This is a genomic window from gamma proteobacterium symbiont of Lampromicra miyakona (assembly GCF_059730895.1).
In genome coordinates this window covers 1-114224 of the sequence record NZ_AP035933.1, presented here as the reverse complement: position 1 = coordinate 114224, position 114224 = coordinate 1, and the positions used below count along the sequence as shown (strand labels likewise).

108 protein-coding genes, 2 pseudogenes and 1 riboswitch are annotated in these 114224 nt (G+C 54.7%); of the genes and pseudogenes, 43 read left to right on the top strand and 67 right to left on the bottom strand.

The annotated features are described in order from the left end of the window. Positions 1-169: 169 nt before the first annotated feature. The gene (locus AC6I8P_RS20035) at positions 170-856 is read right to left on the bottom strand and encodes an SDR family NAD(P)-dependent oxidoreductase (protein WP_058758874.1); all 687 of its coding nucleotides are present in this window, start codon (positions 854-856) and stop codon (positions 170-172) included. A gap of 358 nt (positions 857-1214) precedes the next feature. Here AC6I8P_RS20035 and AC6I8P_RS20030 point away from each other — a divergent pair, with 358 nt between their 5' ends. The 6 genes from AC6I8P_RS20030 to AC6I8P_RS20005 all read left to right on the top strand — a co-directional run bounded on the left by AC6I8P_RS20030 (position 1215) and on the right by AC6I8P_RS20005 (position 6290). Further along, positions 1215-2138 carry a LysR family transcriptional regulator gene (locus AC6I8P_RS20030; RefSeq protein ID WP_058758897.1) on the top strand — a complete coding sequence of 308 codons (924 nt, stop codon included), beginning with the start codon at positions 1215-1217 and terminating at the stop codon, positions 2136-2138. Positions 2139-2557: 419 nt separating this feature from the next. Then, positions 2558-3142, top strand: coding sequence for a DUF308 domain-containing protein (locus AC6I8P_RS20025; protein WP_222952287.1), 585 nt, complete (start codon positions 2558-2560; stop codon positions 3140-3142). A 93-nt stretch (positions 3143-3235) separates the two neighbouring features. Beyond that, positions 3236-3928 (top strand): aspartate/glutamate racemase family protein, encoded by a 693-nt coding sequence (locus AC6I8P_RS20020; protein WP_481658120.1) that lies wholly within the window; start codon positions 3236-3238, stop codon positions 3926-3928. 150 nt (positions 3929-4078) lie between these two features. After that, positions 4079-4624, top strand: a complete 546-nt coding sequence (locus AC6I8P_RS20015; RefSeq protein ID WP_481658293.1) for a YgjV family protein — start codon at positions 4079-4081, stop codon at positions 4622-4624. Between the two features lie 332 nt (positions 4625-4956). Then, a complete protein-coding gene (locus AC6I8P_RS20010; protein WP_245001431.1) occupies positions 4957-5265 on the top strand; it encodes an EthD family reductase in 309 nt (102 codons plus the stop codon). 14 nt (positions 5266-5279) lie between these two features. Continuing rightward, complete coding sequence (locus tag AC6I8P_RS20005; RefSeq protein WP_481658119.1) at positions 5280-6290, top strand: alpha/beta hydrolase; 1011 nt, start codon at positions 5280-5282, stop codon at positions 6288-6290. A 425-nt stretch (positions 6291-6715) separates the two neighbouring features. Here the strand turns inward: AC6I8P_RS20005 and AC6I8P_RS20000 are convergent, their stop codons facing one another. The 5 genes and pseudogenes from AC6I8P_RS20000 to AC6I8P_RS19980 all read right to left on the bottom strand — a co-directional run bounded on the left by AC6I8P_RS20000 (position 6716) and on the right by AC6I8P_RS19980 (position 10972). Next, positions 6716-7735: an alpha/beta fold hydrolase gene (locus AC6I8P_RS20000; RefSeq protein WP_245001430.1), complete on the bottom strand. Its 1020-nt coding sequence runs from the start codon at positions 7733-7735 to the stop codon at positions 6716-6718. Positions 7736-7950: 215 nt separating this feature from the next. Beyond that, positions 7951-9102, bottom strand: a complete 1152-nt coding sequence (locus AC6I8P_RS19995) for an MFS transporter (protein WP_498031282.1) — start codon at positions 9100-9102, stop codon at positions 7951-7953. Positions 9103-9148: 46 nt separating this feature from the next. Further along, a complete protein-coding gene (locus AC6I8P_RS19990) occupies positions 9149-9544 on the bottom strand; it encodes a TetR family transcriptional regulator C-terminal domain-containing protein (protein ID WP_420874735.1) in 396 nt (131 codons plus the stop codon). A 51-nt stretch (positions 9545-9595) separates the two neighbouring features. After that, the gene (locus AC6I8P_RS19985; protein ID WP_420874737.1) at positions 9596-9682 is read right to left on the bottom strand and encodes a TetR family transcriptional regulator; all 87 of its coding nucleotides are present in this window, start codon (positions 9680-9682) and stop codon (positions 9596-9598) included. Positions 9683-10150: 468 nt separating this feature from the next. Continuing rightward, positions 10151-10972, bottom strand: a pseudogene (locus AC6I8P_RS19980) (integrase core domain-containing protein). Positions 10973-11015: 43 nt separating this feature from the next. Here AC6I8P_RS19980 and AC6I8P_RS19975 point away from each other — a divergent pair. The 4 genes from AC6I8P_RS19975 to AC6I8P_RS19960 all read left to right on the top strand — a co-directional run bounded on the left by AC6I8P_RS19975 (position 11016) and on the right by AC6I8P_RS19960 (position 14299). Then, positions 11016-11459, top strand: a complete 444-nt coding sequence (locus AC6I8P_RS19975; RefSeq protein ID WP_222952282.1) for a phage integrase Arm DNA-binding domain-containing protein — start codon at positions 11016-11018, stop codon at positions 11457-11459. A 217-nt stretch (positions 11460-11676) separates the two neighbouring features. After that, positions 11677-11922, top strand: a complete 246-nt coding sequence (locus AC6I8P_RS19970; RefSeq protein ID WP_010615787.1) for a ParD-like family protein — start codon at positions 11677-11679, stop codon at positions 11920-11922. Beyond that, on the top strand, positions 11919-12704 hold the full coding sequence (gene map / locus AC6I8P_RS19965; RefSeq protein WP_498031281.1) for a type I methionyl aminopeptidase: 786 nt from the start codon (positions 11919-11921) through the stop codon (positions 12702-12704). The genes AC6I8P_RS19970 and map overlap by 4 nt, the downstream gene beginning before the upstream one ends. A gap of 269 nt (positions 12705-12973) precedes the next feature. Further along, positions 12974-14299: an MFS transporter gene (locus tag AC6I8P_RS19960; protein ID WP_276591575.1), complete on the top strand. Its 1326-nt coding sequence runs from the start codon at positions 12974-12976 to the stop codon at positions 14297-14299. 6 nt (positions 14300-14305) lie between these two features. Here the strand turns inward: AC6I8P_RS19960 and AC6I8P_RS19955 are convergent, their stop codons facing one another. Continuing rightward, positions 14306-15232, bottom strand: coding sequence for a LysR family transcriptional regulator (locus tag AC6I8P_RS19955; RefSeq protein ID WP_498031280.1), 927 nt, complete (start codon positions 15230-15232; stop codon positions 14306-14308). A 137-nt stretch (positions 15233-15369) separates the two neighbouring features. Here AC6I8P_RS19955 and hpxD point away from each other — a divergent pair, with 137 nt between their 5' ends. Further along, a complete protein-coding gene (gene hpxD / locus AC6I8P_RS19950; protein WP_058781371.1) occupies positions 15370-16401 on the top strand; it encodes a molybdenum cofactor-independent xanthine hydroxylase subunit HpxD in 1032 nt (343 codons plus the stop codon). Positions 16402-16411: 10 nt separating this feature from the next. Further along, complete coding sequence (locus tag AC6I8P_RS19945) at positions 16412-17374, top strand: PDR/VanB family oxidoreductase (protein WP_481658116.1); 963 nt, start codon at positions 16412-16414, stop codon at positions 17372-17374. Between the two features lie 18 nt (positions 17375-17392). On the opposite strand, the gene AC6I8P_RS19940 is transcribed toward AC6I8P_RS19945, so the two are convergent. Then, positions 17393-17899, bottom strand: a complete 507-nt coding sequence (locus tag AC6I8P_RS19940; RefSeq protein ID WP_498031279.1) for a DUF892 family protein — start codon at positions 17897-17899, stop codon at positions 17393-17395. Positions 17900-18389: 490 nt separating this feature from the next. Here AC6I8P_RS19940 and AC6I8P_RS19935 point away from each other — a divergent pair, with 490 nt between their 5' ends. After that, positions 18390-18554: a con-10 family general stress protein gene (locus AC6I8P_RS19935; protein ID WP_010615780.1), complete on the top strand. Its 165-nt coding sequence runs from the start codon at positions 18390-18392 to the stop codon at positions 18552-18554. 495 nt (positions 18555-19049) lie between these two features. Further along, entirely contained in the window at positions 19050-19382 is a 333-nt protein-coding gene (locus AC6I8P_RS19930) for a four-helix bundle copper-binding protein (protein WP_058758661.1), read from the top strand. Positions 19383-19441: 59 nt separating this feature from the next. On the opposite strand, the gene AC6I8P_RS19925 is transcribed toward AC6I8P_RS19930, so the two are convergent. The 11 genes from AC6I8P_RS19925 to AC6I8P_RS19875 form a co-directional block, all read right to left on the bottom strand. Further along, positions 19442-20215, bottom strand: coding sequence for an SDR family oxidoreductase (locus AC6I8P_RS19925; protein WP_498031278.1), 774 nt, complete (start codon positions 20213-20215; stop codon positions 19442-19444). Between the two features lie 19 nt (positions 20216-20234). Next, entirely contained in the window at positions 20235-21683 is a 1449-nt protein-coding gene (locus tag AC6I8P_RS19920; protein WP_498031277.1) for an acyl-CoA reductase, read from the bottom strand. Further along, a complete protein-coding gene (locus tag AC6I8P_RS19915) occupies positions 21680-22762 on the bottom strand; it encodes a LuxE/PaaK family acyltransferase (protein ID WP_040679838.1) in 1083 nt (360 codons plus the stop codon). The genes AC6I8P_RS19920 and AC6I8P_RS19915 overlap by 4 nt, the downstream gene beginning before the upstream one ends. Positions 22763-22857: 95 nt before the next feature. Then, positions 22858-22987: riboswitch (TPP riboswitch) on the bottom strand. A 74-nt stretch (positions 22988-23061) separates the two neighbouring features. Next, positions 23062-23652 carry a D-alanyl-D-alanine dipeptidase gene (gene ddpX, locus AC6I8P_RS19910; RefSeq protein WP_021508726.1) on the bottom strand — a complete coding sequence of 197 codons (591 nt, stop codon included), beginning with the start codon at positions 23650-23652 and terminating at the stop codon, positions 23062-23064. 14 nt (positions 23653-23666) lie between these two features. Further along, positions 23667-24782, bottom strand: a complete 1116-nt coding sequence (locus tag AC6I8P_RS19905; protein ID WP_058758664.1) for a M24 family metallopeptidase — start codon at positions 24780-24782, stop codon at positions 23667-23669. After that, a complete protein-coding gene (locus AC6I8P_RS19900) occupies positions 24779-26008 on the bottom strand; it encodes a M20 family metallopeptidase (RefSeq protein WP_241798085.1) in 1230 nt (409 codons plus the stop codon). Before AC6I8P_RS19900 ends, AC6I8P_RS19905 begins: the two co-directional genes overlap by 4 nt. A 10-nt stretch (positions 26009-26018) precedes the next feature. Further along, positions 26019-27656, bottom strand: coding sequence for a dipeptide ABC transporter ATP-binding protein (locus tag AC6I8P_RS19895; RefSeq protein ID WP_481658113.1), 1638 nt, complete (start codon positions 27654-27656; stop codon positions 26019-26021). After that, positions 27653-28483 (bottom strand): ABC transporter permease, encoded by an 831-nt coding sequence (locus AC6I8P_RS19890; RefSeq protein WP_058781361.1) that lies wholly within the window; start codon positions 28481-28483, stop codon positions 27653-27655. The genes AC6I8P_RS19895 and AC6I8P_RS19890 overlap by 4 nt, the downstream gene beginning before the upstream one ends. Further along, positions 28476-29423: an ABC transporter permease gene (locus AC6I8P_RS19885; RefSeq protein ID WP_021508731.1), complete on the bottom strand. Its 948-nt coding sequence runs from the start codon at positions 29421-29423 to the stop codon at positions 28476-28478. The genes AC6I8P_RS19890 and AC6I8P_RS19885 overlap by 8 nt, the downstream gene beginning before the upstream one ends. A 9-nt stretch (positions 29424-29432) precedes the next feature. Continuing rightward, entirely contained in the window at positions 29433-31031 is a 1599-nt protein-coding gene (locus tag AC6I8P_RS19880; RefSeq protein ID WP_241798087.1) for an ABC transporter substrate-binding protein, read from the bottom strand. Between the two features lie 21 nt (positions 31032-31052). Further along, the gene (locus tag AC6I8P_RS19875; RefSeq protein ID WP_394521950.1) at positions 31053-32333 is read right to left on the bottom strand and encodes a M20 family metallopeptidase; all 1281 of its coding nucleotides are present in this window, start codon (positions 32331-32333) and stop codon (positions 31053-31055) included. Positions 32334-32412: 79 nt separating this feature from the next. On the opposite strand from AC6I8P_RS19875, the gene AC6I8P_RS19870 reads away from it, so the two are divergent. After that, on the top strand, positions 32413-33183 hold the full coding sequence (locus AC6I8P_RS19870) for a GntR family transcriptional regulator (RefSeq protein ID WP_241798089.1): 771 nt from the start codon (positions 32413-32415) through the stop codon (positions 33181-33183). Between the two features lie 129 nt (positions 33184-33312). Further along, the gene (locus AC6I8P_RS19865; RefSeq protein ID WP_058770475.1) at positions 33313-33774 is read left to right on the top strand and encodes an OsmC family protein; all 462 of its coding nucleotides are present in this window, start codon (positions 33313-33315) and stop codon (positions 33772-33774) included. On the opposite strand, the gene AC6I8P_RS19860 is transcribed toward AC6I8P_RS19865, so the two are convergent. The 3 genes from AC6I8P_RS19860 to AC6I8P_RS19850 form a co-directional block, all read right to left on the bottom strand. Continuing rightward, complete coding sequence (locus AC6I8P_RS19860) at positions 33775-34851, bottom strand: diguanylate cyclase (RefSeq protein WP_021508737.1); 1077 nt, start codon at positions 34849-34851, stop codon at positions 33775-33777. It abuts the gene before it with no gap. Positions 34852-35024: 173 nt separating this feature from the next. Beyond that, positions 35025-36860 (bottom strand): methyl-accepting chemotaxis protein, encoded by a 1836-nt coding sequence (locus AC6I8P_RS19855; RefSeq protein ID WP_498031276.1) that lies wholly within the window; start codon positions 36858-36860, stop codon positions 35025-35027. Positions 36861-37041: 181 nt separating this feature from the next. After that, a complete protein-coding gene (locus AC6I8P_RS19850; RefSeq protein WP_058758677.1) occupies positions 37042-38091 on the bottom strand; it encodes an NAD(P)-dependent alcohol dehydrogenase in 1050 nt (349 codons plus the stop codon). 108 nt (positions 38092-38199) lie between these two features. Between AC6I8P_RS19850 and AC6I8P_RS19845 the strand changes: the two genes are divergently transcribed. Continuing rightward, a complete protein-coding gene (locus tag AC6I8P_RS19845; protein WP_104187718.1) occupies positions 38200-38628 on the top strand; it encodes a winged helix-turn-helix transcriptional regulator in 429 nt (142 codons plus the stop codon). 86 nt (positions 38629-38714) lie between these two features. On the opposite strand, the gene AC6I8P_RS19840 is transcribed toward AC6I8P_RS19845, so the two are convergent. Together AC6I8P_RS19840 and AC6I8P_RS19835 are read right to left on the bottom strand one after the other, a co-directional pair. Beyond that, the gene (locus AC6I8P_RS19840; protein WP_021508741.1) at positions 38715-39536 is read right to left on the bottom strand and encodes a Cof-type HAD-IIB family hydrolase; all 822 of its coding nucleotides are present in this window, start codon (positions 39534-39536) and stop codon (positions 38715-38717) included. 135 nt (positions 39537-39671) lie between these two features. After that, positions 39672-40310: a TetR/AcrR family transcriptional regulator gene (locus AC6I8P_RS19835; protein ID WP_481658291.1), complete on the bottom strand. Its 639-nt coding sequence runs from the start codon at positions 40308-40310 to the stop codon at positions 39672-39674. Between the two features lie 93 nt (positions 40311-40403). Between AC6I8P_RS19835 and AC6I8P_RS19830 the strand changes: the two genes are divergently transcribed. Together AC6I8P_RS19830 and AC6I8P_RS19825 are read left to right on the top strand one after the other, a co-directional pair. After that, a complete protein-coding gene (locus tag AC6I8P_RS19830; protein ID WP_282954579.1) occupies positions 40404-41084 on the top strand; it encodes an O-methyltransferase in 681 nt (226 codons plus the stop codon). Positions 41085-41141: 57 nt separating this feature from the next. After that, on the top strand, positions 41142-41375 hold the full coding sequence (locus AC6I8P_RS19825; protein WP_413676803.1) for a hypothetical protein: 234 nt from the start codon (positions 41142-41144) through the stop codon (positions 41373-41375). Positions 41376-41416: 41 nt separating this feature from the next. Here AC6I8P_RS19825 and zigA read toward each other — a convergent pair whose 3' ends face one another. The 3 genes from zigA to AC6I8P_RS19810 all read right to left on the bottom strand — a co-directional run bounded on the left by zigA (position 41417) and on the right by AC6I8P_RS19810 (position 44803). Next, positions 41417-42634 (bottom strand): zinc metallochaperone GTPase ZigA, encoded by a 1218-nt coding sequence (zigA, locus tag AC6I8P_RS19820; protein WP_498031275.1) that lies wholly within the window; start codon positions 42632-42634, stop codon positions 41417-41419. A 159-nt stretch (positions 42635-42793) separates the two neighbouring features. Next, a complete protein-coding gene (locus tag AC6I8P_RS19815) occupies positions 42794-43900 on the bottom strand; it encodes an ABC transporter substrate-binding protein (protein ID WP_498031274.1) in 1107 nt (368 codons plus the stop codon). 150 nt (positions 43901-44050) lie between these two features. Further along, positions 44051-44803 carry an IclR family transcriptional regulator gene (locus AC6I8P_RS19810; RefSeq protein WP_010615761.1) on the bottom strand — a complete coding sequence of 251 codons (753 nt, stop codon included), beginning with the start codon at positions 44801-44803 and terminating at the stop codon, positions 44051-44053. Positions 44804-45184: 381 nt separating this feature from the next. Here AC6I8P_RS19810 and AC6I8P_RS19805 point away from each other — a divergent pair, with 381 nt between their 5' ends. From AC6I8P_RS19805 to AC6I8P_RS19780, 6 genes are all read left to right on the top strand, one after another. Then, positions 45185-45577 carry a RidA family protein gene (locus tag AC6I8P_RS19805; protein ID WP_021508748.1) on the top strand — a complete coding sequence of 131 codons (393 nt, stop codon included), beginning with the start codon at positions 45185-45187 and terminating at the stop codon, positions 45575-45577. 193 nt (positions 45578-45770) lie between these two features. Next, positions 45771-46607, top strand: a complete 837-nt coding sequence (locus tag AC6I8P_RS19800) for an ABC transporter substrate-binding protein (protein ID WP_021508749.1) — start codon at positions 45771-45773, stop codon at positions 46605-46607. 53 nt (positions 46608-46660) lie between these two features. Beyond that, a complete protein-coding gene (locus tag AC6I8P_RS19795) occupies positions 46661-47398 on the top strand; it encodes an amino acid ABC transporter permease (protein ID WP_021508750.1) in 738 nt (245 codons plus the stop codon). After that, the gene (locus tag AC6I8P_RS19790) at positions 47395-48039 is read left to right on the top strand and encodes an amino acid ABC transporter permease (RefSeq protein WP_021508751.1); all 645 of its coding nucleotides are present in this window, start codon (positions 47395-47397) and stop codon (positions 48037-48039) included. Before AC6I8P_RS19795 ends, AC6I8P_RS19790 begins: the two co-directional genes overlap by 4 nt. Continuing rightward, complete coding sequence (locus AC6I8P_RS19785) at positions 48036-48773, top strand: amino acid ABC transporter ATP-binding protein (RefSeq protein ID WP_021508752.1); 738 nt, start codon at positions 48036-48038, stop codon at positions 48771-48773. Before AC6I8P_RS19790 ends, AC6I8P_RS19785 begins: the two co-directional genes overlap by 4 nt. Positions 48774-48784: 11 nt before the next feature. Beyond that, positions 48785-50056: an alanine racemase gene (locus AC6I8P_RS19780; RefSeq protein ID WP_481658108.1), complete on the top strand. Its 1272-nt coding sequence runs from the start codon at positions 48785-48787 to the stop codon at positions 50054-50056. A gap of 125 nt (positions 50057-50181) precedes the next feature. Here AC6I8P_RS19780 and AC6I8P_RS19775 read toward each other — a convergent pair whose 3' ends face one another. The 3 genes from AC6I8P_RS19775 to AC6I8P_RS19765 all read right to left on the bottom strand — a co-directional run bounded on the left by AC6I8P_RS19775 (position 50182) and on the right by AC6I8P_RS19765 (position 53416). After that, the gene (locus tag AC6I8P_RS19775) at positions 50182-50883 is read right to left on the bottom strand and encodes an aspartate/glutamate racemase family protein (protein WP_481658107.1); all 702 of its coding nucleotides are present in this window, start codon (positions 50881-50883) and stop codon (positions 50182-50184) included. A 150-nt stretch (positions 50884-51033) separates the two neighbouring features. Continuing rightward, on the bottom strand, positions 51034-51255 hold the full coding sequence (locus AC6I8P_RS19770) for a YdgH/BhsA/McbA-like domain containing protein (RefSeq protein ID WP_010615756.1): 222 nt from the start codon (positions 51253-51255) through the stop codon (positions 51034-51036). 106 nt (positions 51256-51361) lie between these two features. Further along, the gene (locus AC6I8P_RS19765; protein ID WP_481658106.1) at positions 51362-53416 is read right to left on the bottom strand and encodes an FUSC family protein; all 2055 of its coding nucleotides are present in this window, start codon (positions 53414-53416) and stop codon (positions 51362-51364) included. A gap of 242 nt (positions 53417-53658) precedes the next feature. Here AC6I8P_RS19765 and AC6I8P_RS19760 point away from each other — a divergent pair, with 242 nt between their 5' ends. After that, positions 53659-54606, top strand: coding sequence for a sulfonate ABC transporter substrate-binding protein (locus tag AC6I8P_RS19760; protein ID WP_481658105.1), 948 nt, complete (start codon positions 53659-53661; stop codon positions 54604-54606). Between the two features lie 236 nt (positions 54607-54842). Here AC6I8P_RS19760 and AC6I8P_RS19755 read toward each other — a convergent pair whose 3' ends face one another. From AC6I8P_RS19755 to AC6I8P_RS19730, 6 genes are all read right to left on the bottom strand, one after another. Beyond that, the gene (locus AC6I8P_RS19755) at positions 54843-55385 is read right to left on the bottom strand and encodes a hypothetical protein (RefSeq protein WP_481658104.1); all 543 of its coding nucleotides are present in this window, start codon (positions 55383-55385) and stop codon (positions 54843-54845) included. Positions 55386-55634: 249 nt separating this feature from the next. Further along, the gene (locus AC6I8P_RS19750; RefSeq protein WP_498031273.1) at positions 55635-56780 is read right to left on the bottom strand and encodes an ABC transporter ATP-binding protein; all 1146 of its coding nucleotides are present in this window, start codon (positions 56778-56780) and stop codon (positions 55635-55637) included. A gap of 24 nt (positions 56781-56804) precedes the next feature. Further along, positions 56805-57632, bottom strand: a complete 828-nt coding sequence (locus tag AC6I8P_RS19745) for a carbohydrate ABC transporter permease (protein ID WP_058781342.1) — start codon at positions 57630-57632, stop codon at positions 56805-56807. After that, on the bottom strand, positions 57625-58485 hold the full coding sequence (locus tag AC6I8P_RS19740) for a carbohydrate ABC transporter permease (RefSeq protein WP_058775541.1): 861 nt from the start codon (positions 58483-58485) through the stop codon (positions 57625-57627). The genes AC6I8P_RS19745 and AC6I8P_RS19740 overlap by 8 nt, the downstream gene beginning before the upstream one ends. A gap of 68 nt (positions 58486-58553) precedes the next feature. Next, the gene (locus AC6I8P_RS19735) at positions 58554-59822 is read right to left on the bottom strand and encodes an ABC transporter substrate-binding protein (protein ID WP_348879502.1); all 1269 of its coding nucleotides are present in this window, start codon (positions 59820-59822) and stop codon (positions 58554-58556) included. A 29-nt stretch (positions 59823-59851) separates the two neighbouring features. Further along, positions 59852-60865, bottom strand: coding sequence for a Gfo/Idh/MocA family protein (locus AC6I8P_RS19730; protein WP_058770457.1), 1014 nt, complete (start codon positions 60863-60865; stop codon positions 59852-59854). A gap of 330 nt (positions 60866-61195) precedes the next feature. Between AC6I8P_RS19730 and AC6I8P_RS19725 the strand changes: the two genes are divergently transcribed. Continuing rightward, positions 61196-61894, top strand: a complete 699-nt coding sequence (locus AC6I8P_RS19725; RefSeq protein ID WP_348879500.1) for an N-acetylmannosamine-6-phosphate 2-epimerase — start codon at positions 61196-61198, stop codon at positions 61892-61894. Beyond that, on the top strand, positions 61891-62760 hold the full coding sequence (locus tag AC6I8P_RS19720; RefSeq protein ID WP_348879498.1) for an N-acetylmannosamine kinase: 870 nt from the start codon (positions 61891-61893) through the stop codon (positions 62758-62760). The genes AC6I8P_RS19725 and AC6I8P_RS19720 overlap by 4 nt, the downstream gene beginning before the upstream one ends. Before the next feature lie 11 nt (positions 62761-62771). Here the strand turns inward: AC6I8P_RS19720 and AC6I8P_RS19715 are convergent, their stop codons facing one another. Then, complete coding sequence (locus AC6I8P_RS19715) at positions 62772-63539, bottom strand: GntR family transcriptional regulator (RefSeq protein WP_058775537.1); 768 nt, start codon at positions 63537-63539, stop codon at positions 62772-62774. Positions 63540-64802: 1263 nt separating this feature from the next. On the opposite strand from AC6I8P_RS19715, the gene AC6I8P_RS19710 reads away from it, so the two are divergent. From AC6I8P_RS19710 to AC6I8P_RS19695, 4 genes are read left to right on the top strand one after another with little or no spacing between them, the layout of a single operon-like run. Further along, on the top strand, positions 64803-65030 hold the full coding sequence (locus AC6I8P_RS19710; protein ID WP_104093505.1) for a hypothetical protein: 228 nt from the start codon (positions 64803-64805) through the stop codon (positions 65028-65030). Then, a complete protein-coding gene (locus AC6I8P_RS19705; protein ID WP_104093504.1) occupies positions 65027-65671 on the top strand; it encodes a CPBP family intramembrane glutamic endopeptidase in 645 nt (214 codons plus the stop codon). The genes AC6I8P_RS19710 and AC6I8P_RS19705 overlap by 4 nt, the downstream gene beginning before the upstream one ends. Before the next feature lie 48 nt (positions 65672-65719). Beyond that, entirely contained in the window at positions 65720-66994 is a 1275-nt protein-coding gene (locus AC6I8P_RS19700) for an HlyD family secretion protein (protein WP_211725614.1), read from the top strand. After that, entirely contained in the window at positions 66987-69086 is a 2100-nt protein-coding gene (locus AC6I8P_RS19695) for a peptidase domain-containing ABC transporter (RefSeq protein ID WP_058776193.1), read from the top strand. Before AC6I8P_RS19700 ends, AC6I8P_RS19695 begins: the two co-directional genes overlap by 8 nt. Before the next feature lie 114 nt (positions 69087-69200). Here the strand turns inward: AC6I8P_RS19695 and AC6I8P_RS19690 are convergent, their stop codons facing one another. The 9 genes from AC6I8P_RS19690 to AC6I8P_RS19650 all read right to left on the bottom strand — a co-directional run bounded on the left by AC6I8P_RS19690 (position 69201) and on the right by AC6I8P_RS19650 (position 78070). Next, complete coding sequence (locus tag AC6I8P_RS19690; protein ID WP_477529815.1) at positions 69201-69587, bottom strand: VOC family protein; 387 nt, start codon at positions 69585-69587, stop codon at positions 69201-69203. A 167-nt stretch (positions 69588-69754) separates the two neighbouring features. Continuing rightward, the gene (locus AC6I8P_RS19685; RefSeq protein WP_477529816.1) at positions 69755-71002 is read right to left on the bottom strand and encodes an MDR family MFS transporter; all 1248 of its coding nucleotides are present in this window, start codon (positions 71000-71002) and stop codon (positions 69755-69757) included. An 11-nt stretch (positions 71003-71013) separates the two neighbouring features. Continuing rightward, positions 71014-71775, bottom strand: coding sequence for a siderophore ABC transporter ATP-binding protein EitC (gene eitC, locus AC6I8P_RS19680; RefSeq protein ID WP_477529817.1), 762 nt, complete (start codon positions 71773-71775; stop codon positions 71014-71016). After that, the gene (locus AC6I8P_RS19675; RefSeq protein WP_021508765.1) at positions 71775-72812 is read right to left on the bottom strand and encodes a FecCD family ABC transporter permease; all 1038 of its coding nucleotides are present in this window, start codon (positions 72810-72812) and stop codon (positions 71775-71777) included. Before AC6I8P_RS19675 ends, eitC begins: the two co-directional genes overlap by 1 nt. Beyond that, complete coding sequence (eitA, locus tag AC6I8P_RS19670; RefSeq protein ID WP_498031272.1) at positions 72812-73810, bottom strand: siderophore ABC transporter substrate-binding protein EitA; 999 nt, start codon at positions 73808-73810, stop codon at positions 72812-72814. Before eitA ends, AC6I8P_RS19675 begins: the two co-directional genes overlap by 1 nt. Positions 73811-74098: 288 nt before the next feature. Continuing rightward, positions 74099-75301 (bottom strand): MFS transporter, encoded by a 1203-nt coding sequence (locus AC6I8P_RS19665; RefSeq protein WP_498031271.1) that lies wholly within the window; start codon positions 75299-75301, stop codon positions 74099-74101. Between the two features lie 45 nt (positions 75302-75346). After that, a complete protein-coding gene (locus tag AC6I8P_RS19660) occupies positions 75347-76108 on the bottom strand; it encodes an SDR family oxidoreductase (protein WP_021508768.1) in 762 nt (253 codons plus the stop codon). Between the two features lie 56 nt (positions 76109-76164). Further along, positions 76165-76980: an SDR family NAD(P)-dependent oxidoreductase gene (locus tag AC6I8P_RS19655; protein ID WP_498031270.1), complete on the bottom strand. Its 816-nt coding sequence runs from the start codon at positions 76978-76980 to the stop codon at positions 76165-76167. 151 nt (positions 76981-77131) lie between these two features. Beyond that, entirely contained in the window at positions 77132-78070 is a 939-nt protein-coding gene (locus tag AC6I8P_RS19650; protein WP_136546594.1) for a GlxA family transcriptional regulator, read from the bottom strand. Positions 78071-78321: 251 nt separating this feature from the next. On the opposite strand from AC6I8P_RS19650, the gene AC6I8P_RS19645 reads away from it, so the two are divergent. Then, positions 78322-78729: a Rid family hydrolase gene (locus AC6I8P_RS19645; protein WP_021508771.1), complete on the top strand. Its 408-nt coding sequence runs from the start codon at positions 78322-78324 to the stop codon at positions 78727-78729. Between the two features lie 55 nt (positions 78730-78784). Here the strand turns inward: AC6I8P_RS19645 and AC6I8P_RS19640 are convergent, their stop codons facing one another. The 6 genes and pseudogenes from AC6I8P_RS19640 to AC6I8P_RS19615 all read right to left on the bottom strand — a co-directional run bounded on the left by AC6I8P_RS19640 (position 78785) and on the right by AC6I8P_RS19615 (position 86959). Further along, entirely contained in the window at positions 78785-80425 is a 1641-nt protein-coding gene (locus tag AC6I8P_RS19640; protein WP_058770441.1) for an FGGY-family carbohydrate kinase, read from the bottom strand. 28 nt (positions 80426-80453) lie between these two features. Then, positions 80454-81407: an ABC transporter permease gene (locus AC6I8P_RS19635; protein ID WP_058758909.1), complete on the bottom strand. Its 954-nt coding sequence runs from the start codon at positions 81405-81407 to the stop codon at positions 80454-80456. A 1-nt stretch (position 81408) separates the two neighbouring features. Further along, positions 81409-82398 (bottom strand): ABC transporter permease, encoded by a 990-nt coding sequence (locus tag AC6I8P_RS19630; RefSeq protein WP_021508774.1) that lies wholly within the window; start codon positions 82396-82398, stop codon positions 81409-81411. Then, a complete protein-coding gene (locus AC6I8P_RS19625; protein WP_088517486.1) occupies positions 82391-83911 on the bottom strand; it encodes a sugar ABC transporter ATP-binding protein in 1521 nt (506 codons plus the stop codon). The genes AC6I8P_RS19630 and AC6I8P_RS19625 overlap by 8 nt, the downstream gene beginning before the upstream one ends. 253 nt (positions 83912-84164) lie before the next feature. Continuing rightward, entirely contained in the window at positions 84165-85151 is a 987-nt protein-coding gene (locus AC6I8P_RS19620) for an autoinducer 2 ABC transporter substrate-binding protein (protein WP_136546600.1), read from the bottom strand. 474 nt (positions 85152-85625) lie between these two features. Continuing rightward, a pseudogene (locus tag AC6I8P_RS19615) lies at positions 85626-86959 on the bottom strand (aminotransferase-like domain-containing protein). 94 nt (positions 86960-87053) lie between these two features. On the opposite strand from AC6I8P_RS19615, the gene AC6I8P_RS19610 reads away from it, so the two are divergent. From AC6I8P_RS19610 to AC6I8P_RS19600, 3 genes are all read left to right on the top strand, one after another. Further along, a complete protein-coding gene (locus AC6I8P_RS19610) occupies positions 87054-87956 on the top strand; it encodes a DMT family transporter (RefSeq protein WP_498031269.1) in 903 nt (300 codons plus the stop codon). Between the two features lie 154 nt (positions 87957-88110). Further along, positions 88111-88521, top strand: coding sequence for an ASCH domain-containing protein (locus AC6I8P_RS19605; RefSeq protein WP_498028936.1), 411 nt, complete (start codon positions 88111-88113; stop codon positions 88519-88521). Between the two features lie 510 nt (positions 88522-89031). After that, a complete protein-coding gene (locus tag AC6I8P_RS19600; RefSeq protein WP_104187682.1) occupies positions 89032-89469 on the top strand; it encodes a VOC family protein in 438 nt (145 codons plus the stop codon). A gap of 149 nt (positions 89470-89618) precedes the next feature. Here AC6I8P_RS19600 and AC6I8P_RS19595 read toward each other — a convergent pair whose 3' ends face one another. Beyond that, complete coding sequence (locus AC6I8P_RS19595) at positions 89619-90368, bottom strand: DeoR/GlpR family DNA-binding transcription regulator (protein WP_238562209.1); 750 nt, start codon at positions 90366-90368, stop codon at positions 89619-89621. 80 nt (positions 90369-90448) lie between these two features. Here AC6I8P_RS19595 and AC6I8P_RS19590 point away from each other — a divergent pair, with 80 nt between their 5' ends. From AC6I8P_RS19590 to AC6I8P_RS19570, 5 genes are all read left to right on the top strand, one after another. Continuing rightward, on the top strand, positions 90449-91042 hold the full coding sequence (locus AC6I8P_RS19590) for an NUDIX domain-containing protein (RefSeq protein WP_262264264.1): 594 nt from the start codon (positions 90449-90451) through the stop codon (positions 91040-91042). Then, entirely contained in the window at positions 91036-91389 is a 354-nt protein-coding gene (locus AC6I8P_RS19585) for an NUDIX hydrolase (RefSeq protein ID WP_262264147.1), read from the top strand. The genes AC6I8P_RS19590 and AC6I8P_RS19585 overlap by 7 nt, the downstream gene beginning before the upstream one ends. 24 nt (positions 91390-91413) lie before the next feature. After that, positions 91414-91626 carry a hypothetical protein gene (locus AC6I8P_RS19580; protein ID WP_262264146.1) on the top strand — a complete coding sequence of 71 codons (213 nt, stop codon included), beginning with the start codon at positions 91414-91416 and terminating at the stop codon, positions 91624-91626. Beyond that, the gene (locus AC6I8P_RS19575) at positions 91619-92314 is read left to right on the top strand and encodes a DJ-1/PfpI family protein (protein ID WP_481658099.1); all 696 of its coding nucleotides are present in this window, start codon (positions 91619-91621) and stop codon (positions 92312-92314) included. The genes AC6I8P_RS19580 and AC6I8P_RS19575 overlap by 8 nt, the downstream gene beginning before the upstream one ends. A 257-nt stretch (positions 92315-92571) precedes the next feature. Next, on the top strand, positions 92572-93054 hold the full coding sequence (locus tag AC6I8P_RS19570; protein WP_498028933.1) for an anti-virulence regulator CigR family protein: 483 nt from the start codon (positions 92572-92574) through the stop codon (positions 93052-93054). Positions 93055-93275: 221 nt separating this feature from the next. On the opposite strand, the gene AC6I8P_RS19565 is transcribed toward AC6I8P_RS19570, so the two are convergent. The 3 genes from AC6I8P_RS19565 to AC6I8P_RS19555 all read right to left on the bottom strand — a co-directional run bounded on the left by AC6I8P_RS19565 (position 93276) and on the right by AC6I8P_RS19555 (position 96055). Next, entirely contained in the window at positions 93276-93542 is a 267-nt protein-coding gene (locus AC6I8P_RS19565) for a hypothetical protein (RefSeq protein ID WP_072208583.1), read from the bottom strand. 472 nt (positions 93543-94014) lie between these two features. After that, positions 94015-95148, bottom strand: a complete 1134-nt coding sequence (locus tag AC6I8P_RS19560; RefSeq protein WP_215481096.1) for a glutathione-independent formaldehyde dehydrogenase — start codon at positions 95146-95148, stop codon at positions 94015-94017. Positions 95149-95521: 373 nt separating this feature from the next. Next, positions 95522-96055 (bottom strand): hypothetical protein, encoded by a 534-nt coding sequence (locus tag AC6I8P_RS19555; RefSeq protein ID WP_166710630.1) that lies wholly within the window; start codon positions 96053-96055, stop codon positions 95522-95524. 375 nt (positions 96056-96430) lie between these two features. Between AC6I8P_RS19555 and AC6I8P_RS19550 the strand changes: the two genes are divergently transcribed. After that, complete coding sequence (locus AC6I8P_RS19550; protein WP_262264144.1) at positions 96431-96940, top strand: P-loop nucleotide/nucleoside kinase family protein; 510 nt, start codon at positions 96431-96433, stop codon at positions 96938-96940. A 101-nt stretch (positions 96941-97041) separates the two neighbouring features. Here AC6I8P_RS19550 and AC6I8P_RS19545 read toward each other — a convergent pair whose 3' ends face one another. The 8 genes from AC6I8P_RS19545 to ssuD form a co-directional block, all read right to left on the bottom strand. Beyond that, positions 97042-98256 (bottom strand): acyl-CoA dehydrogenase family protein, encoded by a 1215-nt coding sequence (locus AC6I8P_RS19545; protein WP_264444314.1) that lies wholly within the window; start codon positions 98254-98256, stop codon positions 97042-97044. A 3-nt stretch (positions 98257-98259) separates the two neighbouring features. Beyond that, entirely contained in the window at positions 98260-99693 is a 1434-nt protein-coding gene (locus tag AC6I8P_RS19540) for an MFS transporter (protein ID WP_104187663.1), read from the bottom strand. A gap of 174 nt (positions 99694-99867) precedes the next feature. Further along, a complete protein-coding gene (locus tag AC6I8P_RS19535) occupies positions 99868-100743 on the bottom strand; it encodes a MetQ/NlpA family ABC transporter substrate-binding protein (protein WP_058776163.1) in 876 nt (291 codons plus the stop codon). Beyond that, positions 100740-101438: a methionine ABC transporter permease gene (locus AC6I8P_RS19530; RefSeq protein WP_498031268.1), complete on the bottom strand. Its 699-nt coding sequence runs from the start codon at positions 101436-101438 to the stop codon at positions 100740-100742. Before AC6I8P_RS19530 ends, AC6I8P_RS19535 begins: the two co-directional genes overlap by 4 nt. Then, the gene (locus AC6I8P_RS19525) at positions 101435-102454 is read right to left on the bottom strand and encodes a methionine ABC transporter ATP-binding protein (protein WP_498031267.1); all 1020 of its coding nucleotides are present in this window, start codon (positions 102452-102454) and stop codon (positions 101435-101437) included. Before AC6I8P_RS19525 ends, AC6I8P_RS19530 begins: the two co-directional genes overlap by 4 nt. After that, on the bottom strand, positions 102451-103845 hold the full coding sequence (locus AC6I8P_RS19520; RefSeq protein ID WP_498031266.1) for an LLM class flavin-dependent oxidoreductase: 1395 nt from the start codon (positions 103843-103845) through the stop codon (positions 102451-102453). Before AC6I8P_RS19520 ends, AC6I8P_RS19525 begins: the two co-directional genes overlap by 4 nt. Positions 103846-103919: 74 nt before the next feature. After that, the gene (locus tag AC6I8P_RS19515; RefSeq protein ID WP_421039615.1) at positions 103920-105326 is read right to left on the bottom strand and encodes an FAD/NAD(P)-binding protein; all 1407 of its coding nucleotides are present in this window, start codon (positions 105324-105326) and stop codon (positions 103920-103922) included. Between the two features lie 14 nt (positions 105327-105340). Continuing rightward, positions 105341-106516: an FMNH2-dependent alkanesulfonate monooxygenase gene (ssuD, locus tag AC6I8P_RS19510; RefSeq protein WP_498031265.1), complete on the bottom strand. Its 1176-nt coding sequence runs from the start codon at positions 106514-106516 to the stop codon at positions 105341-105343. 271 nt (positions 106517-106787) lie between these two features. Here ssuD and AC6I8P_RS19505 point away from each other — a divergent pair, with 271 nt between their 5' ends. Continuing rightward, entirely contained in the window at positions 106788-108719 is a 1932-nt protein-coding gene (locus tag AC6I8P_RS19505; RefSeq protein ID WP_498031264.1) for a sigma-54-dependent Fis family transcriptional regulator, read from the top strand. 505 nt (positions 108720-109224) lie between these two features. On the opposite strand, the gene AC6I8P_RS19500 is transcribed toward AC6I8P_RS19505, so the two are convergent. From AC6I8P_RS19500 to AC6I8P_RS19490, 3 genes are all read right to left on the bottom strand, one after another. After that, positions 109225-110196 carry a ParB family protein gene (locus AC6I8P_RS19500; protein ID WP_498031263.1) on the bottom strand — a complete coding sequence of 324 codons (972 nt, stop codon included), beginning with the start codon at positions 110194-110196 and terminating at the stop codon, positions 109225-109227. Between the two features lie 7 nt (positions 110197-110203). Further along, entirely contained in the window at positions 110204-111403 is a 1200-nt protein-coding gene (locus AC6I8P_RS19495; RefSeq protein WP_058770419.1) for an AAA family ATPase, read from the bottom strand. A gap of 1848 nt (positions 111404-113251) precedes the next feature. After that, positions 113252-114181 (bottom strand): RepB family plasmid replication initiator protein, encoded by a 930-nt coding sequence (locus tag AC6I8P_RS19490; protein ID WP_021508802.1) that lies wholly within the window; start codon positions 114179-114181, stop codon positions 113252-113254. Between the last annotated feature and the right edge of the window lie 43 nt (positions 114182-114224).

Below are 114224 nucleotides of genomic sequence, written 5' to 3'. Positions count from 1 at the left end.
AATCATGCGCGTCATGCATTCGGGTAACCCCACAAAGCGCAGGGATGACAAAAGATGTTCCGGTCAGGAACAGAGCGCGGTGCAACAGACGATCTGATGAAAGACTGCCGTTGAAAGTGCCCCGGCGTTTACACATCAGGCAGCTTGCGTCATTAACCAGCGCTCAAACTTACCATGGCAGCGTTTTGCCCTGGTAATTGAGGAAAGCAATACCTCGCTGATTAAAGCGTGTCATGAGCATGTCTGTCACGCCGCGAGTGCTGGTTTCGACATCCAGTAGCGCATCCGGACCGCCCATTTCAGTCCGAACCCACCCCGGCGCGACCGCCGTGAGTGACCAGGGCACCTGTGGATTTTCAGCGATAAAACTTCGCATTGACTGATTCAGTGCTGATTTACTGGATCGATAAGGCTCCCATCCTCCCTGCACATTATCCGCAATACTAGCCAGTTCTGATGACATGACAGCAACCACCCCGTCTGCCCGAACCAGAGGTGAAAAAATATGTAATGCCGACATGGCCCCCGCTACATTGGTAAGCATGACAGTGAGTAAACGCTGAGCGAATGATTCATCGGGCGACCCGGCCGTTCCGGCATTCACCAAAAGTAGATCCAGTGTTCTTCCCGTCAGCCTGCCGCTCAGGGTTTTTAGAGACTCATCGCTGGTCATGTCGAGCGTTTCAACAGATAACAGAGAATTACGCCCGGCGAGCTCGCGAAGGTGGGAGCGGGAAGCGCCGTTGCGCTCAGTAGCAATCACCTGCCAGCTACGTTCCAGAAACCGTTCTGTCATTCCCAGCCCCAGACCGCGACTGGCTCCAATAATTAACGCGGTAGATTTATTTTCCAGCATAGATATACCTCGGGTTGTGCAGTAATCATTTCTTTCTCAGGCCAGCCTGGCTCTGCCACCTTTATTACATGCCTGTTAAGGCCGGGTATTAAATGCTTTAAAACCCTCATGTCCTGAGCAGGCCTGACCTGCAGGATATTCATGAAAGTGAACATTTACCGGAAAGCTTGAGAGGATGAAAAAAAGTTTATGGTCTCGTGATTCGTTAATCCATATCATGAACGTCATAACTCAAGTGACAAAAAGTCATTAAACGATGGCGTTCAGGCTGCTTACCTGTTTGAACGAGAAGAGAGGGGAAAATGCTCAGCCTTCGAGGCAAAAACTTCTCTTTCTGAATTTGTATAGAGGTGCAAGCATGGCATTTGACGAGCGGATGCTAAAGGGTATGGGAGTATTAACCGCTGTGGTGAAAGGGGGAAGTTTCGCCACAGCAGCGGAAGCATTGGATATGTCACCTTCAGGTGTCAGCCGGGCAATTGTCAGGCTGGAAAATCGTCTGGGTATCCGGCTGTTTGAGCGAACCACCCGATCTATCGCGTTAACGGACGAGGGGCAGCGATTTTATACGCAAATCGTCCCCTTACTGGCGGGGCTTGAGGAGGCTACTGCGTGTGCGATTGATGGTCGCAATTCCGTTCGTGGTCGTCTGCGGGTCAATGTTCATCCGTTTTTTTCGAGGCTGATACTTGGCCCACGGTTAGGACAGTTTTTAAAGCAACATCCTGACTTACAGGTTGAACTCTCCACGCGTGAAGAGTTGGGCGATTTAGTTGCAGAGGGGTTTGACCTGGCCATTCGCTTTGGCGAACATCGGTCGTCAACGCTGGTTGCACGTAAGCTTCTGGACACCCGTATTCTCACAGTTGCTTCGCCTGCATATATTACAGAGCATGGCAAACCCATGTCACCAGACGAACTTTCCTCACCTCGTCATACATGCATTCAGTTTCGTTCACCTGAAACGGGCAAGCTTTTCACCTGGGAATTCCAGCGCGGAAATGAGATCAAATCGCTAAATTTACAGGGACAGCTAATTGTAAACAATGTCGGTACCCTGCACGGCACCTGTCTTGCAGGGTATGGCATAGCGCAGATTATGGAATTGGGTGCTGAGCAGCTATTAGCAGAGGGTAAACTGGTTGATTTGTTTCCGGAGTGGCCCGACGAAAGGTTTCCGCTTTATGCACTCTACCCTTCACGCACCTATCTGCCGGCAAAAATATCTGCTTTTCTGAATTTTGTTTCAGCGATTGTCACCGAACCTGTTATCCGAACCTGATGCATGTCTGCAACGGAGTGACGATAGGGCAACAGTCCGGTCCCGGTAAGAAGCCGCAAGATTAAAGGTGGATTTAGCGACGTCAAAGTAGGCTGGCCTTCCGCAGGAGGAAACATTGAATTTTCCGCGCGGCAACGATCCTGTCTATATTACTGCTTTAATACCTCACGCTGGCATTATGCTACCTGAAAGAAATGCGCCGACACTTTCTGAACCGGGTGGCTTCGATGTTGATTTGCAGTGGAAGCCAAAGTTTCATGAGTAAATTCAATTCATTGAACTACGCCGCAAAAGAACAAAAACGTAATTTGACAGCCTACCATTTAGTAGGTAGCCTAGTGGGTATATGCTAAACGTGGCAACGCTTAGATCCGGCACTCAAAAATTGAAGCCGACGTTACTTAAACCGGAGAGATATTATGACATCCCGTTCTGATCAGTTAAGTAATACACAAAATAAGTGGCTGCAAACCTATTTCTTTATACGCGCAGCTGGATCTGTAATCTGGATTTTGCTGGCTATCTCTATCGGTAAAGGTAACCCAACGCTGGCTGCCATTCTTTTTGTTTTGTATCCGGCCTGGGATGCGCTGGCCAACTTTATTGATGCACGACGTTCTGGAGGGTTGCGTCAAAATCCCCCGCAAAAATTTAATTTTATTGTGAGCGTTATTGTCTCGCTGGCCATTATCGGGTCACTCTTCGCTGGCATCAGTACGACCATTAAAGTATTTGGCGTATGGGCCATTTTTTCCGGCGTGTTGCAACTTTTAGCTTCAGCCCGCCGCTGGAAAACGTCTAATGGTCAATGGCCAATGATTTTAAGTGGTGCACAATCCTGCCTGGCCGGTCTATTTATGTTCAATCAGGCCAGCAGTGATATCTCCCTGGGTGTGACAACCGTTGTTCCCTATGCGGCGTTCGGTGTATTTTATTTCCTTATAGCAGCAATTTCATTACTAATTAAAAATAGCAGAGATAATGCTAAAGTTGCTATGCGCTGATTTCTTTGCTATTTATTCCTGCTACATCTGTCACAGGAATGACGTTAATCTGATTTGCTAATGCTTAAAAAGCTTAAAACAAAAGAGGACAGAATGAAAACAATTGGAATATTGGGAAGCATGTCAGCAGCTTCAACTCAGATTTATTACCGGAAGATGTGTGACTTAGTCCGTCAGCACTCAGGTGGTTTACATTCACCTGAGCTATTAATTCGTTCACTAAATTTTGCAAACATTGAGAATTTACAGGCCAACGGTTTATGGGAGGAGGCTGGTTCCATATTAAATACTGAAGCTAAATCATTGGAACGAGGCGGAGCTGATTTTATTGTTTTGGCGACAAATACAATGCATAAATTAGCAGATCAAATCATGAAGGATGTTAACATCCCTCTCATTCATATTGCAGATGCCACTGCTGAAAGAATTGTAAGTGCTGGTTTGAAGAATCCCGGTTTGATGGCTACTGCCTTCACAATGGAACAACCTTTTTATCTTGAGCGTTTAAATAATCATTTTCTCAGACCAATTGTCCCAGCAGAGTCAGATAGAAAAGAAATTCATCGTATTATTTATGATGAACTATGCAAAGATATTATTATTCCAGATAGTCGTATTCGTTTTGAAGATATTGCTAAGCGTTTAATTGATAATGGAGCTGATTGTATTATTCTTGGTTGTACTGAGGTTTGTATGTTGCTTAATCAGGATAACGTAACAGTTCCTGTTTTCGATACCACATTAATTCATTGTGAGAAAGCAATCAATGTTGCTTTATCATCCTGATAGTTGAATTTATGGTGTCGGATAATCTATTTCTTTCACCCACACAGTAAGCTGTGTTTGGATGTACCTTTAGTCTATTTTTTACTTAATTGAATACAAAGTTTTGGATTTTTTTTGGTATAGCGCTTGCAACTTTTTCATTACAGCTTAATGTGTTATTATATATTCCAGAAGGAAAAGACAAGGTGCCAGTTAGTCTTTTTGTTTTATCTCAGTTTATCGCAACTGTATCTTTTTTCCTGGATGTTAGTTCTTTCCATTTTAAAAAAAACAACCACAACTTTACGAATATTATCTGTTTCTACATTCTTGCTGTCTGTTCACTTTGCACTCCTCGGTGAGTACACTTCAGGTTTGATGATGATGATTGCCTGTTGCCGGTTTATTATCGCATCTATAACCAACAACAAGAAATTTTTTATCTTTTTCATGCTGTTATCGTTTTTTGGCTGCATGTTTACCTGGCAAAGTTGTAAAGATGTCCTGCCTTTGCTCGCTGGGCTGATTATGAACTATGCAGCTTTTCAAAAAGCAGAGATTAAAATTCGGTGCTATACGATGATAGGCAGCGCGTTCTGGATTGTTAGTAATTTTATCGCACACTCACCAATTGCTTTTTCAATGGAGTTGTCGTTTTTCTTCAGTACTGCTTTTTCTCTCTTTAAGAATATAAAAAGTAAAGATTATGCTATTTAAATAGAGTCAATATTCAATTGGTTTATATTGAGAGATTGATTTTCCCCAGGACGGATACAAGCTTCAGTTAGTAATGTCGGTTGGTGACCCAGGCCAGTCCCTCTAAAACCTTTCGAAATAATGTGTGATGTTCCAATCATTGGGGTATCAAGAGCGCGTTACCCCGTGTTAAGGCCTTTACGTCCATTGCGCAGCATTACCGATATTGCACTAACATACCAATCAGTACATAAATGATTGACATAAGAACTACCACCCATTAATGTATCAATTGGTATATTAGTTGTGTTGACTGGTTTTTAACTTTTCAGTGTATAAGCCTGCAAGGATAAATGATGCAACCTGTGATCCTTTACGTTACTTATCAGGGAGACCCTGATTCTCGTTTTGACCGACGTTACTACGCTGACAGCCACCTTCCACTGGTTATGGAAGCTTTTGCACCGTATGGCCTGTTGAAACTTTCAGTTTTTTATCCTGAAACCAAACAGCCCGGCACGCTGGCAATCTGTGAGTGTATTTTCCGTAATGAAACGGCTATTAGTGATGCTTTCACCTCACACGAAGTTGAAAAAGTGATGGCAGACGTAAGGCATTTTACCGATATCTCACCCGTGAGATTTCGCGGAACTCCACTGTAAAATAAGGAAATTTCATGCAGCAGAATCATAAATTCCGCCCGTGGAATGAGGCACCTGTACGCTCGATACGTCGTGGGCACTTCTGGATTCCCGGCGAACGTGTTGAGCAAAATGGGCTGACCTATCAGCGAGGACCGATGTACGTCGAGTGGGAAGCGCCAAAGCTGATGAGCCGGCCTTATCCGGTAGTGCTGATGCACGGCGGTGGCTTTCAGGGCACTGAATGGTTTGATACGCCCGATGGCAGACCCGGGTGGGCACAACGCTTAGTTGAGGATGGATATACGGTGCTGGTCATTGACAGACCAGGACACGGACGTTCACCTTTTCATGTACAGACAATGGGTGAGATGGGACCGGCTTTCTCGTTCGAAAATGGGCAAAAGATATACTTCCCCGGAACAGATAAGCGGCATACTCAGTGGCCCTTTACAGTAAATGATGGGGCGGCTATGGATGAGTTTATTGCTGGATATGGCCCGCTTCCTGCTGACCTTGCTTTTTCACAAACATTGGATGCCGACAGGATGGCTGCCCTTCTGGATCGTATTGGTCCCGCTATCCTGATAACACACTCTGCTTCCGGACCGGATGGCTGGCTGACGGCGGATCGCCGTCCGGATCTGGTAAAAATGATTGTGGCAGTGGAACCCATGGGGCCTCCTTTCGCAGAGATACCTAACATAGGAGTAATGGATTGGGGACCCGCAGCAGCACCAATGAATTTTTCTCCGCTGATTACTTCTGCCGCTGAGTTAAAACGTAAAAAGCCGGGCAGCTATCAATTACCTTCACTGATTGATAAACCAATCTTGATCGTTACGGCTGAAGCTTCTGCATTTGCAGCGGCGAGCCCGCCTACCGCGGCTTTCCTGAACGCAGCCGGGGCCTCTGCTGAAGTGTTGCATTTACCCGATCATGGCGTATTTGGTAACGGACATGGACTGATATACGAAAAGAACTCAGATGAAGCGCTGGCGCCCGTTCTTAACTGGATTAACCGTCATATAGCTGTCAGTGAGTAAGAGATAATTACTTGCGGCTGATTCGTGTTTGTAAAAAGCTTTGTGAGTAAACGTTTCATCGCTTGCTTTTCACGACTGTGCCTGGGATGAGAACTGGTAATGCGCCTCTGATTATTTAAAGTTGATATCATCTGCGCTTAATCGGGAGCTTTTTCTTCTTAATCCAGGCCTTCTGTAGACACATCATTTATACCATGGCAGTGAGCAGGTCGAGCCATACTTGAACTGATGCTTAAAAAAAACGGGCACACAACTTTCTACGTTATAAGATAAATAAAACAACTATCACTTTCTAAAAAGCAGGGGTAGGGTTATGTCTACCCTACCCCTCGTTAAATATAGCCAATTTTGATTGCTAATTTTTTATAAAAAACCCTCAAACATCTATCCATTAACTTTCAGCAGAAATAATATATCTTCCTATCTTATTTTAAAAAGTCCAGTAAGGCTTTTATGGTCTCCCGAGGGCGCTCCTCAGCAATCCAGTGGCCGGCACCTTTAAATTCGATAAATTTATAATTACGGGCATACTCTTTAAGAAATGCAGACAGCAGTGGAGCACTGATTCCCCCAATGCCCAGTATGGGCGTCTGTAACTTTTTATATGTTTTCAAATCATCTATATCCTGCTGCATTGATTGATACCACCCATTTCCTGCGCGGATTGCATCAGGTTGTGCAGCTGCTAATTTATAGACCGATCGATCAAAGCTTGAAATTGCACCCGGCGTTTTGTTCAGGTAGTCATAGACCCAATCCACTAATATATCAGTACGTCCTTCTAATAATTTCTCTGGCAAATCTGGTACCTGGTTAAACGCAAACCACCAGAAATGAAGGCCATGATTAGGATCGTTTATCTGATAATCATTTTTTTGTGGCAGTAACGGAAACTTCCTGAATGCCTCAAACGGGTGCGGAACGTCAAGTAAGGCCACGCGTTTCGTGTAATCAGGATAGTTTGCTGCAAAACTATAGGCGACCATTGCGCCAATATCATGCCCGACGATGTTAATATGACTATAGCCTAACTGATTAACCAGGGAGTAGATGTCGCGCGCCATGGTTTTCTTATCATAACCTGAGGCTGGCTTAGATGAACCGCCCTGGCCACGGATATCAATCGCTATGACCTGATAATGCGCAGCAAGCTCCGGCATTATTTTGTGATATTCCCACCAGGTTTCAGGCCAGCCGCCAAGTAGCACCAGAGGCTCTCCTTTTCCTCCAGTGACATAATGGAGTTTAACTCCGTTCACGTAAGCTTCGTGATTCGTGAAACCAGGCAAGCGGCGTACCAATGCCGTATCTGTATAGTCTTGCTGAGTCACGTTCACCGGTTTAAGGAAATCACTATCTGCAGGTGCAGCATTTACAAACGATAGTGGGAAGAACAAGACCGCTGCCATAAAAAAACGGCCTGTCGTTTTCAAAGTTACTTTCATAACACCATCCTTATAAATTGAAAAAAATAGAGCCACAATGAAAATTACTTGTGACAGGAGGGAAACAAAGAGAGCTTATCGCTTAGCCTATATCATGTATTCATCACTGATGAAGGCAGCCCTTCATCATGACAATGATATTATTGATAAAGGTTAAGCGATGCTGTGCATGCCGAAATCAGCCATACATCCTTTTTACAAAACAGTTATTACCGCTACTTATTAAATTTATTCGACATGAAATTTTTCGACACAAAGACCCGCGTTGCAGGTTTCTGAATAAGCCTGACACTTAATGCTGCGCCGAGTGCTAAGCAGAGTGCAATGGCCAGCGTAGAGATATCAAAAGCATGGGTAATATCAGCTCCGGAATGACTATCTCCAAACGTACTGTAAAAAATACCGCCTATCAGTGCCACACTCAACGCGGCACTGATCTGCAAAGCACAACTCGTTACGCCTGAGATCATGCCAGAAAACTCAGGTGCAACACGGCCTGTGATCATACGCATCAGCACCGGCATCGCCAGCCCCTGCCCTAAACCCGGTGAGCGTAATGCCACGGGGTCAAGTAACGGAGAACCTCCATTCTGGCTAAGGTGTAACTCATAGCGCCATAAAACAAAAGCCAGTAGCGGAACAGTCAGAAAAAGCATCAATGACCACCAGGGCCAACCCGCCTCACGACCTTCAATAATTGGGATAATCAATGCGCTCAGCATTGCAGTCGCCAAAATCATACTGATGGGGCCAAGCTTACGCGCATTACGCGCACGCGTCTCTTTTAATAAGGGTAAGCCAAACAGCACGACAAACATTACAACCGGTAAATTCACCAGAATAATGAGCCGCCATCCTAAATTATAAAGATCCAGCGATATCAGGACACCGCCCAATGCTTGCCAAATAACTGAAGCCAGACCAAACACTGCCCCATATAAACTCAGAGCTAATGGTTTCTCTGCTTCAGGAAAAATAACCTGTATTGAAGCTAATGCCTGAGGCGCCATGATGGCGGCCGTTGCCCCCTGCATGATACGACCGACTATGAGCAACCATGGTGACCATGCCAGACCGCATAATAACGATGCGGCAGCAAAACCGATTAGCCCAAGGAAGAACATTTTTCCCCGACCATAAAGGTCGCCCAGGCGGCCACCTGTAATCAAAGTGACGGCATAGACTGCGGCGTAGGATGAAATGACTAATTTTTTAACCGAGGAAGATGATGCAAATTCCTGCTGAGTTAACGGAAGCGCGACGTTGACAATTAAAAAATCAAGTGGCGGAAGGAGTGCACCTACAAGCAATATAATAAACATGGCCCATCGGCGAGGTTCAGTTAGCAAAGCTTGTTTTAAGGTCATTAAATGCTCCTTATGGTACCAATTGGTTCCTAATTGACGAAAAAAACTACTGACTTAGTCTGTTCATCGTGCATTCAACGAGTTCAAGCATTTCTGTTTCTGATGCCCCCGTTTTACCCAATACCCGCATGCCTTCAATCTGACAGACCAGAAATCGTGCCATAAAAAATTCATTATGTTCAGGTAACTCACCATTTTCCTGAGCGCGAATGATTGTTTCAACATAAAGTTGCTGCAGCCGTTTGAACATACGTTCTGTTTTCTCAGCAACATCATTGTCATATGCGGCCATTTCAGTGGCTAAGGAGACGACTAAACAACCGCGCCGCCCTGGTTCACCGGAAGAGAGCCTGGCGTATCGAAGAAGCGATGCTTTTATCGCGTTTGTAGCTGAGCCTGGCTGCGAGAGCAATCCCGCCGTTTCCCGCCGTCCATCACTCATATATAAACCAAGGGCTGCAAGCAGCAGACCTTTTTTATCCCCGAACGCTTTTTACAAACTTCCTCGTGACAGGCCTGTGCCAGCAATCAAATCCGGCAGCGATGCGCGATCGTAACCTCTATCCCAAAAAACCTTCATAGCATCACGCGCTGCAGTTTCCAGCTCAAACTCGCGTGGGCGACCCAAGCCTGATGAATTCGTCGTCATACTTACCTTCCCTACTGCCACATTAGGAACCGATTGGTTCCAATTCTAGTTGAGGTAACTAAAAATACAAGTAAATTTTGACCGCGTGAGTTCAAGGCCCTTACAGCAGATCTCATCCCGGATTTGCTGAACACTATTCTCCTGCAGAAATATCCATTTGATTATTAATGAATTATTTGAAAAAAAGCACATGTATTAATCATACGTTTTAACCTTCTGTGCGGCATCGTGAACAAACAGGCGCAACGTTACGATTAAATTTGTACTTTAAAGTACAAATTTAATCGTAAGGACAAGTTATGAGTACAGCATTTCGGGGAAGAGCGCCTAATACATCAGGGAAATCGCACTTGATAAAGTCATGCTGACCTGCCCCCAGTCCAGTATTAGATACAACGCTCAGTTAGTAATGTCGGTTTGTTTACCTACTAATTTTCCATTTCTCCAGCTTGCTGCAAATTCAGCCGGCGTCTGGTATTACAGCGATGAAAGAGGTCTGGACTCGTTATAGTCCTGCCGCCAGTCATCAATGATTTTCCGGGCATAAAGAATATCACTGAACCAGTGTTCATTCAGGCATTCATCCCGAAAGCGACCGTTGAAACTCTCAACAAATCCGTTCTGCGTTGGCTTACCTGGCTGAATAAGTCGCAACGCACACCATGCTCAAAGGTCCATTGATCGAGTGCGCGGCTGGTAGACTCCGGGCCCTAAACAGTTCTTATTGTCGCCGGATAACCTCGAAAGAGCGCGATGCTGTCCATAATACGCGTGACCTGAACGCCTTCGTTCGAGCGCCAGTTCTGTGATACGGCTTGATAAATGTGCATCAGCCGCCGGTCGCTGAGCACCATAACGGCAGGTCGACAGGGATAATCCTGTAAGCCTGCAGGAACGACGTTGCGACAGACCAGTCGCATCACATATAAATACTACAGCTTCCCGCTTCTGGTCCGTCGTCAGTACTTTCGCCCCAGATCCACCTGAAGTGCCTCCTTTTCAGCATGGTTTCGGCAAGCAGCTTCCCGAGTCTGGCGTTCTCTTCCTCAAGCGACCTCAGGCACTAGACCTCGGGCACTTCCATACCGCCATATTTCTTACGCCAGGTGTGATGGTAGCGTTGGAAATGGCGTGTTTACGGCACAGCTCACGAGCAGAAACCCCGGCTTCAGCCTCGCGGAGAATACTGATGATCTGTACATCGGAAAAACGCTTCTTCATGGGGGCCTCATGTGACTTATGAAGACATTACTAACATCGCGGTGTGATAATTAACGGGGAGCAGGTCAGCGCCCGCAAAACTTACCACTGGCGCAACCCTCATACCGGAAAAGAGTATTCGCTGGGCAATGCCTCACGCCGGGAAGCGATTGCTCAGGCTATTGAAGCTAACCATTATCTTGACCGGAATTATGTTCCCTCCGCCCTTTTGAATAAATTACAGGCGTGCCCAGTAATGACAGTGTCTGAATGGATTTCAGCTTATGAAGCAATCCTTGTCAGATGCAACGTAAAACCGGTCACACTGCGGCTGCGTAAATATCAGCTAAACGCGAACGGAAAATCTCTGGGTGGCCTGGCAATGACCGCAGTCACGACCCGCGATATTGCCCTGTGTCTGGAAGTCTATGTCACCGAAAATAAGCAGACAATGGCATCCATCCATGAAATCCGCAGTTTATCGGGAAGGTTAAATGAAGCACATTAGGGTGAGGTGTTTACACAGCGGCTACTGGGTCAAAAGAATCTCGCGATGACACAGAAGTATCCCGATCTCCGTGGTGATGAGTACGTACTGGTATGAGGTATAGGCAATTTCGGACAAATTTCGGACATTTTCGTACAGGCGAAAATCTGAACTTGCAAATCATGCCGTTGTGGATATGCTATATACATAGCATATACGTTTCATATAAAGGCCAGTCATGGGTATCGTCAAAATTTCGGATTTAATGCATGAGAATCTGCGCATCGCCAGCACGGCGCTCAGTCGTTCGATCAACGCGCAGGCGGAGCACTGGATGAAAATCGGCATGCTGGCCGAACTTTATCCGCAGCTCAGCCATCAGGAACTGACACGCCTGCTGATGCGGGTCGAACGTGATGGCGGCGCTGAACTGGCGCAGCTGCTTGACCAACCTTCCTTTATTCCGCAGGGAATCGCGCAATGAGTATTAAACTGCATACCGCTGAAGAGATTGAACGGGCGCGCGCCGCCGGTCACGCCGCCGCCAAAGTGCTGGAGATGATCACGCCCTGGGTGAAACCCGGCGTTACCACAGATGAACTGGATCGCCGCTGTCATGACTATATTGTCAATGAGCTAAAGGTCATTCCGGCTAACATTGGCTATCAGGGTTACACCCGTACCGTTTGCACCTCGGTCAATCACGTGGTGTGCCACGGTATTCCGGGCGAGAAAAAGCTCAAAGACGGTGACATCGTCAATATCGACGTGGCGGTCATCAAAGACGGCTGGTACGGCGACACCAGCCGCATGTATTTTGTTGGTCAGCCGTCGGTACGCGCTAAGCGCCTGGTTGACGTGACGTATGAATCAATGGTTGCAGGCATTCGGGTGGTGAAACCCGGTGCAACGCTGGGCGATATCGGTGCGGCTATTCAACAGGTAGCCGAAAAGGCCGGGTTTTCCGTGGTACGCGAGTATTGCGGTCACGGCGTCGGCGAGATCTACCACGGCGATCCGCAAATCTTGCATTACGGCACGCCGGGCCAGGGGCTGGCGCTGCAGGCTGGTATGATTTTTACCATTGAGCCCATGATTAACGCCGGCAAAGCGGGCACCAGCGTGCTGTCCGATGGCTGGACGGTGGTGACCAAAGATCGCTCCCTGTCCGCGCAGTGGGAGCACACTGTCGCCGTCACGGATACCGGCTTCGACCTGCTCACACCCTGGCCGGAGGGTACCGGTGATTACGCCGCGATCGTTTAACGCCTGCCAATCGTCCAATCTGTGATCTCTATTGTAGTACAATAAAAATAGATTGTACTACACTGCTAACTCATGACGATTTATATCGCTCATGTGCAATATCACTATCGGCATAGTTAATGCTGCCGCGTGGCCGAAATAAAATGATTTTTATTTTTCGGCTGCACTTCATTTATTGCTTAGCAAGCGAAACAGATCATTCATGACATCGCTGCCCTTGCGCCCGTCTGCCGGCGCGGAGTGGCGGAATGCTGCGTGACGAGGTGGATATGATAAGTTCCGATGTTTCTGGCTCTACGTTGAGCCAATTAAATAAGCGCATCATCCCGTTTATCGTGATCTGTTATTTTGTCGCTAATCTCGATAAAACCAATATCTCTATCGCTGCGCTGCAAATGAATGCCGATCTCGGGCTTACCACCAGCATGTACGGCCTCGGTGTCGGCATGTTCTATATTTCCTACATTCTGTTTGAGATTCCCAGCAATGTCATTATGACCAAAGTCGGTGCCCGGCGCTGGATAGCGCGCATTATGATTACCTGGGGCATTGTCAGTACCGGCATGGCGCTGGTTCATAGCGCCAATCAGTTATATGTGATGCGTTTTTTACTCGGTATGGCCGAAGCCGGTTTTGCGCCGGGTATTATCTATTATATTTCCTGCTGGTTCCCTAAAAGTAACCGCGCACGTGCAATGTCTTTCTTTTATATGGGATCGGTGGGCGCGTCGATTATTGGTCTGCCCATTTCCGGTGCCATTCTCAATATGCATGGCATTGCCGATATCGCAGGCTGGCGCTGGCTTTTTGCGCTGGAAGGCATTCCTGCAGTGGTGCTTGGTTGTCTGGTGCTGTGGCGCTTACCCGATAAGCCCGACGATGCTGTCTGGTTAACTACACCGCAAAAACACTGGCTGCGTCAGCGCCTCGAACAGGACAATCTGGGTGTTACCCTGAATAAGAACCACTCCTGGCTGCAGGCATTAAAAGATCGCACGGTGTTATTGCTCAGTCTGGTGTGGTTCTTACAGGCGTTTGGCTCGATCGGTATTACGTTGTTTATGCCGTTGATTATTAAAAGCATGGCCGCAGAGCAGAGCAATTTTATTATCAGCCTGTTATCCGCCCTGCCCTTTGTGATGGCCTGCGTATTTATGTATTTAAACGGACGCCATTCCGATCGCAGCGGTGAACGCGCCTGGCATATGGGCTTGCCATTAATTTTATCGGGCCTGGCATTAACCGGCGCGATTTATTCGGGCAGCCTGCTGCTGGCTTATATTTTGCTGGTCTTCACCGTCGGGCTTAACTTTGCCCTGACGCCAATATTCTGGGCCGTGACGACGGAAAAATTAGCTGGCGTAGCCGCTGCGGCATCGATTGCCTTTATCAATACGGTGGCAAACTTTGTCGGACTGGGTTTACCGCCGCTGCTGGGAAAAATGAAAGATGCGACGCAAAGTTATCACTCAGGATTGCTGATTGTGGCGATGGCGCTGATTGCCGGCGGTATTCTCGGTATTATTATCGCCCGTCCATCGGGCGGTGCCGGTGCCAGCAAAACCCGCGCGCCGCATGCCGAAACCGGGCACTGAACGTGATTACGGCTCGCCTGCGGGCCTGACGCTGGCCATCGCCTCGATCACCTCGGTCATGCGCTGAATCACCATCTGCGCCGCCCGCGATAGCTGGCGCGACGGCGCAGTACACAGCGCCAGGGTCAGCGGTCGCATCACGCTATGCCTGAGCGGTACAAAGCAGAGCTGGTTCTCCTGCACCTCGGTCATCACGTCCAGCAGGCTCAGCACGCTGATGCCGGTGCCCTGCGCGATCAGGCTGCGAATCAGGCGGATGTCGTTACAGGCGATAATGTTTTCCGGCGCCAGGCCCTGCTTGCGGTACAGCGCATCGACACGTTCGTGGACCACCAGCGCCGCGCCAGGCACAATGTGTCGCTCATGACTGAGTTCGCTGAGCGACAGCAGCGGCCTCGTGCTAAGCGGATGGTCAGCGGCCATCACCACGCCCATCTCCAGTTCGGCAAACGCCAGCACTTCCAGTCCGCTCTGCCCGGCGGGATCGAGAATCAGGCCAAAATCGATTTCCGACTGGCGAATCATCTGGCTGATGCGGTGGCTGTTGTCTACCGTCAGCTCCAGCCGCAGCCACTGATGCTGGCGTGCGATATCGGCGATGGCGTCTGCCACGCTGCCTTTGGTCAGCGACTGCACCAGCCCGGCCGTGACGTTACCGCGCTTGAGTCCCTGTATATCATCGAAACGCTGCCGCGTGACGCGAAACTCACGCTGCCAGCGCATCACATCGTCATACAGCAATTCTCCGGCGGTGGTCATGCGCAGCCCTTCCGGCAAACGCTCAAACAGCGGCGTACCAAAACTCTCTTCCGCCTGCAGAATCTGCCGGTTAATGGCGGAAGCGGAAACGTGCAGTTGCTCAGCGGCTTTGCGCAAACTGCCGCTGCGCGCCACTTCGGCAAAATAGACGGCAAAGCGGGAAAACGGGCTCATTGCTCACCTGTACGGTTTTTTGCAACACCTGGCTGCATTCTTGCTGATGGATTTGCACAGGCAAGCATATTAACAATGTACTGACAAAAATGAAGCCTTCTATTACGCCTTGTGTGAGCACCTGACAGGACAACAGCATGAATAACATTACGCCTCCCGCACACTGCACGTTTGAACCTGATGACTGGCTGCGTCTGGCGCGACAGTGGCATCCGGTTGCCCGTTCCTGTGATATCGCCGGCGCACCGACCAAAGCGGTGCTGCTTGACGAGCAGCTGGTGCTGTATCGTCTGCAGGGTCAGGTGGTAGCGGCACGCGACGTTTGCCCGCATCGTGGCGTCCCGCTGACGCTCGGTTTTCATGATGAAGAGGGTATCGTCTGCCCTTATCACGGCTTGCGCTTCGGTGCCGGTGGCCGCTGCAATCGCATCCCGTCCAGCCCCGACCAGCCGATTCCGGCCAAACTCAATTTGATCAGTTACGCGGTGGAAGAGCGCTTTGGGTTGATTTGGGTGTGCCTCGCGCCGGATGCTGACCAGCCCGCGCCGCTGCCCACCATGCCGCACTGGGATGATGCTGGTTTTCAACAGATCAACTGTCCCGGTTTTGACGTCAACGGCTTTGCCGGACGCCAGGTGGAAGGTTTTCTGGATGTGGCGCACTTCGCCTGGGTGCACACGGAAACCTTCGCCGATCCCAACAACCAGGTAGTACCTGCCTATAACCCGGTCGAAACCGAGACCGGTTTTGCCGTGGATTACTGGAGCTCAGTGAGTAACTTTGCCGCTGACAGTCCGCAGCAGGCGCCGGAAGGATTTAGCTGGCTGCGTCATTTCGAGATGCACCTGCCATTTACCGCCACGCTGACCATTCATTTCCCCGGCGAATCGCGCCTGGTGATCATGAATGCCGCGTCGCCAGTATCGGCGCGCAAAACGCGCATGTTTGCGCCCATCGCGCGTAATTTTGACCTACACATCCCGGTTGAAGAGGTGCACGCCTTCAATCAGCGCGTGTTCGAAGAAGACCGCCTGATGGTGGAAACCCAGCAGCCGGAGCGTTTGCCGCTTGACCTGGCTCTGGAAGCGCATATTCCGGCCGATCGCAGCTCCATTGCTTATCGCCGTGGCCTGAAGCGCATGGGCTTCGGTGAATTTTTCCTGGTGTAAGGAGGCAACGATGAGTGATCTGCTGAATGTGGTGGTGGATGGCCTGTATCGTCAGGGACGTCACAATCTCAGCGTCACGCTGGTGGCGGAAAATGGCCAGCCGTTGCCGGACTGGCAACCCGGTGCGCACATTGATGTGCACCTGCGTGATGGCCTGATACGTCAGTACTCACTGACCGGACGCTGCGATGACGCGCGCGGCTACCAGATTTGTATTGCGCGCGACGGGCAATCACGCGGGGGATCGCGCTACGTGCACGACACGCTGCGCCCCGGCCAGACGATTGCGATTTCGCCACCGCGCAACCTGTTTCCTCTGCAACCGGCCGCTAAAGTCATTTTGCTGGCGGCCGGAATTGGCATTACGCCGCTGTACGCCATGGCGCTGGCGCTGGAGGCCGCCGCCGTGCCTTTTGTGCTGCATTACTTTGTCCGCCAGCGCGGTGATGAAGCTTTTGCCGCCGAACTGGCGCAGCGTTTTCAGCATGGATTTTGTGAAATCTGGTACAGCAGCGAAGGCCGCAGCGCCCGTGATTATCCACCGGCGGAACTGCTTGATGCTGCCGCCGACACGCATCTGTACCTGTGCGGGCCGGAAGGGTTTATGACGCACATGCAGCAGCAGGCGCTGGCGCGCGGCTGGGACAGCGCCAACATTCACGCTGAAGCGTTCAAACCTGTCGCCCGCACGGCTGGCGCGGAAGAGGATTTTACCGTGACGCTGGCACGCAGTGGGCAGCAATGTACCATTCCGCCTGACAAAACCATTGCCACGGTGCTGCTGGAGCATGGCGTCGACGTTCCGCTCTCCTGCGAGATGGGCATGTGCGGCGCCTGCCTGACGCGGGTTACCGCTGGAGAGATCGATCACCGCGATACCGTGCAGTCTGACAGCGAAAAAAGCGCCCCGGAGCAGTACATCGCCTTGTGCTGCTCGCGCAGCAAATCGGCGGAACTGGTGATTGATCTCTAGGGCGCGCCGCAGGATGACTTAATCCGTGCCGGAAAGCTCAGGTTCCGTACGTAGCACAATGGCTTCCTCTGCCGCCTGTGGCAGCAGTTGCAGCAGCCAGCTGGCCATCTGGCTTTCCTGCTGCAGAATGCGCCGCACAATCCTGACATCCTCCCCCTCTTCCGCCTGCTCTGCGGCCACCTGCAACGTCGAGTAGGTGGCGATTTTATAGTTACAGAACACGTAGCTGCTGACGGCCACACGGATGCCCTCTTCATCCTGCAGCATATCGCTGGCGGCCTGACCGACCGCCGACATCCGGCCTAACGACTCCTTCAGCACCGACCAGCTGCTGTCATACTGGCGCAGCAGCGTTTTCACCTGCTGCTGCTGGTCACGGCTCTGCTCAAGATACTGCTCAATACGCGCCTGCAACGCGGGATGATCCGTCAGACGTGATGCAGCCGCCTTCAGCAGGCTCTCCGCATGTTTCTCCATAGCATGCGCATCGCGCAGCCAGTCCAGATATACAGATTCCTTCGTCATGGTTTGCTCCAAAGTGAATGACACGGGCGATCTACCTCAACGGCGTCAGAGACGGATCCCTGATCGGGCAGCACGCTTTGACCTCATCGCTTTCAGGCTGGTTATCTGAAAAATAAGCGAAGCGCTAATTAAGTCCAGGCGAACAACTTAATTAAACGTAGCAAGCAAGCCGGGCTGTGCAAGAAAGGTTTTTAAGAAATGCGACAGCGGTTAATTGTCACAACGTCATCAATTCACATTAGCGCCGCTAAAAGAACGCTTCCCTTTATGAAAGTAAAATGTTAACAATCCCCCCCCAAATGATTTGCCGGAATAAATCAGCTGAAATTGACTCATCGTTAAACAACCAACGTGCTGTAAATTAAAAGTTAAGATTATTCCTGGCTTGATTATGGTAAAAACATCGCTACATTTATTTTTGCTTCATGCGGGTATGAACAGAGAGGAAAAAATGAAGGATCCAAAGAAGAAACCTGAAGAGGAAGAAAAAGTGACGCAACGTCGTGGGGGTTCAGGCAACTTCGCCGCCGATAAGGAGCGCGCGGCTGAAGCAGGCCGCAAAGGCGGTCAGGTCAGTGGTGGTAACTTCAAAAATGACCCACAGCGCGCCATTGAAGCCGGCAGGAAGGGAGGAAAGATCAGTCGTCGTAAATAACTACTCCCCATCTTTGTATTGATTTAACCTCGATAACTTTTTGCACTGTGCTCTCCTGACATCACGTTTACGCTTCGCTTAAACGCACGTCTAACCTTGTCAGGAGAGTAATTTTCCCATCCGAAAACAATTAATCGATCAAATCTTCAGCGATCCTGCGTTATTTACCGCTTCGCTTATCAGCGACCGCTTTTCAGTTTATTTATCCCAAAATTAAATCATTGATTATCTAACTATCAGCTTCAGGCACCCTATATTTGTACAAGCCACGCAGAGTTGTACACTTTTATTTAATCTGCGTTAATTACCCGGGCTGATATATATACACAAGCTTACAATTGGCTAACTCCGCAATATTTAAGGAATTATTGCATACGCAATGCACCTTACATGGATTAATTACCCGCTATCCGCTTGATATCACCCCGCTTTTAGCTAAATTCTCCATTCACGCTCACTATTGCGTCGCTATTAACCTGACGCTAAGGGAAACGCATGAACGCTGAACTCAATGACTGTATCGCGCTGTGCTATCGCTGCGCGACCGCCTGCGACCACTGTGCGGCGGCTTGTCTGCTGGACGCTGACGCCAGTGAGATGAGCGTCTGCATTAGCCTGAATCAGCAGTGCGCGGCGCTGTGTCGCGTAACCGCCCAACTGCTGGCTGCCCAGAGTGAACTGAGCGAGCAGCTCTGTACCATCACGTCGATGGCCTGTCAGCTGGCTGGTTGGGAGTGCCAGAAGCACCAGCATCCACACTGTCAGACCTGTGCGGAAATTTGCCTGCAGTGCGCAGATAGCTGCATGACGGTGGGCATGGCGGAATAACGGATAGAGGTACCGGGAGGGCGGTGGCAGGTCGCCAGTGCGGCGACTGGCGGCCTGGCTTAATGATCCTGCATCACCAACCCGCCATCGACATACAGCGTCTGGCCGGTGACAAATTCGCTCCATGCTGATGCCAGAAACAGCACCGGCCCGGTGATATCCGCAGCGCGCGCCAGTCGTCCGAGCGGCGTTTGCGCTGTCAGCGCATGGCGTACCGCTTCTGGCGTATGCTGACTGGCATCGGTGGGATACACCAGTCCCGGCGCCACGCAGTTCACCCGAATGCCCAGCGCCCCCAGTTCGGCCGCCAGCGTCCGGCTAAAGCCCGTCAGCGCGGCTTTTGCGGTGATATAGTCGTGATAAGCCACCGCTGGCCGGGCGATCAAATCACTCACCAGATTGATGATGCTGCCGCGCGCGCGGCGGCGCATCAGCGGCAAGGCCGCCTGACACACGTTGTAGCAGGCGTTCACTGCGCCATCAAACTGCGTCTGGTAAGCAGACCAGGACGTTTCCCAGAAGCGCTGGCGCCGGTCGGGATCGAAGCGATAAGGTGCGAAGGCATTGTTCACCACCACATCCAGTCGCCCGGTAGCGGCCTCGATCTGCTGCATCATATCGGCTACCTGTGCGGCGCAGGTCACATCGGCGGCAATCGCCAGTGCACCCCCGCCCTGTGCTTCACAGGCCGCCACCACCTGCGCAGCGGCGTCGTGATTACGTAAATAGTTGACCACGACAAACGCGCCTTCGGCGGCAAAGGCCTGGGCAATGGCGGCGCCAATACCGCGGCTGGCGCCGGTCACCAGCACGGTGTGATTGCTGAATTTCATTGCGTTTCTCCACGCCCGCTCAGTCAAGATAGGGCGCATAGTGTTCAGCGGCGGTTTCCGCCGCCTGTTCGATTTCGCACAGGGTGACCAGATCCAGCAGGCTAAAACGGCCATCGTGATGCCAGCCTGCCTCCGGCGAAGTCATGTTACCCAGCGCCGTGATGCGCGTGACGCCCGCCGCCCCGAGCTGCGCCGCCAGCCGAAACAGCACCTCGGGCGCGGCCGCGAGGCCAACGCTTTGCAGATACGCGCGCTGCGCGGCCACCCAGCTCACCGTCTCCTCCAGCGTATCCACGGCAATCACCTTCAGCGTGCGTCCGAGCGCGCCCGGTTGTAACGGCTCCGGCTTATCGACGTACACCACCGCCCAGGCATCGTGCTCATCGCCGTACAGCGTGCGGTCACCGCTCAGCGCAGATATTTCCTCCGCGTTGCGCCATGCGGCCACTGCCTGGCTTTCACTTAGCGTCAGCGCAGCACGCGGATAACGCTGAGCCAGCGCGGCAAGTTCATGAGCGAGGTAAGCAGCAAACTCCTGCGGCGACACCCGGCCGCCGCGCTCAATAAACAGCGCCTGCGGCGAGTAACAACCGGCCTGGTCATAGCGCATCACATCGTAAGCCACCTGACGCGCCAGCGCCGGACCGCGCCGCACGTCCAGCGCCGAGCGCGCCACCATGCCAAAACTGATTTTATGGCCGTGCGGCAGAAAGCGCGTGGCTGGCGGCAGACGCCGCTGCATCGCCGTCAGCGCGGCTTCTCCGCCATAAGCCATCACTACGTCTGCCTCGCGGAACCACTGCTGCTCAGTGCGTTCATCACCGCCCTGCCACCATACGACGGCCAGACAGTCGCCCAGCTGCGGATCGATCTCCGCCAGCAGCTGAGCGAACCAGCACGCCATCAGCGGCTCAGCGCTCGCCACTTTGCCCACGCTTCCCGCCTTCACCAGCAGGCCGGCAATCAGGCTCCACAGCGGCAAACCCGGCACATTGCCGGCCCAGACCTGCAGCAACAGCTGCGGGCCAAACGCGCGGGCAAAGCCGCCTTTTGTCCGCGGCTGAAAATCGTCCAGCATCTGCACGTTGCCGAAATCCTCCACCAGAAAACGCCGCAGCTGCGGTTCACGAAAGGTTTTGAGATAGCCGGTTAAACCGAGCCGCAGCATGTCGGCGTCATAGCCGGTAACCAGCGGCAGCAACCGCTCCGCCTGCTGGCGCACCGGGTGCGAACGGTCAAGCAGGCGCGCGATGGCTTCATCAATCAACGCGGTGATGCGCGCTACGCTCAGGGTGTGCAGGTAGCGGCGCGCGTTATCGCGTACGCTGGCCGCCAGCGTGGCAATCTGCGCCTCGGACAGCACCGGCACGCACACTTCCAGCGCGCTGCCCTGCTGGCCAAAGTGCAGGCTGTGCCACGCCACCTCGCTGTGGCGGATGCCCGGCAGATGGCCGGCATACAGTTTCATGCCCGCGCCTGCGCGGCAGCGAGAAACGATTCCATCGCCAGCGAGCAGCCTTTGGCATCGGCGCCCGCGACGCGCCCCAGCAGCTGAAACCCGCCGGGCACCATCACGCCGGCATCTTCGGTCAGAATCGCGGAAACAGAATTGAAATGGGCGAGATCGTGATGCACCAGTACGCCTGTCTCACCTTCCGGCACGTCCGCACCGGTCAGCGGATTGACCACGCGCGTGCGGATCCAGTGCGGTCCGGATTTCACCGGCGGGCAGATTTCATTGCCGGCATCGTAAAACTGGGTGCTGAGTTCAGTCATGCCGTACATATTGATGCAGTGCGAACGTGGCACGCCGAGCGTCTGCTGCAGCGCGCTATAAAACGCCTCCGCCGCCACTTCACGCGACTGGCCTTTAAAGCCCCCGGTGTCGAGGATGCGGCTGCCCGGCGGCAGCCTGAAACGCCGCTGCTGACGCGCCAGTTCGTCCAGCAGATGGACAAAACTGTAGCTGGCACCCAGCAGGGCATAGGGTTGGCCGCTGGCCTGCGCCTGCTCCAGCGCGGCGATCAGACGCGGCAGTTTCAGCCCCTGCGCATCCACCATCACTTCGCTGTCTGGTGTGCCACATTCTTGCATCGCCAGCGTCAGATAATGGGCCAGCGAAGAGTTGGGCAGCTCGCTGCTGTGCGGAAACAGGATCGCCATCGGCAGGCGCGGATAACCGGCCATAAAGCGCTGGCGGAAATTGATCAGCATTGAGCGATCGTAAACTGCCAGCGTCGGGTGATAGCTGCGCCCCCGGCCAGTACCCGTGGTGCCGCTGGTCATAAAGATGTGGGGAATCTCCGCCACCGGACGGCAGCTCAGCGTCAGATCTTTAAACGCCGTAATCGGCACCGCCGGAATCTGCCGCCACTGTTTTACCGTCAGCGGCGTGCGGCCACGCTGGCGGGCGAAACGGGCGTAAGGAAGATTGTGTTCGAATTGCCACGCGAACAGCTGCAGCGCCAGCTGGTTGAAATCCGCTTCCGTGGTTTCCTGGCGCTGCATAAACGCCAGCAGCGCGGCAATGATTGACGCTTCGGTCATGAAGGTGCCCTCTTTGGACTGCGGCATAACGGCCAGCCAGGACCTGAGAAATGCGCAGGATTCGCAGAAAGGCGCAAAGAGGGAATGAGGGCGTGCAGTGACCCTGGTTCCACATCCCTACGCCGGTATTAGCCGGATCAGGTTCAGAGGGTCACTACGTTGCCGGCCGTGACAGCCGCGCGGGTAGAATCTCAGCCCTCTAACAGGGCACCCCTTGGAACAAGCTGCATTCTGGGGTCGGAACGGAGGGCGTGTCAAGGCGGGAAGGCGCAGAACCCCCCGCTTCAGCAACGCGATTATTAACGTGCAATATCACTCACAGGAGCGCGATCAGCCCGGCTGACGCAGGCAAAGCGATCGCTGAGCAGCGGATAGTTTTGCGCATCCGGCAGTTCAAAGTGCCACCATTCGGTGGGCATCCCGACAAAACCGCCGCCGAGCATGATGGCGTTCAGCAACAGGCGATGGCGCTGCGCCTGCTGCGGCACGTTGGGATGGAACGGGTGCGACTCAGCAGACATGTCGTCAAACCCGGTCCCCATTTCCAGAATGTTGTCCGCCTCATCCACCAGCGTCACATCGATCGCCACGCCGCGGCTGTGATTCGAGCCCCGCGCCGGTGGCACCACATAATCCGCGTCCGGACAGGCATCCCACAAGTGCCACTGCGCCTGCTGCGGACGATACGCGTCCAGCACCAGCAGGCGAAATCCCGCCAGCCGGGCGATATCGCAGCTGCGGCGCAGCGCGGCGGCGGCATCCGGATGCAGCAGCGCCTGCGCGTCGCGATAAATGGCATACCCGGCGATGTTATCGGCGGTGGCGTATTTCAGATCAAACATCAGGCCCGGCAAGGTGGCAGCCAAATCGATTAATTCAACGTCCTGCACTGTACATCATCCTGTTAATTGTTAGCCGGCAGCGTAAATGGCTGGCGTGGCAGCGTGGTGAGTCGCTCTGCGCCCTGTGCCGTGACGCGCACGGTTTCACTGAAGGCGAGGCCCTGCGCTGAAATATACATGTGAAATACCATGTTTTCCTCAAGTAACCACGGCGCCTGAGGATGAAAACAGCAACTGAAATCGCTTGGACGCGGGGTGCGCGTATACAGACCCAGCGCATAACCGGTGATGTTGCTGTAATCCTCACGCAGCCCGGCGCTGAGCACCGCCTCACGCGCGACGGCATCCACCGTGCAGGCCGCTACGCCCGGCTTCATCGCCCGTAGCTGGCGATCCTGAATGGCGATCAGCTGTTGTGCCAGCGCCGCGCGCGCCGCAGAGATTTCACCGACAATCAGCGGACGCATCAGGCGCGCGCTGTAGTGCCGCACTTTAGGGATCAGCTCAACGTGCATTACATCGCCCGGTTGCAGATGCTGCTCATGGCCGCTGGCATGCAAAAATCCGCTGTCGCCGCTGGCGATAACAATCGGTCCGGTTTCACCGCTGTCAGCACCGAGCCGCAGAAATTGTGCCGCCGCCAGCGCGGCGACATCACGCACGCGCCAGCCGCCCTGCACCTGCGCACTCAGCTGGGCCAGCGTGGCATCGGCAATGCCGGCGGCCTGGCGTAAGCTGGCGATTTCAGCCTGAAATTTAACGCTGCGCAGCCGGTCGCTGAGGCCGCTGACATCACACCAGCGCACCCCGGGCAGATGGCGCGCCAGCTGCTGCCAGCTGTGTACCGTCATGCCGTAGGATGCATAATCCGCGCCCAGCCGCGCCCGCTGATAGCCGCGCCGCGTCAGGCTTTGCGCCACCGCCAGCCACGGATCGTCTTCATCACGGTACGCGTCAATCGCCAGCTGCGGTGACTGCGCGCGGCACGGCGCGGCATCCAGCTGGCGCAGCACCATCCACGGTTCGTCCTGCAACGGCACCAGACAGGCACGATAACGCGTTTCCGACACGGTATAACCGGTTAACCATGCCAGCAGTTCGCCATGATCGATCAGCATCACCTCGATGTCGGCGGCGCGCATGGCGCTGCGCAGCCGTGACAGCGCGTCGGCGATCATGACGCCGATTCAACCGGCTGGCAGATGTCGAGGATGGCCAGCAAATAGATGCGCACCATATCGAGAAACTCACTGATCTCGACGCGCTCGTCCGGCATGGTGTTGTACTTGCCGCCGGGCCCGCACACGATGCCCTCCATGCCCGCATGCTGATACAGGTGCGCCGCATCGGTACCGTAGAAGGCGGGCGGCGTGATCACCCCGGTGGGCTGCGGCGTGCCGCGCACGGTCTGCCAGCCGCGATTGACCGCTTTAACGATTGGCGATTCCGGCGACACCTCAAACGGCAGCATGGTGGGTTTATCGCGCAGGCCGTCATCGAACAGCTGCGCCTGCAGACCCGGATAGCGCTGGCACAGTGCATCCAGCAGGGCCTGCAGATCGGCCAGCACACCGTCCACTGTTTGCCCCGGCGCAAAGCGGGCGGAGCCTTTCAGGCGGACAAAATCCGCGACCTGCGGCGGCCGCCACTCCTGCAAATCACGCCCCAGCGCACCGTGTACGGTGCCAATATGGCCACGGTTAATTTTGCGGTGTTCTGCACTTTTCGCTCCGCTGAAAGTGATGTTATTGATCTGCGGAATCAGTTCGACCGCCGCCGCAATCGCGTCGACCGCCTCCTCACGCTTTGACAGATGGCGCGTATCGCCGGTCAGTTCAATGGTGAACATCAGCGAGCCGGCATGCATGGTCAGCGCCTGTAAATCCGTGGGTTCGGCATTGATGAAATAGTCGGCGCGTACGCCCTGCTCAATCGCCGCCAGCGTACCGATGCCGCCCTGTAACTCGCCGACCACGTATGTGAGGATCACGTCGCCCCTGAGCTTCACGCCGGCATCAATCAACGTCTTCAGCGCGCAGAAATAGGCGGCATCGCCCGCTTTCATGTTAGAAACGCCGATACCGTAAATAAACTGATCGTCGATTTTTCCCGCCCAGGGATCGACGGTCCAGCCTTCGGTGACCGGGTTAGTATCAAGATGACCGTTGAACAACAGGCTGTGGCCGCCTCCGCTGCCGGCCAGCCGCCCGATGGCGTTCAGCCGATCGCCGGCCACCGGCTGCAGTTCCGTCTCCAGCCCCAGCTGCGCCATCTGTTCTGCCATATAGCGGGCTAATTCGCGCTCGCCCTCGGTGGCACTGTAACTTTTGTGCTGCACCATTTTTGCCAGGAAAGCGAGGCAGTATTCACGATCGATGTGATGAATTAACTCTTCAGGGTTCATGCGCTTCTCGTTATGCCACGGATTGGGTCAGATCAGGGATGTGCACGGCATCAAGCAGTGCACGGGTGTAAGGATGCTGTACCTGCGCCCGCATATTCTCGCCGGGCAGCACTTCCACCACATCGCCGCGATACATCACCGCCACGCGATGAGCGATCTGGCGGATGAGATTGAGATCGTGGGTGATGAACAGATACGCCGTGCCGTAGCGACGGCGCAGCTCCAGCAGCAGCTCAATAATGGTGGCCTGCACCGACACATCCAGCGCCGCCGTGATTTCATCGCAAATCACCAGGTCCGGCGGGTTAGCGAAGGCGCGCGCAATCGCCACGCGCTGTTTTTGCCCGCCCGACAGCGCGTGCGGATAGCGGCTGGCAAATTCCGCGGGCAGCCGCACTTCCTGCAGCAGACGCGCCACCGCCTGCGCCTCGCTTTCTCCCGGTGGCAGTCCATACAGCCGCAGCGGACGCGCGATGATTTCGCCGACGGTCATGCGCGGATTGAGTGACGCGTCCGGATGCTGAAAAATCATTTGCACACGGCGGCGATACGCCGGGTCCATCTGCGCGCGGCCATATAACGTCGCGCCGCAGAAGTCGATGCTGCCAGTGAACGGCACCAGACCGGTTATCGCCTTACCGAGGGAAGATTTACCCGAACCGGACTCGCCGACCACGCCGAGAATTTCGCCCTGATGCACCGTCAGCGAAACCGCATTGGCGGCCCGCGTCGTGTTCGCCTCCCGTTTCAGCAGCCGATCGAGCACGCCGTGCTGGCCATAATCAATCGTCAGCGCCTGCAGGCTGAGCAGCGGCTGACTGCCGGCCGCATCCGCGACCAGCCGATGCTGCGGATCCGGCACCGCGGCAATCAGTTTGCGCGTATACGCATGCGCGGGTGCGCTGAACAGCGTGCGCGTCGCGGCCTGTTCGACGATGCGGCCCTGCTCCAGCACGCACACCCGGTCGGCCACTTTCGCCACCAACGCCAGATCGTGTGAGATATACAGCGATGCGACGCCGGTCTCGGCGCGCAGTCGCTCGTAAAGATCGAGGATTTGCGCCGAGCTGATGACGTCCAGCGCTGTGGTCGGCTCATCAAAAATCAGGCAGTCCGGCTGGCAGGCGAAGGCGGTAGCGATCAGGATGCGCTGCTTCTCACCGCCGGAAACCTGATGCGGATAGCGCTGCATCATGCGTGCCGGGTGCTTCAGCTCGACATCGCGCAGCAGCGATTCCCCCAGCTGCTGCGCTTCGCGCGCTGACAGCCCACGATGACGGCGCAGCACTTCGGTGACCTGTTCACCCAGCGTCAGCGTCGGGTTCAGCGACGCGCTGGGATCCTGAAAAATCATGCCAAGCTTTTTACCGCGCAGCGCCATCAGTTGGTGCGCTGGCAGCTGCAGCAGGCTTTCGCCGTTCAGCCGGATATCACCCGCCTGCTCGCGTGCGTTACTGGCCAGCCAGCGCATGATCGCCCAGCCAAGGGTGGTCTTGCCGGAGCCGGATTCCCCCACCAGCCCCAGCACTTCGCCCGGCATCACCTGCAGGGTGATATCGCGCAGTACCGGCAGTGAATGGCCGCGCGCTAACGCATAATCGAGGCTGTAATTGTCCACCGACAGCACCGGGTTGTGCGGACTCTTCATTTGTGGCTCCCTGGATTTAGGACATCACGCAGGCCATCGCCCAGCAGGTTGAAGCCAATCGCCACCAGCGCGATAGCCAGACCGGGGATCATCATCATCCACGGTGCTTTAAAGAAATAACTGCGCGCCTCGGACACCATCAGCCCCCACTCCGGCTCGGGCGGCTGCGCGCCGAGGCCGAGAAAGCTCAGCGTGGCAAACAGCATGATGGCAAACGCCACGCGAATGGTGGCTTCCACGATGATCGGCGCGAGTATGTTCGGCAGCATTTCGCGCAGAATGATGTAGTAACCGGCTTCGCCGCGCGCAATGGCGGCGCTGATGTAGTCCTGCTGACGCGCCGCCAGCGCCACGCTGCGCGCAATGCGCACCATGCCCGGCACGAAGGCGATGGTGATGGCCAGCACGGCGTTCATGCTGCTCTGCCCCAGGGTGCTGACAATCAGCAGCGCAAACAGCAGGCTGGGAATCGCCATCACCGCATCCATGGTACGCATCAGGAACTCATCCACTTTGCCGCCAAGGTAGGCGCTGGCGGTGCCCAGCACCGAGCCAATAACCATCGCCAGCGCGGTCGCCAGCAGCGACAGCAAAATGGTGGATCGCGCGCCGACCAGCACCCGGCTAAAAATGTCGCGCCCCAGCTGATCGGTGCCGAACCAGTGTTCCGCGCTGGGCGGGCGGTAACGCGTCAGGATGGAGATCGCTTCCGGATCAAACGGTGCCACGTGCGCGCCGCCCGCAACCATCAGCAGCGCCAGCAGCAGAATCAGCACACCCGCCGCACCCTGCGGCGAGCGCAGTAATCGTTTCAGTATTTCAGGCATAGGAAATCCGCTTATCGAGCATGACGTAGGCCAAATCCGCAAGGAAATTCACCACGGCATAGGTTGCCGCGAGGATCATCACGCCGGCCTGAATGGTGGGCAAATCGCGCGCCTGCACCGCGACGATCAGCTCCCGGCCAATACCGGGAATGGCAAAAATCTCCTCCACCACCACAATCCCGCCCAGCAGATAGCCGACGTCGAGCGCCACAATGGTGATGGTGGGCAGCAGGCCATTACGCAGCGCATGGCGCCACAGGATGCGCCGGCGCGACAGGCCTTTCAGCCACGCGGCGCGAACGTAGTCGGTGTGCAGCACGTCAACCATTTCTGAGCGCACCATACGCGAAACGTGTGCCACCAGAATCAGCGCAACGGTGATCGAGGGCAGGATCAGGTGCTGAATACCGCTGATAAAATTTTCGCTGAGCGGCACGTAGCCGGTGGCGGGCAGAATCTGCCACACATCGGCAAACAGCAGCAGCACCAGCGTGGCGGTGACGAATTCCGGAAACGAGATGCCCATGTACGAGATCACGCTGACCAGCACATCGGCGGTCTTACCGCGCCGCACGGCCGCCCAGATGCCGAGCGGAATGGCGATCACCAGCATCAGCAACAGGGCGCACAGCGCCAGCAGCAGCGAGCGCGACAGCGCCGTCAGCAACGTTGGCCCGACCGCCAGGCCATTGCGCATTGACACGCCAAAGTTGCCCTGCAGCGCCTGCGTCAGCCAGTGCCAGTATTGCAGCCAGGCGGGCGCATCCAGCCCAAGCCGCGCCCGCACCGCCGCCAGCGCTTCCGGCGTGGCGTTTTGTCCCAGCAGCGTGACCGCGGCATCGGCGGGCAGCAGCTGAGTGATGCCAAACACCAGCAGCGACACCACCAGCAGCGTGTAAATCATCAGCAGCAGGCGTTTAAGCAGGTAACTTGCTGTCACGGTCGCTCCTTACAGGCTGCGCTTTGGCGCGTTAGCGGTCAGCCAGACATGATCGAGGCGGAACACCGCACCGCGCGGATGCAGATAATAGCCCGCCACGTGCTCACGACTGGCAGCCAGCAAATCAAAGAAGGTCGGGATTAACGAGGGCACCTCATCGTGCATCAGCTGCTGCGCTTTGCCGTACAGCTGGCTGCGCAGCGTTTCGTCATTGGTTTCGCGCGCCGCCATCACCGCACCGTCGAAAGCCGCATTGTTCCAGCGCGTTTCGTTCCACGCCGCCGTTGAGGTATAGAGCAGAGAAAACACCGCATCTGGCGTCGGCTGCATATTGTAAAAGCCGACGTAGAAATTGCCCTTCTTCCACACCTGATCGAGATAGGTGCTGTGCGCCATGGTCTGCACATTGATACGGAAACCGCCCGGTTTCGCCATCTCCCGCAGGGCAATTCCCAGTTGGGTGCGGGTTGACGGTTTGTCTGAGGCGACAAGCGTTAAATCGAGCCCATTGGGATAACCGGCCTCCGCCAGCAGCGCTTTGGCTTTGCTGTAATCCAGCGCTTTTTGCGTCAGCTGCGCGTAATACGGATAAGCGGCGTTGATCGGCGTGTCGTTACCCGGCGATCCCAGCCCGTCTGCGACAAAATCCACCGATGCCTGGCGGTCCACGCATAACGCCAGCGCCTGGCGGACGCGCACATCACTAAACGGCTTTTGATCGCAGCCCATGTTGACGTTAAGAAACTGGCCGGACGCCACGCGCAGCGGCAGCACGCCCGCCGATTTGGCTAAGCGGGCGAACTCGCTCGACTGCGCACTCAGCATCAGATCGGTATCGCCGGCAATCAGCGCGGAGCTTTCAGCGATAGCGTCGGGATACACCACTACTTCCACGCCATCCAGATATGGCCGCGTGGCGTCGTAATAGTGCGGGTTGCGTTTCACCACGATTTTGCGTTCCGGATCGTAAGACACCAGCTGGAACGGCCCGGCCCCCAGCGAGGCGCTACTCAGCTTGTCGTACTGCCCCTGCGCGATATGCGCCGGGATGATTTTGGCATCCGGATAGGCCAGCATCACCGGCAGATCGGCATAAGGCGCCTCGGTCTCAATCAGGATGGTGTTGTTGTCTTTGGCGCTTACCGTTTTAATCGGGCCGATGTTGTGCAGCGCCGGTGAGGCGTTTTTCGGGTCCAGCAGCGCCTGCAGGCTGGCGACCACATCCGCTGCGGTGAGCGGCGAACCGTCGCTGAAGCGCAGATCGGGCCGCAGGGTGAAGGTCCACTGGGTTAAGTCGTCGTTCGGCTGCCAGGACTGCGCCAGATCGGCTTCCGCTTTCATCGCCTGCGTCAGGCGGGTTAAGCCGCTGTACAGCAACTCTGCCACCAGATATTCCGGATTAACCCGCACCTGATGGGGATTGAGCACGCTGACCGCCTGGTCAACGCTGATGCGCAATACGCCACCTTTACGCGGCGTGCCGCCCGGGGTCGCGCTGGCAACGGCGGCAGCCGAGGCACTGAATGACCAGGGCAGCAGCGCCGCTCCGGTCAGGGCGGTTGAACTGGCGATAAACTGTCTGCGGTTTAACCCTTTCATGGCGCACATCTTCTGTTCCTCGTTGGTTTATTAATTACCCTGGGTTGGCTGAAAATCATTGGCGAGATACGCCAGAATCGACTGCGAAAGTGCAATAACATCTGCCATCGTGGTGTATTCATCGGCGGCATGAATGCGGTTATCGGGACGGGCAAGTCCGCCCAGCAGAATTTCCTGAATGCCGGCCTGCTGTACCCAGCCCATATCCGAGCTGGTGGCGGATCCCCAGGCTTTGAATTCTGCTGGCGGGAAGCCGAAGCCCTGGCTGAGCGCCGCCTGCCAGCGCGGCCAGTGCGGACCGGTGGGATCGGCGACTGGCGCCAGATGGCCAATCAGTTGCAGCGTGACGTCGCTGGCGGCGCTGCCCTGCATCGCCTTATCCACGCACTGCGTCAGCTCCTGCCACACGTCGGCAAACGGCTCTTCCGGTGCATAACGGCGATTAACCAGCAGCTCGAAGCGTTCCGGAATGGTGGAGCCTTTACTGCCGCCGTGCGCGGCGGCCAGCGTAAGTAAAGCGGTGAGCGGCTGGCCCTGATAGTGCGGCGGCGCGGGCATTGCCGAAACCCGCTGTTCCACCTCGCCTTTCAGCTGATACAGCGCATTCATCAGCGGAAGCGCGGCCTCAATGGCGTTAATACCCTGCAGCGGATCGCCGGAGTGCGCCGAGCGGCCGCTGACGATAATTTTGATATCGACACTGCCAAAGCAGCCGGCCCAGATGCGCGGCACCGCGCCGCCGTTGAAGCTGAGCAGGTGACCGTGAAATAACTGCTGCTCCGCCAGATAACGAATACCGGGATAAAGGCCGCCCTCTTCATCGGTACAGAGTAAAAACACCGGGTTATAGCGCAGGCTGAGCTGATAGCGCTGCGCGGCCCGTACCGCAGCCAGCGCGGCCACGATGGTGCCTTTCATATCCGCGGTGCCGCGTCCAAACAGCTTGTTTTCCGCCACGCTGAGCGCCAGCGGCGGAAAGCGCCAGCCATCGCCGGCCGGAACCGTATCGGTGTGAAAGTAGAGATTGCAGTTTTCAGCCGCGCCGGCATCCAGCGCGGCCAGCAGATTCACCCGCTCGCCCTGCGCGCTGCCGTCCGGCGTCTGCCACAGCGCGTCGGGCACCGAAACGCGCTGCAAATCAAAATGCATCGGCTGCAGCATCGTGCTCAGCAGGTCGGCGAATGCTGCGTAACCCAGTCCGGGCGGGAAGCAGGTATCCACCGCCAGCATGCGTTGCAGATCGTCAAGAATCTGCGCCTGATCGTCGGCGATATAGGTCAGAGCGCGCTGTAGTGATGAATTTTCCTGCATAAACTGTTCACTTATTGTATTTCTATATAGTTTATAGATAATGCAAATGAACAGCTGGGGTCAATCGGTAATCGGAAACATGCAAAAAAACTATGACGCGCACGACGTTCCTCAATTCAGTCGCCTGAACGAAGGCGAAGGCGCTCCGCTGTACGAAGTAGTGAAGCGCCATATCAGTGAATCCATCCTGCAGGGCGAACTGCCGGCGGGCACCATTTTGCCCAGTGAAAACAGTCTGGCGGCGAAGTTCGGTGTCTCGGTCGGTACGGTGCGCAAAGCGCTGGCGGCGCTCACGACGGAAGGGATGCTGATGCGCCGGCGCAAAACCGGCACGGTGGTGACCGGCTGGGCGCCGCTGCATAACCTCAGCCATTTCTTTCACTATTTTCGTCTGCATGACAAATCGGGCGGTTTGCTGCAGTCGGAAACGCGACTGCTGGAGTATCAGCACAGCCGCGCCAGCGCCGACGAGGCCGATAAGCTGCAGATCGCACCAGGTGACGCAGTGATTCGCCTGAAACGCCTGCGCCGGGTGAAGGGCATTGCGGCCATGCATGAAACGCTGGTGCTGCCCGCCGCGCGTCTGCCCGACTTTCCACCGGCGGAACAGCTACCGCAGTTGCTGTATCGTTACCTGTTTGAGCAGTACGATGTGCGTGTTGCGGCGGTACGCGAGCAGATCAGCGCCACGCTCGCCACGGAAGAAGATGCCAACCTGCTGGAACTTGCTCTGCCGCACGCGGTGATGGTGATCGATGAGGTCTCATTTGATCAAAGCGCCACGCCGGTGATTCTTGCGCATCACCGTTTTAGCACTGAACACTTTATGTATGTCAATGAGATACGCTGATTACGTAGATGTTTTACTGTAAGGTGTTTCAGATGCGCATCGACGCGCACCTTATTAATTTGCACCAAAACGTAGCGAACGTTGTGAATAACAACCGCTAAGGTGATCTCACTGAACAGGACATTTCCCATGGCAGCACGGCAGCACCATTACCAGATTCACCTTCGCTGGAGCGGCAATCGCGGCGATGGCACAGCTTCTTATACCGCTTACGATCGTGACAGTGAATTACAGGCACCCGATAAACCGCCCATTTTGCTGAGTGCCGATCCGGCATTTCGTGGGGATAAAACGCGCTGGAATCCTGAGGAATTGCTGCTGGCGTCTGCGGCGGCCTGCCATAAGCTGTGGTATTTACACCTGTGCGCCGATGCCGGCATTGTGGTGGAGGAGTATGAAGATGCTGCCGAAGGGAATATGGTCGAGGGGGCGCGTGGACGCTTTACCGATATCACGCTGAAGCCGCGCATCAAACTGCGCGACCCAGCGGATGCCGATCGCGCGCGGGCATTGCATCATCAGGCACACGAAGCCTGCTTCATCGCTAACTCGCTGAATTTCCCGGTAAACTGCGATCCTGAGTTTTTCTGATTATGATGCGCGGGCCAGCGGCGTTTGCCACAGTCGCACGCCGTTGCGCCCGGCGCGCTTCACTTCATACAGCGCTTCATCCGCATGGCGCAGCCAGTCGCTTAACGATTCGGCGCTGACCGCAGGCGCAATACCGATACTGACCGAGCAGCGGAACTCTGCCGAGGCCGGTAAGCGCAGCTGGGCAATCTTCTCTTTTAGCCTTTCGGCCAGTTCCACCACGGATTCATCGCTGGCCTGATGCACGATGACACCCAGCTCATCGCCGCCAAAGCGCGCCGGAATGTCCTGCAGCCCGACATAGTTGCGCAGCAGCGCCGAGATCTCGGCCAGCAGAAAATCGCCCGCCTCATGACCCCAGCTATCATTGACCACTTTGAAGTGATCGACATCCAGCAACAGCAGATAGCCGCTGCTATCGCCGCGCCGCGTGCTGAGAAATTCACTCTCCAGCCGCCGCTCAAACAGGCGACGGTTAGGAATTTTCAGGCCGGGATCCATCAGCGCGATGCGCTCCAGTTCACGGTTGCGGGTGCGTAAATGCCAGGTGAGATTGTAGGAAGCCACGCTGAGTACCAGCATATAACAGGTGGCCAGCGGCAACGTCAGCCAGACGGTTTGCGTGCTGAACGCCAGATGTACGCTGGTGCCATCCAGCAGCCACACCATAATAAACCCGCACAAAAATGCCTGTATGGCGGCAATCAGCTGCGCGCCGCCGCCAGCGGCATAGCGATCCGATGCCAGCACCGCCATGATGACAAAAGAGGGCATCGGGCTTAACGCCATCAGCGCCACCCAGATTCCGCCAAAGGCGGCATCCAGCGTCAGATTCTGGCGTTCGGTACCGGTTGAGTCTTCAGCACGAAGCGCACGCTGATACGCCAGCCATGGCCAGAAAAAGGCGTTCACAAACAGCAGCGCACTGAATGCCAGTCCGCGCTGCATTTCCAGCAACACCGAGAGAATCGGAAAGAAACAGAGGATCGTGCCGAGCTGACGCATGATGAACATACGACGAACGAAGCGTTTTGACCGGCGCTTCAAATGGTTTTCATCAGGCGAGTAGTAATTCATTCACGGGAAAATTCAGGTCGACAAAAATGGCAGTGTATCGGGAAAAAGTCGCCCTGCGGCGACTTTTTTTAAGAATTTTCGCCTTGCACATTGGCGCACACGCAAATAACAGCGCTTTGCCGCCAATAGCAGCAGCGGCCAGCGGGTGAAGTTCGCTGCCGCTGTGCGTGTTTTTAGCTTACAGCGCCTTGCAAACGGAACTGGCTGACCAGCCGCTGCAGCATGAATGCCTGCTCTTCCAGCGCCTGTGCGGAATGGGATGACGCGCTGACCAGCGACGCATTTTGCTGGGTAGTACCGTCCAGCTCACCTACCGCGCGCGCGATTTGCTCAATGCCGCGGCTCTGCTCATCAGAAGCAGCCGAGATCTCCGCCATGATTTCATTTACGCGTGCGATGCTACTGACAATCTGCTCCATCGTTTCACCCGCGCGCGCCACCTGCTGATGGCCGTTGCTGATTCGTCCCACCGATTCGCCAATCAGTCGTTCAATATCTTTCGCGGCTCCGGCACTGCGCTGGGCCAGATTACGCACTTCGCTGGCGACCACGGCAAAGCCTCGCCCCTGCTCGCCGGCGCGGGCGGCTTCAACCGCCGCGTTGAGTGCCAGGATGTTGGTCTGGAAGGCGATGCTGTTGATCACCGCAGTAATCTCGGCAATTTTCTTTGAACTATCAGAAATCTCGCCCATGGTGCTGACGACGTTGTGCACCGCAATACCGCCCTGACTGGCGTTATGCGTCGCTTCCGCCGCGATCTGGCTGGCGAGACGCGCATTGCTGGCATTATTTTTCACCGTGGCGGTCAGCTGCTCCATGCTGGCAGCGGTTTCCACCACCGCAGCCGATTGCTGGGCGGTGCGCGACGACAACTCGAGGTTGCCCTGATGTATGGTGCTGGCAGCCTGCGACACATTGCTGACGCTGTGCAGCACCTCGCCAATCATACCGCGCAATCGCGCATTCATGCGTCCCATGGCAGAGGTGAGCTGGCCGAGCTCATCCTGGCGATTAGTGACAAACTGCGAGCTGAGGTCGCCGCTGGCAATGCGTTCCGCCAGCGCGAGGTTGTGAAACACCGGGCGCGTAATCTGCCGGATGATGGTCCAGGCCACCAGCACGCCCAGCACTATCGCCAGGCTGCCAATCAGCAGCGAGAGCGCCGCTGACCCGTTAGCCAGTTCATCGTTACGCGCCTTAACCAGTGCGATGATCTGTTTGATCGCCGCGCTGCTGTTATCGCCCGCCACTTTGACGGTGTTTTCCGCGCCGCGCAGCTGGCCGTAAATCGCTGCCGCCTGCAGGCTCAGATCTTTAAAACGTTCGGTATCCTGCCATAGCGCACTAAATCCGCCCTGCTGCTCCGCTGGCAGCTGAGTCAGTAGCGCGTCCAGGTCCTGCCCGGCGCGCTGAAAATCATGTTCCAGTTTATTGCGCAGTGCCTCGCTGACGTTGAAGCGCAGCGCCCAGGCCTCTTCGCGCACATTACTGATAGCAAACAGCAGCTGATATATCTGGTTGGTGACTTCGGGTGTGCTGACGGGGGTCCGGATTAGCCCGGTATAGCGCGACGTCATGTCCTGCTGGCTCAGCGCGTCCAGCTGGCTGCGCAGATCGTTGAGCTGTCGGGTTGCCTGTGTCATGGCGGTGATGCTGTGCTGGAAACGGGCAAGATGGCTGGCGACATCGTTGAGCAACCCTCTGGCGTCCGCCGTCCACGGCAACTGCTGGGCCTGCTGCGTCAGTTGCTGAGCGTGCGTGACGTAATCCGTCATGGTGTCGCCCGCTTTGTCCTCGCCATACAGATATTTAAGACGATTGATTTTGGCCTGAAAGACTTCAATGTTGATGTCATAAATCAGATTGGTTTTCTGATAGATGTCGTGAATCTGATTGAATCGTTGCACGCTGAGCGCTGTGGCCAGCGCCACCAGCAGCAGGACGGTGCCGAAGCCCGCCGCCAGCTTGCGCGTGATGCGCACATTCCGTAATCGGGAGACCAGTCCCATGTCTCGCTCCTGTCATTGTTGTTTTTGTTGAGTTTGCAGAAGGAGTTATCGGACCGTAACGGGAATTGTTTACTGTTGCGGGGCGAAAATGTGCTGTGTCATAAAAGCGGTCGTGCCAGAGTAGCCTATTCATAGCAAAGCCGGCGATTTCAGCCTGAAATCGCCGGCCATGGCTGGGCAATTACCAGCGAGTCGCCAGCATATCAATGACGAAACGGTACTTCACCTCGCCCTTTAGCATACGCGCGAAGGCCGTTTCGATCTCTTCACCGGCGATCAGCTCAATATCTGCCGTGATGTTATGCTCGCCGCAGAAATCCAGCATCTCCTGAGTCTCTTTGATGCTACCGATGGATGAACCGCTGATGCTCAGACGGCGAAACACCAGCGGCGTGACGTTCGGCGACTGATGCGGTTGGTCAGGAATGCCGACCAGCACCAGACGGCCATTGGTCTTTAGCGTCGCGAGGTAAGGATCGAGATCGTGCGGTGCCGCCACGCAGTCAATGATGAAATCAAGCGAGGTCTGGCATGCCGCCATCTGCGCGGCATCACGCGACACCACCACGCGCGTCGCACCAAGACGACGTGCGTCAGCGCCTTTTTCCGGCGAGGTAGTAAACAGGGTAACCTCAGCGCCCAGCGCGCTGGCCAGTTTTACCGCCATGTGGCCCAAACCACCCAGCCCCACTACCCCGACGTTATCACCGGCTTTGACGCCAAAATGGCGCAGCGGTGACCACACCGTCACGCCCGCACACAGCAGCGGTGCCACGCCCGCCAGCGCCAGATTTTGCGGGATCGACACGACAAAATGCTGATCGACCACCACATTCTGCGCGTAGCCGCCCCAGGTGCTGTCGCCGGTGTATTTATCGATGCCGTTGTAAGTGGCGGTGAAGCCCGCTTCGCAGTACTGCTCTTCCTGCTGCTGGCAGAAGTGGCAGGCACGGCAGGAATCCACCATCACGCCCACACCGACCACATCACCGGCTTTGAAGCGCGTAACCTGAGTTCCGGTCTCCAGCACGCGTCCAACGATCTCGTGGCCCGGCACCAGCGGATAACGACTGACCGCCCACTCATTGCGTGCCATGTGCAAATCGGAATGGCATACGCCGCAGTAAAGAATTTCAATTTTTACGTCCTGCTGCTGCAGCGGACGCAAAGTAATCTGGCCGGCAGCGAGCGGTTGCGCTGCATCCTGTGCCACCAGTGCGTTAATTTTCATGATGCCTTCCTCAAATTCTGATGTGGGCTGAATGAAGGCGGCAGACTATAATCAACGCGGTGCAGAATTGATAGTAGTCACCATTTGGTGACCATAAAGGAGAGTGCGATGCCAGCCTGGGTTGATGGCAAACTGGTTTTCTATGCGGATTCGCCACCGCGCCGTCTGATGGATCTGTTTTCGGTGAAATGGAGCACGATGGTGCTGCACGCGTTGTATCACTGGCCGGGACAGCGCGCCCGTACCGGTGAACTGCAGCGTAGCCTGCAGGGGATTTCGAAAAAAATGCTGTTTCAGACACTGAAAGAGCTGGAGCAGCGCGGCTTAATTGCACGTCAGGTCTACGAAGTGATTCCACCGAAAGTGGATTACCGGCTGACCGCGCTGGGGATGACCTTCGCCCGGCCAATTGAGCAGATGTATCAGTGGGGATTAGAAAACCAGGCGGCACTGGATGAGATAGAAGCTAACCTTCGCGCAGCAGGCGGCACGCCGGCGGAAAACGCCCGCCCTGCAGCGTCATCCGCCAGTGAATAACCACGCGCGGGTCGCATACTGTTCGTCGCGGCGCGATTTATCACACATTAAATAGCGCCGCGGTTCGTGGATCGATCCAGTGACCGTTAACCAAACGGCGTTTCGCGTGCCAGCAGACGGGCGATGACGTTGAGAGCGCCCTCGTCGTTATTACTTTCCGTCCGATAACGCGCGACGGCTGCCACCGGTGCAGCGGCGTTGGCCATGGCAAAGCTGTAACAGGCCTGGCGCAGCATTTCGATATCGTTGGCGCTGTCGCCAATCGCCAGCACTTCACAATCATCAATGCCCCACTTCTCCTGCAGCAGCGCGATGCCGTGCGCCTTATGACAGCCGGGAATGATTAAATCGACAAAGCCAAATCCGCTTGAGACCGGATGCATGATGTTTTCAATCGCGTTCAGTTCGCTGTGCAGACGTGCCAGCAGCGCCTCGACACCTTCGTGTGCCAGATTCAGCGAAAACTTGAAAATGGTATCGTCGATATCGTACAGGCTGTCGCGCTTCTCCAGCCGGCGATAGTGATTGGCCAGCATGGCGACCACCTCATCCGGCATTGACTTGTGCACATAGGCTCCGTTGCGACCGCACACCACGGTGCTGATCTCCGGTTCTTTGGCGAGAATATCCAGCACCTGATGAACACGTTCCGGCGCCAGTTCACCGCAGAAAATTTCTTCGTTGCTGTCGGATACCCAGGCACCGTTTTCAGCCACGAAGGCGATCTCATCTTTGATAGCGGGAAAATAGTGCTGCAACTGATAATACTGATTGCCGCTGGCGACCACGAAACGGATGCCTTTCTCCTTCAGCAGCGCGTACTGGCGCGCAAAACGCTGCGCGTTGTACTGCTTATTGTCATCGAGAAATGTCCCATCCATATCCACCGCAATCATTTTTACTGCCATCATGCTCTCCCGTCTCTGTGTGCCGTCAATCCATCCGGCTTTACCAAGGTTTTATCAAGCTTACTCGCGGTGTGGATTAATGAGAATGTGAATAATGAGTTTGTTAACCGCTTTCAGAGATTTCCAGCCCATTTTTTACTGCAATTCGGCCCCTTTTTCTCTGATCCAGGCACAAAACATGTCTGCCATATCGCGTGCGTAAACCTGAATTTCTGCTGCGCTGCGCGGCGATTCGGAAAAATGCTTGCCGACGTCACCCAGCGTACTGTTGATTAAATCCGCCGCCCGCGCCACCTCAGCTGCGTCCCGCTGCGGCAGCAGCTGTTGCAGAAATTCGCACATCACATTCTCGCCATTGGCGCGCGCGGCCTGCACTTCCGGCGCATCCCGGTAAAGCGGCGCGGCATCATTCAGTGCGGTGCGCATCGCCGCCTCTTCACACTCCGAGTGCAGGAACGCCCAGGTCAGCTGATGCAAGCGCTGACGCGGCGTGGATGCGCTGTCGCGCAGAATCGAACCCAGCAGATCGCCGGTTCGCTGCCACTCTTCGCTCTGCAGCCGGAAAAGGATAGCGGCCTTGTTGGGAAAATACTGGTACAGCGATCCAATACTGACGCCCGCCCGTTCGGCCACGCGGGCAGTGGTAAAGCGCGTGGCGCCCTCCTGCTCCAGAACCTGAGTCGCCGCCTGCAAAATGGCTGCCACCAGCTCACTGGATCGCGCCTGCTGCGGCTTTTTTCTTTCAGAAATCTTAGCGTTACGTTGTGCGGCCATCGTCTGCTCCTGAACGCGAATAGTGAAATGCGAGTAATTCATCGTATTCTGTTCCTGACGCAAAATCCATCTTCTGATGCAGGAACCCCGATGATGAACACCCTGACTTCCGCGCCGCTGGCACCGCTGCTTAACTATCTGTTTGAGCTGGCGGATAACATGGCGCATCCCACCAATGAAGCGTTTCGCGTGATGTCCGATGAGGAGCAAACGCGTCTGCTGCGGAGCAAAACCGATTACCGCGAACTTTACGGTCATTTAAAAGATGTGCCGCTGGCGGTCTCGCGGGAAACCGGCAAACTGCTGTATATGCTGGCGCGCAGCAGCCGGGCGCAGCATATCGTTGAGTTTGGCACTTCGTTTGGTCTCTCCACCCTGCACCTGGCGGCGGCGGTGCGCGATAACGGCGGCGGCCGCATCATCACCAGCGAGTTTGAACCGGGCAAAGTGGCGCTGGCGCGCAATCATTTTGCCGATGCTGGCGTCAGTGACCTGATTGAAATTCGCGTGGGCGATGCGCTGGACACGCTGAGTCAGGACCTGCCAGCCAGCGTTGATATGCTGGTGCTGGATGGCGCGAAGGCGATCTATCCGGAGATTCTGCAGCTGGTGCAGCCCTGGTTGCGTCCGGGTGCCCTGATTGTGGCCGATGATGCCGATTTCAGCCCGGAGTATCTGGAAATGGTGCACGGCAGCCGCCTCTATACCTCGCTGCCGTTTGCTGATGGCGTCGAAGTTTCAATGTGGCTGGGATCGCCGCATCAAGGCGCTTAACAGCGCCACATTTATGTTATATCGTTACAATCCCGTGCTCTGATTGAGGTTGCTGCGATGAAGGTTACCGTTCCACTGTTAGTGATTGCTTTTGCTTCGGCGAAAGCGGGAGCATTTCAGGCGAAAATCGATCCATTGAAGCTGGCGCTGAAACCGGCTAACGCACTTGCCAGCACCGATCAGGCGCAGCCGCTGGCGATTGCCGAAGCGCATGCGCGCCTGGCGGCGGCGGTGAGCGGCTGTCAGTGTCCGTTCTGCACCCAGATGCGGCTGATGAATAGCGGGTTATGATGATAGGTTCGTCGCCGCACAGCCCGCTGCGCGGCGACGCATCAGTCAAACCATGGCTGGAACGGATCCGGCAACTGTGTCCAGCCGTCTGGCCCCAGCGACATTTCCTCATCGGTCAGTAACGCATGGTGCAGCTGCTGACGCAGCACGGTTTCATCCATATCGATACCGATGATCACCATCTCCTGCCGCGCATCCCCCGTGCCTTCATGCCAGTTTTCGCGGATGTAATGCAGCGTGTCTGCGTCCTGCGGCCAGCGATCTTCAGGCACGCAGGCCCACCACATCCCGGCCAGCCCCTGTCGCGTAACGCCGCCGGCCTGCGACCAGGATCCGGCGTGACGCGGGCGGGTTGCCAGCCAGAAATATCCTTTCGACCGCACCACGCCCTGCATGTGCTGCGTAATCACCTGGTAAAAACGCTGCGGATGGAAGGGACGACGCGCGCGGAAAACAAAGCTGCGGATGCCGTACTCTTCAGTTTCAGGCGTGTGCTCGCCGCGCAACTCTTTCAGCCAGCCGGGGGCCTGTGCCGCAGCATCGAAGTCAAACAGGCCGGTATTCAGCACCTGATCAAGCGCCACCTGACCAAACTGCGCGCGAATAATCCGCGCACGGGGATTGAGCGAGTGCAGAATCGCGGTCAACCGTGCCTGCTCCGCCGCATCAATCAGGTCGGTTTTGTTGAGAATCAGCACATCGCAGAATTCAATCTGATCGATCAGCAAATCGACCACCGTGCGCTCATCCTCCTCGCCGAGCGATTCGCCGCGCGAGCGGACGCTTTCACTGGAATCATAGTCACGCAGGAAATTGTAGCCATCCACCACGGTCACCATGGTATCCAGCGCCGCCACAGCGGACAGGCTTTGCCCCTCTTCATCGGCAAACGTAAAGGTTTCCGCCACCGGCAGCGGCTCAGAGATGCCGGTCGATTCAATCACCAGATGATCAAAACGCCCCTCTTTCGCCAGCCGGTTGACCTCCAGCAGTAAATCTTCGCGCAGCGTGCAGCAGATGCAGCCGTTGCTCATTTCCACCAGCTTCTCGTCGGTACGTGACAACGCCGCCCCGCCCTCGCGCACCAGCGCGGCATCAATATTCACTTCCGACATATCGTTGACGATCACCGCCACGCGGCGGCCTTCGCGGTTGTTGAGAATATGGTTAAGCAAAGTGGTTTTTCCGGCGCCGAGAAAGCCAGAGAGTACGGTGACCGGCAGCCGCCTGAAGCCGCCGTTTGTGGATAAAGCTGACATAATCTCTCCTGAATAATGACATCACGCGCACCTGAAGGGGTGCTGATATTGATATGTTATAACATAACAATATGCAGTGTCATGATCGTCGTGCACTTTTTGTGGGGATTTTGCCTTTCAGGGAAAGCGAACAGCGGGCCGGGCGCCCGCTGCGGGCAATTACTGGTTGTCCGGATAGCTCAGTTCGATGGCATCGTCCGGCAGTTGAGTGAAGGTTTTCACGAGGGTATGGAAATCCGCCACCGGTTTGAGATCGGCAAACTTCTGCGGATAGAGATCCTTCGCCAGGATTTCCATGCCGATAATGTTGTACGGGTGATTGTAGAAGTGATGATACACCCCATACACGCGCCCCTGCTTCACCGGCGCGATTTGCGCCAGGCCGGTACGCTGCAATAACGTCTGGAACGTGGCACGTACTTCCTGCGGCTGCACGCCGTAACCAAACGGCAGCACGTTGCTGTTTGGCCGCTTTGAACCGGTCATGATGTAAACATCCGGTTTCATGGCGATGATTTTTTCCAGCGCGACAAAGCCGGCATTGCCTGGCAGCAGTGCCGAACCAATATTTTTGCCGCCGACCGCTTCTACCAGCCCACCCCAGCCATTATGGCTGTGGGTAAAGCAGCAGTTATCGCTGTTACCGGCAATGGGTTCGATAAATACCGTGGGTTTGTTTTTGACCTTCGCAACGGCTTGCGTGATGCGGTCGAAGCGCTGCTGGTAAAAATCGGTGTAGGCTTTGGCTTCGCTTTCGCGGTTCAGCACTTTGCCCAGCAGCGTGACGCTCGGGGCGGTGTTTTGTGCCGGATGCAGTTCATAATCGACGAACAGCACCGGGATGTGCAGGTTGTTCAGCGTGCTCAGCACGCCGGATTGTTCCAGCGCCGGCTTAGCGCGCAGCTGCGCAATCATCAGATCCGGTTTCTGCGCCAGCACGCTTTCCAGATTAACCTGGCCCTGATCGCTGAAACCCATATCGACAATTTTTGTCGCTTCAGGCCAGCGGCGCTTTAGCATATCCCAGGTTTGCGTATCCTGCTTTTTCGGCAGATTGTTCCAGGCCACGACACGTTTAAACGGATTGTCGCGATCGAGCAGCGCCAGCGTCAACACATCGCGGCCATCCTGCAGAATGATGTGCTGCGGTTCTTTGCTGATTGTTTGCGTGTGACCATCCATGTCGGTGACGGTGAGCGGATAGTCAGTCGCGCAGGCTGCGGTTGAGACCAGAATCCCCATTGCCAGTAACAGGCGCGTTTTCATGCCAAAACTCCGTGGTAAAAGAAATAGTTATTATTATCAATTACCTTAACACAACCTTAATCACGGCAAAATAAACCCGACGGCACGCGGTTGTAAGCGAATAATACGGCGCCGGGAGCCCGCCGCATTCCGCTGTGGCGAAGCAACGGCTCAGGTGAAATCAGACAATTTTTGCCCGGACGCGATCAGCTCCTGCAACAGCATCTGTCGGCGTTCCGCCGGGGTATCACGGCTGACCATAAAGCAGATCGCCGCAACCGCCTGGCCGCTGCGCGAGCGAATCGGTGCAGCCATACAGCAGGTAAAGCTTTCGGACAGACCTTCGGTCATGCAGTAGCCCAGCTGGCCGGCACGGTGAATCTCTTCAAGGAAGGTCTGCTTATCGAGAATCTGACCGCTGGCCAGCCGATAATCCTCCTCCGGAATCAGGTCGAGAATGGCGCTGTCCGACCAGTTACTCAGCAGCAAACGACCGGTCGCCGTCCAGGTGATCGGCACGCGCACACCGATATCAGAGGTGATTTTAAACGGATGGGCGTTGCTCTCCGACAGCACCACGGTGTATTTGTTACCTTCCAGCATACACAGCTGGACGGTTTCGCCATGACGCGCCACGATCTCAACCATAAGCTGATGTGCACGACGGATTAGATCGTTGTGGGCCATGTAGTCCGCACCGTAATAGTGCATTTCACGACCGAAAAATACGGCACCTTCCGCATCAAGCTCAACCAGACCCGCTTCACTCAGCAAACTGACCAGTTCATAAATACTGGAGCGCGGTGCACCGGTCGCTTCGATTAAATCCCGCATCGCCATAGGCTGACGCGCGATATGCAGCTGGCGAAAAATATCAATAACCCGGTCAACACCGCGTGCCCGGGACGTTTTTTCATCCGGCATACGCTCACTCCCCTGTCGTTATGGTGCTACTCATCTGCGTTTAAAAAGAGCTGCATGATACACCCGGAAAAAGAAATTACCCATCCCCGCCATAATAAAAATCTTTCCGGCGACTTTATTTATCATGCGCTATTTTCGGGCCCCATTATGGCGCATAAAAAAGATGAGCTTCGCCGTCAAATTCGATAGCGGTCACATTTTCATTCAAAAAAATCAGGCACTGGATTTTATTTTGCGATCGCACCAGCACGGCAAAAAATTAATTGCCGATTGCCATATTGCAAAAAAGCAACAGCTGTGCAAATCTCGTCCTATCCGGTATTGCAGATAGCAGTCTGGTATATCAGACAGAAACAGAAGTGTGCAAAGGAGCAGAAAGACATGACGATCAAACGTTATGGCATTGAGGGCGGTACCGGTACCGGCGGGCAAAAATTGCCGTTCGCCCGCGCCGTTGAGGCCGATGGCTGGCTGTATATCTCAGGCCAGACGCCGATGCGCGACGGCGAAGTAGTAGAGGGCGGCATCATCGAACAGACACAGTTAGCGTTCGACAACTGCCTCACCATCATGCGCGAAGCGGGTTATCGCGTGGAGGATGTGGTCCATGTGACGGCGGTGTTGACCGACGCGCGTTATTTCAGTTCTTTCAACAAAGTATTCAGTGAGATATTCAGTGGTCATCCACCGGCGCGTATTTGTAGCGTGCAGGATTTAGTGGTCGACTGCAAAGTCGAAGTGGACATGAAATGTTTCCGCGCCGATCGTAAATAAGTAATACCGTTCAACCAGGCTGCGATGTTCATTTTCTTCGCCAACACCAGGCCAGCCTGATATTAATTAGTGCATTTGCTTTTTCAAAAAAATAACCCGAAATACGCGGTGCGGCCGCTGCGCTGGCTATCGTCTATTAAACGGGTGATGCGGAATAACGCCGTCTCGTCAAACATTTAAAGAGAGCATAAAGATGAATGCAACATCGCTGAAATTAAGTGCCAAAACCGTGGCCGGTGCGCTGGTCTTGCTGGCGATAGCAGGCTGTACGCCCACCGAAGAGAAAAAAGAGGCTGGCGCTGCGCCACAGTCGGCGCTGCAAACCGTGCTGCAGCGCGGCACATTGCGCGTCGGTGACTGCCTGAGCTTCGCACCGTTCGGTTTTTATGACAAAGACGGCAACCCGGATGGTTACGACGTTGACCTGGCGAAAGCGCTGGCCAAAGAGATGGGCGTGAAGCTGGAAATGGTCAACACCACCAGCGCCAACCGCATCCCTAATCTGCAAACCAACAAAGTCGATGTGGTGTTTTGTAACTTCACCCGCAATCTGGAACGTGCCAAAGAGATTGGCTTCACCCATCCGTACGTAGTAGCCAGTGAGGCAATGCTGGTGCGCAAAAACAGCGGCATTCAGTCTGCGCATGACATGGCCGGCAAAACCATTGCCACGGTGAAAGGCTCGACCAATGGCGACGAAGTGCGCAACCTCGGCATCGACGTGAAAATTCAGGAGTACGACTCATCTCAGGCGGCGATTCTGGCCGTCAAACAGGGCCAGGCCGATGCGATGATCGAGGATAACAACTTCCTCGCTTACCAGGCGAAGCTCGATCCGTCACTGGCCGTAACTAACGAAGCGCTGGTACCACTGGAGTACAACGCCTTTGGGGTGAAACAGGGCGACCAGGTATGGACCAATTACCTCAACGAATTCCTGTTTGAAATCAACGCATCCGGTGAGAACGCCCAGCTGTATGAGAAATGGTTCGGCAGCAAACCACGTTATCCGCTGAATCCGCAATACTGATTGTCCGCCCACGGCGCAGTCGCACAGGCTGCGCCGCCTGAAGGAGTCATACCATGAGTTATCAATGGCTAACCCTGTGGCGTTACGCCGACACCTTTCTGGAGGCCGCGTGGCTCACGCTGCAGGTTACCCTGCTGGCGTTCGCGCTGGCGGTGGCGCTCGGTCTGCTGGCCGCGCTGGCGAAATCTTCACCGCTGGCGCCGCTGCGCTGGATCAGCCACTGTTATGTTGAATTCATCCGCAATACGCCGGTGCTGCTGCAAATTTTTATCATCTTTTTTGGCCTGCCGTCGCTCGGTATCACCATGAGCGCTTTTACCGCCGGGGTGCTGGCACTGGGGATTAACGTTGGTGCCTATTTGTCGGAAACCTTCCGCGCCGGTATTCAGTCCGTGGCGAAGGGGCAGCTGGAAGCGGCATATATCCTCGGCATTCCGCGTCACCAGATTTTTCTCAGCGTGGTGCTGCCCCAGGCGGCTCGCGCCGTCTGGCCGGCGATCATCAATAACCTGATTCAGCTGCTGCTCGGTACGTCGCTGCTCTCGGCGATCGCCCTTCCGGAGCTGACCGGTACCGCCACGGTAATTAACGCGCGCACCCTGCTTTATATCCAGACTTTCAGCGTCGTTGCCCTGGTGTATCTGGTGCTGAGTAACCTGTTTTCATGGCTTGGCACCGTAGCCGGACGCCGGCTGTTCCACCCGCCGCTGGTGACGCCGGTAAAAAAGTCCGGCTGGCGGTGGGCAAAAAAATGGCTGATTAATCCAGTGAAACGGGAGAATGCGCTATGAGTGAACTCATCATCAGCTCGCTGCCAATCCTGCTGAAAGGGCTGGTCATCACCTTACTGCTGTCCATCGCCGCTATCGCCGGCAGCACCCTGCTCGGTTTACTCGCCGCGGTGCTTCGCACCAGTCGTCTGCCGATCGCCAGAGAGATTGCCGTGCTGTACACCGAGCTGTTTCGCGGCACGCCGGTGCTGATCACCCTGATGTTCATTTACTTCGGCGTGGCCTATTTTGGCTATGAAATCAATTTGTTCGCCGCCGGCATTCTGGGCCTGAGCATTTATCAGGGCGCTTACATTGCTGAAGTGTTCCGGGCCGGCATTGAAGCCGTGCCGAAAGGGCAGTGGGAAGTGTCGTGGATTCTCGGATTATCAAAACGCCAGACGTTTCTCAGCGTAGTGCTGCCACAAACGCGCGGCATCGTACTGCCGCCGCTGGTGGGCCAGTATCTTTCGCTAATCAAAGATACGTCGATTGTCAGCATGATCGGCATGTCGGAGCTGATGCACCAGGGGCAGGCGATTGTCGATCGCATTGGCCAGCCGGTGGTGGTTTACGGCCTGGTCGCCCTGCTCTACTTCGCTGTCTGCTTTCCACTTTCCCGTTGGGTTCAACATCATCAAACCAGGAGCCAGTTATCATGAGCAAATCCGCCATTACGCTGAGCCGTATTACCAAATCCTTTGGCGCAACCCAGGTACTGAAAGAGATCAGCCTGGACGTGTCGCCGGGCGAAGTGCTGGTGCTGATTGGCGCCTCCGGCTCGGGAAAAAGTACCGTGCTGCGCATTATGAGTGGTCTGGAAACCGCCGACGGCGGCGAAATCTGGGTCAATGAAGTACCGCTGCACGACCGTAAACGCAGCAGTGAAATTTGCGGCCACGTCGGCATGGTGTTTCAGCAGTTCAACCTGTTTCCGCATAAAACCGCACTCGGCAACGTGACGCTGGCGCTGATTAAAGCGCAGAAGCTGTCCGAAGCGGAAGCGAACAAACGCGGCATGGCGGCGCTGACGCGCGTTGGCCTGGCGGAGCGTGCGCATCACTATCCGGCTCAGCTGTCCGGCGGGCAGCAACAGCGTGTGGCGATTGCCCGCGCGCTGGCGGTCGAGCCGAAAATCATGTTCTTCGATGAAGCCACCTCCGCGCTCGATCCCGAACTGGTTGGTGAAGTGATGGAAGTGATGCGCAGTCTGGCACGGGAAGGCATGACCATGGTGGTGGTGACGCATGAGATGGGCTTTGCGCGTAAAACCGCCGATCGCGTGGTGTTTATGGACCAGGGGGTGATCGCCGAACAGGGTTCGCCGGAGCAGATTTTCGTTAATCCGCAGAATCCGCGCACCCAGCAGTTTTTATCGCGCGTGCTTGAACACTAACAGGAGGCAGGATGTCGATTCACTTCCCTTTGCAGGCCGACGGCGCGCTGGATGCGCTGCAGCCTGCGCCGCGGTTTAAATCGGTGGCCGGAACGGGCAATCAGCCGCTGGCTAACGGCACGCCGGTGTTTAACAGCCCTGAAGTTTTCTCACCGCTGATGCTGATGAAACAATCGGCGCTGGAGAATAACCTGCGGCAACTGGCGGCGTTCTGCCAGGAAAACGGCGTGATGCTGGCCGCGCACGGCAAAACCTCGATGTCGCCGGCGATTCTGCGCCGTGCCGTCAGTGAAGGCGGCGCCTGGGGCCTGAGCGCAGCGACGCCGGCCCAGGTGCGCGCGCTGCGCCAGTTTGGCATCCGCAACGTGTTTCTCGCCAATGAACTGGTCGATCCCGCCGGGATCCGCTGGATTGGCCAGTGGCAACAGCAGCATCCCGACCACGGCTTTCTCTGTTATGTGGATTCGCTGCAGGGCGTAAAACTGCTTGAGCAGCATCTCGGCGGCGCACAGATCGCCGTGCTGCTGGAGATGTCGGTCAGCGGCGGCCGCACCGGCTGTCGCTCGCCGCAGGCTGCGCTGGAAATCGCCCAGGCAATCTATGACAGCCGCTCGCTGCAGCTGGTGGGGGTGGCCGGTTATGAAGGTGCGCTGGGTGCCGGACGCAATGCCGCAGGCGTGCAGCGCGTGAAAGATTACTGCGAGATGATGATCGCGACCGCCGCGCTGCTGGCTGAACACCAGCTGTTTGCCAGCGGAGAAATTATTCTCAGCGCCGGCGGTGGCGCGTGGTTCGATGTGGTCGCGGCCTGCTTCAGCGCGGCACAGTTGCCGCTGCCGGTCACGCCGCTGATTCGATCCGGTGCGTACATGGCACATGACAGCGGCTTGTATGCACGCATTGCCCCCTTTGCGCAGCCGGGTGCAACGCACCATTTCAGCGCCGCACTGGAGATCTGGGGCCGCGTGTTATCGCGTCCGGAGCCGGGGCTGGCCTTTGTCGATTTCGGCCGGCGCGATGTGCCGTTCGATCAGGATCTGCCCAATCCGCTGTGGATTCGTCAGGTGGACGGCAGCGCACCGCGCGCGGCCACGCATTTGCGCATCACCGACGTCAACGATCAGCACGCTTATTTGCAGTTACCGGCGGACGATCCGCTGCAACCGGGCGACTGGATTGGCTGCGGCATTTCCCATCCCTGTACCGCATTTGATAAGTGGCGCTATTTACCGTTGGTGGATGATGACTATTGCGTCACCGATTCACTGGAAACAGCGTTCTGACGCTTTTTCAGCCACAAAAAAGGCTGCCAATACTGGCAGCCAGTTCTGGCACATCCCTGTGCGACCATGCGGGTCGGCGTTGTGCCTTCAATGAACACATAATAACACAGCTTATAATTAGCAGGCTAGTTATTTGTTGCCAGCGCCAGCTTCACCGCGTCCTGCGCATGGATTAATGTGGTATCGAACAGCGGCACCGCCGCATCCTCCGCTTTAACCAGCAGCGTGATTTCGGTACAGCCAAGGATAATGGCTTCAGCCCCTTGTGCCACCAGCTGAGCAATGATGTCACGGTACTGCGCGCGTGATTCTTCACGGATCACGCCAAGGCACAGCTCCTGATAAATAATGTCGTGCACCGTTTTACGTCCGGTAGCGTCCGGTACCAGCACCTCGATGTCATATTGCTGCTCAAGGCGCCCTTTATAGAATTCCTGCTCCATGGTGAACGCGGTCGCCAGCAGACCGACGCGTTTCACGCCGGCCTGACGAATGCGTTGTGCCGTGGCGTCAGCGATATGCAGCAGCGGAATGCGGGTGGCCGTGATGATCTGATCGGCGACTTTGTGCATGGTGTTGGTGCACAGCACAATGAAATCCGCCCCGCCCTTCTCCAGGCTACGGGCGGCTTCGGCCAGGATTTCACCGGCCTGCTGCCATTCACCGGCGACCTGCAATTTCTCAATCTGCTGAAAATCGACGCTGTACATCAGGCTGCGCGCCGAGTGCAATCCGCCCAGCTGCTGCTTTACCTGTTCATTGATGATGCGGTAATAGAGCGCGGTGGATTCCCAGCTCATGCCGCCAATCAGGCCAATCATTTTCATCAGTTACCGTTCCCCACGGAAATTAGCTCGTCTGGCACTGTACGGTATTCAATGAAGGCATGAAAGCGTCGCGGCGCTGAACCGCATCGCAGGCACAAAAAAGCCCGGGATAACCCGGGCTAAGCACGTTAACGGAGAAAGGGATTGTTATTATTTGTACAGCTCAGCAGTCATGTCCACGCCGTTGTCTGCGCGGGCGCTGGTGATTTTGTAGCTGTCTGCACCACTCGCTTTAGCCTGAGCGGCAACCTGGGCTTCAGCACTATCCAGGGTGCTGCCGTGAACGGAGATGCTTTCAGCGGCGAAGCTACCGAAAGAGATCATAGAAAGAGCAGCAACAGCAGCGATGGTCAGAGTTTTTACGTTTTTCATGGTCATATTCCTTCAATGTTTGGGTCAGAGCTGAATGCTCTGCATGGGAGTTATAGTAACCATTGTTATTATTACCGACCTAACAAAAAGTGCGATCTTAATCACACTATGTGCTGTTTTGCTCTGGCAGCGGCTGCGGCCAGCGCGCGCCAGGAAAGAGCGACAGACGGATATTGAACAGATGAAACAGCGGCGCAAACAGCGCATTTTCCTGCTGCGCCGCCGCCTCCAGCCGTAGCAGCAACACATCAAGCTCATGCAAAAGCGCTGGCGACGGCGTGCTGTCCAGCGTTTTCAGCCGCTGCTTAAGAAACTGGCTCAGCTCGTGAAACATGGCTGCGCTTTCTATCTGGTTCGCCAGCAGCAGGTGCCGATGACGGGTGTAATAGTCATAGCAGTTAGCCCCGAGCCAGGCTTCCGCAATCAGGTTACCGCCCGCCACCAGTTCCGGTGCCGGATCGACGCGTTTACGCGGCAGAATCACGTTTACCCTGTCCAGCGTGCGTGCGACAAATTGCTGCCGCGCCGTCAGCGTGGCGGTGTTCATGCGCAGCGCGGTAATAAACTGCAGCAGATCGCGAATGCCTTTGCGCAGCGCACGCGTGGCCGTCCACGCCGGGCGTTTGTTGCGAATCAGCAGCGTCAGCACCAGCGCAACAGCAATGCCCACCAGCGTGGAGATCATGGCATTCACTATAAGCTGCAAATCGGGTTTGAAATGGTGGCTCATGCCGATCAAACCGGGGATCTGCGTGGCGACGATGAGACCGATCAGGTTGGTGGACGGATTGGCAATCACCAGCCCTAAAGCAAACAATCCCGGCGCGAGGCAAATCACCAGCGCTTCAAACGTCACCGCCTGCGGGATCAGCAGCGTGACGTAAATCAGGCTGATCGCCATGGAGATCAGTACGCCCTTCAGAAACAGCTTCATCGGTGCGATGGGGCTATCCAGCCCGGCGAAGAACGAACACAGCACCGCCGCCATCATCGGCGCGGTTGAACCATCACGCCAGCCGCTGCCAATCCAGAACAGGCAGCTGGCAAAGGTGGCAATAAAGGCGGTAAAGCACGACAGCAGCAGCAGACCTTTATCGACATGCTTGTGCGCGCGTGACGCCTTGCCCGGTTTCACCGCTGGCGTCCAGTCACTGACGCGCTCGCTGACGCTGTGGTAAGCATCAGCAATACGGACAAAATTGAGTAACCGTTCCAGCAGGCCGATGAGCAAAATGCTCTCTTCACTGTTAAGCCGCCCTGCGCGCCAGGCCTGCAGCAGCTGCTCCTGAGCGTCGGTGAGGCGATCGCGCACCGGCTGCTGCGCGTCGCCGTTCAGCCATTGTAAAAATTGCTGAAAAGCCGTCGCGACATAATCGGGAAAGCGGATCTGCTGCTGTGCCAGCAGATTCAGCCGCGATTCAATGGCGGTGAGCGTCGGGATCAGGTACGACAGATGCTGATACTGAACGCTGACCAGCCGCACCAGCCGCCGCGCGGCATCCCCTTCATAGACGCAGTGGGTGATCAGCGTTTCGACGTTGAGCGGATAGTTGGCCATCTGCACCAGAATATCCTCGCGCTCCAGCGATTTTGCCGCGGGCATCGCCGTCATCAGCTCGCTACACAATTTACGCGCGTTCTGATACCACAGCCCGACGCTCTGTTCGAGCAAATGGCGCATCGAAACCGGGAAGATCAGCCGATGCACAAGGCTGCTGCAGACAATCGCCACGGTGATTTCCTCAATGCGGGAAATTACCGTATAGGTAATGGCGCCGGGCGAGGTCACATCGGGAAAGCCCATAATGGCGGCGCTGTAGCCGGCCAGCATAAAGACGTAACTTTTTGGCGTGCGGTCGTGCAGCGAGAGATACAGGCAGACGGCAACCCAGAGTGAAATACACAGGCTGAACAGCATCGGCGACTGGACCGTAGCCGGATAGATCAACAGAGTAAACAGCCCGCCCAGCACGGTGCCAAAAAAGCGAAACACCGATTTGGACACCGTCGAAGCGGAATAAAGCTGCGAGGCAACATACACGGTGGTCAGTGACCAGGCGGGTTTGTCCAGGTTAAGTTCCAGCGCAAGATAAAATGCCAGAAAGGCGGCCAGACAGGTTTTGGCAGAGAACAGCACGGCACTTCGGGAAAACCACTTCATAGAACGGGAGCAACCTATAGCAGGCAACGTTATCGCTTATCCTGACAGAAGCCTGCGGCGATGACATTTTGATTTGTTATACAAATTATTACCGTGCTAATTATCCGGTTCTCTATGTAACTTGCCCATTACAGTGAATACTGATGCAGGCTGGAATTAGAGTTATAAGCGATACTAAAAAGTTATTTATTGGTTATATAGCAACTTTGCCAGGATGGAGGAAAAACCACGAGAGACGCCCCATGAAAGCACAACGTTTTGCCCTGAGCGCACTGGCACTCAGCTTCGGCCTGCTCGCCACGCACGCCTTTGCCGCCAATCCGGAAACCGTCACCATCGGCTATCAGAAAGCCAACATTTTTGCGCTGCTGAAATATCGCGGCACGCTGGATGAGACATTCAAAAAAGAGGGTATCGTGGTGCGCTGGGTGGAATTTCCCGCCGGCCCGCAAATGCTGGAAGGGCTGAACGTGGGCAGTATCGATCTGGCCGCCACCGGCGATGCGCCACCCGCCTTTGCGCAGGCGGCAAAAGCCGATCTGATTTATCTCGGACATTCACCCGCCAACCCTAAAACCGAAGCTATCGTAGTACCGAAAGACTCACCCATCAAAAGCGTGGCCGATCTCAAAGGCAAACGCGTTGGCCTGAACAAGGGTTCAGACGTCAATTATCTTTTGGTGAAAGCGCTGGAAGATGCCGGGCTGAACTATAAAGATGTCACGCCGGTTTACCTGCCGCCGGCCGATGCGCGCGCCGCCTTCCAGAAGGGCGCAATCGATGCCTGGGTGATCTGGGATCCTTACCTGGCTGAGGTCGAAGCCAACGCCGGCGCGCGTGAAGTGCGCAACGCCGAAGGTCTGGTGCCGCACTACACCTTCTATCTTGCCAGCCGCCCGTTTGCCGAAAACCACCCGCAAACGGCTAAGCAGGTGGTTGACGAGTTGAGCAAACTGAGCAACTGGGCCAATCAGCATCAGGATGAAGCCGCCGCGATTCTGGCGAAATCCACCGGTCTGGATAAATCCATCTGGCAGACCACGCTGCAACGCCTGCCTTATGGCGCGTCACGCATGTCACCGCAGGTGTTTGCGGAACAGCAGGCGCTGGCGGACACCTTCACCCGCGTCGGCCTGCTGCCGGTGAAAGTCGATGTGCGCAGCGCGACCTGGTCGCTGGATAAAAAATAAGCTTTTTGTTAAATCTGAAAGGTCGGGCGATCTGGGCCTGACCTGAAGCGGAGTAAGCCTGTTTTCCACGGCCGGACGGTAAGTTACCGCATCCTGCGGGAAAACTCATGGTCCTCCGCTTTTACGTCGATAAATCTTCACGAAAGTTCTTACATTGCCATATCCGAACGTTAACGGCTTATGTTAAGCATCATCCGACGGATTTCTGTATGTCCGCTTCTGGCATCAGGCTGGCATTAGCTTCCGCCAATAAGATGCTTACAAATCTTGTGTGCATCCCAGTTAGGTTGGGGAACTTGTTTGAATTCGCTGAACACCTGTGCTGGGGCGGTATTCACGCTAATGGGGTAACCAGCTGGAACTTCACGAACACCATAGTTAACCGCAAAGTAGTAACGCTTACCCGGCTGAGAAATGATAGGGATCCACTGCACACCAGTGTAGGTTGTAGACGTGGTCATAGTCACTACAGGATCTTTGGCATTGTAAATCTGCTGTATAGCAATTAGTTTGCCCGGTGGTACTTTTTGCACTATGAGTTTCTTACTCATATCCCACATATTAGGGCTTAGTTGAAAGCGCTCTATGCGATCATAGCATTCGCCTTTTTTCTCGTAGAACAAGATATAAAGCATCCCACTTTGCTCTTCCCTCTGTTGTATCACCACAGTGGCGGCATCTTTACCGTTATACGATTTGTAATTTAACGGCAGCAATGCAGAACAGCCTGAGAGCAAGAATGTTGAGGTCAAGACTGCTAAAGTAAGTTTGATATTCACCGATCACACTCTGTTGATTTTATACTTATAAGCCAAAGGTATTAACGGCAGCCTCTTTGAAAACTTGATTTATGTTACAGGAAGCAGGCTGCGTACAGGTTCCATCCTTTCTCGATTAAGTCCCCTAATGGCTACCTGGCCACCTTCAGTTACATCACGCTCAGCGTCGGCCAGCCCATGTCAGTTTTCATCAGGATAAACAAAACCGGGCAAAAGCCCGGTTTTGTTTTTACAGATATCATCTGAGGCTTAAGCTGCAGCAAACTGTTTCTGTACGGCCAGGGCTGTGCGGCGGAAGGCCACGCCTTTTTCATCAAACAGATGTGCGTGCTGTGGCGGGATCATCAGCCCAACGTCATCACCCAGGCTCAGCTCCAGCTCTTCCGCATGTTTAACCAGAACAGGATCGAAGCCTTCTACCGCAATGTAAAAGTAGGCGGCTTCCCCCAGATGCTCTATGTGCTGGATCTGACCTGTAAGATGCGCGTCAGACTTACTGCACAGACGCAGATGCTCAGGACGAATGCCTACTTTCACCTTCTCACCGGACTGCGCCACGGCGGTATTGACCTCAACATCAATGACCTCTCCTGCATGACCCAGCCGGACTTTGCTGCTCTGCGCGCTGCTATTGATCAACTCTGCAGGAAGGAAGTTCATTTTGGGTGAGCCGATAAAGCCGGCGACAAACGCATTGACCGGGTGGTGATAGAGTTCAAGCGGATGACCCACCTGCGCAATTGAACCTTCATTGAGCATGGACGCGCCACTGTTCAGCAGCACAATCTTATCGGCAAGCGTCATGGCTTCAACCTGATCGTGCGTGACGTAAATCATCGTATTGCCAAGTTTATGGTGCAGCCTGGCGATTTCCACGCGGGTTGCTACACGCAGCGACGCGTCCAGATTCGACAACGGTTCGTCAAACAGGAACACCTCCGGGTTACGCACAATCGCGCGCCCGATGGCCACGCGCTGACGCTGTCCACCGGAGAGCGCTTTCGGAAGACGCTGAAGTAACGGCTCAAGCTGCAGAATTTTGGCCGCATTCAGCACGCGATACTCAATCTCCGCCTTTTCGGTTTTAGCGAGCTTTAGGTTAAACGCCATGTTGTCGTAAATAGTCATGTGCGGATAAAGCGCGTAGCTCTGGAATACCATCGCTACACCGCGATCGGCGGGTGCCAGCTTATTGACGACCCTATCGCCGATGCGAATTTCACCCGAGGAGATGGTCTCCAGCCCGGCGATCATACGCAGCAGCGTGGACTTACCGCAGCCTGATGGCCCGATAAACACGCAAAACTCGCCGTGTTTAATTTCAAGATCGACCTGATTGATAACCTGCGTATCGTGAAAGCGCTTAAACACATTGCTCAGACGTATACCTGACATAATTCAATACTCCTCTCTTCTGAGCTACTTGACGCCGCCCATGGTTAAACCGCGCACCAGATGTTTTTGTACCAGCAGACCGAGCACCAGCATCGGCAGCATCACCAGGGTTCCTGCCGCAGTCAGCGGCCCCCACTCTGTCCCCTGGAAGGTCAGGAATGAGGTGATCGCGACTGGCAGCGTCTGTGTAGAGTCGCCAGAGAGCGTCAGGACAATCTGGAATTCATTCCAGATAAAGAACAGCGTCAATACGCCTGATGCGGCCAGGCCGGTTCTTGCCAGCGGCAGCATGACACTGCGAAACACGCGCCATTCGCTGGCACCATCAACGCGCGCCGCTTCACGAATTTCAGGGGGAATATCTTCAAAGAAAGTAGTGATCATCAGAATGGTAAATGGCACGTTAGCTACGGTGTAAACCAGAATCAGCACCAGATAGTTATCCGTCATGCCAAGCTTCGTAATGAGGTAATACACCGGGATAACCAGCATAATGACCGGTGCGTAGCGCAGGCTCATGATGAACTGCTTAGCCTGTCCTTTTCGCTCAATAAAGAACACCAGTCCGTAGGCAAAGAGCGACCCGAATACCAGGCACAGGAACGTTGAGACCAGCGAAATCAGCAGACTGTTACCGAATGCGCGAATGAAATCGCCATTGCTCAGCACCTGTCGATAGTTGTCCAGTATCGGCGTAAACCAGAGCTTTGGTGGCATGGCGAAGGCATCTAAGTACGTTTTAAATGACATTGTCACGAGCCAGTAGATCGGCAGCAGGAAAAACGCCAGTATGACTATCAGCACCAGCCAGAAGCCGGTTCTCCGACAGATAAACTTCAGTGAATCACTCATCTTTCATTACCTTCTTACTGGCGAATGACAGCACCACGATCACCAGCAGCGTGTTGATGATGGCAATCACCACCGCTGCGCTGATACGAAAATCCTGGAACCCGGTGAGGTAGGCGTACATGTTGGTGGTTTCCGTCGCCAGGGCCGGGCCGCCACGGGTCATAACATAAATCAGGTCAAAAGATTTGAACGCATCAATCATGCGCAGGAATAGCGCCATAAGAATGATGGGCTTCATCATCGGCAGCTTGATGAAGGCCAGCAGCCGCCAGCTACGTGCACCATCCAGCTCAGCCGCTTCAAGAGGTTCATTTGGTAACGCGTCCAGCCCTGCGGATACCAGCAGGATAATGAAAGGCGTCCACTGCCAGATATCCGCCAGAATCAGCGAGGCCATTGCCGTGCCGGGATTGCCTAACCAGTCAATTGGCGCGATGCCAAACATGCCCGCGATCCAGTTGAACAGCCCGGCATTAGGATCGTAGAAAATACGCCAGATAAGTCCCGCCACGATGGGGGTCACTATCATGGGTAAAAGTAACAGCGCTCGTACCAGCTTGCGGCCAAAAAAGTCGCGACTGATGAACAGCGCAATGGCACTGCCGAGTACCAGCTCTGCCACCGTAGAGCCCGCCACATAGACCAGCGTATGCCACAGAGAGAGCCACATGCGGGGTTCTTTCAGCACCTCAATGAAGTTCGCCAGACCGATGAAATCAAACGGCGGTGGCGACATCAAATCGATGTCATACACGGACAAATAGATGGCGTAACCCAGCGTGTAGAACGAAACCAGCAGCAATACAATCAATAACGGCAGAGTAAACGCCTGCTGCGTGAGTTTTGCTTTCATAGTTTTACCTGGATCTGCGTAAGAAATTCATTTCCCTCAGCACGCCTGAACGCACTGAGGGAGAAAGGTTAACGAGACAACGCTTTATTGTTACGGGTGTTCGCGGCCTTCAGTGCGCTTTCAACAGACTGGGTGCCAGCCAGCGCTTCAGACAGGGCAATGCCGGTGATATTGATGATCTGCGTAGCCTGCGGCACGGTAGGCAGATATTTCGCGTTTCCGTTCTTCAGAGCAGCAAGCATGCCGTCCTTGAAAGCGCCATAGCGCTGAGCAAAAGCATCACTGTTAATGGCGCTGAGCGAACTCACACCAGCGTTCGGATTCAGCTCAACTGATTTCATCTGCGTCTGGCTGGCGGTTGCCCAACTGATGAATTTCCAGGCGGCATCCTGATGCTTACTGTCACTGTTGATGAACATACCGTGAACCTGAAGTGCGCCGCTGTTCCCCGGATGATCATCCGGCTGTGCAGGAACCGGGGCATAACCGACTTTCCCGACGACTGAAGATTGTTTCGGGTCTTCATTGAAACCACCGTTCACGGTAGAGTCGATGGTCATCGCCGCTTTGCCCTGCTGGAACACCAGACGGTTTTCCTGCCAGCCAAAGTTAGCCGCACCAATCGGGCCGTAATTTTTCAGGATATTCACGAACGCATTTGTAGCTGCAATCGCCTCGGGTGATGAGATGGCAGACTTGCCGTTACTGTCGATCCACTGGCCGCCGTAGCCCCACAGGAAGGCAGCCCACGCAAAGGTGTTCTGAATACCCTGTGCGCCGCGAAGAGTGATACCCGCGACCTGACCGTTCGTTTTCTCCTTGATGGTTTTAGCGGCTGCGGTCAGCTCATCAAAGGTTTTCGGCACGGCGATACCGTACTGCTCGAACAGGTCTTTGCGATACATCAGGAAGGTACTCTCACCGTATACCGGCAGGCCGTAATAAGCATCTTTATAACGCAGCGTATCTGCATAGCTCGGTACCAGATCCGCTTTGTCATAAAATTTGGTATCACTCTTCATCCACTTATCAACGGGTGTGATATAGCCTGCCGAGGCGTAACCCACGGCGTGAACCCAGTCGTCCATAACGACGTCGTAACGTCCGCTGTGCGAGGAGAAGGCCAGCAAGGCTTTAGAGGTAAGATCGTTGTAAGGTACAATTTCTGCCTGAACCTTAATACCGGTCTCTTTTTCGAATTCCGGCAAAAGCGCTTTGATGGAATCACTGGTGCTGTGTCCTTCAAGCAGTACACGTAGGGTTTCCTCGGCGCTGGCGTTGCCTGCCAGCAGAAGTGTGCCAATAACACCTGCAATACCCATTTTTTTTATGCTCATCTCATCACCTGGTTTATTCAGTCAGAATGTCAGACCCGGACGATTTCGCCGGTACGGGCGGAGTCCATAATGGCAAGCGTAATGCGCAGCGCCTCGTTAGCTTCTTCACCGGTCGCGACTGTCGTCGTGCCGTTGCGGACATCACCGAGGAACGACATCAGCTCTTCACGCAGGTCGCCTTTGATTTCACCCTGGCTCAGTGGCCAGTGCTGGGTGTCGATATAACGGTTAGCCGTTTCGGACGCGTGATACAGTCCTGACTCACCGCATTCAATTTCAATCAGCCCTTTTGTCGACAAGATCGACATTTTGGCATCGAGCAGCGTGCGTGAACCGGCCGGCAGTGCCCAGGAGCTTTCCAGATTCACGACGGTGCTGTCCGCGAAGCGAATGATGGCGAACACGGAATCTTCGGTACCCAGATGGCCAAGCAACTTGTTGGTGGTCTGCGCATACACGCTCACCGGCTGGGTGTGCTTCAGCAGCCACAGGATCATGTCCACGTCGTGCACCGTAACGTGCAGCGGCAACGGCAGGCTGCCACCGTAACGGGCCGGACCTTCAATTGCCGGGCTGTTACGACGAGCAGTAATGTGGCTGACTTCGCCTGCGCTACCGGTCGCCAGAATTTCCTGAGCACGGGAGTAGCGCGGGTCGAAACGCAGCAGGAAGCCAATACCCAGCTTCACGTTGGCATCGCGGGCAGCGCGGATGATGGCTTCGCCGTCTTCCATCGTTGCGGCAATTGGTTTTTCCAGGAAGATGTGCGCACCCACTCTGGCGGCCGCGAGGGCCGGTGCCAGGTGGAAATCATCCTTGGTGCAGATGCTGACGATGTTGGGTTTTTCCTGATCCAGCATCTGGTTAAAATCTTCATAGCAGTTCAGCTTCGGGATCCACTCCTTCAGCGCTTCACTGCGGGACAGGTCCGGGTCGGCCACGCCAACCACATCAACGCCATACATCTGCTGCCAGATGCGGGCATGCATTGCTCCCATGAAACCTGCGCCAATGACGCATACTTTAATAACGCTGTCTGTCATTTCACTTTCCTCAGTACCTGGTTTGAAAACTACATAACGTTCCCGCGGCATATCAGTTGATTCAAATAACATGCCAGAATAAGTCCAGATTAATACCAAAGTAAAAATTAGTTGTATATCAACGCAATCAGCGTTAAATCAATATTTTTGCAACATATTTAACTTGTTATAACGCCTGATCCTGACTGCTGTCCAGCACGATCATGGTGCTCTTGGTCAAAATCAGAGCACCATCACGGTGCGAGAAGTATGTCTTCAAAATACCAATTTACAGATCTGGTATTATTGTGGTTATCTGATGGGTAATTGCAAAACCAACAGGAACGGAAGATGACGCTCGATGTGAATAAACTTAAAAATCAGTTGGTTGTTTCGTGCCAGCCCGTAACTGATGGGCCAATGGATCACGTCGACATCGTGGTCGCGATGGCGCGTAGCGCAGAACTGGCAGGCGCGGGTGCCGTGCGTATCGAAGGTGTGGAGAACGTGAAGCAGGTTTCTAAGTCGCTGGAAATCCCGGTGATTGGTATTGTGAAGCGTGATCTGGATGATTCGCCGGTGCGCATTACACCTTTCCTGCAAGACGTTGTTGATCTGATAGCTGCCGGAGCCAGCATTATTGCAGTGGATGCTACCGATCGTCAGCGCCCGGTTCCCGTTACAGAGCTCTATAAGCTTGGCCGTCAGTCAAATGTGTTACTTATGGCCGACTGCTCGTCACTGAAAGATGGCATTGCTGCCGCTGAGATGGGCTTTGATTTTATTGGCACCACCCTCTCAGGTTATACCGATGAAACTGCCGATCAGCCGATGGATCGACCAGACCTTGAACTCATCTCAGCGCTGGCAGCTCGCGGTTATCGTGTAATGGCGGAAGGCCGTACCCGCACGCCGGCTCACGCCGCGGCAGCGCTGAAAGCAGGTGCGTTTGCAGTAACGGTCGGATCTGCCATCACCCGCGTCGAGCACATCACTGATTGGTACAAAGCAGCACTGGCTGACGTGATTAAGGGGAGAACAACGGCATGATACTGGCGCTGGACATTGGCGGGACAAAGCTGTCCGCTGCATGGATTGAGGGGCAGGAATGTATTGCTCGCAGGCAGGTACCCATGCAGCATGATGAGGCGGGTTTTCTGGCGGCGTTACGCGAGGTCACCCAATCAGACTATCCAGTTGAGCGCGTGGCTGTTGCCGCAACGGGTTATTTGCGCGAAGGCCGCGTATGGTCGGTTAATCTCAACACCATCCCCTTCTGGAAAGGTTTTGCGCTGGGCGAAGTGCTGGAGAAGCAGTTTAACTGTCCGGTGATCATGCTCAATGATGCGCAGGCTGCGGCATGGGGAGAGTACCTTCCACGCCAGCATAATCGTACAGATCTGCTTTTCATTACCCTTTCTACCGGGGTCGGAGGTGGCCTCATTTGCGACGGGAAACTACGGATTGGTCCGCATGGACTGGCCGGACATATCGGGCATGCGACGGTAAGCGTTGCACCGCTGGATCCGGACGCAGGGCGCTGTGGTTGTGGACGCACGGGTTGTCTGGAACATATCGCTTCAGGCACTGCTCTTGCCCGCCAGGCCACGGCACTTTTTGGCCGCCGGATCGACAGCCGCGAACTGTTTTCCCTGGCGGCAGATGAACCACAGGCCAGTGCGATCCTCGATAACGCAGCCACGGCTGTAGCACAGGCCATTGCCGATACGCTCATGGTTGTGGACATCCAGGAGGTGGTGCTGGGTGGAAGCGTAGGTCTGGCAGAAGGCATGATAGCGCGGGTTAATAACGCACTTCAGGCCTTCCCGGCACTGTTCAACCTGCCCGTGACGGCAGCACTGGGCGAGGGTGATGCCGGTTTACTGGGCGCTGCTGACTGGGCACAGCGCAATTAGATGGCACTGGTTTACTGGCCCGACGAGATATCTCGCTGTAGCTCAACCAGAAAGTCGTAACTGTCGCCCCGGTACCAGGTATGGGTGTATTCAATCGGTCGGCCATCTTCCAGATAGCAGTGGCGTTCTACGTGTAATGCCGGGCTGTGCGCTGGCATATCCAGCAGATGGCTGTGTTCGCGGTTTAGCGGTTCTGCACGAATACGCTGAAGCGCCCGAGCAGGCATGAACCCATGTAACTGAAACACGGCATACAGGGAATCTTTTAGCTCATTCATATCCGGAATAAACGTCTGTGGCACAACCGCAATTTCAACGGCCATCGGACGATCGTCGACAGTTCGCAGGCGCTTCAGACGCCAAACCAGTGCGCCAGGAGAGAGGTTGAGCGCAATGATTTCCGAAGGCGATGCGTGCGTCAGCTCTTTCTCAAGCCATTGGGCACCTGGTTGATAGCCACGTGAAATCATGTCCTCACTGAAACTGGTCAGCGAAGACAGCGGCTTTTCGACTCTGCCAGCGACCGTACTGCGTGCACCGCGTCGCTGAATAATGATCTGCGCATTCGCCAGTTCGCTCAATGCCCGGCGCACCGTCACGCGAGACAGGTTCAGTTGTTCGGACAGCTCGCGTTCACTTGGAATCGCGTATCCGGCTTTCAAATCACCGCGGGTGATCATGTCGCGAAAACCTTTCTCAAGGCGAAGATACAGCGGGCCGACGGCACGATTTGTATCGTCACAGTAAGTTTTCAGTGTCTCGATGAATTTCGTATCCATGCTCAGCCGTCCCTTCCTCATGAGAGTTCAAAGATACCTGATGTTTACCTGCTGGCATAGGGATGAAACTCCCGTTTTAACAAAACTGGTATCCTCTGGTATGGTTCGCGTTATTTTACCAGGATGCAGCAATGATGAGGGGCCGCGAGAAGATCCCGGCATTCCTGAAGAAAAATGAAAGGTCGAAAAACTACCAGTTTGACCTGCCGGATTCAGGCCAGACATTTCAGTTAATGATGCGACTGATGACTTAAAACAGCATAGGCAGCGTCGCAGTGGCCGTCTGCTGGCTTGCCGTTGAATACGGGTTCCCAGCGCCGTAAGTCCGCGGATGAGTACTTCAACCTGCAGCATGGCACCCACCTTAGCGCTCAGCGATCCGGCGGTAAGCGAGCCTTCCCGTCCTGCCCCCTATTGCCGCAGCGCCCATATACGGCGAGCGCCATAAATGGTACGAATTGCGCCCTTATTCATAGTCATGGTCTCCCAAAAAATAGATTTTATCTTCCAGTTACATGTTAAGAAAACGCCGGTAACAGAAGGGAATGTATAGCAGTATATATTTCTAAAAATGAGTGATAAATCAAATAACTGATTAAAATCTAAGGAACCACATGTAAGCAAAAGAAATAATTTTCTTATAAAACCGTGAAATTATGAATTAACAGGAAACCGTTAAACAGAAACGTTATTCAATTACGCCAGATAAAATTACTAAAAAGATAACTTAGCAAAAGCACACCAGTTTTGTCTGGTTTTCATAAAAATAAAAAAGTTGAAAGTAAATTACTCACGGTGTATTTGTTTGTCTGGCAATGTTTTGTTATTAAGCTCACCACAGCCATAAACAGGAGTTATTTATGAAAGTAATCGCAAGAGACCTTTTAGACGAAATATCTGGAGCCGGCGGCCGTAACGATCCCTCCTATAGCTCAGGGCGTAACAACACCAGTAATAACTGGTGGCTCGAGTTCAGGATCCAATGGTAATCCCCGATATAATGAATCGGGCGTGGTAAATTGTAATAATGGTATTATTGGCGGAGCTATTTCCGGTGCAGCCGGGGGAATCGGTGGTGTAGCATTGGGCATAGCAGGTGGCGCATTTGCTGGCGGCTGCTTTACAGGAAGCGGTAACGGTGGAAATAACTCTGGTAATAATAGCTCTTCTGGAAGCTGTAACTCAGGTGGAATGGGTGGCTCCTGCAGCCGTTAAAAATATTCACCCGCCGCTTCTTTTGCGGCGGGTATTAAGGAGGATTAATTGAAATTTATCATAAAAAATCTTATTTTATTTTTATCAATAATGACTGGCTTTTTGTTTCTCAGTGGCGCAGGTATCCTCCCAGGATTCAACACCTTTAAACCTCCCGTTGAGTTATCCAGGTTAGTCATCACTATCAGCTCATTAATATCATTTGTGTTGCTAGGCGGTAAGATTATAAAGATTTTATTCAAAGGTGATATAAAAGCACATGGTAACATTAAATGAACAAAAAAGATGGATATTTATTCTTATCTGTTTTTATTGTTATGGTTATTCTTACCGGGGCTCCACTGCTTTTGCCTGAAAAATTAAGAATGATGTCGATCGTGTCTGGTATGTTTTTCCCATTGATGTTCACGGTGGAGATCCTGGTTATTACCCCTCTTTATTTTTTATTTTTGAGAGAGAAAGAGGGTTTTGGGGTGGGAACTTTCATCCTGAAAGATTTCATCCTTTATTTATCCATTATTTTGACTATACAGTTCATCCTCCCAAAACTGTTCTTCCAAGAAGAAATCTATGACAGTCATTCTGAGACAATCCTGCCTGCAATCACCTTTATTTTTATACAAATATCTTATATTTTAATGGCGCCTGTTTATGAGGAAATTGCAATCAGAGGTGCGCTATTCGGATCACTGACCATTTTTCTCAAAGCAAAATTTCCTGCGGCAATTTTATCCTCTCTGATCTTCGCCGTTTTACATACTCAGTATTCAGGCTACAAGCCATTAATCATTCTTTTTTTTGTTTCATTAACGCTTACAGCAGCGAGAGTTCGGTCAAAGGGATTATTATTGCCAGTCATACTACATGCGCTGATGAATTGTATCATCATAAATAAAAGCTATATTTTCGGCAGTTAAATGACAAAGGGTTCCCACCATATAGCATACTTTTATAAGGAGATGACATTGTTTCGCAGGGAGGCGGTTGATTATCAGAGGATGAGATTGCGGGGCCGGACACTGCTGCTTCCCGGAATCCCTTTTTGGGCAGTGGCGAGCCTGTGTTTCTTTTTTACTGCAGCATTATTGACCTTCATTATCGCCGGAACCTATAGCCGCAGGATCAACGTCTCAGGTGAGATATCGACTTATCCCCGCGCTGCAACTCTCTACTCCGGTGTTCAGGGTACAGTTGTAAAACGATACGTTCACGAAGGGCAATCAGTTGAGGCAGGCTCGCCCGTATACCAAATTGATGTAAGCAAAAGTACGCGTAACGGTGTCATAAGCGAAAATGAACGCAGGGATATTGACAACCAGCTTAACCAAATTTCACAGATAGTCAGCCGCCTGGAAAGCAATAAGAAAGCTACGCTGGATATGTTAGAAAAGCAAAAAGAGCAATACATCTCAGCCTTCCTGCACTCTACGAATATTCTTCGTCGCGCACAGGAAGGGCTCCGTATCATGAAAGAAAATATGGATAACTATCGCCAGTATCAGAAACTTGGACTCGTAAACAAAGAACAACTCATTAGCCAGGTAGCTCTTTATTACCAGCAACAGAACAGTCTTCTCGGTTTGTCAGTTCAAAATGATAATAATTCTCTTCAGATAACGGCACTGGATAGTCAGATCCATACTCAGGCAGCCGATTTTGACAATCAAATCTATCAGATGGAACTACAGCGCTTTGAACTTCAAAAAGAGCGAACCCGTATTGATGCCGATGACACCATTATCGTGCGGGCACTAGCCGCTGGTCGTATAGATTCGCTGAGCGTTACAGTGGGACAAATGGTTAATCCGGGTGATAGCCTGCTACAGATTACTCCAGAAAAAATAGAATATTACGCTCTGGTGCTTTGGGTTCCTGATAACGCCATTCCTTATATTAATCCCGGTGACCGGGTCAATATTCGTTATGAGGCTTTCCCGGTAGAGAAGTTCGGCCAGTTTGCCGGCACGGTTTCTGTTATCACAAGAACGCCTGCATCGCTGCAGGAAATGCACAGCTACCGAAGCGCTCCCACATCCGCTTTAACCACTGTTGCTCCCTATTACAAGGTCATCGTCAGGCCTGAAATGCAGGAAGTCAGGTATGTCGGAAAACGGCTGCGCCTGGAAAATGGCATTCAAGCGCAGAGCACAATGTTTCTGGAGAAAAGGAAAATCTATCAATGGATGATCGCCCCCTTCTACGATATGAAGGTCAGTACTTCAGGACCAGTCAATGAATAGAATGACCTTTAAAACTTTGGTCGCGAAGTTGGAAATAAAGTTACGCAACCGACTGCCGATGATCCACCAGACCGAGTCTGCTGAATGTGGCCTTGCCTGCCTGGCAATGATCTGCGGACATTATGGCAAGAATGTGGACCTGATAGCGCTCAGGCAACAGTTTAATCTGTCATCTCGCGGTACATCGCTATCCGGACTGACGGATATGGCTGAACAGTTGGGAATGAAAACCCGCCCTCTTTCGCTCGACATCGACGAGATTGGGGCTCTGAAGATGCCGTGCATTTTACACTGGGAATTTAATCATTTTGTAGTGCTGGTCAGCGCCAGGAACAATCGCATGGTGCTACACGATCCGGCGCGCGGACGGCGGACGGTTAGCCTTAAAGAACTTTCGCAGAGTTTTACCGGTGTGGCGCTGGAAGCCTGTCCTGGGAGTAATTTTACTGCCGAAAACGTCCTCAACAAAATTAGCCTCAGATCCCTTATTAGCAGCGTACACGGTCTAAAGCGAGCGCTCGGTAAAATATTTTGTCTGTCGCTGGTGTTTGAAACCATCAATCTGGTAATGCCGATCGGTACACAGCTGGTAATGGATCATGCCATACCGGCAGGAGACAAGAGTTTACTGACGGTAATCTGCGTCGGACTGATTTTTTTCATCCTGCTTAGGGCCGTAGTCGGTATGGTACGCGCCTGGTCAGCACTAATTATGGCAACGCTTATAAACGTGCAGTGGCAATCCAGCCTCTTCAGTCATCTGTTATGTCTGCCGCTCAGCTATTTTGAGCGACGTAAGATGGGTGATATCCAGTCACGGTTTAGCTCACTGGATACGCTGCGCAACACTTTCACCACCAGTATAGTCGGTGCCATCATGGACAGTATCATGGTCATTGGAGTGGTGATTATGATGGTGCTTTATGGTGGATGGCTGACCTGGATTGTGATGGCATTTACCGTCCTTTATGTATTGCTGCGCCTGCTAACTTATGGACGCTACCGACAGCTGTCAGAAGAATCACTTGTCAGAGAAGCTCGTGCCAGTTCTTACTTTATGGAAACGTTATACGGCATTGCCGCTGTAAAAATACAGGGAATGGGACGGCGTCGCGCCGCCCACTGGTTAAACCTTGAAATTGACTCAATTAATACCAGCATTCGCATTACTAAAATGGACATGCTGTTTGGCGGTATCAACACATTGATTATTGCCTGCGATCAAATTACTGTGCTTTGGCTGGGTACGAGTCAGGTTATCGATAACCAAATGACTATCGGAATGTTTGTTGCATTCGGTGCTTTTCGGGGACAATTCTCTGATCGCATCAGTTCACTGACGGAGTTTGTATTACAGCTGCGCATGATGAGCCTGCATAATGAACGCATTGCCGATATTGCACTAAATCCGCGAGAAAATCATAAACCTGACCGCTATTACGAAACAGGGTTAAAGCCTTTAGGACTGGAGACCCATGAAATTAGCTATCGTTACGACACTCAGTCACCTTACATATTTCGTAAAATGAATATCTCAATCCTGCCGGGGCAGAGCGTGGCAATCACGGGCTCTTCCGGGGCAGGGAAATCTACGTTACTTAAAATATTATGCGGCCTATTTACCCCCGACAGCGGAAGAGTAGAGATAGAGGGTGTTGATATTCAGCAGATTGGAATCAATAACTACCATAAAATGATCGCCTGTGTCATGCAGCATGACAAGCTGTTCAGTGGTTCAATCAGGGAAAATATCTGTAGTTTTGCAGACGAGGCTGATGAAGTCTGGATGAAAGAATGCGCCCGCGCCAGCTACATTCATGAGGTGATTATGCGTATGCCGATGGGTTATGAAACTCTTATAGGCGAGTTGGGTGAAGGGCTTTCTGGCGGACAAAAGCAACGCCTGTTCATTGCGCGAGCACTTTATAAAAAACCATCAATTTTGTTTCTGGATGAGGCGACAAGTGCGTTGGATAATGAGAGTGAAGCGATGGTGAACCGGGCAATCAGAGAGCTCAGCATTACCAGAATCATTGTCGCGCACAGGGAAAGTACGATCGCCTCAGCTGACAAAGTTATTACTCTGGATTAATCGCAGCCGGATATCGTCAACAAAACGATTCATGGTGCTTTTCGTCATTTATCATGTCTGCTTAGATTAAAAGCAGACAGATACAACCAGCAATGCCGCACTGGTCGGTCCCCTCTAGCCCCACGCCCTGTTTTGCATCACCACCCGGTACCCGTCGGGATCAACGAAGGTTTGCCCACTCACATCCCAGTAAGGATTGAAAGAATTCGTCCGTTTAAAACCCGCGTCAATCATGGTTTCGCATGCCTGCTTCCATGCATTTTCATCCGGATAATAGAGGACGAGGAGATCGTCTTCGGTTGGCGAGGGCTTAACGGGATGTCCCGGGCAGCAAGTGAATTCGAGGTGCCAGTCGAGGTCTTTTCGCCCCAGCATCACGCCATTGAAACCGTCGTGATCGTGGAATTCGGCAATTTTTTGCAGACCCAGTCCCTGACTAAACATCAGAACCGATCGTTCAAGCTGGGAGACGGGTCTGGCAATGCGCATGTGCGTAAACATCTGGCTTGACTCCTGAAAACGTTTTTCTGGGTGTTGTTAACCAGGTAGAGTTTACACATGATCGGGCTGGTCATTTGTCGATGAGAGCCAGCGCAACCTGCCCTGCCCGCGTTGTGCGCGTCAGGCTACAGCACCGCGGCGGTATAACCCGAATGGCAGCAACGGTTTCAGGTTTTCCCGATCGGCACCCTGCGCAGCGGGCGACAAATCACGGTCATCGCAACGGCGCTGCACAGGGGAAACAGCGCCAGCAGTAGCCAGGGATAAACAGCCTGCGTTGAAGGGACAAGCGCGTTGTCCAGCAGCGGTCCAGACATTAAATTTCCGGCCAGCACCACGAAGCCGCCGGCGGTGGCAAGGGCGCCGTAATGTGCACCCAGCGTCGCGGGGTCGGCAAACCGGGGAATCAAATCCTTGGCCGACGGCACCAGCAGCATCTGGCCGAATGTCAAAAACGTCACCAGACACACCGCAGGGATCAATCGCAGCCAGCCGTCAGGCGGCGTGGTTGACGCGAACAGGGCCACGCTGGCAAACGCGGCGGAGAGCAGCAAAAAACCCACCGGTAAAACTTTTACCGTTCCCACGCGTCGTGCAAAGCGCGCCAGCGGCAGCTGAAAAGCGATGATCAACACCGAGGCCAGCATAAAGAGCGGGCCGAGATCTTTCTCGCTGCCGCCTGCCCGCCGGATCTCCACTGGCAACGCCAGATACAGCTGGTTGTAGCTCAAAAGCCACGAGCTGTAAGCCACGATGAAAGCGACAAAACGCGGCTGGCGGAAGGTCATCCACCAGGGGACAATTTTTAGCGCCTGTTTGCTGTTACCTGTAGCAGGGAGAAAAATGTACAACACCATCAGCGCGATGACAAAGACCGCGGCCCCTGCCAGCGCCACCTGGCGGAAACCAAATCCGGTCAGCAGTGCGCCAGCCACCGGGCCCAGTACGGCACCGAGTTCGCCGCACACCGCAAACAGCGCAAACCACTCCGCGCGGCCGCGCTTGCCTTTGGCCTCGCTTTGCGTTCCCGCTTTGGCCAGCAGCGCTTCAATTGACGGAGAAAACAGCGCACCGCCGATGCCCGTCAGACAGGCACCCAGAATGATCGGCCACAGCGATTGCCCCAGTGCCAGCAACAGATAACCCGCAATCCGGACCAGACAGCCACACAGGATAATGATCTTTGCGCCGTAACGGTCAGAGAGCGCACCGCCCAGCAGAAACATCCCCTGCTGGGAGAACGTGCGTAATCCCAGAATCAGCCCGATAACGCCGCCGGAGAGCAACATATCATCGCGTAAGAATATCGCCAGAAAGGGAACGACCGCGTAAAAGCCAATGTTGAAAACAAACTGGCTGCCCAGCAAAACGCCCGGGCGCAGGGTAGAGACAGGACGCAGCGAGAACGGAAGCATGCTACCTGACCCTAAAGAATGAAATGAATGTGCTTCTTGCCATGGAAACGGGAGATCTCAATTTTGGTTTTCACCCGGAATACCTCCCAGAGCAGCGCCTCGGTCAGGATATCCTGCGGCGTGCCGGTTGCGATGATTTGACCGTTCTGCATCACGATCAGCGAATCACAGAACATCGATGCGTGGTTGAGATCGTGAATGGCGACAATGCTGGTAACCGGTAACTCGCTGATCAGCTGCATTAATTGCATCTGGTGATGGATATCCAGATGGTTGGTCGGTTCGTCCAGCAGAATTTCGCTCGGCGTTTGCGCCAGTGCGCGGGCAATGTGCACACGCTGACGTTCGCCACCGGAGAGACTCAGCCATCCCTGCTCACTTTTCTCCAGCATGTCCACGCGCTGCAGAGCGGCCGTCACAGTCTCGTCATCGTGCGCACTCCAGTTAGAGAATGGCGAATGATGCGGAATGCGCCCCAGTTTCACCACATCGCGCACACGCATGTTGGCGTCAGTCATGCCGTGCTGCTCGACGAATGCCACCCGGCGGCCAAGCTGTTTGCGGGCGATGCGGGCGATATTTTGCCCGTCCAGCGTCACATTGCCGGCATCCGGGCGCCGCAGGCCGGCGAGGATGCGCAGGAGGGAAGATTTACCGCAGCCGTTTGGACCGATCAGCCCGACAGTTTCACCACGGGAAATGTGCAGCGATACGTTATCGACGATGACCTTTTTTCCAACCTTCCAGCTAATGTTGTCAGCGGAGATACTCATTATTTATTCCCCGAACGCCAGATAATCACCGCAAAGAACGGCACGCCAACCAGCGCGGTCACCACGCCCACCGGCAGGCTTTGCGGGGCAATCAGCAGGCGCGACGCGATATCTGCCAGCACCATCAGAATGGCACCGGCCAATGCGCTGGCAATCAGCAACGTGCGATGCAGCGGACCAAAGAAAAATCGCATAACATGCGGCACCACCAGGCCAATAAAACCTATCGAACCGGCCATGCTGACGATGGTGGCGGTGATAAGCGCGGTGGTGATAAAGAGCGCAAGGCGCACCTGAGGCACCGCAATACCCAGCGAGGCAGCCGCATCGTCACCAAAAGTGAACGCATCCAGCGCCCGGGAATAGTAGAGGCAAATGGCCAGTCCGATCGTCACTACCACCAGCACCAGCTGGAGTTCCGGCCAGCGCACGCCACTGAAGCTGCCCAGCAACCAGAACATCACATCGCGCGCCTGCTGCGCACTGGCAGAAGTGCTGATGGTGTAAGCGGTGATGGCATTAAACAGCTGGGAAGCCGCAACGCCGGCCAGGATGGTGCGTTCATTACCGCCGCGCGCCCCTTTCGTCAGAAAAGCGACAAAGGCAAAGGCGGTGAAGGCGCCGGCAAAGGCACCCGCCGACAGCGAGACGGCCCCGCTGCCGATGCCCAACACCACGACAGAAACCGCCCCGGTGGAGGCACCGGCAGAGACACCGAGCACATAAGGCTCAGCCAGCGCATTCTTCAGCAGGCTTTGCAAAACGGCACCGCAAATCGCCAATCCGGCGCCACAGCATGCCGCCACCAGCGCCCGGCTCAGGCGAAAGTCCCAAATCACACTTTCGTAGATGCGGCTCAGGGGAACGTGCGTGAGCCCCATTTTATTGCTAATGGCATAAAAGACGCTTTTTAGCGGGATCGACAGTTCTCCGACGCTGACACCGGTCGCAATCACCAGCAATAATAACGCCACGGCAGCCACCAGCGAGGCGGTCAGGAACAGCCCCTGTCGCGCCTGAACAACAGCGATAGTCATCAGTTCAGTTCCAGTTTTCTCAGCTGCTCACCCACCTGTTCGGCTCCGTAGATAGTGCGGATGGTCGGGTTCATGGCCTGGCCATCCATCACCACGATGTGGCCTTTTTTTACCGCATCCAGCTGGCTGACGGCAGGATCGCTTTTCAGGAATTTGATTTTCTCTTCGGCTTTATCCAGCGCCCAGCGATTGCGATCGAGACTGGAGACCACGATCACATCCGGATTGGCAGCAATGATGCTCTCCCAGCTGACCGTCGGCCATTCGGTCTCTGACGTGATGGCGTTGTGCCCGCCCAGCACGCTGGCGATGAATCCGGATGGACTGTTTTTACCGCCCACATAGGCATCCGCAGACGGTGACGAGCTTGAGAACCAGAACACGAACGAGAGATCTTTCTTGCTGCTACCAAACTCCTGACGCAGTGCCGCTTCACGCTTTTTGAAATCGGCAATCACCGCCTGGCCACGATCTTCCACGTTGAAAATTTTGGCGAAGTCCTGAATCTCCTGATACAGGTACGTCATATCCCACAGCTGCTGGCGACTGCCATACATATCCCCTGCGGCTTTTTTGGTAGCGCACATTCCTGGCGACACATAACTGTTCACGCCAAGGGTGATCAAATCTTCGCGTTTTGCCACCTTGCTCTCGGGTCCCAGCAGCAGCGGCGTCTGGGCAGGAACGAAGTCCGGATTTTGCGCCAGCACGGATTCGAGGGTGGGGATTTCTACCGTTAGCGTTTTGATTTTTGCATTCTGTTCGGCCAGCTGTGGCAACACTTTAGTCGGCCAGAACGCACTGGCGATGACCTTGTCCTGCAGGCCGAGCAGCAGCAAAATTTCTGCGGTATTTTGCCCCAGCGCCACCACGCGCTCAGGCGGCCTGGTGAAGGTCTCTTTATAGCCGCAGTTTTCAATCGTGAGAGGATAGGTGGTGGCCAGCGCAGAGCTAACCGATGCAAACACCAAACATAACGTGCAGATGACCTTTTTCATTTACCCCTATCCCCATTGATATTGTTTTGAGAAGCCCGCGCCGCTTTAATGCAAATGAAACTCATTAACGAAGCGGGCTTTTATACAATGGGCACTTTAAGGTGTCAACGGGAGATTGTTTCCCTGAGTTATCATCGTCATGGGCCTGCCGGGATCGCATACCGGACGTTCTGTAAAAGCCTGTCCGCAGCCAGCCGGTCCCCTTCCCCGCTGACGTCACACGTTTAATGCGCAGAGCGTGCCAGGACAGCATTCGCTTCGCGGCACCGGTAAGCGGCGTCCACCGATTCAGGCCTGACGCTGACCGCACTCAGCGATGTTTACCGGTTGCCTGCGCTTTTCTGACAGCTGCAGACTGACCATCGCCAGCAGAATAAAGGCCACCGACATGCCGATCAGCCCGTAAAAGCCGGCCAGTGGATATATCCATGATGCGACCGCCGAGCCAAAGCCGATACCGCCAAACATGAAGGCACTGGTCAGCGCCAGCGCAATGCCGCGATGGCGGACTGATGCCAGCTCGACGATCCGGCGCTGCTGGCTGGGCCAGAGCAGATCGGTGGCAAACGCCCAGACCACCAGTGCCGCCAGCAGCACGCCCAGCGCTTTCGGCAGCACGGCGATAAGCGCCGTATCGACGATGAGCAGCGTCATGCCGCTCAGCAGCAGCTTCTCAGCGGTAAAGCGTGTCGCCGCGCGGGTGACCCAGAGATTGCCCAGCACCCCGGCAACGCCCAGCACGGCCAGCGCGGCGGAGACCGCATGCGTGCCGCCAGTGTAGGTGTCGCGAATGAGCGGCGCGATAAAAGCGTAAAAGCTGTAAACGCCGGAAGTAATAAAAAACACTACCAGGAAAGCCGTCAGGTATTTGCCATCGGCCAGCACGCCGGCCATCTCACGCAGGCGGATGCGCGTCCCGGCACTGTCATCCGGCACCGTCAGCAAAATGTTCAGCCCGCTCAGCAGACTCAGCAATCCGACCAGCACAAACAGGGCTTTCGCACCCCACAGGCTGGCTACCCAGGCGGCGAGCGGAATACCGGCAAGGCTTGCCATCGATACTCCGAGCAGCACCATGCCGATGGCCCGACCGCGCTGCTGCTCCTGGACCAGCTCAGAGCCCAGCGCAACCAGCACCGGACCGATGAACCCGGCGCCGACCCCCATCAGGATGCGTGAGGCGAGCAGTGCGCTGTAGCCCGGCGACAGCACAAACGCGAAGGCGCCCAGGCTAAACAGTGCAATGCCGGTGAGCACCAGCCGGCGACGGCGCAGGTGACCAAACAGCACCTGTACCAGCGGAGCCGCCAGCGCGAAGGTCAGTCCGAAAACACTCAGTAAGCGCGCACTCTGCGCATCAGTCAGCTGCCAGGCAGCGGATATGGCGGGCAGACTACCAGCCACAGAGAGCGCGCCGGTAGCCTGTACGAAGTAGGCAATGCTCAGCGCACGCAGCGCGCGGCGCTGGGAAGAGGTGATGACAGCGTTCATTATGTCTCTCCGGCATAAACTTCAGGGGCGCTGCCCCTGAAATGTTTACTGAACAGGAATCGGGTTATCCGCCACGGACTGGTTGAACTGATTCACCAGCGTATGCTCGTTCGCGCCCGGGTTATCGCGCACCGGCAGCACGCGGTCGACAATGGCTTCGATGGTGTCGGTACCCAGCTTTTCAAACGTCTCGCTGATGAAGGCGTCCAGCGGCATGGCGCGCGGGTCGCCGCTTTTATAAATCAGATCGGTATCCACCCACGGCGGTGAAATTTCGATGACCTGCACGCCGGTATCACGCAGCAGGAAGCGCTGCGACAGGGTATAGGAGTGAATCGCGGCCTTGGTGGCCGAGTAAAGTGCGTTGGTCGCCAGCGGCAGGAAGGCCAGCACCGAGCTGTTGTTAATCAGCACCGCGTCCGGCTGCTGCTTCAGGTGTTCGATGAAAGCTGCACTGACGCGCACCGGGCCCAGAATGTTGGTGTTGAGCAGCGTCACCGCCTGCGCGTCATCCAGTTCGCCCGCCGCATTATCAAACGGCATGATGCCAGCATTATTGATGACCACGTTCAGGGCCGGATAGCGTTCCAGCACGCTCTGTGCGGCGGCCTGAATGCTGTCGGCGCGCGTGACGTCCAGCACCACATAGTCCATGCCCGGACTGGCGGCGGTGACTTCCTGCAGCAGCGCCTCGCGGCGTCCGGAGATAATCACCTGGTTGCCCAGCTGATGAAATTTTTCTGCCATTGCGCGGCCGATGCCAGAAGTGCCGCCCGTGATGAAGATGGTGTTATCGGTCAGTTTCATGATCTGATTCCTTAATGGGACAGTTATTAGGATTGCGATTCTGAATAAGGGGGCGTTCAGTGCACAGAGACGGGCCGATAGCGTTCAGCCGGCGCGTCGCTGCCGAGGTGCGGCATCATGGCCTGACGCGCCTGCTCATAGCGGGTCCAGAGCGCTTCGTCCTGCAGGGACGGAATGGTAATGAGCTCGCCGCGGGCGAAGCCGGTGAGCGCCGCATCAACCATCTCCTGCGCGCTCATGACGATGTTCGGGTCAAGCTGGTCAACCGGCAGACCGCCGTTATCCCAGAACGGCGTCGCGGTAGCGCCAGGCAGTACGGCCTGCACCTGAATCCCCTTACCGGCCAGTTCATGGTGCAGCGACTGACTGAACGTCAGCACGTAAGCCTTGCTGCCGCCGTAAACACCGTTCAGCAGCTCAGGCGCAATGCTGACGATCGAGGCGATGTTGATGATGGCGCCGCGTCCGCGCGCCACCATGCCTGGCACCAGCGCATAGGTCAGGCGGGTCAGCGCGATGACGTTGAGGTTAATCATGGCGTTCATCTGCGCCACGTCGCTGTCCAGCAATGGGGTATGGGTGCCGATGCCGGCGTTATTCACCAGCAGCGTAATGCTCGCGTCCTGACGCAGCTTTTCTTCCAGCGCGTTCAGCTGTGCGGCATCGGCCAGGTCCGCGGTGATGACTTCCACGCTGCGACCGCTGTCGGTGGTGATGTGTTCAGCCAGCTGGTTCAGACGGTTGTGATTGCGGGCCACGATGATCAGGTCATAGCCCATACGTGCCAGGCGGCCGGCGTACAGTGCGCCCATACCGGTAGAGGCACCGGTGACAACGGCAGTGCCGCGGTTGGTGTGTGTCTGCTGCGTCATGATATTCACCTTGTCAGTTATCGGGTTGGTGAATTCATAGTACGCAGTCGCGCACCGGCGCGGCTGACGAGAAAGGTCGTGATTTCGGACAACATGATGACCGGGATGCCGGCCATCATAATCAGAGGGCGTTCAGGAGGGACAGCGCGCGTCAGGCTTTACCGGTACGCAGCGACTGCGGCGGGATGCCGTAACCGCGAATGAACACTTCCCGCATATGTCGACGATCGCGGAAGCCGGATTCACGGGCTATTACCTCCATCGGTAGCCTGCTCTGCTCGATCAGCAAGCGGGCGTTTTCCAGTCGTAATCCCTCAATGGCTTTGGCCGGCGACTTGCCCGTCTCAGAACGGAACAGGCGGCTGAGCTGCCGCGCGCTGAGGTGAACCGCATCCGCAAGGTCTTCGATGGTCAGCGCTTTGTTGAGATTGTTGCGCGCATATTCCAGCGCCGACTGCAGCCGGTCGCTGCGCGGAGAGAGCATCAGCATCTCAGAGTGCTGCGTCTGTCCGCCGGAGCGGCGGTGATGCATGACCAGCAGGTGTGCCACGCTGCGCGCCACTTCGGTACCGAGATCTTTCTCCACCATTCCCAGCGCCATATCCAGTCCGGCGGTGAGTCCCGCCGAGGTCCAGATGTGATCGTCAATAATAAAGATGCGGTCTTCTTCTATCCGCGTCGTCGGGTGCAGCAGTTGCAGACTCTGGGCATGTACCCAGTGCGTAGTGGCGCGGCGCTCCGATAACAGACCGGCCTGACCCAGCACGAACGCGCCGGTGCAGATCCCGGCCACCCGCCGGGCACGGGGAGCCTGCGCCTGCAGAAAATCAACGATACCCGGTGTGGCCGGCAGCTCCAGCGGCGCCATCACGCCCGCGACCAGCCAGGTATCCATTTCCAGGTCGGCATGAATCGGCTGGCTGTCGACGCCGAAGCCGGCAGAGGACTGCACCGTGCCACCGTGCTCTGAATAAACCGTGCAGTGATAAAACGGTTCGCCGCTGACCTGATTGGCAAACTCAAAAATGCTCAGCGTGGATAATCCCAGAACCTGAAAATCATCGGAAATCAGTAAACCTACCCGGTGCATCGTCGTCTCCTTCAGTCGTCCGGCACCGTCTGCCACACTGTGTCCGGCCTGATCTTAAGCAGGGTGAGCGATGACAATAACCCGATTTCGTTCAGCGGTATCACCTGCGGAAAAATAAAAAAGGCGATGACACCGACCTGCTGCGGATCTTCTGCGCCGTTTTATGTTAAGAGTACCCGATCGGGCAGTTCGCCAGGCATACGATTTTAAACAGGCGGCCATTGCCCAGGTCATCAATCAGAGAAAAAACCATGAAAAAATCGATCGTTCCTGAAGAATTTCAGCACTATTACCATGACTGGCACTTCTCTCCCGTTATCGAAGCCGATGGCACCCTGTATCTTTCCGGGGTGACGGCAGCGCGGAAAGACAAACCGATAAGTACCCACCCTGAAGAACAATTCCATGATGCGTTTTATAAGCTGGGTGTGTATTTAAACGCTGCCGGACTGGACTATGAACATATACTGGAGATGACCACCTTTCATATCGATCTTAAAAAACACATCGGGGTATTTTCTAAGGTCAAAGATGTGTATATCAAAGCCCCCTACCCGGCATGGTCTGCCATCGGCGTGTCAGAGTTCATTCCGGAAAACGCCCTGGTGGAAATGCGGATTGTGGCGAAAAGGGTGCTTCAGGCGGATGGGCAAAAATAACCGCAACCGCCGCTTACGTCACAGGGCTGTGATTACAGCCCTGCTTCTTCGGCAATTATTCGACTTTTCCCTGCATCAGCTGCCGGTATTTCATGCTGTCATGGTACATCTCATGGAATACGCGGTACTTACGGTCGTAATACTCTTTGATTTTGTTGGTCTGCGGCGTGATGGTCTTACCGATGCGGCTCATGGCGGCCATCGCTTCGGGCAAAGAGTCGTACGCGCCCGCCGCCACGGTGCCCATCATCGCGCTGCCGAGCAACATGGCTTCACTCTCTTCCGGCAACAGCATCGCGCAGCCCGTCGCGTTGGAGTGCTCCTGCACAAAGATTGGATTTTTAGTGCCGCCCCCGCTGGCCATAATGGTATCAATGCAGTAACCACTCTGGTTCATGGTCTCGATAATGTGGCGAGTGCCAAGCGCCAGCGCCTGAATGGTGGCGAGATAATGCAGCGCCATGTCTTCCGGCGTGCGTGACAGTTTCAGGCCAGTCAGCGTGCCGGTCAGGGTCGGATTGGCACGCGGTGAGCGGTTGCCATGGAAATAAGGCAGCATATGAATGTCTTTGGTCAGGAAGGCAATATTCTCGGGTTCTCCCGCCATCTTGCGCAGTATGCCGTTGAGCACTTCATAGATGGTTTTGCCGCTGTCTTTGCCCTGCTTGAGCAGATCCTGATAACACGGATGCGACTGAATCACATGGTCAATCAGCGCGCCGGTGGTGGATTGTCCGCCTTCGTTCAGCCAGTAATCCGGCAAAATCGCCGAATAGTACGGCCCCCAGATGCCACCGATATAGCGCGCGCTGCGCGACATCGCCATATGGGCCGTGGACGTGCCGCCAATCAGCGCGATGCGGTTGTCAAAATCCGCTGATTCGCCGGATGCGCCGCTGGCACCGAGGATACCGAGGCTGCCGGCGTGCGCATCAATAATCGAAACGCTGACCGCCGTGCCCGCCATTAACCCCATCTCTGCGGCGGCGCGCTGCGTCAGGCCATGCCCCAGCGGCTCACCCATGGTTTTCACTTCGCTGCCGATCTTTGCCGCGTTGTTTTCCAGTAAATCCTCCAGGCCAATCTGGCGGAAATAGCTCGGATCCCAGCGGTCTTCATGGCCGATATAGGTCCATTTGCAGACGGTAGAACACAAAGAACGCGTGGTATCCTGGGTGGCACGCCAGGTGAGGAAATCCGGCAGGTCGAAAAGATGCCCGACGTTGCTCCAGGTGGTCGGCATGTGCTGTTTCAGCCACAGCAGTTTGGGGGTCTGCATTTCCGGCGAGATAATCCCGCCGACAAACTCCAGCACGCGATGGCCGGTGGCATTGATGCGTTCTGCCTGCGTGATAGCGCGGTGATCCATCCAGACAATAATGTTCTGCTCGCTGCGCCCGGTCGGGCTGACGGTCAGCGGTTTGCCTTCTTTATCCAGCACCACCAGCGAACAGGTGGCGTCAAAACCGATGCCTTTCACCTGAATCGGGTTGATATCCGCCTGACTGATCACGTCTTTAATCGCATTACACACGGACTGCCAGATCTCATCAGAGGATTGCTCAACAAAATCAGCTTTCGGGCGGTAGAGCGTGATCTCCCGGCTGGCCTGGCCGAGCATACGGCCAGTCATGTCGAAGACGCCCGCGCGGGCGCTGCCGGTTCCTACGTCGACGCCAATAAAATAACTCGCCATGTTCTTTCCTTTCTTGAAAAGCTTTCGCTTATGATTTTCTGTTTTGCAGAGCGATAAACAGGATCAGGACACAACCCCACAGCGCCATGGTCAGGTAACTACTGACGCCCATCAGGTTCAGGCCGCTTTCCAGCATTTGCAGCACGATGAGCGCCAGCACCAGCCCAATCACCCGGCCAAAACCGCCGTCAGGGTTAATGCCGCCAAGCACCGAGGCCAGAATGGTCACCAGCAAATAGGAGTCGCCGTAGCCAGCCTGTGCCGAGTTAAATTTGGACATCATCAGCAGTGCCGCGCCCCACCCCAGCAGAGCTGAAAGCACGTACACCGCGATGGTGACTTTATGCGTGTTGACCCCGCTGAACCGCGTCGCCTGCTCGCTGGAACCCATCAGATACAGGCTGCGGCCGAGCGTAGTGTGTTCCAGAAACACCCACAGCAGCAGCGCCACCAGCAGGAATAACACCAGGGCGACCGGAATACCCAGCAGGCTGCCGTTGCTGAGGTACTGAATTACCGGCGGGAAACCGGAAATGACCGCGCCGTTGGTCAGCAGAATATTCAGCCCGGCGATCAGCGTCATGGTGCCGAGCGTCGCCAGAATCGGTGAAACCCCGATAAAGGCAATCAGCGCGCCATTGAGCACCCCAATCACCAGCGCCACACCCAGACCCGCAAGCAGCGCCAGTGCGACATATTCCGGCTGGTTAGGATGCGCCACCAGAATCGCCGCCATCACCAGCGAACACGCGTTGGCACCGGCAATGATCGAAAGGTTGATCCCGCCGGTCAGCATGGTAATGCCCATCCCCAGCGCCAGCATGCCCAGAATCGGTAACTGCGAGGAGATCGACTGGAAATTGCCGACGCTGTAAAAGCTGCCACCCAGCGTAAAGGAGAACAGCACGGCAACGGCCACGATGATCAGCAACTGCAAACGGATGATGCGGTCGCCGGGGAAGAATCGGTTTAACGTCGTCATGTCACATCCCCTTCGCCAGTTTGCGTTTTTCGTTCCACGCGGTGCTGCTAATGCTGACCAGAATGATCGCGCCGCTGAACACCTGATGCCAGTAAGATGAAATGCTCAGCAGGGTCATGCCATTTTGCAGGAAGGCCAGCAGCATCACGCCCAGAATGGTGCCGGTTAGCGAGCCGCGCCCGCCGGTCATGCTGGTGCCGCCTAATACCACCGCCGCCAGCACCGTCAGTTCATAACCGAGCAGGGAATTAGGTGCCACCGACTGGGTAATTTGCGCCTGTACCACGGCAGCAATACCCGCCAGCAATCCCATAAAACCGTAAACGTAAAAATGCAGTCGCAGGATGTTCAGACCAAGACGCGATGCGGCGTCACGGTTGCTGCCCATGGCGTAAATCTGGCGGCCCACGCGGGTGCGATTCATCAGGACGCCGGTAACGATGATCACCCCAAGCAGGCAAAGCAGCGGCAGGGTCAGGCCATAGTCGTAACCGTCGGCGGCGGTGAAGGAGAACCAGCTGATCCCGTTCATAAACCAGTCGGGGAAACCGTACAACCAGGTACCGTTAGTCAGATACACCAGCAAACCGTAAAACAGGTTGAGCGTCGCGATGGTGATAATGATGGCCGGCACGCGCAGCCAGTACACCAGAAAACCGTTGACCAGGCCGAGCAACAACCCAATCCCCATCGACATGGCAAACGCCAGCGGAAAGCTGCCGCCGTGATGAATGATATAGCTCGCCATCACATACTGACCGATGGAGGTGACGGCGGGAAAGGAGATGTCGATGCCGCCGGCAATCAGCACCACAAACAGTCCACAGGCCAGAATGCCCAGAATGGCATAGCTGGTGGCGACGTCAGTCAGGTTACCCAGCGTCATAAATTCACTGCTGCTGGCGCTCAGACCCACCACCAGCAGCAGCACCAGTAATCCCAGCCAGAATTCGTGCTGGGTAAACAGTTTCGATAGCGATTTGTTACCCATTAATCACCTCCGCAATCTGCGCTTCGCTGCTCTGGTGCGGCGCGAACTCCGCTACCAGTTCGCCTTTGCGCATCACCAGCACGCGATGGCTGTTGTAATACGCTTCCGGGATTTCATCGCAAATCATCAGCACCGCCATGCCGGATTCCGCCAGATCGCGGGCAATGCGGTAAATGCCTTCTTTATTGGCAATATCCACCCCTACCGTTGGTGAATCGAGGATCAGGATATGGGGCCGCGTAGCCACCCATTTGGCGATGGCGATACGTTGGGCATTGCCGCCGGAGAGCGTTTTAACCGGTAAACTGCTGTCCGGGACTTTGATATTCAGGTCACGGATCAGGTCTTTAACCACCGCCGCGGCTTTGCGGTGATCCATCAATCCGGCGCCGGTATGCAGCTTGTCGAAAATCGACACCAGCGTGTTGTCATAAATGGATTGATCCATGATGAGCCCCTGTGTCAGCCGGTCTTCCGACACATAGGCGATGCCGTGACGAATGGCGTCGCGGTTAGAGTGGAATTTCACCACCTTGCCGTTGATGCGGATCTCTCCGCTGTCCGGCTGGCTCATGCCAAACAGGCTCAGACAGAGTTCCGTGCGGCCCGAACCGAGCAGGCCGATAATCGACGTGATTTCTCCCTGCCGCAGCGACAGCGAAATATTGTGATACTGCCCTTTGCGGCTCAGCTGGCTGATTTCCAGCAGTGGCGTTACATCGGCCGGCGCCCGGTGCGGCAGATGGCTATAGGTGAAACGCTGCCCGGTCATCAGGAACGCCAGTTCATGGCTGTCGAGTTCACTGGCCGGATAGGTGCCGACCAGTTTGCCGTCGCGCATGACGCTGATACGATCGGCCACTTCCATCACTTCATCGAGACGGTGACTAACGAACACCACGCAGATACCGGCGGCTTTGAGTTCATTCACCACCCGCAGCAGACCATTAACCTCGCTGCGGGTCAGTGACGCTGTCGGTTCATCCATAATCACCAGACTGGCATCAGCAGCGATGGCACGGCATATTGCCACTAACTGGCGGTCAGCGATCGACAGCTTTTCAACTTTACGATCCGGATCCAGAGCAACGCCGACCCGTTGCATCGCCGCCAGCGCTTTTTTGCGCATTGACTCGCGATGTACCCAGAAATCACCGCCCGGTAAATAGCGGTGAATAACGATATTTTCGGCGACTGACAGATTGGGAAATAACGACAAATCCTGATAAATAACCTGAATGCCGTAATAAGAAGACAGCTGTGGCGTCAGGGTATGAAAGAGTTTTCCGTCCAGCGTGATGGCCGCGCCTTTTTCCGGTTGATAAACCCCGGAAATGACTTTAATTATGGTACTTTTGCCGCAGCCATTCTGCCCGGCCAGACAATGCACTTCACCTTTATTCAGCGTCAGGCTGACATTATCCAGTGCTAATACGCCGGGGAACTTTTTACTTATTTTTTCGAGGCTGATAAAGGCCTCAGCATTGGCGGGGGACGTGCTGAGCGTATTCATCATAGATCCTTAAGCCTGCCCATCCTATTTCCAGCCGGGTGTTGGCGATGCTCGCTTATCCGAATCATTTATATCTCATCGAATTTCACTGACTTTCGCCGCGCCTGACGCGAATTATTCAGGGTATATGTTTTCAATCTCTGAGTAGAAGTTCAGATACAGCACAACATACAACGCCGTATCTGTTTCTATTTGCCTGGTGTGGCGCTGGAGATAATCTATCTCCGTTAAATTAAGGTGTTAAACGTTCTGATCAGAAGCCAAGTGATTTCGCATTCTCTGGCGTTACTTCGAGAATTTTATTAAAACGAATCACTTTCTTATCCATATCGACGTCGGCTTTGCCCAGACCTTCAATGCTCAGGTCTTTAGTGACTTCTTTACCCTGCAGCAGCTGATCGGCAACCGAAACCAGGGCGTAACCGGCATCTTTTGGATCCCACAGCAGGACTTTTTTGATGTCACCGCGCATCAGATATGGCGCAGCCTGAGCCGGCATAGCGATACCGACAACCGCGATCTTATTTTTCGCGCGCTTCTGCTGAACCGCTTGGCCGGCACCGATCGGACCGAGCGAGCCGAAACCGATAATCCCTTTCAGATCAGGATAGGTTTTCATTAAATCCAGCGTGGTGGAGTATGATTTATCAATATTTTCTGCCACCGGCAGGCGTGACGTGACTTCATGCATGTCCGGGTATTTTTCTTTCTGATATTTGATTGCCGCATTGGCCCACGCATTATGTAATGGCACGGTCAAAGAGCCGACATAAATGGCATAACCGCCTTTGCCACCCATATCTTTTGCCAGCTCGTCCATATTGGCTTGCGCATATTTCTGGCTGTCGATGGTTTCAACATCCCACTGACCAATTTGCTGGTCCGGCGATTCATGGGTTAATACCACGATGCCCTGGTCGCGCGCTTTTTTCAGTACCGGCTCCAGTACTTTGGCATCGTTTGGCACCACAATGATGGCGTCAACTTTTTTGGCAATCAGATCTTCAATCACCTTGACCTGCTGGGCCGGATCGGGCGTCGAGGCGCCGACCTGATAGGCGTTGACATCCAGTTTCTGTGCGGCTTCTTTTACGCCGACTTCCATGCGGGTGAACCACGGAATACCGGTAACTTTGGCCACCACGGCGATATCGTAAGGTTTGGCAGCGAATGAAGGTGTTGTGAATAACATGCACGCTGAAACCACACATGCACTGACTAATGCGAGGTTAAATTTCATTTTGGTACCTTTCTGATGAGGTTCTGATATAGGGAACAGGCGGTTGCTATTTAATTCACGCTCAGAGATTAACTTACCCGTACATAGGTTTTCGCGCAGATGTGAAGGAAATGTGAGAAAAGCCCATAAATGTTAAATTGGATGGCTATCTATGTTATATAAAGGTTAATTAAGAGAAGGTTATGGCACGATTTTGAACTTTATGATGGCTTTCGCTGCTATTTTGCAACATTAAAACACCCAAAAATTAACAATAATGTTACATTTAAAACACTCCGCAACGGGTTTTATGACTGCAAAGTCACCGCGATGTCTTTTAAATTGCACGGATTGTGAACAGCGTCACGGGAGCAGGCGAAGAGGTTTTGCACTGCCTGTGCAGATGCTCGGGCATGATGTAAGCCACATCCACACCAGAGGCAGGTCGGGCATGCACGCAGCTATGGTTCCTTATGAGCGAGGAGCGGACAGCGCTCAAAGATCAATCTCATACTCAATAGCCTCTTTAATTTTCGCCAGGGTCTCGCTCAGCTGATTCATCGTGACTGAGCCAAGAGCCAGACGAATAGCATGCGGCACACAGTTTGAGGTGCTAAAGGGTTCTGCTGTGGAAACAGAGATATGTTGCTGCATCAATCGGTAAACAAGCCTGTCAGCCCTCACTTCCTTAGGAAGTGATAGCCAGATAAAGTAAGAGTCGTCATGGCTTACCCATTCACAGTTCACAAGTATTTCCGCGCCAGCGCCTGCCGGTGACGCGCGTCCCGTCTTTTCAGCGCCTCAAAGCGTTTAAGTGTGCCATCTTTAATCCAGTCGCAGACAATCGAAACCATGAGGGAGGGAGTATTCCAGGTCGTTGCCCTGATGGCTCGCTCCAGGGCGATTCTCATTTCAGCGGGACACACCACGGCACCGACGCGCAGGCCAGTGGCAACACTTTTAGCAAAACCGGTAACATAAACGGTTCTTTCGGGCGCATAAGTGGCAAGCGGCGGCGGTGGACGACGGACAAGAAATGCATAGGCCGCGTCTTCGATGATAAGAAGATCGAACGTTCTGGCAATCCGGGCCAGCTCCCTGCGCTGGGCATCATTCATAACCCAGCCAAGCGGGTTATGCAGTGTTGGCATGGTATATACCGCGCGCAGGCGCCGGCGTTGGCAGATTTGCCTGAATGCCGTCAGGTCCGGTCCACTGGCATCAGTGGGTATCGCCACCAGTTCCAGATGATAGAGGCTGGCCAGGGCTTTGAAGCCAGGATAGGTCAGAGCATCTACAGCCACCACATCCCCGGGTTTCAGCAGCCCCATAACAGCAACGCTAAGACCGTGCTGCGCGCCATTTACAATCAAAACCTCATCAGCAGACGCGGTCATGCCGGAGGCATTGAGCCATAACGCGATTGTCTCCCTGTCGCTTTGCCTGCCAGCGTGCGGCTGGTAACGCAACAGTGAAGCCAGATCGCCAGATGTGGCCAGCTGTCGCATTGCCTGGCGTAACCGTTCCGCCTGGTCCGGTAGCGTAGGATAGTTGAAGTTCAGATCGAGCACGTCAGACGCCACTGCGTACTGATCCAAACCCAGCCCGGCGGGCAGCGAAATTTCCCTGACAAATGTTCCTCTTCCGGTTTCTCCGCTCACCAGCCCCATGGCTTCCAGCTCAGCGTAAACGCGGGTAGCCGTTGCCAGTGACACGTGCTTTTCAGCCGACAGCGCTCTGTGGGTAGGCAGGCGGGCGCCCGGCAGGAGCGCGCCTGTTCGTATCGCGGAAGCGAATTCATCCACGATGACTTTGTATCGAGCTTTCATGAATTGTATCTATGACAATTATTTGATTGTCCTGAATGCTGGTACTTAGCATGGGGGCTGTCAACGTTATCTGTTAAATCATTTATCGAACTTAATGAGGTCTGTTGTGACAGTTACCAGGGTAAAAAATACACATTCTGGCCTGAAATCAGGTTGGCTGAACGGGCTGACCGGCGTGATCATCTTCAGTGGCTCTTTGCCCGCAACACGCATAGCAGTGCGGGAAATGGATCCCTTTTTTCTGACTTTTTCTCGCGCTTCAATTGCCGGTGTACTGGCCATTATGCTGATTCTCTTTTTAAGTCAGGCTCGTCCTCAGCGGCATCAGCTGATTTCTCTGGTTGTCGTTGCTGCAGGTGTAGTGGTTGGTTTTCCTCTTCTGACAGCCATGGCGCTGCAGCACGTTACCTCGGCTCACTCTATTGTCTTCCTCGGTCTGCTACCCATGGCGACGGCTATTTTCGTCGTTGTCAGAGGAGGCGAAAGGCCCAAGCTGGCTTTCTGGATTTTTTCAGTCGCCGGCAGCCTGCTGGTGATGGGATTTGCCCTACTCCAGAAAGGTTCTGTATCAGTAACCGGCGATCTTCTGATGCTGGCTTCCGTGATTGTGTGTGGCCTCGGCTATGCCGAAGGTGCAAAGCTTTCGCGTGAATTGGGAGGATGGCAGGTTATCTGCTGGGCACTGATTATTTCCCTGCCGTTGATGCTTGTTGCCACCCTGGAGACCTTGCCGGAGCGCATTGGCGAAATAAGCCTGCAGGCGTGGCTTTCACTGGGATATGTATCGCTATTCAGTATGCTGATTGGTTTCATTTTCTGGTACAGGGGACTGGCTGCGGGCGGCATCGCCGCTGTGGGACAATTACAGTTGCTGCAGCCATTCTTTGGTCTCGGACTTTCAGCAACGTTACTGTCTGAAACGGTAAGTCCGATGATGATTTTCATAACGCTGGGCGTAATCCTTTGTGTCATTGGCTCGCGCAGGTTTGCACATTAGGTCTTAGCCTCCTGTCGTTTGGATTTATGTAAAGTGTCCACGTTGACCAAAAAGTGGACCACGACATGCGACGATCAGCCAGATTCTTAATAGTGGAACAGTTCATGCTATAAACGATTTAACTTTTCATTCACCGACGATTGAGGAAATTTTCATGTTTGCGGTTGAGGAAATAAAAGTGAAGTATCCTGGCGCAGTTGCCTGGCAAATGGGTGACAGCGCGGAACTGGCCAGCAAGCTGGCGGAACTGGTAAAAAAAGGCATCAAAACAGCTTCCTGCGGATCGTTTACCGCTTACCAGCAGGAGGAGTCTGCTCCGAAGATTGGGAGCTATAACATTATTCTTGATGGTCAGAATACCCCGGTCTGTGTGATCAGATTGATTTCACTGCGGCTGGTGCGTTTTTGTGATGTAACAGAAGAGTTTGCCCGCAAAGAAGGTGAAGGCGATTTAAGTCTTGAATTCTGGCAGAAAGAACACCAGCGCTTTTTTAGCCGTGAAGGTCATTTTTCAGAAGATATGGAGTTGATTGCTGAAGAATTTGAAGTGGTGGAAGTGCTGTAAGATCAGGCAAAAGGTCAGCATTTTATCGGCGGCCATCAATAATAATGTCCGCTTTTAGCCTACAGAGGACTTAGCACAAGTCCATGTCTGCTATGAGCGCGAAGCGGTCATCAGCTATTATCGACAAAAAATGCAGGCTTATAGCATAATGCTTATCAATTGAGAGTAAACAGCAGGCACATTTTTGTAGCGGCGCAATTTATTGCGCGAAGCATTGATGGGCACGGTGCTGCTATTAGTAGGCGCGATTAATCGCGCCGCTACGAAATGTGCGGTAAGTGAATTTGGGACTTAACTGAACGGCATTAAGGCTTATAGCATGGTTGCTTATTTATCAACGGGAGCTGGTTTCTATCCATCTGATGCTGTGTATCCATCATAAATGCATAGTTAAACCGATTTCAGTAATGCTTTTTCCTGGAAAAAATCCCATCGCATTTAGTGTGTAGCAATAAAGCAGGCTTATCATATAGTTGAATGGTCAACTTTCGAAACTCAGCAGGTAATCGAATGATCTTAAGTGTTAATCACGTTGGTTTTTCAGTTAAAAACATTGAAGACTCCGTGTTCTTCTGGACTCATATCCTTGGAGGTGAATTAATACGCGAAGGAAAAATGTCTGGACCCATAATCGATGAAGTCACAGGTGCAAGGGGAGCTGATGTACGGATGGCTTTGCTTGAACTGGCTGGTATCAAAATTGAATTACTACAATATAGTAATATAGAGCAGCCAGCAGAACCTTCAGCACCTTATATCCCAGGCTACGCTCACCTTGCTTTTACAGTTGAAGATCTTGATACACTGTTGAGCAAAGCATCGGACTATGGCTGGAAGACGCCGGGTAAACCTCAGACAGTGTTGTCAGGCCCCATGAAGGGAACCAGAGTAATATATTTACAAAGCCCTGATGGTCAGACGCTTGAATTAATGGAGCTTAGTCATTGAAGCCCATAGATTATCATCTGTTATCCTCTAATTAAAACAGTGACGTTTTCGATGTCCGCTTCTGACACACAGCCGACAACAATCGCTTTACCCGGCAGGCCATAGAAGATCATGAACCGATCTGTTTTGCAAAAACACGGCGATTAGCACTACATCAGCGAGACATGCTTCTGCTGTAAAACCTGGCGCAGTTCTTTATCGGGCTCGCCATCAATAATCAGCGCACTGGCCAGATCCAGATCCCCAATCGCGAAGGCGGAGGCGGAATTGAGTTTCTCTTTTGACACCATAACAACGGTCTCGGCGGCTCTCCCCGCCAGCGCGCGTTTTATGCCAGCCTCTTCATAGTTGCCGGTCGTGAGGCCGGCGGTTTTATGCACGCCGGTAACGCCCATGAAAAACAGATCAGCATTAATACGCGCAGCCGCCTCATGAACAGCCGATCCCACCGCGACCACCGAGTGGCGATAGAGCAGCCCGCCCAGCGTTATCACTTCTACCCGCGGAAAATCCACCAGCGCAACCGCAATACCGGGGCTGTGGGTGATCGCCGTGAAAGCCAGGTCTGCTGGCAGCAACTGCACCAGTTCTGCTGTGGTGGTTCCGCCGTCAATAATCACCACCTGACCGGGTTGAATCAGCTTCACCGCCTTTTGCGCCACACACTGCTTGGAACTCATTTGCACGTTTTTGCGTTTTTCGAAGGATGCCAGCGCGGCTGACACCGGCAGCGCGCCGCCGTGCACGCGCTGTAACAGCCCTTCAGCGGCCAGCTCCCGCAAATCGCGGCGTATTGAGTCCTCGGATATGCCAAAACGCTGACTGAGTTCACCTGACATCACCTGATTTTCAGCCGCCAGAATCTTCAGAATCTGTTGTTTACGCTGGCTTGATAGCATAATTACCCGCTCACGTTTTTTCTTGAATTTGCACGATTATGCATGATAGCGTCTGTTTTGTCATCTTCAGGAGGCAAGCTATGCAGCAGAAAATACGCAATATCCGTGAGCAGCTGTTGTCCGACAACTGGTACACCCTGAAAAAATACACCTTTGAATTGCAGCGCCGTGACGGCTCGTGGCAGAAGCAGCAACGTGAAGCGTATGACCGCGGTAATGGTGCCGTCGTGCTTCTGTATAACCGCCAAAAACGCAGCGTGGTGCTGACCCGCCAGTTTCGCTTGCCGGTTTTCATTAATGGTCACCACGGTTTTTTGATTGAAGCGGCTGCCGGGCTGCTCGATAACGCTTCGCCGGAAACCCGCATTGTCGCGGAGGCAGAAGAAGAAACCGGTTACCGGGTGCAGCATATTGAAAAAGTCATGGAAGCCTTTATGAGTCCGGGTTCGGTTACCGAGAAACTCTATTTCTTCATCGCCGAATATGCTGACGACGATCGCCAGAGCAAAGGCGGTGGCCTTGCCGATGAGGGCGAGGATATTGAAGTACTGGAATGGCCTTTGACTCAGGCGCTGAGCGCAATTCGCAGCGGGGAGATTATGGATGCGAAAACCATAATGTTACTGCAATACGTTGCCATGAATGCCCATTTTGAGGAGCCAAAACCATGCTGATCCTGATTGCCGGCCCTGTGCGCAGCGGCACCGAAGGAGACCCGGTTTTAATTCACGCGAATATGCGGAAATTAGACGAAGCCGCTCTGCAGGTTTATCACAAAGGGCATACGCCGGTGATTGGAGAATGGCTGGCATTACCTCTTGCCGCCGCCGCAGGTTCACAGGCGATCGGTGACGAAATCAGTGAAGCTTATCTTTATCCGGTTGCACATCGGCTGATTCAGCATTGCGACGCGATCTTACGTATGCCGGGCGCATCGCACGGCGCCGATAACGATATACGGATTGGCAGAGAACTCGGGTTAAACATTTATACCCACATAGATGAGATCCCGATCGGGTGATTATGCTTTCACTGGATAGCGACGATGCCAGCGCGGCCATTCAGGCTTATGGACATTTGGCTTGTCGCCGTCAGTCAAACACGAGTATTTTTCGCGAATAAAACAAACTCATTGATGCTGGGGAAATATGCCACTATTGCTGATGGCTTTTTCTCTGCATCGTTTGATGCAGTGATTCATAACTTACCGCAGCGATGTCTGCTGCTGGCACACAATGAAGGCATTATTTATGAGTGATTCTGCATCTACATCCATCGGTCTGCTGCTGTTCCCTGCGCTTACGCAGCTTGACCTGACCGGTCCGTTTGAAGTCTTTGCGCGGGTACCAGACACGAAGGTGCATCTGATCTGGAAAAATCTGGACCTTGTGGTGTCAGACCGGGGGATGGCGATTCAGCCAACCACCGCGTTCGATACGTGTCCTGCGCTGGATATTATCTGTGTTCCCGGCGGGCCGGGGCAGATAAACCTGATGGAGGATGAAGAAGTCCTTTCGTTTATCCGGACTCAAAGTAAACAGGCGAAGCTGGTAACGTCAGTATGCACCGGATCGCTTGTGCTGGGCGCGGCCGGGCTTCTGGAGGGATATAAAGCGACGACGCATTGGGCTTCACTGGATCAGCTGGCGCTATTGGGCGCAGAGCCGGTAAATGAGCGTGTTGTACGCGACCGCAACCGTATAACGGGTGCCGGTGTGACTTCAGGTATCGATTTTGCCCTCAGCGTCGTATCAGAGATGTTCGGACCGGATATCGCGCAAAACATTCAGCTGCATATGGAATATGACCCTGCCCCGCCCTTTGACTGTGGCTCGCCCCGCTCCGCATCTGAAGAACAGCTGAAAAAAGCTCAGCAACAGGTTGCGCCATTTATTGAAAAGCGGCGACAGGCAACGTTGAAAGCCGCAGCCAGACTGCAGAAATAACGGGTCGGCACGGAGCGGACTTCTCCACCGACGAATGCCTCGATGAGCGAAAAACGGACATTTCTCTCAATAGTCACGAGCCGGAAGGTGCCCCCTCTGGATTCAGAGGCTAAGCAGTGGAATGCCCGCGTTCAGAGTGAGTCCCAGACATGTCCGGCTTATTACATTACTGATATTTCAGAAATGAGGTGATGGTTAAGATTGCCGCCTCGTTCTATATTTCAATAAGGCAACACATACTATTAAGGACATCTGTCATGCTCACGCAACGCACGCTCAAAACAACCTTTGCTCTGATGATTGGTTTCGCCGTTTTTGTTGCACCGGCTTATGCAAACCCTGGCAATGGCAATGGCAATGGCAATGGCAATCACGGTAATAATGGCGCGCACGGAAATAAAGAGCAGGGTTACGCATCGTCGAAAAACGAACATGGACATCGCAAGAACGCCCGGCACCCCGATCATGTTCAATCTGATATCAGCTTCTCTCAGGCACGAGCGCTCGCCGTCAACTATGGCCTGGTAGGCTATCAGTCTCTGCCGCCGGGAATCGCTAAGAAAGTGGCGCGTGGGAAAGCATTGCCACCGGGTATTGCTAAGAAAAATTTGCCAGCATCGATGATCAATGCGCTACCTTACTACCCCGGCTACGAGTGGCGCGCGGTGGGAGATGATTTAGTGCTTATTGCGTTGAGCACAGCAGTTGTGACCGCCGTGATTAACGGTGTGTTCAACTAACCACAGACTGCAAGCCCGGCAAAAAGAGATCGCCGGCAAAGTCATGTATACGCAAACAACCTGTTTCCCGAATTGCTTGCAAATTAAACGGATGATGTCCGCTTTTCGCTCAAAGCGGACATCGGTCTGTTCGTCAATTCGTTCTATGGCAAAAGCCGATGTTTACGATTATCCGACTCAAATGCCCCCAGACGAAACTCACATAGTGCTGTATTTAGCGGCTATTTACTGAGTGGGAAAAGGTGAATCAAATTAGCGGCAAGGGGATAAATACCTAATGATCGCGTTGAAGCCCTGAGGTCATCAATGGAGGCACCTTCTTTCGGCATGCTTCCTCCCCACACCGTAATTCCTTCCGAAAGATGCGACGGGCGCTGCTGGCTTTCGTCACTAATTTCAACGGTTTCACCATTACTTAATGTGATAATCAAAGATGCAACATCCTGTGTTTCGGATGTTCCATTTTCTTTTTTAAGTGTAATTTTCATTAGCCTTTTCTCCGTCATGATCATTCATATGGCTATAATACCAGGCGTTTAGCTCCCTCGCACGATTATCACATTAATGTTGTGTCCCCTTCTCGCTCATCGCGGGCATTAGCAAATCATGAAAAATGATAATTAAAAAATTAGTTATTACAAAGTTGAATAATCCGTTATCTCTTTCATGCCTGATAAATAACTTTAGCTGAGGTGGAATGATGTCAGACGAAGACCAGAAATGCCTCGAAGCTTGTTATCTTTGTTGCGGCATGTAATCACTGTGCGGCTTCGTGCCCTGAGGAACAGAGGCTGCGCATGTGCATCAAACTGGATAAGCAGTGGGCAAATTTCTGCCGGATTTACGCTGATATGTCATTAATGTGGTCATGCCAGATATAGCCAGCCACAGACAGGCAGTTTTCGTTCTCCCTCTTCCCACCGCCTGAATGTGTCTTAGCTCTTCTGAGTTACCTGAATTTCAGGGTTTCAGAATGACTTTTGTCCAGCCATTATCACGATCATCAAAATGCTTATAGCCTTCGGCAGCGTCTGCCAGAGCAAGTCGATGCGAGATGATCTGCGCCGGATTGGCTCTGCCCTGATGGATAAGCCTTGCGAGCTGGCGGTTGTACGCTTTGACATTACACTGACCGGTCTTGATTGACTGACCTTTGAACCAGAAATTCCCAAAATCGAATGGCACTTTACCCTCTTTGGCCAGGTCGGTCGCGCCTCCGGGATCCTGCGGAACAAAAACGCCGACCGCACCGATGCCGCCCGTGGCCTTAGTTGACGCGACAAGACTGTTAAGCGTGGCAGAGTTATCCTCGTGGCCATACTTATTGCAACATTGATACCCCACACACTCACAACCGCAATCCGTGCCGCGCCCGTCGGTTAACTCGAGAATTTTGTTTACAGCCTCATCGCCCACCCCATTGATCGCTACTGCGCCCAGCTGTTCGGCCAGCGCCAGCCTGTCCGGATGGGTATCAACCACAAACACCTGCGATGCGCCTTTAATCATGGCCGAGTGAGCCGCCATCAGGCCGACCGGGCCTGCACCATAAATCGCCACATTTTCTCCGGGGCGCAATCCTGCCAGTTCAGTGGCATGCCAGCCGGTGGGGAAGATGTCGGAAAGTAAAACGTAGTCCTCCTCTTTTTCTACCGCATCCGGCGGCAGCACCAGACAGTTAAAGTCAGCATAGGGCACACGCAGTAACTCCGCCTGGCCGCCATCCCACTCGCCCATTTCAGCAAAGCCATAGGCGGCCCCGGCCGTACCCGGATTTGCCGTCAGGCAGTAGCCGGTTAACCCTTTCTCGCAATTTTCACAGAATCCGCAGCCGACATTAAAGGGCAGGCAGACATAATCGCCAACTTTCACCCGCTCAACCGCGCTGCCGATTTCAATGACCTGCCCCAGATTTTCATGGCCAAAGATGCGACCCTGTTCGAAGCTGGTTCGTCCTTCGTACATATGCAGATCCGAACCGCAGATATTGGTGGTGGTAATACGGACAAGCACATCGGTAGGGCGAACGATTTTGGGATCCGGAACCTCTTTGACTGAAACGTCAAAAGGTCCGTTATAGACAACTGCTTTCATGATGTTCTCCTCACGTGCATGATCAGTTATGAAGGCTGCGGCTGCGTGACGCTTTGCGGTCGCCTCCCTCTCAGTGATGCTGCTTTTTCAATCAAAAGGCTTGATTGAATGTGTAAGTGTAGAACAGCGCATGAAGTCACCCGGGAGTATTAATATTATGTAACTCTATGAATTGTAAGCACCGTTTCGCTAAACGTCTTTTGTCTCCGCCTTCTTCCAGCCCCCCTGGCGCACCACACCGCTACGCTGACTTAGCCTTGTGCTGAATCCCGTAACAGCTATTGTCCTCAACCTCTGCCTGGTTTGAGTACCACATAAAAAAGCCCACTCCAGGGTGGGCTTAAGCGTACACACGGTGACCAGCGTCATGCAATTAATCAAATATACCGGAGGGGCAGAAATTGCCTTCCCATCCAACTATCTTAGCGCCTGGATCCAGATCTCTCACCGATACGCTATCCCCGCCAAATTCTGAGCCAGTGACGACGATATCGTAATCATGATTTGGCTGAGGAATGAATCTGGTGGAGACAGATCGTTCTGTATTTTGGTAGTAGCCCGGCTGAGTCCAGTAATGAATTATACTTATCAGTTGCCCCGGCTTGATAGTAAATTCATTTATGAAAGCCCCCTTATTGTTACTTGATTCTGGCATTCCGATTTTTTTATTTCCTGACACAGGAATACCGAGAATAGCCAGACCAGCTGTAACCCGGCGCTCTAAAACTTTTTTATAACAGCCACTCGGCTGTTTTTCGTAAAATTGCAGGGCTGTATTGCCCTCAGATGCAGCACGAACCCTGGCTGCATCTGAACCTTTATAGTCTTCCAGAGAAGGCCTAAACCCAGCCGAACATCCACTTAACAACGTTACTATTATTCCCGTAATGACCAGTTTTCCATACATGCGCATCTCCTTACGTTTCTGTCGCTCCTGTTTTTATCGGCCTGTGGGTGTGAAATCTTTAACAGATATTAAGCCAGCCATCCGGGGATAATCTGTTCCTGAGATACCTGCCTGACCCCTGAACAATGTCCGATCCTGGCACAAAGCGGCCCTCCCCTCTGCGAACTCCGCTATCAACAACACGCTGCCATCATAGCTAAAGCAAAGCATCAGGTGATTATTGAGACTTAACCTGTTAGTTTAAAACGATGAAAACTTGCTCAGCTCTGTCTTCCGCAATCATTATTATCACCTTGCACGTTCAGGTGGGATAACGTTTGCCATTTTCCCGCCGGTAAGGCGGGCCTTACCGGTAATCAACCAGTGAGGTCAGCCATGAACACCACCGATGTCGCATCACCTGAAAAAGCCACGCTTCACCTGTTATGTGGAAAAATTGCGTCGGGTAAATCTACGTTATCCGCAAAATTAGGCGCTGCACCACATACTCTCATTATCAGTGAGGATCGCTGGCTTGCAGCGCTCTATGCCGATGAAATGCACACGGTCGCGGATTACGTGCAGTATTCCTCTAAGCTCAGAAATGCCATGAAACCGCATCTGGTGTCATTACTTAACGCGGGGATGTCGGTAGTGCTGGATTTTCCGGCTAATACACCCGCCAGTCGTGAATGGATGATGAATATCATCAAAGCATCAGGGGCTGCTAACCAGATGCATTTCCTTAACGTCCCTGATGAGGTGTGTAAGAGCCGATTACGTGCCCGTAACGCAGCAGGCACCCACGATTTTGCCGCTTCAGATGAACAGTTTGAAATCATAAGCCGTTATTTCTCAGCGCCAGCGGCTGATGAAGGTTTCAATATTATTGAATACCGCTCTTAAGCTGCCGGGTTGCGGCTTATGAGGTGCTAGTTCCATGACGCAGCCGGGTTCTGCGCCATTAAAGGCGCCCGATAACGGCGCCGTTTACTCATCAAGGCTGGTTACCCCTCTCCCCTGCCGATTTGCCAGATGCCGGTTGGCGGGGTGCCGTTGACTTTCCAGTCACCGATGTCGCGCGCTTTGTAGATTACCGGGTTATGCGACGAGACGGTGCGCGCATTGCGCCAGTGACGATCCAGCGCTTTGCTGACGCGCGTATCCGACGCGCCAAGCGCATTAAACAATTCGGTGGCAGCACGCGGTACCAGCTCGCTGGCGATCACCTGCGCCTGTCCGGCCTCGGCTTCCGCAAGGTTGTTGATGGCGGCGATGGCCGCTTCATCGGCACTCACGTGCGCTTCATATGCTGATTGCAGTGAATGGGTAGCGCGAATCACCGTGGCTTCAACGGCAAATGCCAGACTGGTGATCTCGCCCACCACCTGCAGCACCTGCGCATCCTGCCGCGAGGCAGCTCCGTTGCCGTGACTGTAAACGCGGTTGCGTGCGGCAACGGCTGCCGCGCCGTCCCGGGCGACCGCGCGCGCAATGCCCGCCAGCGTCGCCAGCAACACGTGCTGGTAATACGCGGTCTGATAACGGAAGCGCGTGGCAAAATCATACACGTGCTGCGTCTCCACATGCGCGTGCTCGAAGCGCGTCGTGCCGCTGCCAGTCAGGCGCTGGCCAAATCCGTCCCAGTCATCTTCGCGCGTAACGCCCGGCTGATGCGTATTCACCAGCGCGATCACGTCACCCTGATTGTCATCGCGGCGCGCGTAAACATCTATCCAGTCGGCGAACAGCGCACCGGTGCTGTAAAACTTCTCGCCATTCAGCGTCCAGCCATTGGCGGCAGGCGTGACGCGGGTGATCACGTCGCCTAGCCTGACGTTGCCAATCTCCGTCCAGCCGCTGCCCACCAGCTCGCCATCAACAAAACGGCGAAACCACGCATCGCGCTCCACATTGTCCGGCTGGTTGAGCCGGTCCTCGACAAAAGCAAAGTGCGCGCGCAGCGCCTGCGGCAGGTTGGAATCCGCTTCCGCCAGCTCAGTCAACAGCTGAAACAGCTGCGGCAGCGAGGCGCCCCAGCCACCTTTTTGCTGTGGAATACGCACCGTGCCAAAGCCAGCCTCCTTCAGCCATTGCAGTGGTTCATAAGGCAAGGTACGCGTACGCTCGCGTTCCGCCGCGCCCGCCGCGATGCGGGCAAACAGCGGTCGGAAGTGCGCCGCCAGCGTGTCATAGTCAGTACCGGTAGAGAGAATGCTCATGTTTTACTCCTGAGGGGAAAGGTCGTCGATGTCGTGGCGGGTCGGTTCGTGACGCACCGCCAGCAGGAAAAAGATCGGAATGATGGCGGCCAGCGATACCACCCAGAACATGTTGGTGCCGAGCGCCGCCTGCAGAATCGGCAGAATGAACAGCGCCAGCGCACTGCCGATGCCCGACAGCGCACGGCTAAAGCCGACGCCGGTCGCGCGAATCGAGGTGGGATACGAGAGCGCCGGATAGACCATTAGCTGTGCGCCCGGCCCGAATCCTTCAGCGAACAGCCACAGGCCGAGCATCAGCACCGCGAATACGATGCCCACCAGCGCCTGCGGGTGGCCAATCAGTGCCAGCGCCACCAGCGCCAAAAACTGCAGCGCAAAGCCAGCGATCGCCACGTGGCGTGACGGATATTTCCACGCCAGACGCATCCCCAGCAGTCCGCCGGTGAAGGCAAACAGCGCGTTCAGCCCCAGCGAAGCTGAGATGGTCTCGAACACACCGGCACCAAGAAATTGCGCCAGTATCGACGGCAGGAAGAAGGCGATGGCGGTGTACTCAAACGAAATACAGATATTCATTACGCCGGCAACGATGGTGCGTTCACGCCACGGCTTCTGGAACAGTACGCGAAAACTCACCTTCGGCGCCGCCGCCGCGGGTGGCGTTTCTGGTTCTGCTTCGTGTGCATGAATACCGTACGAATCACGCAGGATACGCACCGCCGAGGTCAGATCACCCTGATTCGCGGCCCACAACGGTGATTCATTCATGAACTTACTGCGCACCGCGATGATCAACAGCGCAGGTACCGCGCCAAACAGCAGCGAGGCGCGCCATAGCCAGTCGAGATGCTCTTTAGGCAGCAGAAAATAGAGGCCAAAAATCAGCAGGAAACACACAGTGGAAGCCGCATACCACATCGGGCACCAGGCCGCGAGCCGTGCGGCTTTGTTGCCTTTGCCGGCAAATTTAGAGAATTCCGCCAGATAAGACATCGCCACCGGCAGATCGATGCCCACGCCAATGCCCATCAGGAAACGCGCGCCAATCAGCACCCAGACGTTGGGTGCTAAGCCCGCCGCAATCGCCGATACGACAAAAAACAGCATGTCGGCCATGAACACCGAATAGCGGCCGTACTTATCCGTCAGCCAGCCACCAATCAGGTTGCCGACGATGGTGCCGACCATGATGGATGAGGTAACCAGCCCGGTGGTGAACGGCGATAGCTGGAACTCGCGCACCACGTCATCGATGCCGTACGACAGTGTGGTCAGGTCGTAGGCGTCGAGGAACACGCCACCCAACGCGAGAAACACAATCATGCGCGCATAGTTATTTTTGCTACTGCGGGTGTTGATCAGCCTTGCCACATCACTGACCGAACGTACCGGTTGAGAAGCCGGCAAGGTGTTTTCTAAAGGAAGAGTACTCATAACGCCTCACGTCTGTTTTTGTTGTGCAGGTGAGGTGGTTATAAGCGCTTTATGCAGGGAACCAAAGCAACAATATTTGCTATTAATTACAATATAATCAATAAGATAATAAATACACCAACACTAAAACCCGGACGCGCAATGCGGGTCCGGGTAGCGTATTCGGCAGCAAAGTTATTCAGCAGAAACCGGCACCAGCACGCCTTTGACCAGCGGGTCATCGGTGGTTTTTAGCCACTGCTGCACGCGCGGATCGGCAAATGCCTGTCTGAGTTTGACGATGTTCTCCTGCTCCAGGTAAGGCGTACCGATCACTAGCTGCGAGGCAAAGGTGCGCGGCGCGGGCGGGAACAGAATGCCTTTGTCACGCGGGACTTTACCGGCGTCAAACTGCGACACATAACCAATCGCTGCATCGACCGAATTAAGCGCCCGCGGCATGGTCAGCAGATCCAGCTCTTTAAACACGAAACCGTGCGGATTACCGACAATGTTTTTCAGTTTGGCGGTGCGCGGTTCTACCGTCGGATCGAGGGTGATCAATCCCTGACGCGCCAGCAGCCAGAGCGCCTGGCCCTGATTCGCCCCATCGTCAGGCACTACAATGGTTGCGCCCTGCGGTAAATCCGCCACCGAGCGGTAGCGATCGGAGTAAATACCAAAGGCCCACTGGAACAGAGGCAGGCTGGAAGTGAGCTGGAAGCCGTTAGCATCGACCACCTGCTTCAGCCACCACTGATGCTGATAGACCGTCGCAGCATACTGCCCTTCTGCTACCGCACGGTCCGCCTGCACCGGATCCTGCACACCGACCGCCTCCAGCTTCAGGCCGTAGTCCGGCGCGATATGCTCACCCACATAGTCGATCAGCTTCTGTTCCCCGGCCATTGCCGGCTCATAATGCACTTTCAGCGTGGTGCCAAACACCACCGCCTGCGGCTGCTGGCTGCGCCAGAACCAGCCAGCGGCGGCCAGCAAAATGACCACTATAATCAGCAGCAGCCACGGCCAGCGGCGTGTTTTACGTAACTCAAATTCTTGTGTTGTCATAACGATGTCCCCTGAGGATGGCGCAAGGCCGCAACCAGCCGGTCGCCGAAAAATTGAATGGTCTGAATCAGTGCAATTAACACTATGATGGTGGCGATCATGATGTGGTTATCGAACCGCTGATAGCCATACACCACCGCCAGGTAGCCAATACCGCCAGCGCCAATGGTGCCGGCGATGGCCGAGTACTCAATCATGGAGATCAGGTTGAGCGTGATGGCTGCGACAATCGCCGGCAGCGCTTCACTCAGCTGGGCGGAGCGGATGATCTGCCAGCGCGAACCGCCGCACACCAGCCCCACGGCAGTAACTTCACCAGGCAGCTCGCGTAATGCGTTGTCGACCAGGCGGCCAAAGAAAGGAATTCCGGCAGCGATCATCGGTACCACCGCCGCCGGAATGCCGATGGTAGTGCCGGTGAGCCAGAAGGTAAACGGAATGATGGCCGCCATCAGCACCAGAAACGGTAACGAGCGCCCCATATTGACGATCCAGCTCAGCACCCGATGCACACCGCGCTGCGGAAACAGTCCGCGCGGCGAGGTGTTAAACAGCACCACGCCGACCACACCACCGAGGCTCACCACAAACAGCATCACGATGCCGACCATCAGCGCGGTTTCACCCAGCGCCGGCAGCATCAGTGCCGGAATTTCAGGCCAGAGCGTGTCCTGGCTTATCACGGATACGCTCATACCGCCTCCCGTAACGGCGGCACGCTGACAGCAACGCTGGCCGCCAGGCCATACTGTTCCAGCTGCGTCAGCAACCGTGCCAGCGGCACCTGCTCCTGCTGAAAATGAATGCCCACCTGCAACCGTCCGGCCTGGATGCCATTGACCCGCTCGACATGCGCCCCCAGCAGATCCACTTTTAAAGCGAACTGCTGGCTGATGCGCGAAATCCAGTCGCTGGCCACCGCGACATCGGTACGGTAGCTAAGCTGCAGCACCAGTCCGGCATCACTGACTTGTGCCGTCAGCGGCAGCAGCCGCTGGCCGAGCGCGCTGTCCGGCTGTGCCAGCAGCGCACTGACGGTGCCATACTGCACTATCTCTCCATCGCGAATCTCGGCAACCGCATCCGCCGCCTGACGTACGGCATCCATTTCGTGGGTGATCAGCACGATTGCCAGCCGGTAGTCGTCACGCATTTTTTTCAGCAGCTCAAGGATGGTGGCCGTCGCTTCCGGATCGAGACCGGAGGTGGCTTCGTCGGCCAGCAGTACAGACGGACGCAGCGCCAGCGCGCGGGCAATACCGATGCGCTGCCGCTGCCCACCGGAGAGCTGGGCGGGAAAGGCGCTGGCTTTGTGGCTCAGCCCGACACTCTCCAGCAGCTCGCCGACGCGGGCGCGGATATCGCGCTCGACCACGCCAAGATAGCGCAGCGGCAGCGCGATATTTTCCCAGGCACTTTTACGCTGCAGCAGCGCGGAAGACTGAAATACCGTGCCGATAGCGCGACGCGCGCGGCGCAGCGCTTCGCCATCCAGCCGGGATAAATCGCTGCCGTTAACCCGGATGCTGCCGCCGCTCGGCTGCTCCAGCAGGCTGATGCATTTCGCCAGCGTAGATTTTCCGGCACCGCTCGGTCCGACCACCGCGGTGATGCTGGCTTCCGGCACCTGCAGCGTGATGTTTTTCAGCACGTCGGTGACACGACCGTCCGGCGCACGGTAGTGCTTACTCAGGCGCTCGATTTCGATCATATGACCTCCTGCTGCTGCGCGCTGCGTACGCGATAGCCAGCACCCGGATGCGGCGCACTGAGCTGCGGCCCGGCGGAAAACAGCTTCTCGCGTAGCGTGCCCGCGGCGTAATCCTGTTTGTAAACGCCGCGTTTTTGCAGCTCCGGAATCAGCAGCTCGACCACATCCTCAAAGGTTTCATGGGTCAGCGCATACGCCAGGTTGAAACCATCCACGTCGGTCTCCTCTACCCAGCTCTGCAGTTCATCCGCCACCGTTGCCGCACTGCCCACCAGCAGCGGGCCAAAACCGCCGATGCCCACCCAGTCGGCCAGCGCTTTCACCGTCCATTGACGATCGGGATCGGCAGTAGAGAAAGTTTCAACCGCTGACTGAATGGCGTTGGTGTGCAGGTATTTCAGCACCTGGTCCGGCTGATATTGTCCAAAGTCGATGCCGGTCCAGCCAGAAACCAGCGCCAGCGCGCCTTCGTAGCTGACCCAGTTTTTATACTCCTGCCACTTCGCCTGCGCCGCCCGATCGGTTTCACCGACAATCACCGTCTGCAGGTTGAAGATCAAAATACTGCGCGGATCACGACCGGCTTCAGCTGCACGACGCCGGATGTCGGCCACGGTTTTCTTTAACAGCACTTTGGACGGCGCGGCGACAAACACACATTCTGCGTGCTCAGCGGCAAACTGTTTGCCGCGGCTCGATGCACCAGCCTGATACAGCACCGGCGTGCGCTGCGGCGAGGGTTCACACAGATGGATGCCCGGTACGTTAAAGAACGTACCCTGATGGTTAATCGGATGGATTTTGCTGGGATCGCTGAAAATGCGACGCTGACGATCGCGCAGCACCGCATCCTGCTCCCAGCTGCCTTCCAGCAGTTTATAGACCACCTGCAGGTACTCATCGGCATAGTCATACCGGCTGTCATGATCGGTTTGCGCTTTATGACCAATGTTGCGCGCGCCGCTCTCCAGATAGGAGGTGACGATGTTCCAGCCAATGCGGCCTTTGGTCAGATGGTCCAGCGTCGACAAACGGCGCGCGAACGGATAAGGATGCTCAAACGACAGCGAGGCGGTTAAGCCGAAACCGAGGTGCTCTGTGACCAGCGCCATCGGCGTAATCAATGCCAGTGGATCGTTCACCGGCACCTGAGTGGCCTGGCGTATCGCCGCGTCACCGTTGCCGTTCAGCACATCGTAAATGCCGAGCACATCGGCAATGAACAGACCGTCAAACTTGCCGCGCTCCAGCAGGCGCGCCAAATCTACCCAATATTCCAGATCTTTATACTGCCAGGAGCGGTCACGGGGATGGGCCCAGAGTCCGGGCGACTGGTGACCGACACAGTTCATATCAAAAGCATTCAGGCGTATTTCGCGTTGCGATGGCATAGCAATCTCCATAGCGAGGCCGTGATCGTGCAGCGACCCGGCGTTCGTCAGTTAATTTTCAGGATGTTGAGTGTTCAGGAGGCGGAAGGGGGACATCGCTCAGCGTGAGCGACAGGCAATACCTTAAGAATTTCATCCGCTACGGCGGCCGCGTGATCGGCCACCTGCGGCAACCCCATCAGCTCGCCAAATCGGGCGCGCGCCGCCGGGCCCACGACAAACAGGCGTGCGTTGGGCTGGCCGTGCCGGTTGAAGGTGCGCGAGTGGTGATCCACATCAATGCCGAAGCCGAGCGCATCGGCGCGGATCAGGCCCTGCTCGCTGAGCGATTGCAGCAGCGGCTGGCTGGTCGTCAGCGCTTCATGTCCCGGTCCGGTCGTGACAATCAGTTTATCCAGTACATGGTTTTGCCGGGTGCCATCGCGCTGACGCAGGGTGATTTCCAGCTGCTGCGGGTGAGCGTGAATCGCCACGAGGCGAGCCGCCAATACCTGCAGACTACCCTGCTGCTGTCGCCGGGCGATGACGGCGGCGACCTGTGGGGCAATGCGATAGCGATGCACATCCCACCATGAACGCAGATGACGCGCAAAGCGTCGCTGTTCAGGCAGCGGAAGTGACTGCCAGATGGCTTGCCCCTGCACACGCACCTCATCAAGCACACGCTGCCACGGCAGCTGCTGCGCGGCGGCGCGAGCGACTTCATCACGAATATGCCGCAGCCAGTGACGCGCGCTGGGCTGAGGTTGCGCGGCCAGCGTCCACTCCGGCCATTCGCCGCTGAGATTGGCGCGTGACAGTTGTCCGCGCCGTGAGAACGCCAGCAGCGGCCCCTGATGCTGACGCGTCGCCAGCGAAGCCACCACATCAGCCATGCTCAGGCCGGTGCCGACAATCGCCACCGATGCGTCAGGCTCAACGTTATCCAGCACGCCTGGCTGCCACGGGTTGGCAATCAGCGCCGGATGGTCGGCAAACGGTTGTAGCATGCGTGGCAGCGACGGCGGTGGATGGCTGATCGCCAGCGCCAGGATGTCGCCAGTCAGGGTTTCACCGTTACTCAACAGCAGTTGTTGCCCTTCCCACGCCAGCGCACGCGCCTGGACGTGACGCAGAGTGACATGCGGATGCGCCTCAGCAGCGGCGGCAAACTGCTGCGCCAGGTAGCGGCCAAACAGCGCGCGCTGCGGATACACCGCGCCATCGGCACAGTGTGCTGCTGAATCCAGTGAACATTCCGGTTGCTGACGATACCAGCGATCAAAGGCGCCCTGCTCTTCTCCGTTGAGCTGCATACGCGCAGCCGGCACGTTGATGCGGTGTGCCGGTTCCGGCGTGGAATAGGCAACACCGGCGCCGAGGCTGGCGCGCGGTTCGACCACTGTAATCAGCAGCGGCGCGAGCGACGTGCGGGCAAGGTGAATTGCCAGCGCTGTGCCGCTGAAGCCCCCGCCGACAATAATGATGTGCGCTGTTGCCATCGCCTTCTCCTGCATCAGCTGGCGCTCGTCTGTTTCGCCGATGGGCGCTTATCGCCGCCGATGGTTTCACCAAACGGGCCAGTGTTAATGGTACGGGCGCGCTGCTGCTGACCGTGGGCCAGCGGTAACAGCGGCAGCAGCAATTCAGCCACGCGATGCGCCTCTTCCAGATGCGGATAGCCCGAAAGAATGAAGTTATTCACGCCGAGCGCCTGATATTCCCGAATGCGTTCAGCGACCTGCTGCGGGCTGCCCACCAGCGCGGTGCCGGCACCGCCGCGCACCAGTCCGACGCCTGCCCACAGATTCGGCGCAATGTAGAGGTTATCACGCGAACCGTTGTGCAGCGCACTCATGCGCGCCTGACCGGCGGAATCCATGCGGGCAAAAATCTTCTGCGCCTGAGCGATGGTGTCGTCATCCAGATGGGCAATCAGTTTATCCGCCGCCGCTCGGGCTTCTTCTTCGGTTTCACGCACAATCACATGCAGGCGGATACCGTATTCGAGTTTCCGGCCGCGTGACTCAGCGCGCTCACGCACGACCGCCAGTTTTTCTGCTACCTGCGCCGGTGGCTCGCCCCAGGTGAGATAGGTGTCAATCTGCTGCGCCGCCACGTCGATCGCTGCCTCCGATGAGCCACCAAAGTAGAGCGGTGGACCGTTTTCCTGCACCGGTGGAAACAGCACCTCAGCGCCTTCAACCTGAATATGCTCGCCCTGATAATCCACTTTTTCGCCGCGCATCAGCTGGCTATACACATCCAGAAACTCGCGAGTCACTTCATAACGTTCACTGTGGTTGAGGAAGATGCCGTCGCCTTTGTTCTCCACCGGATCGCCGCCGGTGACCACGTTAATCAGCAGACGGCCTTCCGACAGACGATCCAGCGTGGTGGCCATGCGCGCTGCCAGCGTGGGTGGCTGCAATCCCGGACGGACGGCGACCAGATAGCGCAGCCGGCGCGTCATGGGTGCCAGCGCGGAAGCCACCAGCCAGGAATCCTCACAGCTTTTCCCTGTCGGAATGAGGACGCCGTAAAAGCCCAGATTGTCGGCGGCCAGCGCGACCTGCTGTAAATAGGCTAAATCAACCGGGCGTCCGCCTTCTGTGGTACCCAGGTAACGGCCATCGCCGTGCGTCGGCAGGAACCAGAAGACATTTATGCTCTCGTGCGCAGAATCGGCCATTATGCTTATCCTATATAACTTTATGAGAAAACGTTCATTAATTACTTTCTATTTGGTTATATAGGCGTAAGCGAAAAGCATGCCAGGTTTTATCGAAACAGAGATTGTGCATTTTCAGTCAGTTAGGTCATCATAGCCCGTCATGTCTGTTGCAATTGCAACGCAACGCCAACAGCATTTGCTGCATATGCAACTGCTTATGCTTTTTTCCTGCTGTTCATTGCCACTTGCCGGGTTTAGCGTGATGGCAGACCTTTACAGGAGCCATCTCATGCTGACACCTTACAATCAACCGGATTCACCTCGCCTGGTCGACCCGGCATCGCTGGCTTTCCAGTCGCTGCTGGATAAATTCGCACCCACCGACGCCACGGTACTGATTGTGGGCGAAACCGGCACCGGCAAAGAGGTGGTCGCGCGGTATCTGCATCACCACAGTCCACGCCGGCATGCCCCGTTTCTGGCCGTCAACTGCGGCGCCCTGACGGAAAGCCTGGCAGAAGCTGAATTGTTTGGACATGAGAAAGGTGCCTTCACCGGCGCGACTCAGGCGCACCCTGGCTGGTTTGAAGCGGCGCAGGGCGGCACGCTGCTGCTGGATGAGATCGGCGAACTGAGCCTGCCGCTGCAGGTTAAACTGCTGCGCGTCCTTCAGGAGCGTGAGATCACACGCGTCGGTTCACGCAAGGCCATTAAAATAGACGTGCGCGTTATCGCCGCAACCCATGTCGATCTGGCGCAGGCAATTCGCGAACGGCGTTTTCGTGGAGATCTGTTTTATCGCCTGAACATCGCCGTTGTTCCCCTGCCACCGCTGCGCCAGCGTCGCGAGGACATCCCGCTGCTGGCACAGCATTTCCTCTCCCTGTACGCACGCCGCCTTGGCCGTCCGGCGCGTCGCCTGTCGCCTGACGCGCTGGAAGCGCTGCGCGATTACAGCTGGCCCGGCAATATTCGTGAGCTGGAGAATACGCTGCACAATGCGGTGCTGCTCAGTCGCGATGAGACATTGACACCGACGCAACTGCGGCTGGCAGGTTACAGTGAACGCGCATACAGCGAAACGGACGATTCGACACTGGATAGCTTCCTGCGCCAGCAGATTACGCGCGAACCGCAACAGCTGTTTGATCGGGTGATTCAGAGTCTGATCAGTAATGCACTGGAAATAGCGGACAACAATCAGACTCAGGCCGCCACGCTGCTGGGCATTAGCCGGCACACGCTGCGCACGCATCTGGCACAGATGGGCGTCATAAAAGGGCGGCGTAAGTCTGCCGTCATGGCCTTCGCGCACGCCAGCGGGGCCGCGCGCCCTGAACGCGAGTTGCGCATCGGCTTTCAGAAATTTGGCAATCTTGGCGTGTTGAAAGCGCGCCAGACGCTGGAACAGTGCTTCAACCAGCAAGGTATCAGCGTGGTGTGGAGCGAGTTTCCTGCCGGTCCGCAACTGTTGTATGCGCTGCAGAATAATGAGATTGATTTTGGTACCACCGGTGAAGTGCCGCCCATCTTCGCTCAGGCCAGCGGTAACGCCGTGACTTATATCGCCTGGGAGCCACCCGCACCGGGCAGCGTCGGGATTGTGGTGCCACGCGACAGTACTATCCACAGCCTGGCAGATTTGCGGGGTAAGCGTATCTCGGTCAATAAAGGATCGAATGTTCACTGGCTGCTGTTGCAGCTGCTTGAGGAAGCCGGCATCGGTCTGGATGAAATTAAAGTGGTGTACACGCCGCCGAAATATCCGCTCACAGCCAGCGATTATCTGGCCGTCGATGCCTGGATGATGTGGGATCCGCTGCTGAGTGCCGCAGAAAGTAACGCCGATTTGCGCGTACTGGAGAAGGGCGAAGGCCGGGTGCGCAACCACCAGTTTTATCTGGCGCGCCATGATTATGTGCAGCAGCATGACGATATTGTGCAGCAGCTGGTAATGAGCCTGCAGCAAACCGGGACCTTTATCGATAATCATCGCCATGAAGCCGCCACTATGCTGGCGCAGGAACTGGGGCTGGAGTTCGCAGCCGTGGAACGTGCCTTATCCCGTCGCAGCCACCAGACCCGGGCCATGGCTTTCCACGTCATCAAAGAACAGCAAACTATCGCTGACCGCTTTTATGCGCTCGGTTTGATTCATAAACCGGTGCGCGTGCGCGATGCCGTGTGGCAGTCGCCCAGCCAGACGGCGCTTATGGCATAGCGGCTACAGTAAAAGTTATCCACGTTTTCTGTGGATAACACATTGAATATCGTCTGGCTAAATCCTGTTTTTACTCACGGCAGCATGAGGATTTACTGTGAAATTCGGGCGATTTCAGCCTGAAATCCTGCAGATAAAAAACCTTTTTTCAAACGGTTAGGGGTGAAATCGCCATGGCGAACGTCGCCTGATTCCGGCAGATTTGGTTAAGGATTCCTCCTGCTGCTTTCACTGTTGCTTTCGCATCCAGCAAAGCTGGCCATCATCAAAGCTTCAACCAGCGATGGCGCGGTTTCTCCGTATAATATTGAGGGATTGGCGATTTCAGCCTGAAATTCCGGCTAAGGTTGATTTGATTTCATGCACTTAGCGCTGAAATCACGCTGGCGAAGGATGAAATTTTGGGGGGGAATCAGGTGGGTGAGGTAACAATCTGTAGCGGCACGGTACAGGATGTACGGGATTGTGCTGCTACAGATTGCTTATCATCAGAGGTGAAGCGCTATTACTGATTGAGATACTTATTCAGCGTCTCGGTGATAACGCGATCCAGCACTTCCTGTAACTCTCTGGACTGACGGTTAAACTCGTAGCTAAACATGCGTCCGCGCGTTTTCTTGCGGGCGTAACGGTCTTTATCCGCGAAGGTCCACAGCGGTGTCGCCACCACTTTATCTTTAGCCGGTGCCTGCACCAGCGTCTGGCTGCCGTTACGGACCAGCCGCAGGATGCCATTCTTGACTTCATCTTCCGCCAGGCCTTCACGCGCACAGACGCTGTCCACATCCATGCCGATGGTTTCAATCAGAGCGTCTACCGTCTGACCGGTTTCCTGCAGTTTTTCGTAGGCCTGCAACAGCGTTTTGTAGTCAGGATAGGTCAACTCTGAATGGTTCGGGAACAGGGTGACCAGTTCCAGCGGCACACTGGCAGCCTGCAGCGCGCGGGTTACTTTTGCCTGAGACAGCCCTTCACTCTGCGCAATCTCTTTTTGCGACAGGCCGCTGTCTTTCAGTGACAGCAAACGCATGCCGACTTCACGCAGATTATGCTCACGCGCGGTCTGGATATCCTGCGCCAGACGACGGGCTTCTTCGGCAGAGATGGCAACGTCGGTAACCAGCACATCCAGCCCGGTTTTACAGTGCAGCGCGGCCGCCCGACGACGCGAACCATCGAGGATTTCAATCCGATCGCCACGCTTCACGCCGATGGCCGGGAAGAACTGCTGCAGTTTAATGGTACGGATGATATCGCGCAGTGACTCTGGCGTGAGACCGGACTGGTCACGGCCGTTGGTTTCCATCACCACGTACGTACGTTCTTCTATCTCTTTAGCCGTGATGTGTTCCAGGGTGAACAGGGCGCGTTTACCGGTGGAAAGGATAAACGTCTGAGAGTGGCCATCCTCGCTGGGTTCATTTTGTAACGGGCTCTGGCTGAAGGTGCGGCCAATAGTGATTCTTTTTGCGCTCATAATAACCTCAGTTCAGGCGGATAAATTCAATACGATCAAAGACGGCTTTGGCAAAGTCTTCTGCCGCCGAACGCGCGTTTTTCAGGGCTTCGCTGCTGCCGACATAGGTAGATGGGTTAGCGGAGATAACCGTATCGAACGATTCACCGCAGCGTTCAAAGCCATCCAGCCGAGGCAGCGCCGCATCCAGCATATCGCCGCCAAATATCTCTTTCGCCAGGCTGTGACACATCTTGTGGTCCGCTTTATTCGACAGCTTGGACATAAAGCCAATGTTACCCTGCAACCGGCAGGTGGCTCCCGACTCTTCGATGATGTCGATAAGCTCGGGCAGGCGCGTCAGATACTTCAGCGTGGAGTGGAAATCAACCTGTGCCGGCGGCACCGGCGTCATCAGCAAATCGGAAGCGGCAATGGCGTTTTTCAGAAAGGCATCCAGATGTGGGCCGCTGTCAATAAAGATGAAGTCGTAATCTTTTTTCAGCTTAGCCACCACGTTTTCATACAGCACCGCATGCACGTTTTGCTGCGGCAGATGCTCCGCACACAGCTCTTCCCAGCGTGAGGCAATGAAAGCGTCATCGATAGAGGCAGGCAGTACGTCAACGCCTGGAATAATCGACGGCACAATAAATTCGCTTTTCAGCTCGTCGCGGCTGACGTTTTGCAGCATCGCCTGAGCTGCGGTGGCTTCAACCAAACCGACCGAACGTTCATGATTCAGGAACATGGTGGCCGAAGACTGAGGATCGAGATCGATAACCAGGATGCGTAAATCTTCGAACAGCAGGTGCGGATGCGCGCGCAGCGCGTGCGCCAGCGATACCGTGGAAACGGTTTTAGACACGCCGCCTTTCAGGTTACCGACAAACAGCGTAAACGCTTCAGGATGGCGATCGCGGTATTTCGGGACGCCGCGATGATGGTAAATGTCGATAATATTTTGGATCGACATCGCGTATTTGGTAGAACTACCGGCCGCGCGCTTATCAAACGGATAGCCGTTTTCTTCCATCTCGTTCACCGCGTAATCGACACTGGCGCGCGTCAGCTTAGGCAACTTGGCTAACGCCGCTTTGGCATAAACCTGGTAAAAAGTATTCTCGTGCAACTCTTCTTTTTGCGCCTGAATCTGCTCCGTCAGGCTCATCAGCATTCTTTCTGAGCGTTGAGCGACTTTCAGAACCTGCTTCTCATCGTTAGCCATACTTGCTCCACACATGTAGGATTTATGACTTTATACCGAAATCCTGCACATGAGGCAAATCTATCTCATCTGTTCATCATCGGCTCGCGTTGTAAAAAGACCTTTTGCAAGAGAGGTTTAAACGGCACGTTCACTGGAGTCAGTAATGCGAGCTGGTTGATTACCCATCAATTGATGAAAATGTGATCGGTGTAAGGGCGGCACTCTGCCACTGTTCACTGTAATCAGTAACCGACATGTGTGGCAGAAGCGGGCGATGAAGGTGAAATACTGCGCGCCGTTACCTGACAGAGCAGCCCGCACGTTCACTGTAATCAGCGGGTGGCGAAAAGGAATGAACTACGTTCACTGTACTCGGCAGAACATTCACTGCAATCAGTAACCCTGCCGTAAGATTCACTGTAATCAGTAATTCTTAGCGCAGGGACAGTGCTACCGGCGCCAGGGTGAGCCAGTGCGCAAAAGTAAATGTTAACTGTAGTCAGTGGTTCCGCGCATCATCCGCTCACGCAATGGTCAGGATTCACTGTAGTCAGCACAAGCCCACTACATTCTTCCCTCACTAACTGCCTGCAATGCACAGTGTGAGGGGGTGCAACCGGCCAGTGAGAAGGGGAGAAGCTGCACACGATGAGAATTACGCGGTGTGCGATTGCGGGTTGGCGAGCATTGCCTGCAGGAAGATTGGGCTGCGCCGCGGCGAGCGCCGTGCAGTGTCATGTTCAGGGCCGCCTTACTGGCGGCAATCTGCCAGCGCATCGATTGATGCAGGTATAAGATTCACTGTAATCAGTAAACTGCGACGTCGATGCCAGCGGCATTCACTGTAGTCAGTAAACTATGAACGCCTTTTCGTCAATGTTCACTGTAATCAGTAACGTGACCGTTATCAGATATTCATAACCTGATCGCTGCGGCGCATTCACTGTAGTCAGTAAAAGGAAAAGCGTGTTTAAGCCTGAACTGCTGACCTGCCTGACTGAGCATTCACTGTAATCAGTAAACCCGATCATCTTTATCACGCCAGTTCAAGGGAGGGTGGTGCGGACAGGAAAGGGAACTCAGCTAGCAACATTCACTGTAATCAGTAGCCGGGTTCGCGCGCGCTGCGCTTTGAAGCAGCAGTGCCTGACGAGCACGTTCACTGTAATCAGTGCATGCCCGCTACGCCTCAGCTTTGATAACGTTCACTGTAGTCAGTAGTTGGCTTTCCCTTCCATGCAGGCCAGTGCCTGCGGTGTGGGCAGGGGAGTGTTGAGAACGTTCACTGCAATCAGTAAAAGTCAGACGACCAAGAGAGCCGTTTCGTCATGAAATGACGTTCACTATAATCGGTAAACCGTCCCACGATTCACTGTAATCAGTGATAGTGACCAACCCTGTCACTTTTACTGGTTACTTTTACAGCATAATTACTGAATACAGTGAATGTATTGCAGTATATCGATTATTAACTTTAATTTTCAGTCAGATACGATAAAGCGTTCACTGTAATCAGTGAGCTCGTATGCTTACGTGTTCACTGTGGTCAGCAGAATCGCCCGGCAGACCAGACATTCACTGTAATCAGCCAGACGGTATCTGAAGGCACAGACAAGATGTCTGTCAACCCACCTGGTAAGTACCCACTATCAATAAAAGCGCTGTTCTGCATGAAAAGGAAGGTTTGACGATTTTTACGGAACAGGCGATACCGGCAGCGACCACTGATTACAGTGAATGCTACCGATTACAGTGAACAGATCAGGATGTGCTGATTACAGTGAATGAGGGGAAAGCGGCAGTGTCACTTTTAGGCTCAGTGACACTGCGGAAAGAGGGTGAACTGATTATAGTGAATGGATGAAGTCAGTCTTCGAAATCGAGATCTTCCAGCGAATCGATACTTTCCAGATTGCTGATGCCATCGAGTTTCGGCGTGCGACTGTGGATGATGAAAAACACCGAACGGCCGCGTTTCACTTCGGAATAGTCGAGGTAGCCAATCTCTTTCAGCTGCTCCATGGCGCGCCGCACCACATGGTTTTGCGTGGTGGTTTTTGAGCCGAGATTAAGACGCATGCGTAAGCGCGCCAGGGAGATAGGCGCCGGATTAGTGGGCAGGCTTTCCAGGTAAGTATACAGCGCCTGCGCCGACTCCTTACGCTTGAGGCGCGAGATAGCTCGCAGTTGCAGCAGCACCTTGTGGTCGAAGTTATACAGCTCAAACAGCTTAGGATCGGCCTGAATGCGCACCAGATCTTTCTCACGATCGTAGTAAGCCGACTGCACCAGGTGCGTGTGGTAGGCCTTACCATTCCCCTCAAACGACAGGGTATTGGTTGCGATGCGTCGCAGCGAGGCGTCAAGACGCTTACGCAGCGCCGCGGACGAGTTGGCTGAGGGAATACCGCACATCTTGACGAAGTCGATAAACGGCAGCGTGACGGTGTCGCCTTTCGACGGATAACGCGAGAAAGACTGAATGATGCCGGCCCAGGTTTTGAAATCATTATCCATATCCAGCCGTGCGCCAGTGATGGTAATCTTTTCATAACCTTCCGCTTTCACCAGCGACAGGTTTTTGAGCTCTTTGGTGGCATCGGTTGAAGCCATTGCGCCGGATTTTCCGCGCGCCGTTGACTTCAGGGTAGGAACAAACAGACCCAGGCGCATCAGTGCGACCGGTTGTACGGTGTTATTTTTATTCGGATGAAGCTGAATAACTTCACCACTGTTTTTCGTCACCGACAGAAAAGGTTCAAGTAACGCCTTGTTTTCACTCTCTTTATCTGCCATAGCCTGAGATCTTCATTCTGTGGATGAAAAGGATCGGTATCTG

Excerpts from the sequence above, each read along its gene's own strand:
- hpxD (WP_058781371.1), top strand. The coding sequence starts at position 15,370 with ATGAATAACATTACGCCTCCCGCACACTGCACGTTTGAACCTGATGAC.
- AC6I8P_RS19810 (WP_010615761.1), bottom strand. The coding sequence starts at position 44,803 with ATGCCGGATGAAAAAACGTCCCGGGCACGCGGTGTTGACCGGGTTATT.
- AC6I8P_RS19735 (WP_348879502.1), bottom strand. The coding sequence starts at position 59,822 with ATGAGCATAAAAAAAATGGGTATTGCAGGTGTTATTGGCACACTTCTG.
- AC6I8P_RS19630 (WP_021508774.1), bottom strand. The coding sequence starts at position 82,398 with ATGGGTAACAAATCGCTATCGAAACTGTTTACCCAGCACGAATTCTGG.
- AC6I8P_RS19490 (WP_021508802.1), bottom strand. The coding sequence starts at position 114,181 with ATGGCAGATAAAGAGAGTGAAAACAAGGCGTTACTTGAACCTTTTCTG.
- AC6I8P_RS19565 (WP_072208583.1), bottom strand. The coding sequence starts at position 93,542 with ATGAAAATTACACTTAAAAAAGAAAATGGAACATCCGAAACACAGGAT.
- AC6I8P_RS19825 (WP_413676803.1), top strand. The coding sequence starts at position 41,142 with ATGAAGGTTACCGTTCCACTGTTAGTGATTGCTTTTGCTTCGGCGAAA.
- AC6I8P_RS19640 (WP_058770441.1), bottom strand. The coding sequence starts at position 80,425 with ATGGCGAGTTATTTTATTGGCGTCGACGTAGGAACCGGCAGCGCCCGC.
- AC6I8P_RS19830 (WP_282954579.1), top strand. The coding sequence starts at position 40,404 with ATGAACACCCTGACTTCCGCGCCGCTGGCACCGCTGCTTAACTATCTG.
- AC6I8P_RS20025 (WP_222952287.1), top strand. The coding sequence starts at position 2,558 with ATGACATCCCGTTCTGATCAGTTAAGTAATACACAAAATAAGTGGCTG.
- AC6I8P_RS19915 (WP_040679838.1), bottom strand. The coding sequence starts at position 22,762 with ATGACCGAAGCGTCAATCATTGCCGCGCTGCTGGCGTTTATGCAGCGC.
- AC6I8P_RS19525 (WP_498031267.1), bottom strand. The coding sequence starts at position 102,454 with ATGATCGAAATCGAGCGCCTGAGTAAGCACTACCGTGCGCCGGACGGT.
- AC6I8P_RS19725 (WP_348879500.1), top strand. The coding sequence starts at position 61,196 with ATGACGCTCGATGTGAATAAACTTAAAAATCAGTTGGTTGTTTCGTGC.
- AC6I8P_RS19960 (WP_276591575.1), top strand. The coding sequence starts at position 12,974 with ATGATAAGTTCCGATGTTTCTGGCTCTACGTTGAGCCAATTAAATAAG.
- AC6I8P_RS19890 (WP_058781361.1), bottom strand. The coding sequence starts at position 28,483 with ATGCCTGAAATACTGAAACGATTACTGCGCTCGCCGCAGGGTGCGGCG.
- eitA (WP_498031272.1), bottom strand. The coding sequence starts at position 73,810 with ATGAAAAAGGTCATCTGCACGTTATGTTTGGTGTTTGCATCGGTTAGC.
- AC6I8P_RS19955 (WP_498031280.1), bottom strand. The coding sequence starts at position 15,232 with ATGAGCCCGTTTTCCCGCTTTGCCGTCTATTTTGCCGAAGTGGCGCGC.
- AC6I8P_RS19760 (WP_481658105.1), top strand. The coding sequence starts at position 53,659 with ATGAAAGCACAACGTTTTGCCCTGAGCGCACTGGCACTCAGCTTCGGC.
- zigA (WP_498031275.1), bottom strand. The coding sequence starts at position 42,634 with ATGTCAGCTTTATCCACAAACGGCGGCTTCAGGCGGCTGCCGGTCACC.
- AC6I8P_RS19580 (WP_262264146.1), top strand. The coding sequence starts at position 91,414 with ATGCCAGCGCGGCCATTCAGGCTTATGGACATTTGGCTTGTCGCCGTC.
- AC6I8P_RS19535 (WP_058776163.1), bottom strand. The coding sequence starts at position 100,743 with ATGACAACACAAGAATTTGAGTTACGTAAAACACGCCGCTGGCCGTGG.
- AC6I8P_RS19855 (WP_498031276.1), bottom strand. The coding sequence starts at position 36,860 with ATGGGACTGGTCTCCCGATTACGGAATGTGCGCATCACGCGCAAGCTG.
- AC6I8P_RS19880 (WP_241798087.1), bottom strand. The coding sequence starts at position 31,031 with ATGTGCGCCATGAAAGGGTTAAACCGCAGACAGTTTATCGCCAGTTCA.
- AC6I8P_RS19715 (WP_058775537.1), bottom strand. The coding sequence starts at position 63,539 with ATGGATACGAAATTCATCGAGACACTGAAAACTTACTGTGACGATACA.
- AC6I8P_RS19925 (WP_498031278.1), bottom strand. The coding sequence starts at position 20,215 with ATGAAATTCAGCAATCACACCGTGCTGGTGACCGGCGCCAGCCGCGGT.
- AC6I8P_RS19905 (WP_058758664.1), bottom strand. The coding sequence starts at position 24,782 with ATGATCGCCGACGCGCTGTCACGGCTGCGCAGCGCCATGCGCGCCGCC.
- AC6I8P_RS19945 (WP_481658116.1), top strand. The coding sequence starts at position 16,412 with ATGAGTGATCTGCTGAATGTGGTGGTGGATGGCCTGTATCGTCAGGGA.
- AC6I8P_RS19665 (WP_498031271.1), bottom strand. The coding sequence starts at position 75,301 with ATGAACGCTGTCATCACCTCTTCCCAGCGCCGCGCGCTGCGTGCGCTG.
- AC6I8P_RS19575 (WP_481658099.1), top strand. The coding sequence starts at position 91,619 with ATGAGTGATTCTGCATCTACATCCATCGGTCTGCTGCTGTTCCCTGCG.
- AC6I8P_RS19930 (WP_058758661.1), top strand. The coding sequence starts at position 19,050 with ATGAACGCTGAACTCAATGACTGTATCGCGCTGTGCTATCGCTGCGCG.
- AC6I8P_RS19720 (WP_348879498.1), top strand. The coding sequence starts at position 61,891 with ATGATACTGGCGCTGGACATTGGCGGGACAAAGCTGTCCGCTGCATGG.
- AC6I8P_RS19595 (WP_238562209.1), bottom strand. The coding sequence starts at position 90,368 with ATGCTATCAAGCCAGCGTAAACAACAGATTCTGAAGATTCTGGCGGCT.
- AC6I8P_RS19990 (WP_420874735.1), bottom strand. The coding sequence starts at position 9,544 with ATGAGTGATGGACGGCGGGAAACGGCGGGATTGCTCTCGCAGCCAGGC.
- eitC (WP_477529817.1), bottom strand. The coding sequence starts at position 71,775 with ATGAGTATCTCCGCTGACAACATTAGCTGGAAGGTTGGAAAAAAGGTC.
- AC6I8P_RS19560 (WP_215481096.1), bottom strand. The coding sequence starts at position 95,148 with ATGAAAGCAGTTGTCTATAACGGACCTTTTGACGTTTCAGTCAAAGAG.
- AC6I8P_RS19645 (WP_021508771.1), top strand. The coding sequence starts at position 78,322 with ATGAAAAAATCGATCGTTCCTGAAGAATTTCAGCACTATTACCATGAC.
- AC6I8P_RS19515 (WP_421039615.1), bottom strand. The coding sequence starts at position 105,326 with ATGGCAACAGCGCACATCATTATTGTCGGCGGGGGCTTCAGCGGCACA.
- AC6I8P_RS19545 (WP_264444314.1), bottom strand. The coding sequence starts at position 98,256 with ATGAGCATTCTCTCTACCGGTACTGACTATGACACGCTGGCGGCGCAC.
- AC6I8P_RS19845 (WP_104187718.1), top strand. The coding sequence starts at position 38,200 with ATGCCAGCCTGGGTTGATGGCAAACTGGTTTTCTATGCGGATTCGCCA.
- AC6I8P_RS19805 (WP_021508748.1), top strand. The coding sequence starts at position 45,185 with ATGACGATCAAACGTTATGGCATTGAGGGCGGTACCGGTACCGGCGGG.
- AC6I8P_RS19540 (WP_104187663.1), bottom strand. The coding sequence starts at position 99,693 with ATGAGTACTCTTCCTTTAGAAAACACCTTGCCGGCTTCTCAACCGGTA.
- AC6I8P_RS19865 (WP_058770475.1), top strand. The coding sequence starts at position 33,313 with ATGGCAGCACGGCAGCACCATTACCAGATTCACCTTCGCTGGAGCGGC.
- AC6I8P_RS19920 (WP_498031277.1), bottom strand. The coding sequence starts at position 21,683 with ATGAAACTGTATGCCGGCCATCTGCCGGGCATCCGCCACAGCGAGGTG.
- AC6I8P_RS19505 (WP_498031264.1), top strand. The coding sequence starts at position 106,788 with ATGCTGACACCTTACAATCAACCGGATTCACCTCGCCTGGTCGACCCG.
- AC6I8P_RS19695 (WP_058776193.1), top strand. The coding sequence starts at position 66,987 with ATGAATAGAATGACCTTTAAAACTTTGGTCGCGAAGTTGGAAATAAAG.
- AC6I8P_RS19875 (WP_394521950.1), bottom strand. The coding sequence starts at position 32,333 with ATGCAGGAAAATTCATCACTACAGCGCGCTCTGACCTATATCGCCGAC.
- AC6I8P_RS19610 (WP_498031269.1), top strand. The coding sequence starts at position 87,054 with ATGAGGTCTGTTGTGACAGTTACCAGGGTAAAAAATACACATTCTGGC.
- AC6I8P_RS19730 (WP_058770457.1), bottom strand. The coding sequence starts at position 60,865 with ATGACAGACAGCGTTATTAAAGTATGCGTCATTGGCGCAGGTTTCATG.
- AC6I8P_RS19870 (WP_241798089.1), top strand. The coding sequence starts at position 32,413 with ATGCAAAAAAACTATGACGCGCACGACGTTCCTCAATTCAGTCGCCTG.
- AC6I8P_RS19970 (WP_010615787.1), top strand. The coding sequence starts at position 11,677 with ATGGGTATCGTCAAAATTTCGGATTTAATGCATGAGAATCTGCGCATC.
- AC6I8P_RS19795 (WP_021508750.1), top strand. The coding sequence starts at position 46,661 with ATGAGTTATCAATGGCTAACCCTGTGGCGTTACGCCGACACCTTTCTG.
- AC6I8P_RS20015 (WP_481658293.1), top strand. The coding sequence starts at position 4,079 with ATGTGTTATTATATATTCCAGAAGGAAAAGACAAGGTGCCAGTTAGTC.
- AC6I8P_RS20035 (WP_058758874.1), bottom strand. The coding sequence starts at position 856 with ATGCTGGAAAATAAATCTACCGCGTTAATTATTGGAGCCAGTCGCGGT.
- AC6I8P_RS20005 (WP_481658119.1), top strand. The coding sequence starts at position 5,280 with ATGCAGCAGAATCATAAATTCCGCCCGTGGAATGAGGCACCTGTACGC.
- AC6I8P_RS19500 (WP_498031263.1), bottom strand. The coding sequence starts at position 110,196 with ATGAGCGCAAAAAGAATCACTATTGGCCGCACCTTCAGCCAGAGCCCG.
- AC6I8P_RS19750 (WP_498031273.1), bottom strand. The coding sequence starts at position 56,780 with ATGTCAGGTATACGTCTGAGCAATGTGTTTAAGCGCTTTCACGATACG.
- AC6I8P_RS19685 (WP_477529816.1), bottom strand. The coding sequence starts at position 71,002 with ATGCTTCCGTTCTCGCTGCGTCCTGTCTCTACCCTGCGCCCGGGCGTT.
- AC6I8P_RS19625 (WP_088517486.1), bottom strand. The coding sequence starts at position 83,911 with ATGAATACGCTCAGCACGTCCCCCGCCAATGCTGAGGCCTTTATCAGC.
- AC6I8P_RS19900 (WP_241798085.1), bottom strand. The coding sequence starts at position 26,008 with ATGAACCCTGAAGAGTTAATTCATCACATCGATCGTGAATACTGCCTC.
- AC6I8P_RS19740 (WP_058775541.1), bottom strand. The coding sequence starts at position 58,485 with ATGAAAGCAAAACTCACGCAGCAGGCGTTTACTCTGCCGTTATTGATT.
- AC6I8P_RS19520 (WP_498031266.1), bottom strand. The coding sequence starts at position 103,845 with ATGCCATCGCAACGCGAAATACGCCTGAATGCTTTTGATATGAACTGT.
- AC6I8P_RS19815 (WP_498031274.1), bottom strand. The coding sequence starts at position 43,900 with ATGAAAACGCGCCTGTTACTGGCAATGGGGATTCTGGTCTCAACCGCA.
- AC6I8P_RS19660 (WP_021508768.1), bottom strand. The coding sequence starts at position 76,108 with ATGAAACTGACCGATAACACCATCTTCATCACGGGCGGCACTTCTGGC.
- AC6I8P_RS19570 (WP_498028933.1), top strand. The coding sequence starts at position 92,572 with ATGCTCACGCAACGCACGCTCAAAACAACCTTTGCTCTGATGATTGGT.
- AC6I8P_RS19600 (WP_104187682.1), top strand. The coding sequence starts at position 89,032 with ATGATCTTAAGTGTTAATCACGTTGGTTTTTCAGTTAAAAACATTGAA.
- map (WP_498031281.1), top strand. The coding sequence starts at position 11,919 with ATGAGTATTAAACTGCATACCGCTGAAGAGATTGAACGGGCGCGCGCC.
- AC6I8P_RS19745 (WP_058781342.1), bottom strand. The coding sequence starts at position 57,632 with ATGAGTGATTCACTGAAGTTTATCTGTCGGAGAACCGGCTTCTGGCTG.
- AC6I8P_RS19585 (WP_262264147.1), top strand. The coding sequence starts at position 91,036 with ATGCTGATCCTGATTGCCGGCCCTGTGCGCAGCGGCACCGAAGGAGAC.
- AC6I8P_RS19995 (WP_498031282.1), bottom strand. The coding sequence starts at position 9,102 with ATGACCTTAAAACAAGCTTTGCTAACTGAACCTCGCCGATGGGCCATG.
- AC6I8P_RS20000 (WP_245001430.1), bottom strand. The coding sequence starts at position 7,735 with ATGAAAGTAACTTTGAAAACGACAGGCCGTTTTTTTATGGCAGCGGTC.
- AC6I8P_RS19770 (WP_010615756.1), bottom strand. The coding sequence starts at position 51,255 with ATGAAAAACGTAAAAACTCTGACCATCGCTGCTGTTGCTGCTCTTTCT.
- AC6I8P_RS19650 (WP_136546594.1), bottom strand. The coding sequence starts at position 78,070 with ATGCACCGGGTAGGTTTACTGATTTCCGATGATTTTCAGGTTCTGGGA.
- AC6I8P_RS19690 (WP_477529815.1), bottom strand. The coding sequence starts at position 69,587 with ATGTTTACGCACATGCGCATTGCCAGACCCGTCTCCCAGCTTGAACGA.
- AC6I8P_RS19835 (WP_481658291.1), bottom strand. The coding sequence starts at position 40,310 with ATGGCCGCACAACGTAACGCTAAGATTTCTGAAAGAAAAAAGCCGCAG.
- AC6I8P_RS20030 (WP_058758897.1), top strand. The coding sequence starts at position 1,215 with ATGGCATTTGACGAGCGGATGCTAAAGGGTATGGGAGTATTAACCGCT.
- AC6I8P_RS19590 (WP_262264264.1), top strand. The coding sequence starts at position 90,449 with ATGCAGCAGAAAATACGCAATATCCGTGAGCAGCTGTTGTCCGACAAC.
- ssuD (WP_498031265.1), bottom strand. The coding sequence starts at position 106,516 with ATGGCCGATTCTGCGCACGAGAGCATAAATGTCTTCTGGTTCCTGCCG.
- AC6I8P_RS19605 (WP_498028936.1), top strand. The coding sequence starts at position 88,111 with ATGTTTGCGGTTGAGGAAATAAAAGTGAAGTATCCTGGCGCAGTTGCC.
- AC6I8P_RS19800 (WP_021508749.1), top strand. The coding sequence starts at position 45,771 with ATGAATGCAACATCGCTGAAATTAAGTGCCAAAACCGTGGCCGGTGCG.
- AC6I8P_RS19785 (WP_021508752.1), top strand. The coding sequence starts at position 48,036 with ATGAGCAAATCCGCCATTACGCTGAGCCGTATTACCAAATCCTTTGGC.
- AC6I8P_RS19940 (WP_498031279.1), bottom strand. The coding sequence starts at position 17,899 with ATGACGAAGGAATCTGTATATCTGGACTGGCTGCGCGATGCGCATGCT.
- AC6I8P_RS19620 (WP_136546600.1), bottom strand. The coding sequence starts at position 85,151 with ATGAAATTTAACCTCGCATTAGTCAGTGCATGTGTGGTTTCAGCGTGC.
- AC6I8P_RS19550 (WP_262264144.1), top strand. The coding sequence starts at position 96,431 with ATGAACACCACCGATGTCGCATCACCTGAAAAAGCCACGCTTCACCTG.
- AC6I8P_RS20020 (WP_481658120.1), top strand. The coding sequence starts at position 3,236 with ATGAAAACAATTGGAATATTGGGAAGCATGTCAGCAGCTTCAACTCAG.
- AC6I8P_RS19895 (WP_481658113.1), bottom strand. The coding sequence starts at position 27,656 with ATGAAGAGTCCGCACAACCCGGTGCTGTCGGTGGACAATTACAGCCTC.
- AC6I8P_RS19635 (WP_058758909.1), bottom strand. The coding sequence starts at position 81,407 with ATGACGACGTTAAACCGATTCTTCCCCGGCGACCGCATCATCCGTTTG.
- AC6I8P_RS19765 (WP_481658106.1), bottom strand. The coding sequence starts at position 53,416 with ATGAAGTGGTTTTCCCGAAGTGCCGTGCTGTTCTCTGCCAAAACCTGT.
- AC6I8P_RS19675 (WP_021508765.1), bottom strand. The coding sequence starts at position 72,812 with ATGACTATCGCTGTTGTTCAGGCGCGACAGGGGCTGTTCCTGACCGCC.
- AC6I8P_RS19655 (WP_498031270.1), bottom strand. The coding sequence starts at position 76,980 with ATGACGCAGCAGACACACACCAACCGCGGCACTGCCGTTGTCACCGGT.
- AC6I8P_RS19530 (WP_498031268.1), bottom strand. The coding sequence starts at position 101,438 with ATGAGCGTATCCGTGATAAGCCAGGACACGCTCTGGCCTGAAATTCCG.
- AC6I8P_RS19555 (WP_166710630.1), bottom strand. The coding sequence starts at position 96,055 with ATGTATGGAAAACTGGTCATTACGGGAATAATAGTAACGTTGTTAAGT.
- AC6I8P_RS19495 (WP_058770419.1), bottom strand. The coding sequence starts at position 111,403 with ATGGCTAACGATGAGAAGCAGGTTCTGAAAGTCGCTCAACGCTCAGAA.
- AC6I8P_RS19850 (WP_058758677.1), bottom strand. The coding sequence starts at position 38,091 with ATGAAAATTAACGCACTGGTGGCACAGGATGCAGCGCAACCGCTCGCT.
- AC6I8P_RS20010 (WP_245001431.1), top strand. The coding sequence starts at position 4,957 with ATGATGCAACCTGTGATCCTTTACGTTACTTATCAGGGAGACCCTGAT.
- AC6I8P_RS19840 (WP_021508741.1), bottom strand. The coding sequence starts at position 39,536 with ATGGCAGTAAAAATGATTGCGGTGGATATGGATGGGACATTTCTCGAT.
- AC6I8P_RS19775 (WP_481658107.1), bottom strand. The coding sequence starts at position 50,883 with ATGAAAATGATTGGCCTGATTGGCGGCATGAGCTGGGAATCCACCGCG.
- AC6I8P_RS19705 (WP_104093504.1), top strand. The coding sequence starts at position 65,027 with ATGAACAAAAAAGATGGATATTTATTCTTATCTGTTTTTATTGTTATG.
- AC6I8P_RS19790 (WP_021508751.1), top strand. The coding sequence starts at position 47,395 with ATGAGTGAACTCATCATCAGCTCGCTGCCAATCCTGCTGAAAGGGCTG.
- AC6I8P_RS19780 (WP_481658108.1), top strand. The coding sequence starts at position 48,785 with ATGTCGATTCACTTCCCTTTGCAGGCCGACGGCGCGCTGGATGCGCTG.
- AC6I8P_RS19860 (WP_021508737.1), bottom strand. The coding sequence starts at position 34,851 with ATGAATTACTACTCGCCTGATGAAAACCATTTGAAGCGCCGGTCAAAA.
- AC6I8P_RS19985 (WP_420874737.1), bottom strand. The coding sequence starts at position 9,682 with ATGAAGGTTTTTTGGGATAGAGGTTACGATCGCGCATCGCTGCCGGAT.